General features: G+C 66.9%; 105 protein-coding genes, 3 tRNA genes and 3 pseudogenes (2 of these 111 cut by a window edge). 63 read left to right on the top strand and 48 right to left on the bottom strand.

The features are described 5' to 3' along the window. From GQ56_RS0114695 to def, 3 genes are all read left to right on the top strand, one after another. Positions 1-112, top strand: partial view of a cell division protein ZipA C-terminal FtsZ-binding domain-containing protein gene (locus tag GQ56_RS0114695; RefSeq protein ID WP_031399374.1) — the final stretch only. It extends 1,160 nt beyond the left edge of the window; the window shows 112 of its 1,272 coding nt (coding positions 1,161-1,272); the start codon falls outside the window, past its left edge; its stop codon occupies positions 110-112. Positions 113-276: 164 nt separating this feature from the next. Next, on the top strand, positions 277-2,352 hold the full coding sequence (gene ligA / locus GQ56_RS0114690; protein ID WP_031399373.1) for an NAD-dependent DNA ligase LigA: 2,076 nt from the start codon (positions 277-279) through the stop codon (positions 2,350-2,352). Next, positions 2,349-2,882, top strand: coding sequence for a peptide deformylase (gene def, locus GQ56_RS0114685; RefSeq protein ID WP_031399372.1), 534 nt, complete (start codon positions 2,349-2,351; stop codon positions 2,880-2,882). Before ligA ends, def begins: the two co-directional genes overlap by 4 nt. A 90-nt stretch (positions 2,883-2,972) precedes the next feature. On the opposite strand, the gene GQ56_RS41270 is transcribed toward def, so the two are convergent. The 3 genes from GQ56_RS41270 to map are packed head-to-tail and all read right to left on the bottom strand — an operon-like array spanning position 2,973 to position 8,577. Then, positions 2,973-5,123: a pseudouridine synthase gene (locus GQ56_RS41270; protein ID WP_075122942.1), complete on the bottom strand. Its 2,151-nt coding sequence runs from the start codon at positions 5,121-5,123 to the stop codon at positions 2,973-2,975. Between the two features lie 16 nt (positions 5,124-5,139). After that, positions 5,140-7,716: a [protein-PII] uridylyltransferase gene (locus GQ56_RS0114675; protein WP_031399370.1), complete on the bottom strand. Its 2,577-nt coding sequence runs from the start codon at positions 7,714-7,716 to the stop codon at positions 5,140-5,142. A gap of 45 nt (positions 7,717-7,761) precedes the next feature. Beyond that, positions 7,762-8,577 (bottom strand): type I methionyl aminopeptidase, encoded by an 816-nt coding sequence (map, locus tag GQ56_RS0114670; protein WP_031399369.1) that lies wholly within the window; start codon positions 8,575-8,577, stop codon positions 7,762-7,764. Between the two features lie 378 nt (positions 8,578-8,955). Here map and rpsB point away from each other — a divergent pair, with 378 nt between their 5' ends. The 16 genes from rpsB (at position 8,956) to GQ56_RS0114590 (ending at position 24,614) form a co-directional block, all read left to right on the top strand. Beyond that, positions 8,956-9,696, top strand: a complete 741-nt coding sequence (rpsB, locus tag GQ56_RS0114665) for a 30S ribosomal protein S2 (RefSeq protein WP_006752149.1) — start codon at positions 8,956-8,958, stop codon at positions 9,694-9,696. A 162-nt stretch (positions 9,697-9,858) separates the two neighbouring features. Then, complete coding sequence (gene tsf / locus GQ56_RS0114660; RefSeq protein ID WP_031399368.1) at positions 9,859-10,740, top strand: translation elongation factor Ts; 882 nt, start codon at positions 9,859-9,861, stop codon at positions 10,738-10,740. A 171-nt stretch (positions 10,741-10,911) separates the two neighbouring features. After that, complete coding sequence (gene pyrH / locus GQ56_RS0114655; RefSeq protein WP_011352459.1) at positions 10,912-11,625, top strand: UMP kinase; 714 nt, start codon at positions 10,912-10,914, stop codon at positions 11,623-11,625. Positions 11,626-11,716: 91 nt separating this feature from the next. After that, a complete protein-coding gene (frr, locus tag GQ56_RS0114650; protein ID WP_031399367.1) occupies positions 11,717-12,277 on the top strand; it encodes a ribosome recycling factor in 561 nt (186 codons plus the stop codon). A gap of 49 nt (positions 12,278-12,326) precedes the next feature. Next, complete coding sequence (gene uppS, locus GQ56_RS0114645) at positions 12,327-13,109, top strand: polyprenyl diphosphate synthase (protein ID WP_031399366.1); 783 nt, start codon at positions 12,327-12,329, stop codon at positions 13,107-13,109. Next, positions 13,103-13,924, top strand: coding sequence for a phosphatidate cytidylyltransferase (locus tag GQ56_RS0114640; RefSeq protein WP_031399365.1), 822 nt, complete (start codon positions 13,103-13,105; stop codon positions 13,922-13,924). The genes uppS and GQ56_RS0114640 overlap by 7 nt, the downstream gene beginning before the upstream one ends. A 15-nt stretch (positions 13,925-13,939) precedes the next feature. Next, positions 13,940-15,136: a 1-deoxy-D-xylulose-5-phosphate reductoisomerase gene (locus GQ56_RS0114635; RefSeq protein ID WP_031399364.1), complete on the top strand. Its 1,197-nt coding sequence runs from the start codon at positions 13,940-13,942 to the stop codon at positions 15,134-15,136. Between the two features lie 11 nt (positions 15,137-15,147). After that, complete coding sequence (gene rseP / locus GQ56_RS0114630) at positions 15,148-16,533, top strand: RIP metalloprotease RseP (protein ID WP_031399363.1); 1,386 nt, start codon at positions 15,148-15,150, stop codon at positions 16,531-16,533. A gap of 61 nt (positions 16,534-16,594) precedes the next feature. Further along, positions 16,595-18,904 carry an outer membrane protein assembly factor BamA gene (gene bamA / locus GQ56_RS0114625; RefSeq protein ID WP_031399362.1) on the top strand — a complete coding sequence of 770 codons (2,310 nt, stop codon included), beginning with the start codon at positions 16,595-16,597 and terminating at the stop codon, positions 18,902-18,904. A 64-nt stretch (positions 18,905-18,968) separates the two neighbouring features. Then, entirely contained in the window at positions 18,969-19,466 is a 498-nt protein-coding gene (locus GQ56_RS0114620) for an OmpH family outer membrane protein (RefSeq protein ID WP_011549544.1), read from the top strand. Between the two features lie 16 nt (positions 19,467-19,482). Then, positions 19,483-20,577 (top strand): UDP-3-O-(3-hydroxymyristoyl)glucosamine N-acyltransferase, encoded by a 1,095-nt coding sequence (gene lpxD / locus GQ56_RS0114615; RefSeq protein ID WP_031399361.1) that lies wholly within the window; start codon positions 19,483-19,485, stop codon positions 20,575-20,577. Between the two features lie 129 nt (positions 20,578-20,706). Then, positions 20,707-21,174 carry a 3-hydroxyacyl-ACP dehydratase FabZ gene (fabZ, locus tag GQ56_RS0114610; protein WP_021159112.1) on the top strand — a complete coding sequence of 156 codons (468 nt, stop codon included), beginning with the start codon at positions 20,707-20,709 and terminating at the stop codon, positions 21,172-21,174. A gap of 58 nt (positions 21,175-21,232) precedes the next feature. Further along, positions 21,233-22,021: an acyl-ACP--UDP-N-acetylglucosamine O-acyltransferase gene (gene lpxA, locus GQ56_RS0114605; protein WP_031399360.1), complete on the top strand. Its 789-nt coding sequence runs from the start codon at positions 21,233-21,235 to the stop codon at positions 22,019-22,021. Positions 22,022-22,024: 3 nt separating this feature from the next. Then, positions 22,025-23,194 (top strand): lipid-A-disaccharide synthase, encoded by a 1,170-nt coding sequence (gene lpxB, locus GQ56_RS0114600; RefSeq protein WP_031399359.1) that lies wholly within the window; start codon positions 22,025-22,027, stop codon positions 23,192-23,194. Next, positions 23,191-23,835: a ribonuclease HII gene (rnhB, locus tag GQ56_RS0114595; protein ID WP_031399358.1), complete on the top strand. Its 645-nt coding sequence runs from the start codon at positions 23,191-23,193 to the stop codon at positions 23,833-23,835. Before lpxB ends, rnhB begins: the two co-directional genes overlap by 4 nt. Continuing rightward, positions 23,832-24,614 carry a TrmH family RNA methyltransferase gene (locus tag GQ56_RS0114590; protein WP_031399357.1) on the top strand — a complete coding sequence of 261 codons (783 nt, stop codon included), beginning with the start codon at positions 23,832-23,834 and terminating at the stop codon, positions 24,612-24,614. The genes rnhB and GQ56_RS0114590 overlap by 4 nt, the downstream gene beginning before the upstream one ends. 93 nt (positions 24,615-24,707) lie before the next feature. Here GQ56_RS0114590 and ppsR read toward each other — a convergent pair whose 3' ends face one another. Beyond that, positions 24,708-25,523 (bottom strand): posphoenolpyruvate synthetase regulatory kinase/phosphorylase PpsR, encoded by an 816-nt coding sequence (gene ppsR / locus GQ56_RS0114585; protein WP_031399356.1) that lies wholly within the window; start codon positions 25,521-25,523, stop codon positions 24,708-24,710. Between the two features lie 376 nt (positions 25,524-25,899). Here ppsR and ppsA point away from each other — a divergent pair, with 376 nt between their 5' ends. The 3 genes from ppsA to GQ56_RS0114570 all read left to right on the top strand — a co-directional run bounded on the left by ppsA (position 25,900) and on the right by GQ56_RS0114570 (position 29,953). Then, complete coding sequence (gene ppsA / locus GQ56_RS0114580) at positions 25,900-28,299, top strand: phosphoenolpyruvate synthase (protein ID WP_031399355.1); 2,400 nt, start codon at positions 25,900-25,902, stop codon at positions 28,297-28,299. Between the two features lie 250 nt (positions 28,300-28,549). Then, positions 28,550-28,984, top strand: coding sequence for an NfeD family protein (locus GQ56_RS0114575; protein ID WP_031399354.1), 435 nt, complete (start codon positions 28,550-28,552; stop codon positions 28,982-28,984). 33 nt (positions 28,985-29,017) lie between these two features. After that, positions 29,018-29,953: an SPFH domain-containing protein gene (locus GQ56_RS0114570; RefSeq protein ID WP_031399353.1), complete on the top strand. Its 936-nt coding sequence runs from the start codon at positions 29,018-29,020 to the stop codon at positions 29,951-29,953. A gap of 236 nt (positions 29,954-30,189) precedes the next feature. On the opposite strand, the gene smpB is transcribed toward GQ56_RS0114570, so the two are convergent. Then, positions 30,190-30,636, bottom strand: coding sequence for an SsrA-binding protein SmpB (gene smpB / locus GQ56_RS0114565; RefSeq protein ID WP_006478511.1), 447 nt, complete (start codon positions 30,634-30,636; stop codon positions 30,190-30,192). Positions 30,637-30,734: 98 nt separating this feature from the next. On the opposite strand from smpB, the gene GQ56_RS0114560 reads away from it, so the two are divergent. Then, entirely contained in the window at positions 30,735-31,172 is a 438-nt protein-coding gene (locus GQ56_RS0114560) for a type II toxin-antitoxin system RatA family toxin (protein ID WP_031399352.1), read from the top strand. Positions 31,173-31,176: 4 nt separating this feature from the next. Further along, the gene (locus GQ56_RS0114555) at positions 31,177-31,500 is read left to right on the top strand and encodes an RnfH family protein (RefSeq protein ID WP_031399351.1); all 324 of its coding nucleotides are present in this window, start codon (positions 31,177-31,179) and stop codon (positions 31,498-31,500) included. A 42-nt stretch (positions 31,501-31,542) separates the two neighbouring features. On the opposite strand, the gene GQ56_RS0114550 is transcribed toward GQ56_RS0114555, so the two are convergent. The 3 genes from GQ56_RS0114550 to GQ56_RS0114540 all read right to left on the bottom strand — a co-directional run bounded on the left by GQ56_RS0114550 (position 31,543) and on the right by GQ56_RS0114540 (position 34,622). Then, a complete protein-coding gene (locus tag GQ56_RS0114550) occupies positions 31,543-32,523 on the bottom strand; it encodes a DMT family transporter (RefSeq protein WP_031399350.1) in 981 nt (326 codons plus the stop codon). A gap of 130 nt (positions 32,524-32,653) precedes the next feature. Beyond that, positions 32,654-33,367, bottom strand: a complete 714-nt coding sequence (locus GQ56_RS0114545; protein ID WP_031399349.1) for an NHL repeat-containing protein — start codon at positions 33,365-33,367, stop codon at positions 32,654-32,656. A 34-nt stretch (positions 33,368-33,401) separates the two neighbouring features. Beyond that, a complete protein-coding gene (locus tag GQ56_RS0114540; protein ID WP_031399348.1) occupies positions 33,402-34,622 on the bottom strand; it encodes a hypothetical protein in 1,221 nt (406 codons plus the stop codon). Positions 34,623-34,735: 113 nt separating this feature from the next. Between GQ56_RS0114540 and GQ56_RS45880 the strand changes: the two genes are divergently transcribed. The 4 genes from GQ56_RS45880 to guaA all read left to right on the top strand — a co-directional run bounded on the left by GQ56_RS45880 (position 34,736) and on the right by guaA (position 38,972). Next, entirely contained in the window at positions 34,736-35,119 is a 384-nt protein-coding gene (locus GQ56_RS45880) for a hypothetical protein (RefSeq protein WP_152601759.1), read from the top strand. Positions 35,120-35,170: 51 nt separating this feature from the next. Continuing rightward, positions 35,171-36,631, top strand: coding sequence for an IMP dehydrogenase (guaB, locus tag GQ56_RS0114530; RefSeq protein ID WP_031399347.1), 1,461 nt, complete (start codon positions 35,171-35,173; stop codon positions 36,629-36,631). A 5-nt stretch (positions 36,632-36,636) separates the two neighbouring features. Then, the gene (locus GQ56_RS0114525) at positions 36,637-37,236 is read left to right on the top strand and encodes a hypothetical protein (protein WP_031399346.1); all 600 of its coding nucleotides are present in this window, start codon (positions 36,637-36,639) and stop codon (positions 37,234-37,236) included. A 116-nt stretch (positions 37,237-37,352) separates the two neighbouring features. After that, positions 37,353-38,972 (top strand): glutamine-hydrolyzing GMP synthase, encoded by a 1,620-nt coding sequence (gene guaA / locus GQ56_RS0114520; RefSeq protein ID WP_031399345.1) that lies wholly within the window; start codon positions 37,353-37,355, stop codon positions 38,970-38,972. 287 nt (positions 38,973-39,259) lie between these two features. Here guaA and GQ56_RS0114515 read toward each other — a convergent pair whose 3' ends face one another. Continuing rightward, a complete protein-coding gene (locus tag GQ56_RS0114515) occupies positions 39,260-39,877 on the bottom strand; it encodes a 3'-5' exonuclease (protein WP_031399344.1) in 618 nt (205 codons plus the stop codon). Between the two features lie 131 nt (positions 39,878-40,008). After that, the gene (locus GQ56_RS0114510) at positions 40,009-40,662 is read right to left on the bottom strand and encodes a DJ-1/PfpI family protein (RefSeq protein WP_031399343.1); all 654 of its coding nucleotides are present in this window, start codon (positions 40,660-40,662) and stop codon (positions 40,009-40,011) included. Positions 40,663-40,769: 107 nt separating this feature from the next. On the opposite strand from GQ56_RS0114510, the gene GQ56_RS0114505 reads away from it, so the two are divergent. Next, positions 40,770-41,324 (top strand): TetR/AcrR family transcriptional regulator, encoded by a 555-nt coding sequence (locus tag GQ56_RS0114505; RefSeq protein WP_031399342.1) that lies wholly within the window; start codon positions 40,770-40,772, stop codon positions 41,322-41,324. A 130-nt stretch (positions 41,325-41,454) separates the two neighbouring features. On the opposite strand, the gene GQ56_RS0114500 is transcribed toward GQ56_RS0114505, so the two are convergent. Genes GQ56_RS0114500 through GQ56_RS0114465 form a run of 8 tightly spaced genes read right to left on the bottom strand, consistent with a single transcriptional unit; the run spans position 41,455 to position 47,552 of the window. Then, positions 41,455-41,919: an acetyltransferase gene (locus tag GQ56_RS0114500; RefSeq protein WP_031399341.1), complete on the bottom strand. Its 465-nt coding sequence runs from the start codon at positions 41,917-41,919 to the stop codon at positions 41,455-41,457. 32 nt (positions 41,920-41,951) lie between these two features. Next, positions 41,952-42,446, bottom strand: a complete 495-nt coding sequence (locus GQ56_RS0114495; RefSeq protein ID WP_031399340.1) for an NUDIX hydrolase — start codon at positions 42,444-42,446, stop codon at positions 41,952-41,954. A 49-nt stretch (positions 42,447-42,495) separates the two neighbouring features. After that, positions 42,496-43,533, bottom strand: a complete 1,038-nt coding sequence (locus GQ56_RS0114490) for an NAD(P)-dependent oxidoreductase (RefSeq protein ID WP_407638590.1) — start codon at positions 43,531-43,533, stop codon at positions 42,496-42,498. Further along, entirely contained in the window at positions 43,478-43,765 is a 288-nt protein-coding gene (locus GQ56_RS0114485; RefSeq protein WP_031399338.1) for a gamma-butyrobetaine hydroxylase-like domain-containing protein, read from the bottom strand. Before GQ56_RS0114485 ends, GQ56_RS0114490 begins: the two co-directional genes overlap by 56 nt. Continuing rightward, positions 43,762-44,757, bottom strand: coding sequence for a HEAT repeat domain-containing protein (locus GQ56_RS0114480; RefSeq protein WP_031399337.1), 996 nt, complete (start codon positions 44,755-44,757; stop codon positions 43,762-43,764). Before GQ56_RS0114480 ends, GQ56_RS0114485 begins: the two co-directional genes overlap by 4 nt. Before the next feature lie 31 nt (positions 44,758-44,788). After that, a complete protein-coding gene (locus tag GQ56_RS0114475; RefSeq protein ID WP_006764074.1) occupies positions 44,789-45,034 on the bottom strand; it encodes a 4Fe-4S dicluster domain-containing protein in 246 nt (81 codons plus the stop codon). Positions 45,035-45,045: 11 nt separating this feature from the next. Next, positions 45,046-46,785 carry a fumarate reductase/succinate dehydrogenase flavoprotein subunit gene (locus GQ56_RS0114470; protein WP_031399336.1) on the bottom strand — a complete coding sequence of 580 codons (1,740 nt, stop codon included), beginning with the start codon at positions 46,783-46,785 and terminating at the stop codon, positions 45,046-45,048. Then, positions 46,782-47,552, bottom strand: coding sequence for a GntR family transcriptional regulator (locus GQ56_RS0114465; protein WP_031399335.1), 771 nt, complete (start codon positions 47,550-47,552; stop codon positions 46,782-46,784). The genes GQ56_RS0114470 and GQ56_RS0114465 overlap by 4 nt, the downstream gene beginning before the upstream one ends. A gap of 270 nt (positions 47,553-47,822) precedes the next feature. Between GQ56_RS0114465 and GQ56_RS0114460 the strand changes: the two genes are divergently transcribed. The 11 genes from GQ56_RS0114460 (at position 47,823) to GQ56_RS0114410 (ending at position 57,980) form a co-directional block, all read left to right on the top strand. After that, positions 47,823-49,034 carry an MFS transporter gene (locus tag GQ56_RS0114460; protein ID WP_031399334.1) on the top strand — a complete coding sequence of 404 codons (1,212 nt, stop codon included), beginning with the start codon at positions 47,823-47,825 and terminating at the stop codon, positions 49,032-49,034. 262 nt (positions 49,035-49,296) lie between these two features. Beyond that, positions 49,297-49,698, top strand: coding sequence for a DnaJ family domain-containing protein (locus tag GQ56_RS0114455; protein ID WP_031399333.1), 402 nt, complete (start codon positions 49,297-49,299; stop codon positions 49,696-49,698). Continuing rightward, complete coding sequence (tadA, locus tag GQ56_RS0114450) at positions 49,695-50,279, top strand: tRNA adenosine(34) deaminase TadA (RefSeq protein ID WP_031399332.1); 585 nt, start codon at positions 49,695-49,697, stop codon at positions 50,277-50,279. The genes GQ56_RS0114455 and tadA overlap by 4 nt, the downstream gene beginning before the upstream one ends. Positions 50,280-50,387: 108 nt before the next feature. Continuing rightward, a complete protein-coding gene (gene ldcA, locus GQ56_RS0114445) occupies positions 50,388-51,326 on the top strand; it encodes a muramoyltetrapeptide carboxypeptidase (RefSeq protein ID WP_031399331.1) in 939 nt (312 codons plus the stop codon). A gap of 307 nt (positions 51,327-51,633) precedes the next feature. Beyond that, positions 51,634-52,338, top strand: coding sequence for a GntR family transcriptional regulator (locus GQ56_RS0114440; protein ID WP_031399330.1), 705 nt, complete (start codon positions 51,634-51,636; stop codon positions 52,336-52,338). Positions 52,339-52,487: 149 nt separating this feature from the next. Further along, on the top strand, positions 52,488-53,972 hold the full coding sequence (locus GQ56_RS0114435) for an NCS1 family nucleobase:cation symporter-1 (RefSeq protein ID WP_031399329.1): 1,485 nt from the start codon (positions 52,488-52,490) through the stop codon (positions 53,970-53,972). Between the two features lie 10 nt (positions 53,973-53,982). Beyond that, positions 53,983-54,774: an aspartate/glutamate racemase family protein gene (locus tag GQ56_RS0114430; protein WP_031399328.1), complete on the top strand. Its 792-nt coding sequence runs from the start codon at positions 53,983-53,985 to the stop codon at positions 54,772-54,774. 149 nt (positions 54,775-54,923) lie between these two features. Beyond that, positions 54,924-55,877: an allantoinase PuuE gene (gene puuE / locus GQ56_RS0114425; protein WP_031399327.1), complete on the top strand. Its 954-nt coding sequence runs from the start codon at positions 54,924-54,926 to the stop codon at positions 55,875-55,877. Beyond that, positions 55,874-56,395, top strand: a complete 522-nt coding sequence (gene uraD / locus GQ56_RS0114420; RefSeq protein WP_031399326.1) for a 2-oxo-4-hydroxy-4-carboxy-5-ureidoimidazoline decarboxylase — start codon at positions 55,874-55,876, stop codon at positions 56,393-56,395. Before puuE ends, uraD begins: the two co-directional genes overlap by 4 nt. A 62-nt stretch (positions 56,396-56,457) precedes the next feature. Beyond that, positions 56,458-57,471: an allantoicase gene (gene alc, locus GQ56_RS0114415; RefSeq protein ID WP_031399325.1), complete on the top strand. Its 1,014-nt coding sequence runs from the start codon at positions 56,458-56,460 to the stop codon at positions 57,469-57,471. Then, complete coding sequence (locus tag GQ56_RS0114410) at positions 57,468-57,980, top strand: ureidoglycolate lyase (protein WP_031399324.1); 513 nt, start codon at positions 57,468-57,470, stop codon at positions 57,978-57,980. Before alc ends, GQ56_RS0114410 begins: the two co-directional genes overlap by 4 nt. A gap of 93 nt (positions 57,981-58,073) precedes the next feature. Here GQ56_RS0114410 and GQ56_RS0114405 read toward each other — a convergent pair whose 3' ends face one another. Continuing rightward, positions 58,074-59,033: a LysR family transcriptional regulator gene (locus GQ56_RS0114405; protein ID WP_031399323.1), complete on the bottom strand. Its 960-nt coding sequence runs from the start codon at positions 59,031-59,033 to the stop codon at positions 58,074-58,076. A 152-nt stretch (positions 59,034-59,185) separates the two neighbouring features. Here GQ56_RS0114405 and GQ56_RS0114400 point away from each other — a divergent pair, with 152 nt between their 5' ends. The 3 genes from GQ56_RS0114400 (at position 59,186) to GQ56_RS0114390 (ending at position 60,315) form a co-directional block, all read left to right on the top strand. Then, complete coding sequence (locus tag GQ56_RS0114400; RefSeq protein WP_031399322.1) at positions 59,186-59,590, top strand: RidA family protein; 405 nt, start codon at positions 59,186-59,188, stop codon at positions 59,588-59,590. Between the two features lie 70 nt (positions 59,591-59,660). Next, entirely contained in the window at positions 59,661-59,834 is a 174-nt protein-coding gene (locus GQ56_RS41260; protein ID WP_235212701.1) for a hypothetical protein, read from the top strand. A 70-nt stretch (positions 59,835-59,904) separates the two neighbouring features. Continuing rightward, positions 59,905-60,315: an ACT domain-containing protein gene (locus GQ56_RS0114390; RefSeq protein WP_031399321.1), complete on the top strand. Its 411-nt coding sequence runs from the start codon at positions 59,905-59,907 to the stop codon at positions 60,313-60,315. 94 nt (positions 60,316-60,409) lie between these two features. On the opposite strand, the gene GQ56_RS0114385 is transcribed toward GQ56_RS0114390, so the two are convergent. After that, positions 60,410-61,603, bottom strand: a complete 1,194-nt coding sequence (locus GQ56_RS0114385) for a urate hydroxylase PuuD (RefSeq protein ID WP_031399320.1) — start codon at positions 61,601-61,603, stop codon at positions 60,410-60,412. A 54-nt stretch (positions 61,604-61,657) separates the two neighbouring features. Further along, positions 61,658-62,011, bottom strand: coding sequence for a hydroxyisourate hydrolase (uraH, locus tag GQ56_RS0114380; RefSeq protein WP_031399319.1), 354 nt, complete (start codon positions 62,009-62,011; stop codon positions 61,658-61,660). Positions 62,012-62,533: 522 nt separating this feature from the next. Here uraH and GQ56_RS0114375 point away from each other — a divergent pair. Continuing rightward, positions 62,534-63,946 (top strand): 8-oxoguanine deaminase, encoded by a 1,413-nt coding sequence (locus GQ56_RS0114375; RefSeq protein ID WP_031399318.1) that lies wholly within the window; start codon positions 62,534-62,536, stop codon positions 63,944-63,946. A gap of 84 nt (positions 63,947-64,030) precedes the next feature. Here GQ56_RS0114375 and GQ56_RS0114370 read toward each other — a convergent pair whose 3' ends face one another. Further along, positions 64,031-64,960, bottom strand: coding sequence for a LysR substrate-binding domain-containing protein (locus GQ56_RS0114370; protein ID WP_006402708.1), 930 nt, complete (start codon positions 64,958-64,960; stop codon positions 64,031-64,033). Positions 64,961-65,186: 226 nt separating this feature from the next. Next, positions 65,187-65,396, bottom strand: coding sequence for a dodecin (locus tag GQ56_RS0114365; RefSeq protein WP_006493215.1), 210 nt, complete (start codon positions 65,394-65,396; stop codon positions 65,187-65,189). 136 nt (positions 65,397-65,532) lie between these two features. Between GQ56_RS0114365 and GQ56_RS0114360 the strand changes: the two genes are divergently transcribed. Then, positions 65,533-66,426: an NAD(P)-dependent oxidoreductase gene (locus tag GQ56_RS0114360; RefSeq protein WP_031399317.1), complete on the top strand. Its 894-nt coding sequence runs from the start codon at positions 65,533-65,535 to the stop codon at positions 66,424-66,426. A gap of 66 nt (positions 66,427-66,492) precedes the next feature. On the opposite strand, the gene GQ56_RS0114355 is transcribed toward GQ56_RS0114360, so the two are convergent. The 4 genes from GQ56_RS0114355 to GQ56_RS0114340 form a co-directional block, all read right to left on the bottom strand. Beyond that, on the bottom strand, positions 66,493-66,939 hold the full coding sequence (locus tag GQ56_RS0114355; protein WP_027784713.1) for a hypothetical protein: 447 nt from the start codon (positions 66,937-66,939) through the stop codon (positions 66,493-66,495). A gap of 333 nt (positions 66,940-67,272) precedes the next feature. Further along, positions 67,273-67,704 carry a large conductance mechanosensitive channel protein MscL gene (mscL, locus tag GQ56_RS0114350; protein WP_006487991.1) on the bottom strand — a complete coding sequence of 144 codons (432 nt, stop codon included), beginning with the start codon at positions 67,702-67,704 and terminating at the stop codon, positions 67,273-67,275. Positions 67,705-67,938: 234 nt separating this feature from the next. Beyond that, a complete protein-coding gene (locus GQ56_RS0114345) occupies positions 67,939-69,111 on the bottom strand; it encodes a tetratricopeptide repeat protein (RefSeq protein WP_031399316.1) in 1,173 nt (390 codons plus the stop codon). Positions 69,112-69,200: 89 nt separating this feature from the next. Continuing rightward, on the bottom strand, positions 69,201-69,881 hold the full coding sequence (locus tag GQ56_RS0114340; RefSeq protein ID WP_031399315.1) for a PspA/IM30 family protein: 681 nt from the start codon (positions 69,879-69,881) through the stop codon (positions 69,201-69,203). 442 nt (positions 69,882-70,323) lie between these two features. Here GQ56_RS0114340 and GQ56_RS0114335 point away from each other — a divergent pair, with 442 nt between their 5' ends. Then, positions 70,324-72,846, top strand: coding sequence for a penicillin-binding protein 1A (locus GQ56_RS0114335; RefSeq protein ID WP_031399314.1), 2,523 nt, complete (start codon positions 70,324-70,326; stop codon positions 72,844-72,846). A gap of 290 nt (positions 72,847-73,136) precedes the next feature. On the opposite strand, the gene GQ56_RS0114330 is transcribed toward GQ56_RS0114335, so the two are convergent. The 6 genes from GQ56_RS0114330 to mfd all read right to left on the bottom strand — a co-directional run bounded on the left by GQ56_RS0114330 (position 73,137) and on the right by mfd (position 80,712). Further along, positions 73,137-73,514, bottom strand: a complete 378-nt coding sequence (locus tag GQ56_RS0114330) for a hypothetical protein (protein ID WP_031399313.1) — start codon at positions 73,512-73,514, stop codon at positions 73,137-73,139. Positions 73,515-73,590: 76 nt separating this feature from the next. Next, positions 73,591-73,923 carry a hypothetical protein gene (locus GQ56_RS44285; RefSeq protein WP_152601758.1) on the bottom strand — a complete coding sequence of 111 codons (333 nt, stop codon included), beginning with the start codon at positions 73,921-73,923 and terminating at the stop codon, positions 73,591-73,593. A 308-nt stretch (positions 73,924-74,231) separates the two neighbouring features. Beyond that, positions 74,232-74,702, bottom strand: a complete 471-nt coding sequence (locus GQ56_RS0114325; RefSeq protein ID WP_081894909.1) for a DUF3574 domain-containing protein — start codon at positions 74,700-74,702, stop codon at positions 74,232-74,234. 143 nt (positions 74,703-74,845) lie between these two features. Beyond that, on the bottom strand, positions 74,846-75,865 hold the full coding sequence (locus GQ56_RS0114320; RefSeq protein ID WP_031399311.1) for a threonine/serine dehydratase: 1,020 nt from the start codon (positions 75,863-75,865) through the stop codon (positions 74,846-74,848). 61 nt (positions 75,866-75,926) lie between these two features. Then, complete coding sequence (gene argE / locus GQ56_RS0114315; protein WP_031399310.1) at positions 75,927-77,147, bottom strand: acetylornithine deacetylase; 1,221 nt, start codon at positions 77,145-77,147, stop codon at positions 75,927-75,929. Between the two features lie 94 nt (positions 77,148-77,241). After that, positions 77,242-80,712, bottom strand: coding sequence for a transcription-repair coupling factor (gene mfd / locus GQ56_RS0114310; RefSeq protein ID WP_031399309.1), 3,471 nt, complete (start codon positions 80,710-80,712; stop codon positions 77,242-77,244). Positions 80,713-80,819: 107 nt separating this feature from the next. On the opposite strand from mfd, the gene ispD reads away from it, so the two are divergent. Next, entirely contained in the window at positions 80,820-81,530 is a 711-nt protein-coding gene (gene ispD / locus GQ56_RS0114305) for a 2-C-methyl-D-erythritol 4-phosphate cytidylyltransferase (protein ID WP_031399308.1), read from the top strand. 28 nt (positions 81,531-81,558) lie between these two features. Beyond that, positions 81,559-82,044 (top strand): 2-C-methyl-D-erythritol 2,4-cyclodiphosphate synthase, encoded by a 486-nt coding sequence (gene ispF, locus GQ56_RS0114300; protein ID WP_031399307.1) that lies wholly within the window; start codon positions 81,559-81,561, stop codon positions 82,042-82,044. A 134-nt stretch (positions 82,045-82,178) separates the two neighbouring features. On the opposite strand, the gene GQ56_RS0114295 is transcribed toward ispF, so the two are convergent. The 4 genes from GQ56_RS0114295 to ompR form a co-directional block, all read right to left on the bottom strand. Then, on the bottom strand, positions 82,179-82,706 hold the full coding sequence (locus tag GQ56_RS0114295; protein ID WP_031399306.1) for a carboxymuconolactone decarboxylase family protein: 528 nt from the start codon (positions 82,704-82,706) through the stop codon (positions 82,179-82,181). Between the two features lie 76 nt (positions 82,707-82,782). Next, entirely contained in the window at positions 82,783-83,331 is a 549-nt protein-coding gene (locus GQ56_RS0114290) for a peroxiredoxin (protein ID WP_031399305.1), read from the bottom strand. A gap of 189 nt (positions 83,332-83,520) precedes the next feature. After that, positions 83,521-84,882 carry an ATP-binding protein gene (locus tag GQ56_RS0114285; protein WP_031399304.1) on the bottom strand — a complete coding sequence of 454 codons (1,362 nt, stop codon included), beginning with the start codon at positions 84,880-84,882 and terminating at the stop codon, positions 83,521-83,523. A gap of 38 nt (positions 84,883-84,920) precedes the next feature. After that, positions 84,921-85,655 (bottom strand): osmolarity response regulator transcription factor OmpR, encoded by a 735-nt coding sequence (gene ompR / locus GQ56_RS0114280; RefSeq protein WP_006478565.1) that lies wholly within the window; start codon positions 85,653-85,655, stop codon positions 84,921-84,923. A gap of 257 nt (positions 85,656-85,912) precedes the next feature. Here ompR and GQ56_RS0114275 point away from each other — a divergent pair, with 257 nt between their 5' ends. The 3 genes from GQ56_RS0114275 (at position 85,913) to GQ56_RS0114265 (ending at position 89,106) form a co-directional block, all read left to right on the top strand. Then, positions 85,913-86,191 carry a hypothetical protein gene (locus GQ56_RS0114275; protein WP_031399303.1) on the top strand — a complete coding sequence of 93 codons (279 nt, stop codon included), beginning with the start codon at positions 85,913-85,915 and terminating at the stop codon, positions 86,189-86,191. Between the two features lie 118 nt (positions 86,192-86,309). After that, positions 86,310-87,812: a DUF1800 domain-containing protein gene (locus tag GQ56_RS0114270; protein WP_031399302.1), complete on the top strand. Its 1,503-nt coding sequence runs from the start codon at positions 86,310-86,312 to the stop codon at positions 87,810-87,812. Between the two features lie 73 nt (positions 87,813-87,885). Next, positions 87,886-89,106 carry a DUF1501 domain-containing protein gene (locus GQ56_RS0114265; RefSeq protein WP_031399301.1) on the top strand — a complete coding sequence of 407 codons (1,221 nt, stop codon included), beginning with the start codon at positions 87,886-87,888 and terminating at the stop codon, positions 89,104-89,106. Positions 89,107-89,116: 10 nt separating this feature from the next. Here the strand turns inward: GQ56_RS0114265 and hpnD are convergent, their stop codons facing one another. Beyond that, complete coding sequence (gene hpnD, locus GQ56_RS0114260; protein ID WP_031399300.1) at positions 89,117-89,950, bottom strand: presqualene diphosphate synthase HpnD; 834 nt, start codon at positions 89,948-89,950, stop codon at positions 89,117-89,119. 234 nt (positions 89,951-90,184) lie between these two features. On the opposite strand from hpnD, the gene GQ56_RS0114255 reads away from it, so the two are divergent. Both GQ56_RS0114255 and GQ56_RS46530 read left to right on the top strand, forming a co-directional pair. Then, positions 90,185-90,271: transfer RNA gene (locus GQ56_RS0114255), tRNA-Leu, on the top strand. 172 nt (positions 90,272-90,443) lie between these two features. Continuing rightward, positions 90,444-90,527, top strand: a pseudogene (locus GQ56_RS46530) (tyrosine-type recombinase/integrase); the annotation flags it as partial. A gap of 31 nt (positions 90,528-90,558) precedes the next feature. On the opposite strand, the pseudogene GQ56_RS0114250 reads toward GQ56_RS46530, so the two are convergent. Further along, positions 90,559-91,744, bottom strand: a pseudogene (locus GQ56_RS0114250) (IS3 family transposase). Between the two features lie 58 nt (positions 91,745-91,802). On the opposite strand from GQ56_RS0114250, the gene GQ56_RS44280 reads away from it, so the two are divergent. Then, positions 91,803-92,051 carry a hypothetical protein gene (locus tag GQ56_RS44280; RefSeq protein ID WP_152601756.1) on the top strand — a complete coding sequence of 83 codons (249 nt, stop codon included), beginning with the start codon at positions 91,803-91,805 and terminating at the stop codon, positions 92,049-92,051. A 501-nt stretch (positions 92,052-92,552) separates the two neighbouring features. Here the strand turns inward: GQ56_RS44280 and GQ56_RS0114240 are convergent. Then, complete coding sequence (locus GQ56_RS0114240) at positions 92,553-92,783, bottom strand: hypothetical protein (protein ID WP_031399298.1); 231 nt, start codon at positions 92,781-92,783, stop codon at positions 92,553-92,555. A gap of 969 nt (positions 92,784-93,752) precedes the next feature. Beyond that, positions 93,753-95,453 (bottom strand): TylF/MycF/NovP-related O-methyltransferase, encoded by a 1,701-nt coding sequence (locus tag GQ56_RS46525; protein WP_235212700.1) that lies wholly within the window; start codon positions 95,451-95,453, stop codon positions 93,753-93,755. 216 nt (positions 95,454-95,669) lie between these two features. Between GQ56_RS46525 and GQ56_RS46520 the strand changes: the two are divergent. Beyond that, positions 95,670-96,017: pseudogene (locus GQ56_RS46520) on the top strand (IS3-like element ISBvi3 family transposase); the annotation flags it as partial. Positions 96,018-96,106: 89 nt separating this feature from the next. On the opposite strand, the gene GQ56_RS0114225 reads toward GQ56_RS46520, so the two are convergent. From GQ56_RS0114225 to GQ56_RS0114215, 3 genes are read right to left on the bottom strand one after another with little or no spacing between them, the layout of a single operon-like run. Next, on the bottom strand, positions 96,107-97,216 hold the full coding sequence (locus GQ56_RS0114225; RefSeq protein WP_031399295.1) for a class II histone deacetylase: 1,110 nt from the start codon (positions 97,214-97,216) through the stop codon (positions 96,107-96,109). Between the two features lie 16 nt (positions 97,217-97,232). Continuing rightward, positions 97,233-98,441 carry an MFS transporter gene (locus GQ56_RS0114220; RefSeq protein WP_031399294.1) on the bottom strand — a complete coding sequence of 403 codons (1,209 nt, stop codon included), beginning with the start codon at positions 98,439-98,441 and terminating at the stop codon, positions 97,233-97,235. 21 nt (positions 98,442-98,462) lie between these two features. Beyond that, a complete protein-coding gene (locus GQ56_RS0114215; protein ID WP_031399293.1) occupies positions 98,463-99,509 on the bottom strand; it encodes a porin in 1,047 nt (348 codons plus the stop codon). A 304-nt stretch (positions 99,510-99,813) separates the two neighbouring features. Between GQ56_RS0114215 and GQ56_RS0114210 the strand changes: the two genes are divergently transcribed. Both GQ56_RS0114210 and GQ56_RS0114205 read left to right on the top strand, forming a co-directional pair. Further along, positions 99,814-100,959 (top strand): helix-turn-helix transcriptional regulator, encoded by a 1,146-nt coding sequence (locus GQ56_RS0114210; protein WP_031399292.1) that lies wholly within the window; start codon positions 99,814-99,816, stop codon positions 100,957-100,959. Positions 100,960-101,059: 100 nt separating this feature from the next. Then, entirely contained in the window at positions 101,060-102,058 is a 999-nt protein-coding gene (locus GQ56_RS0114205; RefSeq protein WP_031399291.1) for a 2-dehydropantoate 2-reductase, read from the top strand. Positions 102,059-102,228: 170 nt separating this feature from the next. Here the strand turns inward: GQ56_RS0114205 and GQ56_RS0114200 are convergent, their stop codons facing one another. Further along, on the bottom strand, positions 102,229-102,678 hold the full coding sequence (locus tag GQ56_RS0114200; RefSeq protein ID WP_031399290.1) for a MarR family winged helix-turn-helix transcriptional regulator: 450 nt from the start codon (positions 102,676-102,678) through the stop codon (positions 102,229-102,231). Positions 102,679-102,740: 62 nt separating this feature from the next. Next, positions 102,741-103,910, bottom strand: a complete 1,170-nt coding sequence (locus GQ56_RS0114195) for a glycerate kinase (RefSeq protein ID WP_031399289.1) — start codon at positions 103,908-103,910, stop codon at positions 102,741-102,743. A gap of 378 nt (positions 103,911-104,288) precedes the next feature. On the opposite strand from GQ56_RS0114195, the gene tig reads away from it, so the two are divergent. The 6 genes from tig to GQ56_RS0114165 all read left to right on the top strand — a co-directional run bounded on the left by tig (position 104,289) and on the right by GQ56_RS0114165 (position 110,870). Next, positions 104,289-105,635, top strand: a complete 1,347-nt coding sequence (gene tig, locus GQ56_RS0114190; protein ID WP_031399288.1) for a trigger factor — start codon at positions 104,289-104,291, stop codon at positions 105,633-105,635. Between the two features lie 140 nt (positions 105,636-105,775). Continuing rightward, a complete protein-coding gene (gene clpP / locus GQ56_RS0114185) occupies positions 105,776-106,429 on the top strand; it encodes an ATP-dependent Clp endopeptidase proteolytic subunit ClpP (protein WP_010092137.1) in 654 nt (217 codons plus the stop codon). A 165-nt stretch (positions 106,430-106,594) separates the two neighbouring features. After that, on the top strand, positions 106,595-107,866 hold the full coding sequence (gene clpX, locus GQ56_RS0114180; RefSeq protein ID WP_031399287.1) for an ATP-dependent Clp protease ATP-binding subunit ClpX: 1,272 nt from the start codon (positions 106,595-106,597) through the stop codon (positions 107,864-107,866). A gap of 197 nt (positions 107,867-108,063) precedes the next feature. Beyond that, on the top strand, positions 108,064-110,487 hold the full coding sequence (gene lon / locus GQ56_RS0114175; protein ID WP_031399286.1) for an endopeptidase La: 2,424 nt from the start codon (positions 108,064-108,066) through the stop codon (positions 110,485-110,487). A gap of 207 nt (positions 110,488-110,694) precedes the next feature. Further along, positions 110,695-110,770 (top strand) — tRNA-Val (locus GQ56_RS0114170). 23 nt (positions 110,771-110,793) lie between these two features. Next, positions 110,794-110,870 (top strand) — tRNA-Asp (locus GQ56_RS0114165). 326 nt (positions 110,871-111,196) lie between these two features. On the opposite strand, the gene GQ56_RS0114155 is transcribed toward GQ56_RS0114165, so the two are convergent. After that, positions 111,197-111,976, bottom strand: coding sequence for an ABC transporter substrate-binding protein (locus GQ56_RS0114155; protein ID WP_031399285.1), 780 nt, complete (start codon positions 111,974-111,976; stop codon positions 111,197-111,199). Positions 111,977-112,089: 113 nt separating this feature from the next. Next, positions 112,090-112,548 carry the end of a M20 aminoacylase family protein gene (locus tag GQ56_RS0114150; protein WP_031399284.1) on the bottom strand. Its footprint extends 720 nt past the window's final position, so 459 of the gene's 1,179 nt are visible here — the last part of the coding sequence; its start codon lies beyond the right edge, outside the window — the gene reads right to left on this strand; the stop codon is at positions 112,090-112,092.

The raw sequence follows: 112,548 nt of genomic DNA, 5'->3' as shown, positions 1-112,548 counted from the left end.
GGAGTCGACGCTGCTGGCGATCGAGCAGCAGTTGATGAAGTTGTACGCGAAGCTGGAGGAGGCCGGCATTCCGGCCGGTTCGCCGGTCACGCGGCGCCTCTTCAGCCAGTAACGCGTCCGCGCGGGCGGCGGGCCGCGGCGCCGCCGTCCGCCGTAGTGGCGGATGCGTTCATGTGCGTGGCGGCACGCGCATCCGGCGTGCATTGCGCGCCCCGCGGCGGCGTCAAACTGAGATAATCGGGCATCCGATTTTCTCAGAACGAATCTGCCGCCAGCATGGCCCGAACCCAAGCCGAACCGCCAGCCAGCCAGCCCGACGCGCGCGCCGCGTGGCTGCGCGACCAACTCGAGCGGGCGAACTACGCCTATTACGTGCTCGACCAGCCGGATCTGCCCGATGCCGAATACGACCGGCTGTTCCGTGAACTGCAGCAGCTCGAAACCGACCATCCCGAACTCGTGACGCCCGATTCGCCGACGCAGCGCGTCGGCGGCGAGGCGGCCGGCGGCTTCACGCCGGTGGTCCACGACGCGCCGATGCTGTCGCTGAACAACGGCTTCGCGGACGAGGACATCGTTGCATTCGACAAGCGCGTCGCCGACGCGCTCGACAAGGTGACCGATCTCGCCGGCTCGGTGACGGAACCCGTCGAATACGCATGCGAGCTGAAGTTCGACGGCCTCGCGATCTCGCTGCGCTACGAGCAGGGCGTGTTCGTGCAGGCGTCGACGCGCGGCGACGGCACGACGGGCGAGGACGTGACCGAGAACGTGCGCACGATCCGCTCGATTCCACTGAAACTGAAGGGTGCACACGTGCCGGCGGTGCTCGACGTGCGCGGCGAGGTACTGATGTTCAAGCGCGATTTCGCGCGCCTGAACGAACGCCAGCGCGCGGCCGAGCAGCGCGAATTCGCAAATCCGCGAAACGCGGCGGCCGGCAGCCTGCGCCAGCTCGACTCGAAGATCACCGCGCAGCGCCCGCTGTCGTTCTTCGCTTACGGGATCGGCGTGCTCGACGGGATGCCGATGCCCGACACCCACAGCGCGCTGCTCGACTGGTACGAGTCGCTCGGCCTGCCCGTGAATCGCGAACGGGCGGTCGTGCACGGCGCAGACGGCTTGCTCGGGTTCTTCCGCAAGATCGGCGAGAAGCGCGAGTCGCTGCCGTACGACATCGACGGCGTCGTCTACAAGGTCAACCGGCGCGACGAACAGGAGCGCCTCGGCTTCGTGTCGCGCGCGCCGCGCTTCGCGCTCGCGCACAAGTTCCCCGCGCAGGAAGCGCTGACGAAGCTCGTCGCGATCGACGTGCAGGTCGGCCGTACCGGCGCAATCACGCCGGTCGCGCGCCTCGAGCCGGTGTTCGTCGGCGGCGCGACCGTGACCAATGCGACGCTGCACAACGAGGACGAGGTGCGCCGCAAGGACATCCGGATCGGCGATACGGTGATCGTGCGACGCGCCGGCGACGTGATTCCCGAGGTGGTCGGTGCGCTGCTTGACCGGCGTCCGGACGATGCCGCCGAATTCGTGATGCCGACCGAGTGCCCGGTGTGCGGTTCGAGGATCGAGCGCCTGCCGGACGAGGCGATCGCGCGCTGCACCGGCGGGCTGTTCTGTCCGGCGCAGCGCAAGCAGGCGCTGTGGCATTTCGCGCAGCGCCGCGCGCTCGACATCGACGGGCTCGGCGAGAAGATCATCGACCAGCTCGTCGAGTTGAATCTGGTGCGCACGCCGGCCGACCTGTTCAATCTCGGCTTCGCGACGCTGGCCGAGCTCGACCGGTTCGCCGAGAAATCCGCGCAGAATCTGCTCGACTCGCTCGAGAAGGCCAAGCACACGACGCTCGCGCGCTTCATCTACGGGCTCGGCATTCGCCATGTCGGCGAATCGACCGCGAAGGATCTCGCGAAGCACTTCGGTTCGCTGACGCCGATCATGGACGCGTCGATCGAGGAGCTGCTCGAAGTCAACGACGTCGGGCCGATCGTTGCCGAGTCGCTTCACCAGTTCTTCGCGGAAGAGCACAACCGGACCGTGATCGAGCAACTGCGCGCGCCGGGCAAGGTCACGTGGCCGGAAGGGCCGCCCGCGCCGAAGGCGCCGCAAGGCGTGCTGGCGGGCAAGACGGTCGTGCTGACGGGCACGCTGCCGACGCTCACGCGCGATGCCGCGAAGGAAATGCTCGAAGCGGCGGGCGCGAAAGTGGCCGGTTCGGTGTCGAAGAAGACGGATTACGTGGTCGCGGGCGCCGAAGCCGGCAGCAAGCTCGCAAAGGCCGAGGAACTCGGCATCCCCGTGCTGGACGAAGACGGCCTGCACCAACTCCTGGAGGGCAATACGCCATGATTCGCGAGATCCTGAAGATGGGTGATCCGCGCCTGCTCGAAGTCGCCAAACCGGTCGAGCGGTTCGACACGCCCGAATTGCACGAGATCGTCGCGGACATGTTCGAGACGATGCACCATGCGAACGGGGCCGGGCTGGCCGCCCCGCAGATCGGCGTCGGGCTGCAGATCATCATCTTCGGCTTCGGCAACAACAACCGCTACCCGGATGCGCCGCCGGTGCCCGAAACGGTGCTGATCAACCCGAAGGTCGAGTACCTGCCGCCGGACATGGAAGAGGGCTGGGAAGGCTGCCTGTCGGTGCCGGGCATGCGCGGCGTCGTCAGCCGCTATGCGAGCGTGCGTTACAGCGGCTTCGACCAGTTCGGCGCGAAGATCGATCGCGTTGCCGACGGGTTCCATGCGCGCGTCGTCCAGCACGAATACGATCACCTGATCGGCAAGCTGTATCCGATGCGGATCACGGATTTCACGCGCTTCGGCTTCACGGAAGTGCTGTTTCCGGGGCTCGATCCGGCTTCCGACGACTGATCCGCCGGCTTTCCCGGCTCCTCGCAGACAAGAAAAAGCCCGCTCGCGCGGGCTTTTTCATTGCATGGCGCACGTGTGGTGCGCCCGCGGTCAGAACGTTTCGTCGGGCGACAGATAGCGCCATTGACCCTGCGGCAGTGCGCCGAGCATCACGCGGCCCATCCGGATGCGCTTCAGGCCGATCACGTCGAGGCCCACCAGTTCGCACATGCGGCGGATCTGGCGCTTCTTGCCTTCGCGCAGCACGAAGCGCAGCTGCTCGCCGTTCTGCCAGCTCACCATCGCGGGCTTCAGCGCGACGCCGTCGAGCTCGAGGCCGTGGCGCAGCTTCGCGAGCGATTCCGCGGGGAAATGCTGGTCGATGTCGATGAGCCGTTCGCCGAAGCGCACGCGCACCAGGTACTCCTTGTCGATATCCGACTGCTCGCCGATCAGCTGCTTCGCGATCACGCCGTTCTGCGTCAGCACGAGCAGGCCGGTCGAATCGATGTCCAGGCGGCCGGCCGGTGCGAGCGCGTGCAGGTGCTGCGGCGAGTAGCGCAGCGGCGAATGGTCGCCGCTCCAGCGGTTCGCGCGCGTGATCAGCACGGCCGCGGGCTCGTAGCCGTCTTCCGCCTGGCCCGATACATAACCGACCGGCTTGTGCAGCAGGATCGTCACTTGCGCGGCCTGCGCGGCGCTCGCGCGCTCGTCGATCTCGATCTTCTGGTCGGCGCGTACCTTGGTGCCGAGCGTGTCGATGCGTTCGCCGTCGACGAGCACCCAGCCCTTTTCGATCCATTCGTCGGCTTCGCGGCGCGAGCACATGCCGAGTTCGGACATCCGCTTCGACAGGCGCATCAGGCCTGCTTCGTCGCCGTAGTCGATGTCGGCGGCAGCGCGCTTGACCGGTTGCGCGGTCTTGACCGCACCGAACGAGCGGCGTTCGCCGTCGCGTGCGGGGCGAGCCGGACGGTCGCCGAAGCTGCGCTTCGCGCCTTCGCCCGTCGCCTTGTCGCGGTAGGACGGACGCTTGCCGTCGTCGGTGCCTGCGCGGCGCGGACGGGCGTCGTCATCGCGACGCGGCGGGCGATCGGACGACGTGCGGCGGTCGCCGAAGCTGCGCTTCGCGCCTTCGCCGGATGCATTGTCGCGATAGGGAGCACGCGGGCCGCCTTCGCCACCCGCGCGACGCGGCCGTGCGTCGTCATCACGGCGCGGCGGGCGATCGGACGACGTGCGACGGTCGCCGAAGCTGCGCTTCGCGCCTTCGCCGGATGTGTTGTCACGATAGGGCGCGCGTGCACCGCCTTCACCACCCGCGCGACGCGGCCGTGCGTCGTCACGCGGACGTGCGTCGTCATCACGACGCGGCGGGCGATCGGACGACGTGCGACGGTCGCTGAAGCTGCGCTTCGCGCCTTCGCCGGATGCATTGTCGCGATAGGGAGCACGCGGGCCGCCTTCACCACCCGCACGACGCGGCCGTGCGTCGTCATCACGACGCGGCGGGCGATCGGACGACGTGCGGCGGTCGCCGAAGCTGCGCTTCGCGCCTTCGCCGGATGCATTGTCGCGATAGGGGGCACGCGGGCCGCCTTCACCACCCGCGCGACGCGGACGTGCGTCGTCATCGCGGCGCGGCGGGCGATCGGACGACGTGCGGCGGTCGCCGAAGCTGCGCTTTGCACCTTCGCCGGATGCATTGTCGCGATAGGGAGCACGCGGGCCGCCTTCGCCACCCGCACGACGCGGCCGTGCGTCGTCATCGCGGCGCGGCGGGCGATCCGATGACGTGCGGCGGTCGCCGAAACTGCGCTTTGCACCTTCGCCAGATGCGTTGTCGCGATACGGCGTACGTGCACCGCCTTCGCCACCCGTGCGACGCGGACGGGCGTCGTCATCACGACGCGGCGGGCGATCGGACGACGTGCGACGGTCGCCGAAACTGCGCTTCGCCCCTTCGCCGGCCGCGTTGTCGCGATAAGGCGCGCGTGTGCCGCGTTCGGCACCGCCGTCACGCGGCGCACGCTTGGCCGGTGCGCGATCCGCGCCCGGGCGCTCGGTGCCCGTGGCCGCGCGCGGCTTGAACGTGCGTTCGCCGGCGGCGGCCGGAGCCGCCTTCTTCGGGCGGGCCGGCTTGTCCCCCGCGGGCGGCGCGGGGGGCCGCACCGCCTTGCGGGCGACGAGGCTGCCGGAGCGGACAGGGGCGCGGGTCGGCGACGCCGGCTTCGGATTCTTGACGGTTAATTTGGTGCGCATAAACGCTGGAATTCATTCAGACTGCGATCGCGCGCAGCAATTCGGTTTCGAGCTGGATCTGCAGGCGGTTGTCGGACAAGCCGGCGCCCGCGAGCAGGAAGATGTCCTCGACGCGTTCGCCGAGCGTATTGATCCGCGCCGCATGGACGCCGATGCGATGTTCGGCGAGCACGCGCGCGATCGAATAGAGAAGGCCCGGCCGGTCGTTGGCCGACACGGACAGGATGTAGTACTGGCCGCGCTCGTCGGCCCGCAGGTCGACGCGCGGCGTGATCGGAAACGTCCGGGACAGCCTCGAGAGGCGGCCCTTGGACGGCTCCGGCAGCGGTGAAGTCTCGGTGAGCCGCGTCGCAAGCTGCTGCTCGACGAGATTCGCGATGTCGCGGTACCGCACGTCGCTTTCGGTCTGCGTGACGATGAAGTTGTCGAGCGCGTAGCCGTGCCGCGTGGTGCTGACCCGTGCGTCGAGCACCGACAGCCCGTTGCGGTCGAAATACGCGCAGATGCCCGCGAACAGGTCGGGGCGGTCCTTCACGTAGACGAGCACTTGCAGCGCTTCGCCGATCGGCGACGGCCGCGCGCGGACGATCGCGGTGTCGGCGTTCACGTGCCGGTACAGCACGCGCGTCTGCCACGCGATGTCGGCCGCGTCGTGACGCAGGAAGAAACCGATGTCGAGCTGATCCCACAGCGCGCGGTGCGCGTCGTCGGGCACGGTCTCGAGGCGCAGCAGCGCGAGCGCCTGTTCCTGTCGCGATTTCAGCTCGGAATGGGCGTCGGGGTTGGCGCCGCCGAGCACGGCGAGCGTGATGCGGTACAGGTCCTCGAGCAGCTTGCCCTTCCACGTGTTCCACACTTTCGGGCTCGTGCCGCGGATATCGGCGACGGTCAGCAGGTAGAGCGCGGTGAGGCGCCGTTCGTTGCCGACGAGTTCGGCAAAGCGCTTGATGACCTCCGGGTCGCTCGTGTCCTGCTTCTGCGCGACCTGGCTCATCGTCAGGTGATGCTGGACGAGCCACACGATCAGCGCCGCGTCGTCGCCGGCGATGCCGTGCTCGCGGCAGAAGCGCCGCGCGTCCGCCATCCCGAGCGTCGAGTGGTCGCCGCCGCGGCCCTTCGCGATGTCGTGGAACAGCGCCGCGACATACAGCACCCACGGGCGCTCGAAGTTGCCGATCAACTGGCTGCAGAACGGGTATTCGTGCGCGTGCTCGGCAACCGCGAAGCGGCGGATGTTGCGCAACACCATCAGGATGTGCTGGTCGACCGTGTACACGTGGTACAGGTCGTGCTGCATCTGCCCGACGATGCGGCGGAAATTCAGCAGGTAGCGGCCGAGCACGCTCGTCTGGTTCATCAGCCGGAATGCGTGCGTGATTCCTTCGGGTTGCTGAAGGATGCGCATGAACGTCTGGCGGTTCTGCGGATCGCGCCGCCACGCGTTGTTCATGATCTCGCGCGAGTTGTACAGCGCGCGCAGCGTGCGGGCGGACAGGCCCTTCACGCCGCGGGTCGTTTCGTACAGCAGGAATGCTTCGAGGATCGCATCGGGGTGGCGCTCGAACACGCCGTCGTCGACGATCTCGAGCATCCCCTGTTTCTCGACGAAGCGGTCCGGCGACAGCACGCGCGTGATGCCGCTCGTCGCGGGGAAGAGCTGCGCCTCGATGTTCTGGATCAGGATCGTCGCGAGCTGCGTGACGGCTTTCGCAGCCCAGTAATAGCGGCGCATCAGCTGCTCGCTCGTGCGCTTGGTCTGTGTCGGCTGGTAGCCGAAGCTTTCGGCCGCCTGCGTCTGCAGGTCGAAGACGAGCATGTCCTGGCGGCGGCCGGCGATCACGTGCAGCCGCGCGCGCAGCGTCTTCAGGAAACCTTCGTTGCGACGCAGCTCGCGCGCTTCGCGGTCGGTGATCAGGCCGCGCGTGTCGAGTTCGCGCCAGCTGCTGCCGAAGCCGGCCGCGCGCGCGATCCACAGGATCGTCTGCAGGTCGCGCAGCCCGCCCGGGCTTTCCTTCACGTTCGGTTCGAGGCTGTACGGCGTGTCCTGGAACTTCGCGTGGCGCTGGCGCATCTCGAGCACCTTCGCGGTGAAGAACGCACGTGCGTCGAGCGCCTCGTGGTAACGCACCGTGAAGCGCTCGAACAGCGCGGTGCTGCCGACGATGCGGCGCGCTTCCAGCAGCGAGGTCTGCACCGTGACGTCCTGCGACGCCTCCTCGATGCACTGCGCGACCGTGCGCACGCTGCTGCCGATCTCGAGACCGAGATCCCATGCCATTCCGATGAAGCGCTCGATGCGCGGGTCGAGCGCCGGGTCGTGCGCGTCGGGCAGCAGCACGAGGATGTCGACGTCGGAATGGGGCGCGAGCTCGCCGCGCCCGTAGCCGCCGACGGCGACGAGCGCGAGCGTCGCGGGCAGCCCGCAGTCGTCCCACACGCGCTTCAGCGCTTCGTCGGTCAGTTTCGACAGCGCGTGCATCAGCGACGCGACGTTGGTCGCGCGGCGAAAGCGCTCGAGCAGGTCGGTCTTGGCGGCCTTGAATTCGGCGCGCCGCGACAGCGCTTCGGGCGAGGGGGCGGCGTGAGCGCTCATGGGCGGCCGTTCAGGTGCGGGCGGGGCGGGCTGGCGCGACGGCGCTCAGACCGCTGCCGCCGGTTGGGCGAACACGGGGCGCGCCGGCGTGCCGGCCGAGACCGTCAGCACCTCGTAGCCGGTTTCGGTGACGAGCACCGTGTGCTCCCATTGCGCGGACAGGCTGCGGTCGCGCGTCTTGACCGTCCACTGGTCGGGCATCGTGCGGATGTCGCGCTTGCCGGCGTTGATCATCGGCTCGATCGTGAAGATCATCCCGGCCTTCAGCTCGATGCCGGTGCCCGGGCGGCCGTAGTGGACGACCTGCGGATCCTCGTGGAACACCGTGCCGATGCCGTGGCCGCAGTATTCGCGCACGACGCTGTAGCCCTGCGCTTCCGCGTGCTTCTGGATCGCGTAGCCGATGTCGCCGAGGTGCGCGCCGGGCTTGACCTGGTCGATGCCGAGCCACATGCATTCGTAGGTGGTCTGCACGAGGCGCTTCGCGAGGATCGAACCCTCGCCGACGATGAACATCCGGCTGGTGTCGCCGAAATAGCCGTTCTTGATCACGGTGATGTCGATGTTCAGCGCGTCGCCGTTCTTGATCACCTTTTCGCCGGGAATGCCGTGGCAGATCACGTCGTTGACCGAAATGCAGGTGGCCTTCGGGTACGGCGGGTAGCCGGGCGGCTGGTAGTTCAGCGGCGCGGGGACCGTGCCCTGCTCGTTGAGCATGTACTCGTGGCAGAGGCGGTCGAGTTCGGCGGTCGTGACGCCCGCGACGACGTGCGGCGTGATGAAGTCGAGCACTTCGCTCGCGAGACGGCAGGCGACGCGCATCTCGGCGATATCGTGTTCGTTTTTGAGCGTAATAGCCATCGAGGTATGCCTGGAATGCGGTGAATTGACGGATTATCGCACCTTATGGCGGGCCTCGCAGCCCCTGCCGGCCGAGCGGATGCGGGTTTTCGCGGATTGTCCGGCCGACGGGCGCGCGGCAGGCGAAAGTGGCGGGCGACTTGAGAGCGGACAAATCGGCGTGCTATACTCTTTGGCTAAGTCGACATCCAAATGCCGATGTTGCCCCGGAATAGGGGCGGCATCGCGGTGAAAGACTTGCGGCACGGGCATTTTGCACGTGCCGAATCGCAAGCCGGCGCAACCAGGGTGCCGGCCGCGCAGAATTCGCGCCCTTCGGGCGGGTTCGCGCGGCGGTACGGCGGCCGGCTTAAGACCCAACCCTCGTGGAGAATTTACATGGCAGTCACGATGCGCCAAATGCTGGAAGCGGGTGTCCACTTCGGTCACCAGACGCGCTTCTGGAACCCGAAGATGGCTCCGTTCATTTTCGGTCACCGCAACAAGATTCACATCATCAACCTCGAAAAGACGCTGCCGATGTTCACGGACGCACAGAAGTACGTGCGCCAGCTGGCAGCGAACCGCGGCACGATCCTGTTCGTCGGCACGAAGCGTCAATCGCGTGACACGATCGCCCAGGAAGCGCAGCGCGCAGGCATGCCGTTCGTCAACGCACGCTGGCTCGGCGGCATGATGACCAACTTCAAGACGCTGAAGGTATCGATCAAGCGCCTGAAGGACATGGAAGCGGCAGTCGAGGCAGGCGAGCTCGAAAAGATGAGCAAGAAGGAAGCGCTGCTGTTCGAACGTGAAATCGCGAAGCTGCAGAAGTCGATCGGCGGCGTGAAGGACATGGGCGGCATTCCGGACGCAATCTTCGTCGTCGACGTCGGCTACCACAAGATTGCCGTGACCGAAGCGAACAAGCTGGGCGTGCCGGTCATCGCCGTGGTCGATACGAACCACTCGCCGGAAGGTGTGGACTACGTGATCCCGGGTAACGACGACTCGAGCAAGGCAGTCGCGCTGTACGCCGAAGGCGTGGCCGACGCGATCCTCGAAGGCCGTGCGAACGCGGTCAACGAAGTGGTCCAGGCCGCACGCGGCGACGACGAGTACGTCGAGGAAAACGCGTAACTGGCCCCGAGCCGGCGCAAAAAGGGGGCTCTCAACAGGCCCCCTTTTTTTAAGCTTGTGCGCCGGACCTGATCGCGCCGAATCGGCGCGGGTCCGGAACCGAATCTCGGCCGTTCGCGTCCAAGCGGGCGGCGTTGTGAATACAGACTCAAGGAGCGAATGATGGCGGCAATTACCGCAAGCATGGTGGCAGAACTGCGCGCAAAGACCGACGCACCGATGATGGAGTGCAAGAAGGCGCTGACGGAAGCCGACGGCGATCTGGCCAAGGCTGAAGAGCTGCTGCGCGTCAAGCTCGGCAACAAGGCGAGCAAGGCGGCATCGCGCGTGACGGCAGAAGGCGTCGTCGCATCGTTCGTCGGCGGCAACGCAGGCGCGCTGGTCGAGCTGAACTGCGAAACCGACTTCGTCGCGAAGAACGACGACTTCCTCGCGTTCTCGAAGACGGTTGCAGAACTCGTTGCAACGCAGAATCCGGCCGACGTGGCCGCGCTGTCGGCGCTGCCGCTCGAAGGCTCGACGGTCGACGCAGTGCGCCTGGCACTGATCGGCAAGATCGGCGAGAACGTGTCGATCCGCCGTTTCGTCCGTTTCGAAACCGCGAACAAGATCGCAACGTACCTGCACGGCGCGCGTATCGGCGTGATCGTCGAGTACACGGGCGCGGAAGAGCAGGTCGGCAAGGACGTCGCGATGCACATCGCTGCAATGAAGCCGGTCGCGCTGTCGTCGGCTGACGTGCCGGCGGAACTGATCGAGACGGAACGCCGCGTGGCCGAGCAGAAGGCTGCGGAATCGGGCAAGCCGGCCGAGATCGTCGCGAAGATGGTCGACGGCAGCGTCCAGAAGTACCTGAAGGAAGTGTCGCTGCTGAACCAGACGTTCGTGAAGAACGACAAGCAGACGATCGAACAGATGCTGAAGGCAGCGAATGCCGCAGTGCAGAAGTTCACGCTGTTCGTCGTCGGCGAAGGCATCGAGAAGCGCCAGGACGACTTCGCCGCCGAAGTGGCCGCGCAAGTCGCAGCAGCAAAGCAGCAGTAAGCAGCACGCAGCAAGCAAGTCAGGCAGTATCCGCGGCGGGCGTCCGCTCCGCCGCGGTCGGCGGTGCTGCCGGCCGGCCGGGAAACCCGGTCCGACCGTCGGCGCTTGCCCGAATCAGTATTTCGCCCCTACAGTTCGTGGTTGTCATCCTCTCGTCGCTCGGAAGCCCCTATGTCCAATGCCTATAAACGCGTCCTCCTCAAACTCTCCGGCGAAGCGCTGATGGGCGACGATGCCTTCGGCATCAATCGCGCGACGATCGAACGGATGGTGGCCGATATCGCTGAAGTCGTGCGTCTCGGTACGCAGCTCGCGGTCGTGATCGGCGGCGGTAACATTTTCCGCGGTGTCGCGGGCGGCGCGGCCGGCATGGACCGTGCGACCGCCGACTACATGGGGATGCTCGCGACGATGATGAACGCGCTGGCGCTGCAGGACGCGATGCGTCACGCGGGCATCGAGGCGCGCGTGCAGTCCGCGCTGCGGATGGACCAGGTCGTCGAGCCGTACATTCGCCCCCGCGCGATCCGTCAGCTCGAGGAAGGCCGCGTCGTGATCTTCGCGGCCGGCACGGGCAACCCGTTCTTCACGACGGACACGGCTGCCGCGCTGCGCGGTTCGGAAGTGGGCGCCGAGGTCGTGCTGAAGGCGACCAAGGTCGATGGCGTATATTCTGCCGATCCGAAGAAGGATCCGTCGGCCACGCGCTACACGACGATCACTTTCGACGAGGCGATCAGCCGCAACCTGCAGGTGATGGACGCGACGGCCTTCGCGCTGTGCCGCGACCAGAAGCTGCCGATTCGCGTGTTTTCGATCAACAAGCCGGGCGCGCTCAAGCGCATCGTGCTGGGCGAGGACGAAGGTACGCTCGTCCACGTGTAAACTCCCGTGGATGCGGGCAGGCGGCCGCGGCGCGCGAGATGCGCCGGGCAGGGCCCGCGTTCTTTGAAGGTTTGAAGGTTCGGAGGTTGAAATGAGTGTCGCTGATACCAAGAAGGGCGTCGAGCAAAAGATGCAGCGCTCGATCGAAGCGTTCAAGAACGATCTGGCAAAGATCCGTACGGGCCGTGCACACACCGGTCTGCTCGATCACGTGCAGGTCGACTACTACGGGTCGATGGTGCCGATCTCGCAGGTCGCGAACCTGACGCTCGTCGATGCGCGCACGATCGGCGTGCAGCCGTGGGAAAAGAACATGGTCGCGAAGGTCGAGAAGGCCATCCGCGAAGCCGATCTGGGCCTGAACCCGGCCACGTCGGGCGACCTGATTCGCGTGCCGATGCCCGCGCTGACGGAAGAGCGCCGCCGCGAGCTGACCAAGGTCGTGAAGAGCGAAGGCGAAACGGCCAAGGTCGCGATCCGCAACCTGCGCCGCGACGCGAACGAAGCGCTGAAGAAGCTCGTGAAGGACAAGGAAATCTCGGAAGACGACGAGCGCCGCGCGAGCGACGACGTGCAGAAGCTGACCGACAAGCACGTGGCCGAAGTCGACAAGCTCGTGCAGAGCAAGGAAGCCGAGATCATGACGGTCTGACGACCGTCCTCGCGCGCCGCCTTCTTCCCGCCTTACTGTCTCAACGGCCATGACTTATACCAGCTCTACCGTTCGCGTGCCTGACGTCGGCGTCGTGCCGCGTCACATCGCGATCATCATGGACGGCAACGGCCGTTGGGCGACCGAACGCCGCCTGCCGCGCGTCGCGGGGCATACCCGCGGCGTCGACGCCGTGCGGGCGGTGGTCGAGGGCTGCGCGCGCGCCGGCGTCGAATACCTGACGCTGTTTGCGTTCAGTTCGGAAAACTGGCGGCGCCCGACCGACGAAGTGTCGTTCCTGATGCGGCTCTTCATCACCGCGCTGGAGCGCGAGATCGGCAAGCTGCATGCGAACGGCATCCGCCTGCGTGTCGTCGGCGATCTCGAGCGCTTCGAGCCGCGCATCCGCGAACTGATTCGCCGCGCCGAAACCAAGACGGCGCGCAATACCCGCCTGACGCTCACCATCGCGGCCAACTACGGCGGCCGGTGGGACATCCTGCAGGCGACGAAGAAGCTCGTCGAGCAATCCGTGCGCGAGGGGCGCGAGGTCGAAGTGACCGAGGACGCCTTCGCGCCGCACCTGGCGATGGCCTATGCGCCGGAGCCGGACCTCTTCATCCGCACGGGCGGCGAGCAGCGCGTCAGCAACTTCCTGCTGTGGCAGCTCGCGTACGCCGAATTCTATTTCACCGACAAATACTGGCCGGATTTCGACGGCGCGGCACTGGCGGACGCGATGGCGTCGTATACGGAGCGCGAGCGCCGTTTCGGCCGCACGAGCGCCCAGCTCGAACCCCAATCGCAGAACGCCGATTCCCTTTCATGCTGAAAACCCGTGTGATCACGGCGATCGTGATGCTGGCCGTCCTGCTGCCGGTGACGCTGTTCGCACCGCTCGCCGCATTCGGCGCGCTGATCGGCGTCGTCCTCGTGTTCGCCGCGTGGGAATGGGCGCGCCTGCTGAAGCTTCGCGGCGCCGGCCCGATCGTCTATGCGGTCGTCGCGGCGCTTGCGCTCGCGGCTACGACGCCGCTCGGCGTCGACGCGGCGGCATCCCGTCCCCTTTTCATGGCCGCCGGCGTGTTCTGGCTGCTGGTCGGCCCGTTCGCGCTGCGGCGCAAGCCCGAACTCGCGGGCGGCGTATGGCGGCCGTTCCTGCTGGCCGCGGGCCTCGTGGTCTTTGCCGCCTGCTGGCATGCGCTCGTCGCGGCGCGCGCGCAGGGCGTTCCGTTCGTGCTGTCGCTGCTGCTGGTCGTCTGGCTGGCCGATATCGGCGCATACTTCGCGGGCAAGGCCTTCGGAAAGCGTAAACTGGCCGTCACGATCAGTCCCGGGAAGAGCTGGGAAGGCGCGATCGGCGGCTGGCTGGCCGTGCTGGTCGTTGCCGGCGCGGCAATGGCTGCGCACGCGTTCGAACCGACCCTGTTTTCTGCATTTGCCGCGCGCTACGGGATGCCGGGCGCGTGGGCCGCACTGACCCTGCTGGTCGCGTACAGCGTGATCGGCGACCTGTTCGAGTCGCTGTTGAAGCGGCAGGCGGGCGTGAAGGATTCGAGCGGACTGCTGCCTGGCCATGGCGGCGTGCTCGACCGTGTCGACGCGCTGCTGCCGGTGCTGCCGCTCGCGATGCTGCTGCTTGGTTAAACCACTAATTCTGTTATGCAAAAACGTCTGACATTGCTCGGTTCCACGGGCTCGATCGGAGACAGCACGCTCGACGTGGTCGCGCGCCATCCCGAGCGCTTCTCGGTCTACGCGCTGACCGCCCACCGCAACGGCGACAAACTGGTCGAGCAGTGCCTGCGTTTCACGCCCGAGGTGGCGGTGGTCGGCGATGCCGCGACGGCCGCGCAGGTCGATGTGAAGCTGCGCGCGGCGGGCAGCAGGACGACCGTGCTGCACGGGCCGCAGGCGCTCGTCGACGTGTCGAAGAGCGACGGCTGCGACACGGTGGTCGCGGCGATCGTCGGCGCGGCCGGCCTCGCGCCGAGCCTCGCGGCCGCGCGTGCCGGCAAGCGCATCCTGCTGGCGAACAAGGAAGCGCTGGTGATGTCGGGCGCGATCTTCATGGACGCCGTGCGCGACCATGGCGCGATCCTGCTGCCGGTCGACAGCGAACACAATGCGATCTTCCAGTGCATGCCGCGCGAAGCCACCGAGCACGGCGGGATCTCGAAGATCATCCTGACCGCGTCGGGTGGCCCGTTCCGCACGCGCGAGCCGGCCACGCTCGTCGACGTGACGCCGGACGAGGCATGCAAGCACCCGAACTGGGTGATGGGCCGCAAGATCTCGGTCGATTCCGCGACGATGATGAACAAGGGCCTCGAGGTGATCGAGGCGCACTGGATCTTCGGGCTGCCGGGCGACCGGATCGACGTGCTGATCCATCCGCAGAGCGTGATCCACTCGCTGGTGTCGTACCGCGACGGCTCGGTGCTCGCGCAGCTCGGCAACCCCGACATGCGCACGCCGATCGCGCACGCGCTCGCGTTTCCCGATCGCGTCGATGCGGGCGTCGACCAGCTCGACCTCGCGCAGATCGCCCAGCTGTCGTTCGAGAAGCCCGATTACGCACGCTTCCCGTGCCTCGCGCTCGCACTGAAGGCGCTCGAGGAGGGTGGCATCGCGAGCGCCGCATTGAACGCGGCGAACGAAGTGGCGGTCGAAGCGTTTCTCGAGCGCCGGATCGGCTTCATGGCGATCGCGGCGACGGTCGATGCGGTGCTCAACACGCTGCCGAACCGTGCGCCCGACGGGCTCGAGGACGTCCTGGCGGCGGATACCGAGGCACGCCGCCTCGCCGCCGCGATCATTGCGAAAGCGCCTGCGCCACGCGTGGAGCGCACTGTCTGAATGGGGTGCTCATGAACGTGCTGGTCGAACTGATCGCGTTTGCGGTGGCGATCGGGGTGCTGGTCGTCGTGCATGAGTACGGACATTATCGCGTCGCGCGCTGGTGCGGCGTGAAGGTGCTGCGTTTCTCGATCGGCTTCGGCCAGCCCGTCGCGCGCTGGGTGAGCCGCCGGACGGGCACCGAGTGGACGCTGTCCGCGCTGCCGCTCGGCGGTTACGTGAAGATGCTCGACGAGCGCGATCCCGGCCCGGGCATCCGGCCGGAAGAGCTCGGGCAGGCGTTCAACCGGCAGTCGGTCTACAAGCGCATCGCGATCGTTGCGGCCGGACCGATTGCGAACTTCCTGTTGGCAATTGTGCTTTTTTCCGTCGTATTCGCCACCGGTGTAAACGAGCCGGCGGCGATCGTCGCTCCGCCGGCCGCCGGCACGGCGGCGGCGCGCGCGGGCTTCGACGGCGGCGAGACGATCGTGTCGATCCGCAACGTGCACGCGGGCGACGCGCAGGGCGGCGGGTTCGAGCCGGTGCGGTCGTGGTCGGACCTGCGCTGGAAGTTGCTGGCGGCCGCGTTCGATCACCGCGAAATCGTGCTCGGCGCGCGCGACGGCAACACGACGTTCGATTTCCGCGTCGATCTCCGTAATATTCCCGAAAGCCAGCTCGACGACGACTTCATGGCCCGTCTCGGCTTCGAGGCCGGCGGCGGCACGCTGTCGGTCGCATCGGTGCAGCCCGGCAGCGCGGCGGAGCAGGCGGGCCTGAAGGCCGGCGACAAGCTGGTCGCGCTGGACGGCAAGCCGATCGCCGGCGCGGCGCGCTTCATCGATTTCGTCAAGCACCACGCGGGCGCGCCGCTCGACCTGCAGATCGAGCGCAATGGCGCCGCACGGGCGGTGTCGATCGTGCCGCAGATGCAGCGCGACGACGAGTCGGGGCAGCAGGTCGGGCGCATCGGTGCGGCGCTGGCGATGCAGGCGCCGTCGGTCGACGTGCGCTACGGGCCGATCGAGAGCCTGCGGCTCGGCGCGCACCGCACGTGGGACATCTCCGTGTATTCGCTGCGGATGTTCGGGCGGATGATCACGGGCAATGCGTCGCTGAAAAACCTGTCCGGCCCCGTGACGATCGCCGACTACGCGGGCAAGAGCGCGCGGCTCGGTCCGTCCGCCTTCCTGTCGTTCCTCGCCCTTGTCAGCATTAGCCTTGGCGTCCTGAACTTGTTGCCGATTCCCGTTTTGGACGGGGGGCATCTGTTATATTATGCGGTTGAAGCCGCGACCGGGAAAGCCGTCTCGGAGCGCTGGCAGCTGATTCTGCAAAGAGCCGGGTTGATCTGCATCGTCGCATTGTCGGCGATCGCGCTGTTCAACGATCTGGCTCGGTTAATCCATTTTTGAAGCGTCAGGCGGCGGCCGCTCGGCAGCCGCCTGATTTGATGCAGCTAAATATTGGGGATGCATGTTGTTCAAACCTCATCGCTTTGTACCTAAGACAGTTGCAGCGGCCGCGCTCGCCGCGCACGGCCTCGCGGCGCATGCAGCGGCACCGTTCGTGGTGCAAGACATCAAGATCGAGGGGCTGCAGCGCGTCGAAGCGGGGTCGGTGTTCGCCTATCTGCCGATCAAGCAGGGCGATACCTTCACGGACGACAAGGCATCCGAAGCAATCCGCGCGCTGTACGCGACGGGCTTTTTCAACGACGTGCGCATTGCCACGCAGGGCAATGTCGTGATCGTGCAGGTGCAGGAGCGGCCGGCCATCGCGTCGATCGACTTCACCGGCACGAAGGAGTTCGACAAGGACAACCTGACGAAGGCGCTGCGCGCGGTCGGTCTCGCCGACGGTCGCTACTACGACAAGGCGCTCGTCGACAAGGCGGAGCAGGAACTCAAGCGCCAGTACCTGACGCGCGGCTTCTATGCGGCCGAGGTCAAGACGACGATCACGCCGGTCGACGCGAACCGCGTGTCGATCCTGTTCGCGGTGGCCGAAGGCCCGAGCGCGAAGATCCGCCAGATCAACTTCATCGGCAACAAGGCATTCAGCACCAGCAAGCTGCGTGACGAGATGCAGCTGTCGACGCCGAACTGGTTCTCGTGGTACACGAAGAACGACCTGTACTCGAAGGAAAAGCTGACGGGCGACCTCGAGGCCGTGCGCTCGTACTACCTGAACCGCGGCTATCTCGAGTTCAACATCGAGTCGACCCAGGTGTCGATCTCGCCCGACAAGAAGGACATGTACCTGACGGTCACGCTGCACGAAGGCGAACCGTACACGGTGTCGGGCATCAAGCTGTCGGGCAACCTGCTCGATCGCGAGGCCGAACTCAACAAGCTGGTCAAGATCAAGGCGGGCGACCGCTTCTCGGCCGAAAAGCTGCAGCAGACCACGAAGTCGATCGTCGACAAGCTCGGCGAATACGGCTATGCGTTCGCGACCGTCAACGCGCAGCCGGACATCGACCAGGCGAACCACAAGGTGAACCTGAACCTCGTCGTCGATCCGAGCCGCCGCGTGTACGTGCGCCGCATCAACGTCGTCGGCAACACGCGCACGCGCGATGAAGTGGTACGCCGCGAAATGCGCCAGCTCGAAAGCTCGTGGTTCGATTCGAACCGCCTCGCGCTGTCGAAGGATCGCGTGAACCGCCTCGGCTACTTCACCAACGTCGACGTGACGACGGTGCCGGTCGAAGGCACGAACGACCAGGTCGACGTGAACGTGAAGGTCGACGAAAAGCCGACCGGCGCAATTACGCTGGGCGCGGGCTTCTCGTCGACGGACAAGGTCGTGCTGTCGGCCGGCGTGTCGCAGGACAACGTGTTCGGTTCGGGTACGAGCCTGTCGGTGAACGTCAACACCGCAAAGAGCTACCGCACGCTGACCGTCACGCAGGTCGATCCGTATTTCACGGTCGACGGCATCAAGCGGATCACGGACGTCTACTACCGCACGTACCAGCCGCTCTACTATTCGACCAACTCGAGCTTCCGGATCATCAGCGCCGGCGGCAACCTGAAGTTCGGCATCCCGTTCTCGGAAGTCGACACCGTCTATTTCGGCGCGGGCCTGGAGCAGAACCGCCTCGACGTCGATGCGAACACGCCGCAGAGCTACCAGGATTACGTGACCGAGTTCGGCCGTGTGTCGAACACGGTGCCGCTGACGGTCGCGTGGTCGCGCGACGCACGTGACAGCGCGCTGATTCCGAGCCGCGGCTACTTCACGCAGGCGAACATGGAGTACGGCGTGCCGGTCGGCAAGATCCAGTACTACAAGGCCGACCTGCAGGCCCAGTACTACTACTCGTTCTCGCGCGGCTTCATCCTGGGCATGAACCTGCAGGGCGGCTACGGCAACGGTATCGGCAACCCGTACCCGATCTTCAAGAACTACTACGCGGGCGGTATCGGCTCCGTGCGGGGCTACGAGCCGAGCTCGCTGGGCCCGCGCGACACGAAGACGAACGACCCGATCGGCGGCTCGAAGATGGTCGTTGGCAACATCGAACTGACGTTCCCGCTGCCGGGCACCGGCTACGACCGGACGCTGCGCGTGTTCACGTTCCTCGACGGCGGTAACGTGTGGGGTAACGCGCCGGGCGGCACGAGTACGGGCGCCAACGGCCTGCGGTACGGCTACGGTGTGGGTCTTGCGTGGATCTCGCCGATTGGCCCGCTGAAGCTCAGCCTCGGTTTCCCGCTGCAGAAGCACGAGGGCGACCAGTACCAGAAATTCCAGTTCCAGATCGGGACGGCGTTCTGACGGAACGCATGACAACAGCAACGAGAGGGTAATTTTGCTAACCGGTAAGTTTTCGAAACGAGTGATGTGCGCGCTGACCGTTGCGCTGGCCCTGGGCGCGGCGACGGTGCACGCACAGGACGTCGCCCGCATCGCGGCGGTCAATTCGGATCGGATCCTGCGCGAGTCAGCGCCCGCGAAGGCGGCGCAGACGAAGCTCGAAGCCGAGTTCGCGAAGCGTGACAAGGATCTGCAGGACCTGGCAGCGCGGCTGAAATCGATGTCCGATTCGCTGGACAAGAACGGCGCGTCGCTGTCGGCGGCCGACCGCGCGCAGAAACAGCGCGATCTCGCCCAGCTCGATACCGACTTTCAGCGCAAGCAGCGCGAGTTCCGCGAAGACCTGAACCAGCGCCGCAACGAGGAACTGGCGGCCGTGCTCGAGAAGGCGAACAAGGTCATCAAGCAGATCGCCGAGCAGCAGAATTACGACCTGATCGTGCAGGAAGCCGTGTACGTCAGCCCGCGCATCGACATCACCGACAAGGTGCTCAAGGCGCTCGCGTCCGGCTCGACGAACTGAACGGAGCAGACGACGAATGGCATTGACGCTTGAGGAACTCGTAAAGCGGTTCGGCGGCGAGATCGCCGGCGACGCACAGTGCAAGGTCGGCGGGCTCGCGCCGCTCGACCAGGCAGGCCCGCAGCAGCTCGCGTTCCTCGCGAATCCGAAGTACCTGTCGCAGGTCGAGTCGACCCGCGCCGGCGCGGTGCTGATCGCGCCGAAGGATCTCGAAAAGCTGGGCGCGGCCGCGATCGGCCGGCCGGACGGCCCGCGCGGCTTCATCGTGACGCCGAATCCGTACGCGTACTTCGCGCGCGTCGCGCAGATGTTCATCGATCTGGCCGCGCCGCCGCGCGCGGCGGGCGTGCATCCGAGCGCGACGATCGATCCGGCCGCCCAGGTCGCCGCGAGCGCGGTGATCGGTCCGCACGTGACGGTCGAGGCCGGCGCGGTGATCGAAGACGGCGTGCAACTCGACGCGAACGTGTTCGTCGGCCGCGGTACGACGGTCGGCGCGGGCTCGCACCTGTATCCGAACGCATCGGTGTACCACGGCTGCAAGATCGGCCCGCGCGCGATCATCCACGCGGGCGCCGTGATCGGCTCCGATGGCTTCGGCTTCGCGCCGGATTTCGTCGGCGACGGCGAGGCGCGCACCGGCAGCTGGGTCAAGATCCCGCAGGTCGGCGGTGTAACGATCGGCCCGGACGTCGAGATCGGCGCGAACACGACGATCGATCGCGGCGCGATGGCGGACACCGTCATCGAGGCATGCGTGAAGATCGACAACCAGGTCCAGATCGGCCACAACTGCCGGATCGGCGCCTACACGGTGATCGCCGGCAGCGCGGGCATCGCGGGCAGCACGACGATCGGCCGCCACTGCATGATCGGCGGCGCGGCCGGGATCGCCGGCCACGTGACGCTCGGCGACTACGTCATCATCACCGCGAAGTCGGGCGTATCGAAATCGCTGCCGAAAGCCGGCATCTATACCAGCGCGTTCCCGGCCGTCGACCACGGCGAGTGGAACAAGAGCGCTGCGCTCGTGCGCAACCTCGACAAGCTGCGCGACCGCATCAAGGCGCTCGAAGCCGCGCTCGCCGCCCAGGGCGGCACGCAAGCCTGAGCGCATCATGCGAGACCTCGAACCGGGCACGGCCAGCGCAACCGGCCCGGTTTGCCAGACTGGGCCGCATGGCGGCCCGCTTCAGCCTTTGCATCACCACCGCGCAGCATTTGCGTGAGACGAACCATCATGAGCACTGAAAAAATCAATCTCGACATCCACAAGATCCTCACGCTGCTGCCGCATCGCTACCCGATTCTGCTCGTCGATCGCGTGCTCGAACTCGAACCGCACAAGGGAATCAAAGCGCTGAAGAACGTGTCGATCAACGAGCCGTTCTTCCAGGGACATTTCCCGAAGCGGCCGGTGATGCCGGGCGTGCTGATCCTCGAGGCGCTCGCGCAGGCCGCGGCGCTGCTGACCTTCTCGGAAGAGCAGCCGAAGGACCCTGAGAATACGCTGTACTACTTCGTCGGGATCGACGGCGCACGCTTCAAGCGCCCGGTCGAGCCGGGCGACCAACTGATTCTGAACGTGACGTTCGAACGCTACATCCGCGGCATCTGGAAGTTCAAGGCGGTGGCGGAAGTGGACGGCAAGGTGGCGGCGGAAGCCGAACTGATGTGCACGGTCAAGACGACCGACGTGGCGCCCTGAGCGGCGCGGCACGCACAGGCAACGCAACGCGACACATCACATCGAGAGGCAACGGCGCATGACCAGGATTCATCCCACCGCGATTGTCGAACCGGGCGCGCAGATCGACGAATCGGTCGAGATCGGTCCGTACGCGATCGTCGGTCCGCACGTTACGATCGGCGCGCGTACGACGATCGGCTCGCACAGCGTGATCGAAGGCCATACGACGCTCGGCGAGGACAACCGCATCGGCCATTACGCGTCGGTCGGCGGCCGTCCGCAGGACATGAAGTACAAGGACGAGCCGACGCGGCTCGTGATCGGCAGCCGCAACACGATCCGCGAATTCACGACGATCCACACGGGTACCGTGCAGGATGGCGGCGTGACGACGCTCGGCGACGACAACTGGATCATGGCCTATGTGCACATCGGTCATGACTGCCGCGTCGGCAGCCACGTGATCCTGTCGAGCAACGCGCAGATGGCCGGCCACGTCGAGATCGGCGACTGGGCGATCGTCGGCGGGATGTCGGGCGTTCACCAGTTCGTGCGCATCGGTGCGCACTCGATGCTGGGCGGCGCATCGGCGCTCGTGCAGGACGTGCCGCCGTTCGTGATCGCGGCCGGCAACAAGGCCGAGCCGCACGGGATCAACGTCGAAGGGTTGCGCCGGCGCGGCTTCTCGCCCGACGCGATCTCCGCGCTGCGCAGCGCGTATCGCCTGCTGTACAAGAACGGCCTGTCGCTCGAGGAAGCGAAAGCGCAGTTGCGCGAGCTGGCGGTGGCGGGCGGCGAGGGCGACGTGCCCGTGAAGGCGCTCGTCGAGTTCATCGACGCGTCGCAACGCGGCATCATCCGCTAAGCGATGCCGCTTCCGACCAATCAGCTCCGGCTCGCGATGGTGGCGGGCGAACCGTCGGGCGACCTGCTCGCGGCGTCGCTGCTCGGCGGGCTGCGCGAGCGGCTGCCCGAAGCGGCCCAGTACTACGGGATCGGCGGGCAGCGCATGATCGCGCAGGGCTTCGATTCGCACTGGCAGATGGACAAGCTGACCGTGCGCGGCTATGTCGAGGCGCTGGGCCAGATTCCCGAGATCCTGCGGATTCGCGGCGAGCTGAAGCGCCAGTTGCTCGCCGAGCGGCCGGACGCCTTCATCGGCGTCGACGCGCCCGACTTCAACTTCAACGTCGAGCAGGCCGCGCGCGACGCGGGCATCCCGTCGATCCACTTCGTGTGCCCGTCCATCTGGGCGTGGCGCGGCGGTCGGATCAAGAAGATTGCGAAGTCCGTCGACCACATGCTGTGCCTGTTCCCGTTCGAGCCGGCGCTTCTCGACAAGGCGGGCGTCGCGTCGACCTACGTCGGCCATCCGCTGGCCGACGAGATTCCGCTCGAACCCGATACGCACGGCGCACGTATCGCGCTGGGACTGCCGGCCGACGGCCCCGTGATCGCGGTGCTGCCGGGCAGCCGGCGCTCGGAAATCGGGTTGATCGGCCCGACCTTCTTCGCGGCGATGGCGCTGATGCAGCAACGCGAGCCCGGCGTGCGGTTCGTGATGCCGGCGGCGACGCCCGCGCTGCGCGAGCTGCTGCGGCCGCTCGTCGACGCGCATCCGCAGCTCGCGCTGACGATCACCGACGGCCGCTCGCAGGTCGCGATGACGGCGGCCGACGCGATCCTCGTGAAGAGCGGCACGGTGACGCTGGAAGCCGCGCTGCTGAAGAAGCCGATGGTGATCTCGTACAAGGTGCCCTGGCTGACCGGGCAGATCATGCGCCGGCAGGGCTACCTGCCGTATGTCGGCTTGCCGAACATCCTCGCGGGGCGTTTCGTCGTGCCCGAGCTGCTGCAGCATTTCGCGACGCCCGAGGCGCTCGCCGATGCGACGCTTACGCAGCTGCGCGACGACGCGAACCGCCGCACGCTGACCGACGTCTTTACCGAAATGCATCTTTCGCTGCGGCAGAACACGGCCGTGAAGGCGGCCGAAGCGGTCGTGCGCGTGCTCGAACAACGCAAGAGGCGCGTATGACGGCGGCACGCACACCACGCCGCCGTGCGTCGAGCGACATGCAGGGCGGCCTCGACTTCAGCCGGCCCGACGAGATCGTCTGCGGGGTCGACGAGGCGGGCCGCGGCCCGCTCGCGGGTCCGGTAGTGGCCGCCGCGGTGATCCTCGATCCGGCGCAGCCGATCGACGGCCTCGACGATTCGAAGGCGCTGTCCGCGAAGAAGCGCGACGCACTGTACGACCTGATCGTCGCGCGTTCGCGCGCGTACTGCGTCGCGTCGGCGAGCGTCGACGAAATCGATACGCTGAACATCCTGCATGCGACGATGCTCGCGATGAAGCGGGCTGTCGAGGGCCTGTCGGTCTTGCCGACGCTCGCGCAGATCGACGGCAACCGCTGCCCGACGCTGACGGTGCGCGCCGAGGCGATCGTCAGCGGCGACGCACTCGTGCCGAGCATCTCGGCCGCGTCGATCCTCGCGAAGGTCACGCGCGACCGCATGCTCGTCGACCTGCATGAACGTTTCCCGGTGTACGGCTTCAACGTGCATGCGGGCTACGGCACCGCGAAACACCTTGCCGCGCTGCGCGAGCACGGGCCGTGCGAAGCGCACCGTCGCTCGTTCGCACCGGTTCGCGCCGCACTTGATCTGATTCGATGAAAAGCATCACCTCTCGCGACAACCCGCTGTACAAGCGCCTGAAGGCGCTCGCGGGCTCCACGTCGCATCAGCGCCGCAGCGGCCAGGCGCTGCTCGAAGGATTCCATCTCGCGAGCGCGTACCTCGATACGGGCGCAATGCCGGAGCTGTGTGTCGCGACCGAAGGGGCGCTCGGCCACGCCGAGGCGCAGGCGATCGTCGCGCGCATCGACGCGCAGCGGGTCGTCACGCTGCCCGACGCGCTGTTCGGGCAGTTGTCGAACGTCGTCAGCGGCGTCGGCTTCCTGCTGCTCGTCGACCGGCCCGCGCAGCCGCTGCCGGCGCGCGTCGCGCATACGTCGGTCGTGCTCGACGGCGTGCAGGATGCCGGCAACGTCGGCTCGATCCTGCGCAGCGCGGCGGCCGCGGGCGTGCGCCACGTGTTCTGTGCGCCGGGCACTGCGTACGCCTGGTCGTCGAAGGTGCTTCGCTCGGGTATGGGCGCACATTTCCTGTTGTCGATCCACGAGGACGTCGAAGCCGCCGCGCTCGCCGAGCGTCTCGACGTACCGGTTGCACTGACCGATTCGCACGGCGCGCAGGCGCTTTACGAGTGCGACCTGTCGGGCCCCGTGGCGTGGGTGTTCGGCAACGAAGGGGCGGGTGTGTCGGCATACTGGCGCGAGGTGGCCACGCATCGCGTGACGATTCCGCAGCCGGGCGGGATGGAGTCGCTGAACGTCGCGGCGGCGGCGGCGGTCTGCCTGTTCGAGCAGGTGCGCCAGCAACGGCGCGGGTGACGGCCGGACGCGCACTCCGGGTACGACGAAAAAAGGCCGCGTTCATGAACGCGGCCTTTGCGTTTGCAGCGGCGGCCGCGCGGCCGCCGGCGCTCAGTACGACTGCCGGTCGAGACGGATTTCCTGCAGGATGGTCGTCGCGATTTCCTCGATCGACTTGTGCGTCGACGACAGCCACTTGATCCCCTCGCGGCGCATCATCGCCTCGGCCTCGTTGATCTCGTAGCGGCAATTCTCGGGCGCCGCATACTTGCTGCCCGGCCGGCGCTCGTTGCGGATCTCCGACAGGCGCTGCGGGTCGATCGACAGCCCGAACAGCTTCTCGCGGTGCGCGGCGAGCGCCGACGGCAGCTTGCCGCGCTCGAAGTCTTCCGGAATCAGCGGGTAGTTCGCGGCTTTCACGCCATACTGCATCGCGAGATACAGGCTCGTCGGCGTCTTGCCGCTGCGCGACACGCCGACGAGGATCACGTCGGCTTCCGACAGGTTGCGGTTCGACTGGCCGTCGTCGTGCGCGAGCGAGAAGTTGATCGCCTCGATCCGGGTCTTGTATTCCTCGGTGTCCGCGTTCTGGTGGCCGCGACCCATCGCGTGACTCGACTTGAGCTCCAGTTCCTGCTCGAGCGGCTCGACGAAGCGCTGGAACATGTCGAGCACGAGTGCGTTCGAACGCTTGACGATGTCGTTCGATTCGCTGTCGACGAGCGTCGTGAACACGATCGCGCGGCGGCCGTCGTGCACGGCGGCCTCGTTGATCTTTTCGACGGTCGCGTAGGCCTTGTCGAGCGAGTCGACGAACGGCACGCGCACGAGACGGAATTTCTGGTCGAACTGGGAGAGGATCGAGTGCGCGAAGGTTTCGGCAGTGATCCCGGTGCCGTCGGAGACGATGAATACGGTAGGCAGCATGAATCTGGGCGTCGAACGTGAAGGGCGGTTGCGCGGGCGGCTGGAGGTTCGCCTCCAGGCGCAGTGACAAGGTCGCGCCACATCCGGCAGCCGGCACGGTAGAATAGCGGCAACCTGTTGGATAAGCAATTGCGGGGGCAGGGCGCGAACGGCGCCCCCGGCTGCGCCGCCCGATTCGAAAATTCCCGGCAAGTTTGGCGATATGGCTGCAACCATCGCCCTTCTGCCGGGATTTTTGCAAATCGGGTCGGAATATTTTTCGCCGCTGCGAGTGTTTATCTAACAGGTTGCGCAAGACGCGCCGCGCTTTTTTGCAAGCGCCCGCGTTCGAGCCCACTTGCGCGATCGAGCATTTTTTTCACACTTAGGGGCTTGTATGACTAACGCAGCAAACGTCGCAAAGGACCAGGCGTATGTAATTCCGTTCGAGCAGTTGCGGATGACCGATGTGGAGATCGTGGGCGGCAAGAATGCGTCGCTCGGCGAGATGATCAGCCAGCTTTCCGAGGCAGGCGTTCGCGTACCCACCGGTTTCGCCACGACCGCGCTCGCGTTCCGCGATTTCCTCAAGCACAACGACCTGACCGATCGTATCGCCAAGCGTCTCGAGTCGCTCGACATCGACGACGTGAAGGCGCTCGCGGAAGCCGGCGCCGAAATCCGCAAGTGGATCGTCGACGCGCCGATGCAGGCCCGCCTCGAGCAGGAAATCCGCGCGCAGTTCGAAGTCCTGAAGAATGGTTCGCCGAGCGAGCTGTCGTTCGCCGTGCGTTCGTCCGCGACCGCGGAAGACCTGCCCGACGCATCGTTCGCCGGCCAGCAGGAGTCGTACCTGAACGTCGTCGGCATCGAGGACGTGCTCGACCGCATGAAGCACGTGTTCGCGTCGCTGTATAACGACCGCGCGATCTCGTATCGCGTGCACAAGGGCTTCACGCACGCCGAGGTCGCGCTGTCGGCCGGCGTGCAGCGCATGGTCCGCTCGGACGTCGGCGCAGCCGGCGTGATGTTCACGATCGACACCGAATCGGGCTTCAAGGACGCCGTGTTCATCACGTCGAGCTACGGCCTGGGTGAAACGGTCGTGCAGGGCGCGGTGAACCCGGACGAGTTCTATGTGTTCAAGACGACGCTCGCCCAGGACAAATACCCGATCATCCGCCGCTCGATCGGCTCGAAGCTGATCAAGATGGAGTTCACGCAGCCGGGCGAGCCGGGCCGCGTGAAGACGGTCGACGTATCGCACGAACAGCGCAACCGCTACTCGATCACCGACGAAGACGTGATCGAGCTGGCGAAGTACGCGGTCATCATCGAGAAGCACTACCAGCGTCCGATGGACATCGAGTGGGGCAAGGACGGCCGCGACGGCAAGATCTTCATCCTGCAGGCGCGCCCGGAAACCGTGAAGAGCCAGGCAACCGGCAAGGCCGAGCAGCGCTTCAAGCTGAAGGGCCAGTCGCAGGTGCTGGCGACGGGCCGCGCGATCGGCCAGAAGATCGGCGCGGGCCCCGTGCGCGTGATCCAGGATCCGTCGGAAATGGAACGTGTGCAGCCGGGCGACGTGCTGGTGGCCGACATGACCGACCCGAACTGGGAGCCGGTAATGAAGCGTGCGGCCGCGATCGTCACAAACCGTGGCGGACGGACCTGCCACGCGGCGATCATCGCGCGTGAGCTCGGCGTGCCGGCAGTGGTCGGCTGCGGCGATGCGACCGACATCCTGAAGGACGGCGCGCTCGTCACCGTGTCGTGCGCGGAAGGCGACGAAGGCAAGATCTACGACGGCCTGCTCGAGACGGAAGTCACGGAAGTGCAGCGCGGCGAACTGCCGGAAATCCCGGTCAAGATCATGATGAACGTCGGCAACCCGCAGCTCGCGTTCGACTTCTCGCAACTGCCGAACGGCGGCGTGGGTCTCGCGCGTCTCGAGTTCATCATCAACAACAACATCGGCGTTCACCCGAAGGCGATCCTCGAGTACCCGAACATCGACCAGGATCTGAAGAAGGCCGTCGAGAGCGTCGCGCGCGGTCATGCGTCGCCGCGTCAGTTCTACGTCGACAAGCTGACGGAAGGTGTCGCGACGATCGCGGCGGCGTTCTATCCGAAGCCCGTGATCGTGCGTCTGTCCGACTTCAAGTCGAACGAGTACAAGAAGCTGATCGGCGGTTCGCGTTACGAGCCGGACGAGGAAAACCCGATGCTGGGCTTCCGCGGCGCGTCGCGCTACATCGCCGAAGACTTCGCGCAGGCATTCGAGATGGAGTGCCGTGCACTGAAGCGCGTGCGCGACGAAATGGGCCTGACCAACGTCGAGATCATGGTGCCGTTCGTGCGGACCGTGAAGCAGGCGGAACGTGTCGTCGGCCTGCTCGAGAAGTTCGGCCTGAAGCGCGGCGAAAACGGCCTGCGCCTCGTGATGATGTGTGAAGTCCCGACCAACGCGATCCTCGCCGAAGATTTCCTGCAGTTCTTCGACGGTTTCTCGATCGGCTCGAACGACCTCACGCAGCTCACGCTCGGCCTCGACCGCGATTCGGGCATGGAACTGCTGGCCGTCGACTTCGACGAGCGCGACCCGGCCGTCAAGTTCCTGCTGAAGCGTGCGATCGACACCTGCCGCAGGATGGGCAAGTACGTCGGCATCTGCGGCCAGGGCCCGTCCGATCACCCGGACTTCGCGCAGTGGCTGACCGACGAAGGCATCGTGTCGATCTCGCTGAACCCCGACACGATCATCGATACGTGGCAGGCGCTCGCGAACCGGAAGTAACGTCCGGTAACGCATCCTCGGCGAAAGGGCGGTGGCACCGCGCTTTCGCTGAAGGCAAAATGCAAGCTTCATGCTATAAACACCCCGGTAGCACCGGGGTGTTTTTGTTTGTCGGTACGCGTCGGGCCGATCCAGGCGGGTCGACCGCCCCCTCGGCGCGACGAACATGTCGATCCGGAGCCGCGCTTCGGCGCGTACTCCGGCCTCATGCGAAGCAGCGAGCGTGAGCGACGTTTTTCTGGAGACCACAATGATGTCGGGGCATCTGTTCTGGTGGGTCGCGGTAGGCGTGCTGGTCGTGGCCGAGTTGCTCACGGGCACGTTCTACCTGCTGATGATCGCGCTCGGCTTTCTCGCGGGCGGCCTGCTGCAGCTGGCCGGATTCGCGCCGCACGTGCAGTTCGGCGCGGCGGCCGCGGTCGCGATCGTCGCGATGATCGTGCTGCGGCGTTCGGGGCTAGGCCGCAAGCAGAAGCGCGACACGTCGACGAATCCCGACGTCAATCTCGATATCGGCTCGACCGTCACGGTCGATGCATGGCGTGACGGCCGCGCCCGCGTGCAGTATCGCGGCGCCGACTGGGACGTCGAGCTCGCGAACGGCGAGCGCACCGATGCGCACGTGTATCAGGTAAGCGCCGTACGCGGCAATTGTCTCGTGGTCGTGGCGAAACCCGCGGGCTGACCGCCTGCCGGTACAACAAGGAGGGAATATTTCATGGATTCGCTGATCATCTGGGTTGTCCTGCTCGTCATCGCGATCGTGATCGTGTCGAAGACGGTGAAGATCGTGCCGCAACAGCACGCGTGGGTGCTCGAACGCTTCGGGCGCTATCACGCGACGCTGTCGCCGGGGCTGAACATCGTGCTGCCGTTTGTCGATCGCATCGCCTACCGGCACGTGCTGAAGGAAATTCCGCTCGACGTGCCGAGCCAGGTCTGTATCACGCGCGACAACACGCAGTTGCAGGTCGACGGCGTGCTGTACTTCCAGGTGACCGATCCGATGAAGGCGTCGTACGGGTCGAGCAACTTCGTGCTCGCGATCACGCAGCTCGCGCAAACGACGTTGCGTTCGGTGGTCGGCAAGCTCGAGCTCGACAAGACGTTCGAGGAGCGCGACTTCATCAACCACAACATCGTGTCGGCGCTCGATCAGGCCGCGGCGAACTGGGGCGTGAAGGTCCTGCGTTACGAGATCAAGGATCTCACGCCGCCGAAGGAAATCCTGCATGCGATGCAGGCGCAGATCACCGCCGAGCGTGAAAAGCGCGCGCTGATCGCCGCGTCGGAAGGCCGCAAGCAGGAGCAGATCAACCTCGCGTCGGGTGCGCGCGAGGCGGCGATCCAGAAATCCGAAGGCGAGCGGCAGGCCGCGATCAACCAGGCGCAGGGCCAGGCAGCCGCGATTCTGGCGGTGGCCGAGGCGAACGCGCAGGCGATCCAGAAGATCGCGCAGGCGATCCAGTCGCAGGGCGGGATGGACGCGGTGAACCTGAAGGTCGCCGAGCAATATGTCGGCGCGTTCTCGAATCTCGCGAAGCAGGGCAATACGCTGATCGTGCCGTCGAACCTGTCGGATCTCGGCACCGCGATCTCGTCGGCGCTGACGATCGTCAAAAACGCGGGGTCGGCCGCCGGCGGGAAGGCCTGAGCCGCACCCGCCAGGTGCGGCGGGCCTGCGCGGCGCGCGATCGGCCTGCGGCGAATCGTCGCGCGGCCGGGGCGTGGGAGATGCCCCGGCCATGCCTGTCGCCGGCCGAAGCGGGCGATTGCGTGCCGGCCGCGGCCCCGGTTAAAGCCGGGTGGCCGGCATCCACGCTTTGCCCGTACAACGCAACACGGCCCGCTTCGAGCGGGCCGTGTCGTTTGTGACGCGCGCGGTGCGTGTCAGGTGCCGGCGCGCATGATGCGCGCCTTTTCGCGTTCCCAGTCGCGCTTCTTCTCGGTTTCACGCTTGTCGTGCAGCTTCTTGCCCTTCGCGAGCGCGATGTCGCATTTCACGCGACCGCCCTTGTAGTGGAAGTTCAGCGGCACGAGCGTGTAACCGCGCTGCTCGACCTTGCCGATCAGCTTCTTGATTTCCTCGCGGTGCAGCAGCAGCTTGCGCGTGCGTACCGGGTCGGGCTTGATGTGCGTCGAGGCTTCGGGCAGCGGGCTGATATGGGTACCGATCAGGAAGATCTCGGCGTTCTTCACGACGACGTAGCCTTCCTTGATCTGGCCGCGCCCGGCGCGCAGCGCCTTGACTTCCCAGCCCTCGAGCACGAGCCCCGCCTCGTAGCGTTCCTCGATGTGATAATCGAAGTGCGCTTTCCTGTTGTCGATGATGCTCATGAAAGGATCGGGCCAACTCGTTTAAAATCACGATTTTAGCAAAGCGGGGCGGGAATCGCCCGGCTTGCGTTCTCACCTAGAGCGATGCCGCGCGATTTATGGCAGATGTCCAGAAAACCGTATTGATCCGTCATTCGGCGGAACAGATGTTCGACCTCGTCACCGATGTGGCCGACTACCCCAATTTCCTGCCCTGGTGCGGCGGCGTCGAGATCCGCCGTCAGGACGAGAGCGGGATGGAAGCGCGCATCGACATCAGCTTCAAGGGCATCAAGCAGCATTTCGCGACGCGCAACTCGCAGCAGCGCCCGGTGCGGATCGACATGGAGTTCGCGGACGGCCCGTTCAAGAAGTTCACGGGTTCGTGGCGCTTCACCGCGCTGCGTGCCGACGCCTGCAAGATCGAATTCTCGCTGCACTACGAATTTTCGAGCATCCTGCTCGAGAAGATCATCGGCCCCGTGTTCAACCACATCGCGAACACGTTCGTCGATTCGTTCGTGAAACGCGCCGACCAGCGCTACGGGAAGGGCTGACGCGATGCTGTCGATCGAAGTCTGCTATGCGCTGCCGGATCGCCAGACGCTGATTCCGCTGTCGCTGCCCGACGGGGCGACCGTTCGCGCGGCGATCGACGCGAGCGGCGTGCTCGCGCTGCACCCGGAAATCGACCTCGCGACCGCAAAGACCGGCGTGTACGGCAAGCTTGCGCCGCTCGACGCGTTGCTTGCCGACCACGACCGTGTCGAGATCTACCGTCCGTTGATCGTCGATCCGAAGCTCGCGCGCCAGCGGCGCGTCGACAAGTCGCGCCGCGACGGCTCCATCGAGGGCCGCAAGTGGATGCACAAGGACGCGCGCTGACGCGCCTTTCACGTCGATTCGTCTGACCAGATGCGGCTGCGCTCAGTGCGCCGCGGCGTTCGCGCCGGGCGTCGCGTCCGGCGTATTGCCGCCCGAGGGCATGTTGCCGTGCCGGCGCACCGAGCCGTACACCCCCGCGAGCAGCAGCACGAGCGCGGCGATCTCGAGCGCATGCGGCATCCGCCGGTCGTACGCGAACGCGTAAAGCATTGCGAAAACGGTCTCGAACACGATCAGCTGGCCCGACAGCGTCAGCGGCAGCCGCTTCGACGCGGCATTCCACAGCCCGTTGCCGAGCCATGACGCACCGATCGCGAGCACGAGGTTCAGCAGCCAGAACAGGTGCCAGCGCGCCGCCGGGACGGCCGCCTGCACCGTGCCGGCCGGCAGCGCGAGGATCGCGATCCAGACGAGCCCGCCGATCAGGCCGGTCACGACGCCCCACAGCACCGACCACTCGTTGCCGCCGAAACGATGATGGCGCTGCAGATAGCGGGCGTTCGCGATCGCATACCAGGTCCAGCTTGCGAGCGCGCCCGCCGCGCACCCGATGCCCGCGAGCTTCTCGCCGAGCGTCGTCGCTTGCGCGGCCTCGGACGTGAACAGGTCGACGTTGATGCAGACGATGCCCGCGATCACCAGCGCGAGCGGCGCGGCGAGGCGTCGCAGCGGTACGGCGCCGTGATCGCCGAGGCCCGCGAGCGTGACCGTGACGGGCAGCACGCCGACGATCAGCGAGCTGGGCGCGATGCCGATCAGGTGTACGGCGCCGGACAGCAGCATGTAGTACGCCACGTTGCCGACGACGGCGAGCTTCACGAGGGCGACGAGATCGTCGCGGGTCAGCCGCGCGAGCAGCGAACGGGCGGCCGGCAGCGCGGCCGCGAGCGACACGAGGCCGTACATCGCGTAGCGGCCGGCGCTCAGCAGCAGCGGCGAGAAGTCGGTCAGCAGCCGCGGAACGAGAAACACCATGCCCCACAGGGCGCCTGCCAGGACTCCATAAACCACACCGCGCTGCATCGACCGCTCCGAACACGTGACTGACGAGCGCACATCCTAGCGACGCCGGCCGGGCTTCGTCTTGTTCATTCCTGCACTCGGGGCGGGGCCTGGGGCGACGAGGCGGCGGTACCGCGAGATGCCTCTGCGGTCACGGCCAGGTACGGCTGCGATCCGCGGCGGGGCGATCGTCCGCCTGACCGGGCGTTGCGTCGGCGCCGTCGCCCGATGCGCGTGCCGGGCGCCGCACGGCGCGCAGCTTGCCGCTGTTGCCGCCGCCGCAGTAGAAACAGTCGCGGCCGTCGGATTCGAGCCCCGATACGCCGACGCCGGGCGGCATGTCGACCTGTTCCAGCACCTGGCCGGTGAGCGGATCGACATGGCGCAACGTGCTCTGGTCGGCTTCCCAGGTGCCGTGCCACAGCTCGCCGTCGACCCACGTCACGCCGGTGACGAAGCGGTTCGATTCGATCGTGCGCAGCACCGCGCCCGATTGCGGATCCACCTGATGAATCTTGCGTTCGCGGTACTGGCCGACCCACAGCGTGCCTTCGGCCCACGCGAGCCCCGAGTTGCCGCCGCCGCCGGGGGCCGGGATCGTCGCGAGCACGCGGCCCGATTCGGGGTCGATCTTCTCGATGCGATCCTCGACGATCTGGAACAGGTGGCGGCCGTCGAACGCCGTGCCCGCGTGCGCGGCGACGTCGAGCGAGCGGACGGTCGTGCCGCGCTCCGGGTCGAGCGCGTTCAGCTTGTCGCCGGACGCGTACCACACGTGCCGCCCGTCGAACGTGACGCCGTGCACGCCGTCGACACCCGGAAACGGGCCATATTCGCGAATGATGTCTGCATGTGAGCGTTTCATGTTCGTCACCTCGTCGTCGATCGGTGACGTCATCCTAATCGTCCGGCAGCGGAGCGGGGAGTAACAAGGTCGTCGCGAATCCGGGCAGCGGCGGCGTCGTCCAGCGGCGCGCTCGGCCGCGGCCGAGCGCCTGCACCTTGCCCGCCCCGGCGAGCGCGTCGAGCGCGCGCTGTGCGGTGCGCTGGCTCGTGCCGAGCGCGAGCGCCAGCGCGGAACTCGACCATGCTTCGCCGTCGGCGAGGAGCGCAAGCATGGCCGCGTGGCGATCGTCGGCCGGCCGTGCGAGGACGACGGTTTCGCGTACGCCGAGCGGTTCGAGCGCAAAGCCGCGCGGCGTCGCGACAATGTTCGCGAGCGGCCGCAACACCGCGCGCAGCCGGCCGATCTCGACGCGCAGGCGCGCACGATGCGAGGCGTCGGCATGTTTCGCGCGGAACGCGGCAGCAACGAGCGCATTGCGCGACACGTCGGCCGGCCATGCCTCGCCGAGCGCGCGGGCGAGCATGAACAGCACGGGCCGACGCGCGAGCGACACGGTCGTGCGGGCATCGCGCACCGTGTGGCGGCATGCATCGACGACGAGCGTGTTCGACGCGAACAGCGTCTCGACTTCGTCGAGCTGCACGAGCCGCGACGTGCCGCGCACGACGAGTTGCGCGGCGGGTGCGTCGAGCACGCGCGCCGCCGTGTCGACCTCGGCCGTCAGCGCGGCGATGCCGGCGTCGCGGGCGGCCGCGCGCGCCCGGGCGAGCGCTTCGCGGGCCGCGCGCGTACGGATGCGGCGCATCGCGATGCCGGCCGCGATCAGTGCGTGGGTGGCGCGTGATGCGGCCGGCAGCGGTGCGGGGTCGAGATTGGCGAGCAGCTGCTCGGCCTCGTCGAGGCGGCCGGTCAGCAGCAGCCGGCGTACGCCGAGATAGCGCGCATGTGCTGCGTTCGCGCGATCGCCGTGTGCGTCGAGCGTCGCGCAAGCCGCATCGAGCGCGTGTGCCGGCCAGCGAAGGTCGCGCGATGCGAGCGCGATCTCGGCTTCCGCGACGACGCAGCGCGCACGCGCTACCGCTTCCTTCGCGCCGAAGGCGCGCGCCGCGTCGCGTACGAGCGCGCGCGCCCGTTCGAAATCGCCGAGCTGCGCCATCGCGATACCGCGCAGCGCGAGCGCCGGCGCATCGTCGCGCAACGCGACACGGTTCAGTGCGCCGAGCGCGTCACCGGCCGCGAGCGCGCGCGCGGCCGCCGTGATCAGCGAATCCATCCGAATTCCGCCACTCTTGTCACTCCCTGCGGCCGATGTCCGGCCCTAATCTAGCACCACCCGCACGGCCTCGTAAGCGGTGCCCGGACATCCTTTGGAAGGAGGTGGCCGGCATGACGATTCGTCTCACTACAGGACGCGCGACGCATGGCTGGTCGCGTGCCGCTCGACGCGAAAAGGGCGCGTGCGGCACGGTGGGTGGGCGACTTCGGCGGCATGGCGCCGGCCGCGCGTTCGCGGCGTTTGCCGGCATGTGGGGCGCGATGACCATGAGGCTGACGCAGCCCACGCGGCGGCCGGCAATACCGGCCGTGCGCCGGTTTGCCCGGCGTCGCGTGGGCTGTCTGCAACAGGCGAGCCTGCCGTATCGCGGCCCGTTGCGCGAATGGTTCGATGCGGCGGTGAAACGAAAGGCGATCGAAACCGAACCGAACGGCAATCCGAACGATTCGGCCCCCGTCGGCCCGAAAACGGCTAAGCCGTTGTTCGTGTTGTGAAAATTCGCAGCGCTTCGCGTATAATTCGCTTTTGCGCCCATAGGATTTGCCATGCGTCTGATCCAAAAAGCACTCACTTTCGATGACGTGCTCCTCGTACCCGCCTTCTCCGACGTTCTCCCGCGCGACACCAGCCTCAAGACCAAGCTGACCCGCAACATCTCCCTGAACATGCCGCTCGTGTCCGCCGCCATGGATACGGTCACCGAAGGTCGCCTCGCGATCGCGATGGCGCAGCAGGGCGGGGTCGGCATCGTCCACAAGAACCTCACGCCGGCCGAGCAGGCTCGCGAGGTCGCGAAGGTCAAGCGCTTCGAATCGGGCGTCGTCCGCGATCCGATCACGGTGCCGCCGCAGATGAAGGTGCGCGACGTGATCGCGCTGTCGCGCCAGCATGGCATTTCGGGCTTCCCGGTCGTCGAGGGCCCGCAGCTCGTCGGCATCGTCACGAACCGCGACCTGCGTTTCGAAACGCGTCTCGACGAGCCGGTCAAGTCGATCATGACGCCGCGCGAGCGCCTCGTCACGGTCAAGGAAGGCACGCCGCTCGCCGAAGCGAAGGCGCTGATGCACAGCCACCGTCTCGAACGCGTGCTGGTCGTCAACGACGCGTTCGAACTGCGTGGCCTGATGACCGTCAAGGACATCACGAAGCAGACCGAGCACCCGGACGCCTGCAAGGACGAACACGGCAAGCTGCGCGCAGGCGCGGCGGTCGGCGTCGGCCCCGACAACGAAGAGCGCGTCGAGCTGCTCGTGCAGGCCGGCGTCGACGTGATCGTCGTCGACACCGCGCACGGCCACAGCAAGGGCGTGCTCGAGCGGGTCCGCTGGGTCAAGCAGAATTTCCCGCACGTCGAGGTGATCGGCGGCAACATCGCGACGGCCTCCGCCGCGAAGGCGCTCGTCGAATACGGCGCGGACGCGGTCAAGGTCGGTATCGGCCCGGGCTCGATCTGCACGACGCGTATCGTCGCGGGTGTCGGCGTGCCGCAGATCAGCGCGATCGCGAACGTCGCGGAAGCGCTGAAGGGCACGGGCGTGCCGTGCATCGCCGACGGCGGCGTGCGCTTCTCGGGCGACGTGTCGAAGGCCCTTGCGGCCGGCGCGAACGCGGTGATGATGGGCAGCATGTTCGCGGGCACCGAAGAGGCGCCGGGCGACGTGTTCCTGTACCAGGGCCGCCAGTACAAGTCGTATCGCGGCATGGGCTCGGTCGGTGCGATGAAGGACGGCGCGGCAGACCGCTACTTCCAGGACAACTCGGCGAACATCGACAAGCTCGTGCCGGAAGGCATCGAAGGCCGCGTCGCGTACAAGGGCTCGGTCAACGCGATCCTGTTCCAGCTGGTCGGCGGCGTGCGCGCCAGCATGGGCTACTGCGGCTGCCGCACGATCGACGAGCTGCACGACAAGGCCGAATTCGTCCAGATCACTGCCGCGGGCATGCGCGAGTCGCACGTGCACGACGTGCAGATCACGAAGGAAGCGCCGAACTACCACGTGGACTGATCGCGATGAAACCGCTGCTGCGAGCCGTGCTGATCGTCGATGCCGTGCTGCTGCTGGCGTTCGGCGTGCTGTTCGTGCTGACGCCCTGGCAGTCGCTCTTCAACGCGCTGCAGCTCGCGAACGTCCAGCCGGCGATGCTCGGCCAGGCGTTCGGCATCGCGTTGCTCGGGCTCGCGTGGCTCGCGTTTCATGCAGCGTTCAACGGCGATCTCACGGCGCCCGTCGCGCGGTCGGTCGGCCACGTGTACTGGCTGACCGGCGCGCTGACGATCGTCTGGTCGATCGGCACCGGCAGCGGCCCGGCGCTCGCGGCCGCCGGCAGGGTGCTGTCGGCCGTGGCCGGCGTCGCGCTGATCGTGCTCGGCCTCGGCGGCGTGCGGCTCGCTTCGGCCGTGCGCCGGCGCGAAAAGGCGCAGGCGCTCGAGGCGCGCGCACCGGCGGCGCGTCCGGCCGAGCCCGCGATGGCGACGGCCGCCTCGTCCGGGGCGCCGCGCGCCGAACCCGTCGTCAGCCGTCCCGCGGCGGCCGCCGCACCGTCGCCGGCCGCATCCGGCTCGTCGTCAGGCACCGTCGCACTCGACGAGCGCCCGCCGATGCAGGATTGACCGACCATGCGTCGCGCGAGCCGCCTTCCGCCCGACGCCGCTGTCCATGCTATTGACGCAGCGCATGATGCAAATGATGCGCTGCTTTTCTTTTTCTCTTCTTCCCGTCCGCAGCCATGCACGACAAAATCCTGATTCTCGACTTCGGTTCGCAAGTCACCCAACTGATTGCGCGACGTGTGCGCGAAGCGCATGTCTACTGCGAAATCCATCCGAACGATGTGTCCGACGACTTCGTCCGCGAGTTCGCGCCGAAGGCGGTGATCCTGTCGGGCAGCCACGCGAGCACGTACGAAGACCACCAGCTGCGCGCGCCGCAGGCCGTGTGGGATCTCGGCGTGCCGGTGCTCGGCATTTGCTACGGCATGCAGACGATGGCCGTGCAGCTCGGCGGCAAGGTCGAGTGGAGCGACCATCGCGAATTCGGTTACGCGGAAATGCGCGCGCACGGCCATACGCGCCTGCTCGACGGCATCGAGGATTTCACGACGTCCGAAGGCCACGGGATGCTGAAGGTCTGGATGAGCCACGGCGACAAGGTTGCCGAGCTGCCGCCGGGCTTCGTGCTGATGGCGTCGACGCCGAGCTGCCCGATCGCCGGCATGGCCGACGAGGCGCGCGGCTATTACGCGGTGCAGTTCCACCCGGAAGTCACGCACACGGTGAAGGGCCGCCAGATCATCGAACGCTTCGTGCTGCAGATCGCCGGTGCGAAGCCCGACTGGATCATGAGCAACCACATCGAGGAAGCCGTCGCGAAGATCCGCGAGCAGGTTGGTGACGAGGAAGTGATTCTCGGCCTGTCGGGCGGGGTCGACTCGAGTGTCGCGGCCGCGCTGATCCATCGCGCGATCGGCGACCAGCTCACCTGCGTGTTCGTCGACCACGGCCTGCTGCGCCTGAACGAAGGCAAGATGGTGCTCGACATGTTCGAGGGCCGCCTGCACGCGAAGGTCGTGCACGTCGATGCGTCCGACCAGTTCCTCGGCCACCTGGCCGGCGTGACCGATCCGGAAGCGAAGCGCAAGATCATCGGCCGCGAGTTCGTCGAGGTGTTCCAGGCCGAGGCGAAGAAGCTGGCGAAGGCGAAGTGGCTCGCGCAGGGCACGATCTATCCGGACGTGGTCGAATCGGGCGGCACGAAGACCAAGAAGGCGACGACGATCAAGAGCCACCACAACGTCGGCGGCCTGCCGGAAACGCTCGGCCTGAAGCTGCTCGAACCGCTGCGCGACCTGTTCAAGGACGAGGTGCGCGAGCTGGGCGTCGCGCTCGGCCTGCCGCCGGAGATGGTGTACCGCCATCCGTTCCCGGGCCCGGGCCTCGGCGTGCGGATCCTCGGCGAAGTGAAGCGCGAGTTCGCGGACCTGCTGCGCCGCGCGGACGCGATCTTCATCGAGGAACTGCGCAACACGACCGCGACCGCGCAGGATGCGGCCGCCGGCCTGTGCGGCGAGGGCGACGTCGGCAAGAGCTGGTACGACCTGACGAGCCAGGCATTCGCGGTGTTCCTGCCGGTGAAGTCGGTAGGCGTGATGGGCGACGGCCGCACGTACGACTACGTGACGTCGCTGCGCGCGGTGCAGACGACCGACTTCATGACCGCGCACTGGGCGCATCTGCCGTACGCGCTGCTGGGCCGCGCGTCGAACCGGATCATCAACGAGGTGCGCGGGATCAACCGGGTCGTGTACGACATCTCGGGGAAGCCGCCGGCGACGATTGAGTGGGAATAAACAATCCCGCTGAATCGACGTTCGATCCCGCTTTCGTCCTGGCGCATGGGCTGAAGCCATGCCGGTTCGAAAGCGGATGTCGGGTCCGGTGAACTTGCCGGCCCGACGGGATCTGGACAACCGGGACAGGAAACGGCCTGGCGATCGCCAGGCCGTTTTGCGTTAACGCTTGGCCCGGGTCATCCAACCTGGTGCGGCATGCGTCACGCAGCCATCCCTTGCCCGGGTTCGTCCGACGGCTCCCGGTGGCTTCTGACACCACCCGGTAGCCCCCGTCGATCCATTTCTCACCCGTTCGAACACCCCAGTGAACGCAAGTACATCGGCACTTTCGCCTTCGCCGTCGTCTGGACACGTGCCATCAGCGCGTGATCGATACGATCGAGTCCATACGTCCGCGCAATATCGTGCTGCAACCGGCACCACAGATGGCCGGCCATCTCCGCGTCGACCATCGCCCGGTGCGCGCGGCCCGACCGGGGCAGCCGCAGCATCTCCACCAGGCTTGACAACCGGTGACTCTGGGCGTCCGGGTAAATGCGTCTCGCCACCAGCATCGTGCAGGCAAACGCATGCTCGGCCGGCATGCCGAGCATCCCGAGTTCCGCCTGCCAGAAGCGTTTGTCGAAACCGGCGTTGTGCGCGACGACGGCATGCTTGCCGACGAAGGCCGCCGCTTCCCTCATGACTGTCGACGCAGGGGGCGCCGATGCAATCATGTCGTTCGTGATGCCGGTCAGTGCGACGACATCCGACGGTATGCGCCTGCCCGCATTCATCAGGCTCTGGAAGCGGTCGACGATTTGCCCGTCACGCAGCAGGATGACGGCGATTTCGGTCGCCCGGTCGCCGAGATTCGGCGAAAGGCCGGTGGTTTCGAAGTCCAGTACTGCAACGGTTTGCATGGTCGAATCCTGTTGCTTCACGCGGTGTCGTTCAGAGTGGCCGAGAGGGTAGCATCTTCCGGCCCGCGACAGCCGCGTTCAGCCCTGGAAACGACCGTCCCGTACGATCGACGCGAACCCGGCCGACTGCTTCACGCCGCCCGCCCGCGCCCGTCTTCAACCATCCGGATCGCGCCGGCGGTTCCGCCCGTTCCCTGCCTGATGCTGAATTCGATCAGGTCTTCGCAAATCTCCCGCTGCCCGGCCGGCAGCACCGGCAGCAGCGTTTCGCGCCGCTTGTCCGCATCGAACATCGATTCCACCAGCCATCCCGCCAGATAGATTGACGCGAGGCATCCGCCCGCGGTCGCGACGTTGCCGTGACAGACGAGCGGCTGGTCCATCACATGCAGGCCGAGTGCCTGCAAACCCTTGCGCGCCTCCGGGTGCGTGGTGGCGCGGCGCTCCGGCAGCAGCCCGAGCCGTTCGAGGATGAAGGCGCCGCCGCAGATCGACCCGACGAGCTGGCGCGCAGGATCGAGGTCGAACGACGGCAGGAAATTGGGATGGGCGAGCGCGGCCGGCACCCCGTCCTTGCCGCTCGAAAACAGGACCGCGTCGGCATGGTTGGCTTCGGCGAGCGGCCCATGCGTGGCGATGGCCAGGCCATGGGCGGAATGCAGCACCGGCTGCGCGCCGAGAATCCGCACGCGCCAGTCCGTGCCGTTGCGGCCGAGGATGTCCCACATCAGGAACAGGTCGACGTCGGTGAAGCGATCGAATGCAACGAGAGCGATGTCTTTCAAGGCGGACTCCGTGAGTAGTGGCGCGCAGCGGGGAGCGGCGACGCCGTGATAGAGTTCGCAGCCTATCTGTCCATGCCGCACCATACACAGCCTGTATGGCGATGCCGATGAGCACACTGACTCGAGACGACTGGATCGCAGCGGGCTTCGACGCCCTCGACGGGGAAGGCTACACGGGCATTTCAGCCGAGAGCCTCGCGCGACGGCTGAACGTGACCCGCGGGTCGTTCTATCACCACTTCCGCAATCGCGAGGACTTCGTCCGGACGCTGCTGAGCGTGTGGGAGGACGACTACACCGCGCGCATGCTCGCGTATGCTGCGGGCGGCCGCGGTGCCGGCGATACGCTGGCGCGCTACCTGCGCATCGCCGCGGAAAAGCGGCCGGGGCGTGAAGTCGCGATTCGCGCGTGGGCGCTGCACGATCCGCTGGTCGCGGCATTCCAGCAGCGCGTCGATGCGGCGCGGCTCGCGTTTGCCGTCGAGACGTCGCGCCGGCTGGTGCGTACCTCGGGCGAGGCCGAGATCGTCGGGCAGGCCGTGCACTTGTGCCTGATCGGCGGGCAGCAGGCCGGGCTGCGGCGCGATGCCGACCGGTTCAACGGCTTCATGCTGAGCGCGGCTGCCATGGTCGAGCGGGTGTTCCCGAAACGTCGGGGGTGACGCGTCACGCGGCCGCGCGTCGGTGTGCGCGCCGCGTGCCGCGTTTGCGTAGCGAATTGCCCATCGGATGCTTGCATGCGTGCCCGTGACGGACGACGGGCAGGGCGGCCCGATAGCGCGTCGGCCGCGGTTACGGGTGTTCCGGCGAGGATGGGCGTGCCGCGCGATGGCGCAAGTGAATCAGCGGATAGGCCCGCCCCTGTCCGTCGAGCGCCGAGCGTCCGCAACGCTCGAATCCGAGCCGTTCGTAGAATCCCGTGGCCGCTTCATTCTGCTCGTTGACGTCGGTCGACAGGCCGGGATGACGCCTGAGCGCCTCTTCCACAAGGAATCGCCCGACACCCGCGCCGTGATGAGCGGGATCGACGAACAGCGCTTCCATGTGGCCGCCGTCGAGCAGCATGAAGCCGATCGTGCGCCCGCCATCGTCGATGGCGAGATCGAGCGGCGCACCGGGCAGGAATGCCACGACTTCGGATTCGATCGCGCGACGGTCGTCGTCGCTCAGGAAGCGATGGGTGGCGTCGACGGCGTCGCGCCAGATGTCCAGCACGCGTGTCGCGTCGGCCGGGGTGGATTGCCGGAGAGTGATCATGGTTTGCAGGGGCGTGATGTGGCGTTCGACGGTCAGTCGGTAAGGTGGTGACGCGGTGCGTCGCCAACGCACATCGCACGCTGGATCGCCCGTTGCGCGACATCGCGAACGCCCGCGCTCATCGGCAAGTCGTCGCGATCGAGTTCGGCGACGGCGAACCAGCGCGCGTCGAGCGCATCGTCATCGGCCGCGGGCGTGCCGTGCAGCCATCTGCACAGCACCGCGACCATGACGTAATGCTGGCGCACGGTGCCGTCGGCATCGTAATCGAAGGCATCCAGCGCGGTAAAGGTGTCGAGCGCCTCGACGTCGACGGTCGTTTCCTCGGCGATCTCGCGCACGACCGCATCCGCGATCGACTCGCCCGGTTCGATCTTGCCGCCGGGGAAGCCCCAGCAGCCCGCGTCGGGCGGATTCGCGCGGCGTACCAGCAGCACGTCGCGTTCGCGCAGGACGATGCCGATCACGGCGGGGACGGGGCGCACGAGCGAAGCGGCGCCGGATGCGGCACGCGGGGATCCTGACATGGCCATGCCTACGCGCCGGTGCGGACGAATGCGGGGGCGGGCGGGCGACTCATCGGAGGCTCCCGGTGCGTTGCTCGATCGCGTGGATCACGGCGACCATGTCGTCCGATCCGTGTCCGGCCCGCTCGGTCTCGCCGTACAGCGCGTGGCAGATGTCGAGCAGTGGCGACGCGATGCCGATCTCGCGGGCGGATTCGGCGACGAGGCGCGCATTCTTCAGCACGTCGGTGATCGCGGCTTGCACCGAGAAATCCGCCGTGACGAGCTTGCCGAGCTTCACGCGCGACACGTCGCTCGCCATCGGGCCGGCGTTCAGCACATCGGCGAAGCGGGCGAGATCGATGCCGTGGCGCTGCGCGAAATGCGTGGCTTCGGTCAGGCCGGTGACCATCGTGATCAGGAACAGGTTCACGGCGAGCTTCATCGTGAGTGCCGAGGGCACGTCGCCGCACACGAAGCTGTCGCGGCACAGCGGCTTCACGAGCGGGCGGACGGCGTCGACGTCGTCCGGCGCACCGGCGAGCATCACGACGAGCTGACCGGCTTCGGCCGGCTTGCGCGATCCCGACACGGGCGCCTCGACGTAGCGGCCCGACGCGGCGGCGATGTCATCGGCCAGCGCGCGCGAATAGCCGGGCGCGTTTGTGCCCATGTTCACGATGGTGTGCCCGCCGACGCGGGCGGCGAAACCGGCGGTGCCGCGCGCGAGAACGGCGTCGATCGCCGCATCGTTCGCAAGCATCAGGATCACGGTGCGGCAGGCGGCGAATACGTCGTCGACGTGTTCGGCCACGCGCGCGCCGGCGTCGCGCAGCGCGTCGTCGCTGCCGTGCGACCGGCTCCACACGACGAGCGGCGTGCCGGCCCGTGCGAGATTGAGCGCCATCGGCGTGCCCATCACGCCGAGGCCGATGAATCCGACTTCGCTTTGCATGTTCTGGCTCCCACGGTGGGTGGAGACGATCGTGGGCGTCAGTATCGCAGCGTTTCGGTGCGCCTGCCATTGCGCCGGCGCGGCTGCGGGCGGTGCGTCAGCGTGACGGCCGCATGCCTGCCAGATACGGCCACGGAAAGATGCCGCGCGCATGGCCGTCGCCGAACACGAGACGGATGCCGTAGCCGGCCGCTTCGACGCCGTCCAGCGTCAGATCGGGCCGCGCATCGACGCGACCGCCGTCGCGCCGGATCCTGCGGCATTCCGCGCATGGGCAATCGCGGCGCAACTGCGCGTAGCCGATAAGCTGCGTGTCGCCGTCGGGCCAGCGCAGCGTCAGCGCGCGTGCCCGATGATCGACGGCGATTTCGGTCGGCGCGATCATCGCGACGCCTCGTCGATTTGCCGGATGGCGATCCTGACGGCCTTGCGCACCTCGGGGTCGCGATCTTCAAGTGCATCGTGCAGTGCGGGCAGTATCGTGCGCTCGCGCAATTCGCCGAGCGCCAGCGCGGCTTCCTTGCGGAGATTGCCGATCGCATGCGACAGCAGCGCGACGAGGGCCGGCGCGGCCGCCGCATCGCGCAGTTGCCCGAGCGCGCGTGCGGCACGCAGGCGCACCTGCCAGTACTCGTCGCCGAGCGCGGCGACGAGCGGCGCGCGCGCGTGCGCGACGCGCAGCTTGCCGAGCGTGGTGGCCGCTTCCTCGCGCACCTGCCACGCGTGGTCGCGCAGCGCGGCGAGCAGCGCATCGACGACGGTCGCGTCGCCGGGCGTCGCGAATCCGATCGCGCCGACCGCGGCGCGCCGCACGTCCGCATCGGCATCGTCCGTTGCGGCGCGTGCGAGCGGCGGCAGCGCGCGCGCATCCTTGAGCCACCCGAGCACCGCGACGGCTTCGGCACGCACGGCAGGAAGCGCGGCGTCGAGCGCATGCAGCGCGGGCGGGAACGCGGCGGGGTCGCGCAGTTCGCGCAGTCCGCGCAGCACGGCGCAGCGCACGAACGGCTCGGGCCGCGCGGCCCAGCGGCACAGGACGGCGCCCGATTCGGTCTCCTTCAGTTCGGACAGGCTCTGCGCGGCGGCGGCGCGTACCGCGTCGTCCGCATCGAGCAGCGCGCCGCATAGAGCGTCGACGACGTCGGGCTGTTCCCACGCGCCGAGCAGCCGGGCGGCCTCGCCGCGGACGTCGGGCGACGGATCGGCGCGCAGCGCGGCGATGAACGCGGACACGAAGCCGGGATCCTCGAGATCCGCGAGTTCGAAGAGGGCGAGGCGGCGCACGGATGCATCGGGCGCGGCGAGGCGGGTCATGAGCGCATCGTCGTCGGAGGAATCCGCGCGGGGCGACGGGGAAGGGAAGGCGGTGGCAGTCATGGGCGGTGGGCGAGCGCGACGAGGATCGGGGTCAGCGGAGCAGATAAGGGATGTCGACCTTGACGGCGCCGGTCGGGCAGTCGCGCTCGCACGGCATGCAGTACCAGCATTCGTCGAACTGCATGTAGGCCTTGCCCTTGGTCACGTCGATCGCGAGCAGGTCGAGCGGGCACACGTCGACGCAGACGGTGCAGCCCTTGTCGGCGATGCAGCGTTCCTCGTCGATCGTCACGGGCGCGCTGCTGCGCAGGAAGATGTCGTGCGGGGTATGCGGCACGGTGGAACTCCTCAGAGGGCGGCCGCGGGCGCGGCCGGTTCGCGGATGCGCAGATGCGCGTAGGCGCCGCGTTCGTCGTCGGCGAGCGGCACGATGTACGGTTCGACCGGCCGCTTCTCGCTGCGCATCGCACCGTCGGCGTGCTTGCGCAGCCAGGTGTGGCAGAACCAGTCGGCGTCGTTGCGGTGCGGGAAGTCGACGCGATGGTGATACAGCCCCCAGCGGCTCTCGGTACGGAACAACGACGCGCGCGCGGCCATTTCCGCGCAGTCGCGGATCGCCCGCACCTCGGCGGCGCGCATCAGCTCGTGCGGGTGATCGGCCTTGATTTGTTCGATATCCTCATAAATTGCGTCGAAGCGCTGCAAGCCGATTTCCATCTTGCGCGTCACCTTCGGCGGTTGCAGATAGTCGTTCACCATGCGACGCAGCTTGTATTCGACCTGCGCGGGGGGCAGCCCGCGCTCGCGCAGCAGCGGGGCGAGCACGCGTTCGCGCTCGGCGGCGACCTGCGCTTCATCCACCGGCGCATGGTCGCGGCCCGCCACGTAGTCGGCTGCGTTCTGTCCGGCGAACCAGCCGTACGTGAAGGCGCCGAGCATGTAGTTGTGCGGGACGGCCGCCATGTCGCCTGCCGCGTAGAGCCCCGGTACCGTCGTCTCGGCGCGTGCGTTCACGTACACGCCCGACGCACTGTGGCCGCTGCAGAACCCGATCTCGGAGATGTGCATCTCGACCATCTGGCTGCGATAGTCGGTGCCGCGCCCCGCGTGGAAGCGGCCGCGGCTCGGCCGCTCGTTCGTGTGCAGGATCTGCTCGATGGTCTGGATGGTTTCCTCGGCGAGATGGTCGAGCTTCAGGAACACGGGGCCGTTGCCGCTTTGCAGTTCCTGGTAGAACTCCCACATCATCTGGCCGCTCCAGTAGTCGCATTCGATGAAGCGCTCGCCCTTGCCGTTCGCGGTGAAACCGCCGAGGGGGCCCGTCACGTACGCGCACGCGGGGCCGTTGTAGTCCTTGATCAGCGGGTTGATCTGGAAGCATTCGAGATTCGCGAGCGCGGCGCCCGCGTGATACGCCATCGCGTAGCCGTCGCCCGCGTTGGTCGGGTTCTCGTAGGTGCCCATCAGGTAGCCCGACGCCGGCAGGCCGAGGCGGCCGGCTGCGCCGCAGCAGAGAATCACGGCCTTGGCCCGGATCACGTGGAACTCGGCGGTGCGGCAGTCGAAGCCGAGTACGCCGCTCGCGCGGCCCTGCGCGTCGGTCAGCACGCGGGTCGCGACGATCCGGTTCGTGATCGCGATGCGCGCGCGCTTCAGTTGCCGGTACAACACCTTCTTGATGTCGTGTCCCTCCGGCATCGGCAGTACGTACGAGCCCATGTGATGGACCTTCTTCACCGCGTAGTCGCCGGTGCCGTCCTTCTCGAATTTCACGCCCCAGCGGTCGAGCTGTTCGATCGTCGCGAAGCTGTGCGCCGCATACGCATACACGGCCTCCTGATCGACGATCCCGTCGTTGGCGATCGTGATCTCGCGCGTGTACTGCTCGGGTGTCGCATGCCCGGGAATCACCGCGTTGTTCAGGCCGTCCATGCCCATCGAGATCGCGCCGCTGCGCTTCACGTTGGCCTTCTCGAGAAGCAGTATGCGCAGGGACGGGTCGCGTTCCTTCGCCTTGACGGCCGCCATCGGGCCGGCCGTGCCGCCGCCGACCACGACGACGTCGTATTCGTGAACCTGGATGCTCATCGCGGTTTCCTTGCAGGTTTGCGCGCCTTCTGCCGGTCGATGCGCAGCCGGTACTGGAAGGCGTCGCCGCGGAAGTAGAGGTATTCGTAGTCGATCGGGGCGCCCGACGCGTCATGCGTGAGGCGCTCGATGCGCAGCACGGGGCTGCTTTCCTCGACGCGCAGCGCATCGACGATCTCGTCGTCGGCGAGGATCGCGTCGATCGACACGTCGGCATGGCCGAGCGCGATGCCGCAGTCGTTTTCGAGGACCAGGAAGATGTCGCGGGTCGCGAGATCGGCGCCCGCGAGGCGCTTGCCGAGCGCTTCGGGCACCCAGGTCTGTTCGAGCGATACCGGTTCGCGATTCAGCAGCCGCACGCGATGAATCTCGACGAGCGGCGCGCCTTCGGGCACGTTCAGTTTCGTCGCGAGATGGCGGTCGGCCTTGACGGTGCGGAAGCTGCGCACCTGGTTGACGATCTCGTAGCCCATCGACGACATCGCCTCGGCGAAGCCCTGCAGCGACGTCACGTTCTGGAACGCCTTCGGCTTCGACACGAACGTGCCCTTGCCGTGCAGCTTGAACAGCAGGCCTTCCTTCTGCAGGTCGCCGAGCGCCTGGCGCACCGTGATGCGGCTCACGCCGAACATCGCGCAGAGTTCGTGCTCGGAAGGCATGCGGCTGTGCGGTGCATGGGTGCCGTCGAGAATGCGCGCACGCAGCGTATCCTTGATCTGCACGTAAAGCGGGGCCGCCGACAGCGGCACGACGTTGGATGGGGGCATCGGTCAACTTGTTATGACAAGATGGCTCGAGTGTAGTCAGCGCGATCCCGTGTCCCAACCAACGATTTCTGCTTTCGACTTTCCGATTCCGGAAAAGCGGTGCGGCAGGGACAGACCGGACGGCTCGGCCGGCCATCGGGGAAATTTGCCGGTGCGTGCGTGGCGCATGTCGATTTGCCGACGCGTCGTCCGTCGTTTCCATGTCGACCGGGCAGGCGCTGCGCCGCCGCCCGGTTCCCGAGGATGGACGTGACGAATGAGGAGACCCCTATGCCCGATTCCCGATACCGCTGGGTGATCGTCGCCGCAGGCGGCCTGACGGGCTGCGTCGCGATCGGCGCGATGTTTTCGCTGCCCGTGTTCCTGCGCGCCATCGCGCGCGACACGGGCTGGTCGATGACCGGCATTTCCGGCGCGATGACGCTGGGCTTCATCGCGATGGCCTTCGCGAGCATCGGATGGGGCAGCCTGTCGGATCGCGTCGGCGCGCGGCCGGTCGTCATCGCGGGCGCGGTGCTGCTGTCGGCGAGCCTGGCGCTGGCGAGTCGCGCGACGTCGCTGCTCGCGTTCCAGCTGACCTTCGGTCTCGCCGTAGGCGGCGCGACGGCCGCGATATTCGCGCCGATGATGGCGTGCGTGACGGGCTGGTTCGATACCCACCGCAGCCTGGCGGTTTCGCTCGTATCGGCCGGCATGGGAATGGCGCCGATGACGATGGCGCCGCTGGCTGCATGGCTCGTGTCGGTGCGCGACTGGCGCACGTCGATGCTGCTGGTCGCCGCGCTGGCGGCCGTCGTGATGATCCCGGCGTCGCTGCTGGTGCGCCGTGCGCCCGCGCTTGCCGGCGCGCGCACGGCGCCTGCGCCGGCGGGGGCGCCCGCGGCGATGTCGGTCGCGGACGCATTGCGCTCGCCGCAGTTCGTCGTGCTGCTCCTGACCAACTTCCTCTGCTGCGCGACGCACTCGGGCCCGATTTTCCACACGGTCAGCTACGCCGTGACCTGCGGGATTCCGCTGATCGCCGCCGTGTCGATCTACAGCGTCGAAGGGTTCGCCGGCATGGGCGGCCGGATCGCGTTCGGGCTCCTCGGCGACCGCGTCGGCGCAAAGCGCATGCTGGTGGCGGGGCTGCTCGCGCAGGCACTCGGCGCGCTCGGCTACGCGTTCGTACACACGCTCGACGGGTTCTACGCGGTCGCGACGCTGTTCGGCTTCATCTATGCGGGCGTGATGCCGCTGTATGCGGTGCTTGCGCGCGAGAATTTTCCGCTACGGATGATGGGCACCGTGATCGGCGGCTGTGCGATGGCAGGAAGCCTCGGGATGGCCGCGGGCCCCGTCGCCGGCGGCCTGGTCGTCGACACGTTCGGCGGCTATGGCTGGCTGTACGTCGGCTCGTTCGCCGTCGGCATCGGTGCGTTCCTGATCGCGACGATGTTCCGGCCGTTCGCGACCGCGCGGCCGGACCCGGCGGCCGCGTGACCCGGCCACGGAAGCGGGGCGCTATCCGCCTCGCCGGCGCGAGCGAACCTGCATCGTCCGTGAGGAAAACCGGGCACGACATCGTTTGCGCGTGCCGATCCAGGCCCGCTGCGGCGCAGCAAGGCGGCAACAGCCTCCGATCGGCACGCATGCGCCTCGATTCGGCCCCTAAAAAGCGCAATATCGAGCATATATTCGAAGGGCCTGTCATACCCGCGTCACCCTGCTAGAATTCGGCCTGCCGCATTGTTCCGATTGACTGATGAGATTGCTTGACGCCCTGGTCGAACAACGTATCGCCGCCGCCGCCGCGCGGGGCGAGTTCGACGATTTGCCGGGTACCGGCGCGCCGCAGGCGCTGGACGACGACCTGCTCGTGCCCGAGGAGGTGCGGGTGGCCAACCGTATCCTGAAGAACGCGGGCTTCGTGCCGCCGGCCGTCGAGCAATTGCGCGCGCTGCGCAACCTGCACGACGAAGTGCAGGCGGTCAGCGACCGTGCCGCGCGTTGCCGGCTGCAGGCGAAGATCCTGGCGCTCGACATGGCGCTGGAGTCGCTGCGCGGCGGGCCGATGGTGATGCCGCGCGACTACTGCCGGCGCATCGCGGAACGCCTGTGCGAGCGCGGGCTCGACGACGTGTCCGCCGAAGCGGGGCCGATGTGACGTCCGACGCGCTGCACGATGCAGCCGCGCCGGCGGCCGTACCCGCCGCCGATTCTCCCGTTTCCGAAGCCGCGCCCGTGTCGGCGCGCGACCTGCATTTCATGCGTCTCGCGCAGGCCGCTGCCGAAGAGGCCCGCGCAGCCGGCGAGGTGCCGGTCGGCGCGGTGCTCGTGCGCGGCGACGAAGTGATCGCGCGCGGCTTCAACCATCCGATCGGCGGGCACGACCCGTCGGCCCATGCGGAAATGGCCGCGCTGCGCATGGCGGCGCAGCAGTTGCAGAATTACCGGATGCCCGGCTGCGAACTGTACGTGACGCTCGAACCGTGCCTGATGTGCGCCGGCGCGATCATGCATGCGCGCATCGCGCGGGTGGTCTACGGCGCTGCCGATCCGAAGACGGGCGCCTGTGGCAGCGTGATCGACGCGTTTGCGAATCCGCAACTCAACCATCACACCGAAGTGACCGGCGGCGTGCTCGCCGACGAGTGCGGCGCCGCGCTGAAGTCGTTCTTCGCGGAACGCCGTCGCGCGTTGCGCGAAGCGCGGCTGGCCCGCGACGCCGAATCCGGCGCGTCGTAGGCGTGCCCGCCGCGCCTGTCGCCCGGCATGAGCCGGGCGCGCGCGGCGCCGTGAACCGGAGACGGTTCGGACCCTCTAAGCAGGTTTGACGCCACGACACCTTTCGCCATGTCCTTGCAGCCCGCCGCCTCCTACACCATCCGCCTGCTGGCGCCGTCCGGCTATCCGCATGACCCCGACGCGATCAATCGCGCGCTCGAGCGCCTCAGTACCGCGCAGCAACGCATCGAGAACATCGAGGCGACGCAGCGGCGCTTCCAGCGTTTCGGCGGCACCGACGGCGAGCGGGCAGGCGACCTGAACCGCCTCGCCGATCCCGAGCGGCCGCTGCCGGACATCGCGCTCGCGGTGCGCGGCGGCTACGGCGCCGCGCGAATCCTGCACGGGCTCGACTATCGCGGGCTCGAGCGCAGGCTGCGCGACCAGCCGATCGCGCTGGTCGGCCACAGCGATTTCACGGCGATCCAGCTCGCGCTGTACGCGAAGGCGCGTATCAAGACGTTCGGCGGCCCGATGCTGTCCGCCGATTTCGGCGCGGAAACGCCGAGCGATTTCACGATGCAGCACTTCTGGCAGACGCTGACGCAGCCGACCACGACGATCGTCGCCGAAGCGCCGCAGGTGCAGGCCGTGAACGCGACGGGCACGCTGTGGGGCGGCAACCTCGCGATCCTCTCGTCGCTCGTCGGCACGCCGTACATGCCGGACATCGAGGGCGGCATCCTGTTCATCGAGGACGTCAACGAGCAGCCGTTCCGGATCGAGCGGATGATCTATCAGTTGCACCTGTCGGGGCTGCTCGCGCGCCAGCAGGCGCTCGTGCTCGGTCAGTTCACCGGTGCGCGCCCGTTCGAGTACGACAACGGTTACGACATGCAGGCGATGATCGACCAGGTGCGCTCGGTGATCGGGATTCCGGTCGTCACGGGGCTCCAGTTCGGCCATGTGCCCGACCTGCTGACGCTGCCGTTCGGCGCGCAGGCGCAACTGGTGGCGAATGCGCACGGTTTCCGGCTCACGCTGTCGGACTATCCGCATCTCGGCTGATGCAGGCGCTCTCGATCGGAAGGCGGGTTTCCCGCCTTTTTCTTTATCTTGATACGCAACTAACGGTCGAACATTTTCGCTGATCGCAATCAGGTCTCCGCGAGGTTGTGCACCATTATTGTCAACAAAATGGCCGCCAGGGTATACGACGAAAAGCGCTTCTGGCAGGCCTTTGAAGCCCGTCATGCAAGGATATGGCGCAGCTTGCACCGAATGGAGTCACACCGGTGCACGCGGATTGTGCGCAATGCTGGAAAAGAATTGTTGACAATATTTATGTCCGCCCTACGATGAGGACCATCACACGATGCAGATCATGAACGAGCCCGAATCCCATCCGTCCGGTGCGGCCAGTCCCGAAGCGATCGCCGAGCGGATCCGCACGGCGATCCTCGAACACCGGCTCGCGCCCGGCGCGAAGCTGACGGAGGCGCAGCTCTGCGACGTGTTCGGCGTGAAGCGGGGGACGATCCGCCAGGCGCTCGCGCAGCTCGCGACCGACAAGCTGGTCGATCTCGAGCCGAACCGCGGCGCGTTTGTCGCGAGCCCGACGCTGCAGGACGTGCACGAGGTGTTCGAGATGCGCCGGATCATCGAGCTTGCCGTGGTCGAGCGGCTCGCGACCGGGCCCGGCGCGAAGCGCCTGAAGGGCGTCGCCGCGCTGATCGACAAGGAACGCAAGGCGTTCGAGCGGCACGATTTCGCGGCGTGGATCCGCCTGTCGGGGGAGTTCCACACGACGCTCGCCACGCTGATGGGCAATGCGACGCTCAGCGAGTGCCTCGAGGGACTGGTCGCACGCTCGACGCTGATGTCGGCGCTGTACGAATCGCACGGGCGCAGCCCGTGCTCGTGCGACGACCACGACGATATCCTCGCCGCGCTGGAGGCGGGCGATCCGAAGCGGGCGGTGACGCTGATGGCGCACCACCTGCAGCATGTCGAACTGAAGATGCTGGACCGGCCCGCGCAAGGGCAGGTCGATTTGCGCGAAGTGTTCGGCGGCGCCTGAGCGGCGACGCGAACCCGGCCGCGCGCCACAGAACGAGCGCAATGCAGGCCCGCGGTGTCCGCCGCGGGCCGCTGGTCCGACTCCGGGCGTCCATCCGGAGCGATATCGATGACGGTGGAGCGGCCGCCCGGCCGCGTCAAGGAGAAGTCATGGCTCAGTTCAGTGTGGCGCACGACAGCGCCTATCCGGCGGAAGAAGGCGGCGAGGGCGGCGACCCGGCGCTGCCGGATGGTTACAGCAAACGTCTGTACAACGAAGATTTGGCACCCCTGAAGAATCAGACATGGGGCGCTTACAACATCTTCGCGTTCTGGATGTCGGACGTGCACAGCGTCGGCGGCTACGTGTTCGCGGGCAGCCTGTTCGCGCTCGGGCTGACGAGCTGGCAGGTGCTGATCGCGCTGATCGTCGGGATCGGCCTCGTGAACCTGCTGTGCAACCTGATCGCACGGCCGAGCCAGCAGATCGGCGTGCCGTATCCGGTCGCGTGCCGCGCGACCTTCGGCGTGCTCGGCGCGAACGTGCCGGCCGTGATCCGCGGGCTGATCGCGATCGCGTGGTACGGCATCCAGACCTATCTCGCGTCGAGCGCGCTCGTGATCGTCGTGCTGAAGTTCTTCCCGCAATGGCTGCCGTACGCGGACGTCCATCGCTACGGCTTCCTCGGGCTGTCGGCCGTGGGCTGGGCCGGCTTCATGCTGCTGTGGGTGCTGCAGGCGTTCGTGTTCTGGAACGGGATGGAGACGATCAAGAAGTTCATCGACTTCGCGGGCCCGGCCGTCTACGTCGTGATGTTCATCCTGGCGGGCTACATGGTGTGGCGCGCGGGCTGGCGCAACATCGGCATCAACCTCGGCGGCGTCAAGTATCACGGCGCGGAGGTGATCCCGGTGATGATCACGGCCGTGTCGCTGGTCGTGTCGTACTTCTCCGGGCCTATGCTGAATTTCGGCGATTTCTCGCGCTACTGCCGCTCGTTCGGCGACGTGAAGCGCGGCAACTTCTGGGGGCTGCCGGTCAACTTCCTCGCGTTCTCGCTCGTCACGGTGATCACGACGGCAGCGACGCTGCCGGTGTTCGGCGAACTCATCACCGATCCGGTCGAGACGGTCGGCCGCATCGACCATCCGACCGCGGTGATCCTCGGCGCGCTGACGTTCACGATCGCGACGATCGGCATCAACATCGTCGCGAACTTCGTGTCGCCGGCGTTCGACTTCTCGAACGTCGCGCCGCGGCTGATCAGCTGGCGCGCGGGCGGGATGTTCGCGGCCGTCGCGTCGATCTTCATCACGCCGTGGAACCTGTTCAACAACCCGGCCGTGATCCACTACACGCTCGACGTGCTCGGCGCGTTCATCGGCCCGCTGTACGGCGTGCTGATCGCCGACTTCTACTTCGTCAAGCGCGGCCGGCTCGTGCGCGACGACCTGTACACGATGTCGGACAGCGGCGCGTACTGGTACACGGGCGGCGTGAACCGCCGTGCGCTCGCCGCGCTGCTGCCGGCCGCGGTGATCGCGATCGTCTGCGTGATGGTGCCGGGCTGGCAGGGCGTCGCGAACTTCTCGTGGTTCATAGGCGTGGGGCTCGGCTTCGTGTTCTACCGGCTGCTTGCGGGCGCGAAGGCCTGAGGAGAGGGCGATGAAGATCCGACTGATCAATCCGAACACGACGCAGCGGATGACCGACGCGATGGGCCGCTGCGCGCGCGAGGTCGCGGCCGCCGGCACGGAGATCGTGGCGGTGAGCCCGCCGATGGGGCCGCCGTCGATCGAAGGGTACTACGACGAGGCGCTTGCGACGCCCGGGCTGCTCGCCGAGATTGCGCAAGGCGAGCGCGACGGTTCCGATGCATACGTGATCGCGTGCTTCGGCGATCCGGGGCTCTACGCGGCGCGCGAGCTCGCGCGCGGGCCGGTGATCGGCATCGCCGAGGCGGCGATGCATGCGGCGAGCGTGCTCGCGCCCGGCTTCTCGGTCGTCACGACGCTTGCGCGCACCTGCGGGATGGCGCGGCACCTCGCGGAGCGCTACGGGATGAAGCGGTTCTGCCGCAACGTGCGCGCGACCGACGTCGCGGTGCTCGAGCTCGACCGGCCGGGATCGGCCGCGCGCCGGATCATCGTCGACGAATGCCGGCGCGCGCTCGACGAGGACGGCGTCGACGCGATCGTGCTCGGCTGCGCCGGGATGGCCGAGTTCGCGCACGAGATCGAGCAGCAGATCGGCGCGCCGGTGGTCGAGGGCGTCACGGCGGCCGTCAAGTGGGCCGAGGCACTCGTTGCGCTGCGCCTCGCGACCGCGAAGCGCGGCGACTACGCGCGGCCGCTGCCGAAGCGCTACGACGGCGCGTTCGCACGCTTCAGCCCGCCGGGCGGGGCGGCGGCGGAACCGGTCGGGGAATTGCCGCACCCGCACATACACACCGTCTGACACGCACTATCTGCGCCGCTGTATGGGCGCGTATGAGCGTTTTCGCTACACTGGGCCGTCGTTGCATCGGCCTGCGCGGCGGGCCTCCGGCACCCGGGCGGTCGATGCGAACCCATTATTTCAGTCAGCTTGCGCCGTACTTCGAACCCATGTCACTCGATCCCAACTATCCTCGCGACCTGATCGGCTACGGCCGCCATCCCGTGCAGGCGAACTGGCCGGGGCGCGCCCGCGTCGCCGTGCAGTTCGTGCTGAACTACGAGGAGGGCGGCGAGAACTGCGTGCTGCACGGCGATCCGGGTTCCGAGCAGTTCCTGTCCGAAATCGTCGGCGCGGCCGCGTATCCGGACCGCCACATGAGCATGGAGTCGATCTACGAGTACGGTTCGCGGGCCGGCGTATGGCGCATCCTGCGCGAGTTCGAGAAGCGCGGGATGCCGCTGACGGTGTTCGGCGTCGGCATGGCGATCGAGCGTCACCCGGAGCTTGCGCGTGCGTTCGTCGAGCTCGGCCACGAGATCGCGTGCCACGGCTGGCGCTGGATCCACTACCAGGGCATGACGCCCGAGCTCGAAGCCGAGCACATGCGTCTCGGGATGGAAGCGATCGAGCGCGTGACGGGCGTGCGCCCGCTCGGCTGGTACACCGGCCGCGACAGCCCCAACACGCACCGCCTCGTCGCCGAATACGGCGGCTTCCTGTACGACTCCGACAACTACGGCGACGACCTGCCGTTCTGGATGGACGTCGAGGTGTCGGGCGGCGGCACGTCGCCGCAACTGATCGTGCCGTACACGCTCGACACGAACGACATGCGCTTCGCGACGCCGCAGGGCTTCAACACCGGCGATCACTTCTTCGACTACCTGCGTGACGCGTTCGACGTGCTGTACGCCGAGGGCGACGAGGCGCCGAAGATGCTGTCGATCGGCATGCACTGCCGGCTGCTCGGCCGGCCGGGACGGTTCCGCGGGCTGCAGCGTTTCCTCGATCACGTCGAGAAGCACGATCGCGTATGGGTGACGCGCCGTGTCGATATCGCGCGTCACTGGCGTGAACATCATCCGTATCAGCCCAATCATCGAAACGAAGGGAAAGCATGAAGGCGATGCGTTACACGTTGGATCAACTGAACACGATGGCGCCGGGTGCATTTGTGGCGGCGCTGTCGGGGATCTTCGAACATTCGCCGTGGGTGGCCGAAGTCGCCGCGGGCGAGCGGCCGTTCGCGAGCATCGACGTGCTGCACCGGACGATGTCCGGCGCGGTGGAAGAGGCCGGCGAAGTGCGCCAGCTCGCGCTGATCAACGCGCACCCGGAGCTGGCCGGCAAGGCCGCCGTGCGCGGCGAGCTGACGGTCGAGTCGACGCGCGAGCAGAGCGGCGCGGGCCTCGACCAGTGCACCCAGGAAGAGTTCGACAAGCTGCTGACGCTGAACCGCACGTATCGCGAGAAGTTCGGCTTTCCGTTCATCCTGGCCGTGCGCGGCTATGACCGGCACGGCATCATCGCGAACTTCGAGTCGCGCGTGAATCATTCGCGCACCGAGGAACTGCGCACGAGCCTCGACCAGATCTACCGGATCGCGCGTTTCCGCCTCGACGACCTGATCGACGCCTGACACCGCAACACGGCCCGCCGCATCGCTGCGGCCCGACCGCCCCACTGAAACAAGGAAACATCATGGCTGTTCCGCTTCTCGATCCCAATGCACCCGATTTCACGCGGCGCTACGTGAATCTTGCCGACCCGCGTCTCGGTGCGCAGGCGCTCGAGGCCAGCGACGATTTCTTCGCGCCGAAGGACCGGATGCTGAACCCCGAGCCGGCCGTCTTCATCCCCGGCAAGTACGACGACCACGGCAAGTGGATGGACGGCTGGGAGACGCGCCGCAAACGCACGACGGGTTACGACTGGTGCATCGTCAAGCTCGCGCGCCCGGGCGTGATCAAGGGTTTCGACATCGACACGAGCCACTTCACCGGCAACTTCCCGCCGGCCGCGTCGATCGAGGCCGCCTTCGTGGCCGACGGCGCGCCGACGCATGCGACCGAATGGGTCGAGATCGTGCCGTCGACGACGCTGCAGGGCAACAGCCATCACTACGTCGAGGCGAGCGACGCACGCGCGTTCACGCACCTGCGCGTGAACATCTATCCGGACGGCGGCATCGCGCGCCTGCGCGTGTACGGCCAGCCGCAGCTCGACTGGGCCGGTGCGAGCGCGACCGAGCAGTTCGATCTCGCGGCGATGGAAAACGGCGGCTATGTCGTGGCCGCGAACAACCAGCACTTCGGCGTTGCGTCGAACCTGCTGTTGCCGGGCCGCGGCGTGAACATGGGCGACGGCTGGGAAACCCGCCGCCGCCGCGAACCGGGCAACGACTGGGCGATCATCGCGCTGGCGCAGCCGGGCGTGATCCGCAAGATCGAAGTCGATACGGCGTTCTTCAAGGGCAACTACCCGGATCGCTGTTCGATCCAGGCCGCCTATGTATCGGGCGGCACGGACAGCTCGCTGATCACGCAGTCGATGTTCTGGCCGGTGCTGCTCGGCGAGCAGAAGCTGCAGATGGACAAGCAGCACTATTTCGACCACGACATCGCGTCGCTCGGCCCCGTCACGCACGTGCGGCTGAACATCATTCCGGACGGCGGCGTGTCGCGCCTGCGTCTGTGGGGGACGCTCGACAAATGAAGACGCTTGTCATCGAGCCGCTGACCCGGGAAGCGTTCGCGCCGTTCGGCGACGTGATCGAAACGGAAGGCGCGAAGCAGATCCCGATCAACCTCGGCACGACGATCCGCTTTCACGATCTCGCGCACGTCGACGTGACGGACGAAGGCGGCCGTACGCTCGTCAACCTGTTCCGCGGCCAGCCGCGCACGCTGCCGTTCGAAGTGAAGATGCTCGAACGGCACCCGCTCGGCAGCCAGGCCTTCGTGCCGCTGAACGACCAGCCGTATCTCGTCGTCGTGGCGCCCGCGGGCGATCTCGATCCGGCGCGGATCCGCGCATTCGTGACGAGCGGGTGGCAAGGCGTCAACTACGCGAAGGGCGTGTGGCATCACCCGCTGATCGCGCTCGGCGGCGTCAGCGATTTCATCGTCGTCGATCGCGGCGGCGACGGCCTGAACCTCAACGAGCAGGATCTGCTGGAATCGCTGTGGCTTACCGACGAGGCGCTCGCCGCGCTGACGGCCTGAGTCGTATTTCGGTCGCAGCCTGTCGAAGAAACCCGCGCGGCATGCGCGGGTTTTTTTATGTGCGGCGGTTTATGCGCGGGTTTTACGCGCGGGTCAGGCCGCCGCGGCCTTGCGCGTGTTGCGTGAACCGTTGCCGGCGCGGCGCTGGCGCGGCGCATGCTGCGTCATCAGCTCGGCGATCCAGTCGACGAAGACGCGCAGCTTCGCGCTGACGTGCCGGTTCGGCGGGAACGCGACGTACATCGGCATCGGTTCGAGCCGCCAGTGCTCGAACAGCGGCACCAGGTCGCCGCGTGCGCGATGGGCGGCCGCCATGTAGTCGGGCAGCCACAGGATGCCGAGCCCGGCCAGGCCGGCTTCGAGGTACGCGTTGCCGTCGTCGACGGCCAGCACGTAGCGCCCGCGCACGTCCACGTGCGCGCCATCGCGTTCCATCGCGAACGGCAGCGCCTTGCCGGTGCGCGCCCACAGAAAGCCGACGATCCGGTGATGCGTGTCTTCGAGTTCGTCCGGATGCGCGGGCGTGCCGGCGCGCGCGAGATAGGCCGGCGACGCATATACGCCGAGCCGCAGGTCGCCGACGTGGCGCGCGACCAGCGACCGGTCGGTCGGCTCGCCGCCGCGCACGACGCAGTCGACGTTCTCGCCGATCACGTCCACCACGCGGTCGCTCACGCCCATGTCGAGCTGGATGTCCGGATAGCGCGCGTGGAACGCGGGCAGCGCGGGGATCAGGATCAGCCGCGCGAACGGGCTCGGCACGTCCACGCGCAGCCGCCCCCGCGGCGACGCGGACGCGGCGGACAGGCTCGTTTCGGCATCGTCCATGTCGGCGAGCAGCCGCACCACGCGATCGTAATAGGCGGCGCCGTCGGCCGTGACGACGACCTTGCGCGTCGTGCGGTTGAACAGCTTCACGCGCAGCCGCGCTTCCAGTTGCTGCACCAGTTGCGTGACGGTGGTGCGGCTCATGTGCAGCGTCTCGGCCGCCTTCGTGAAGCTGCCGGCTTCCACCACGCGGGCGAACGCCTGCATTGCGTCGAATCGATCCATCGGGTCTGGGCTCCGCGCCGGTCGGGAATTGTTTGGGGCCTGCAAACAGTGTTGGACAGGGTTGCCCGTTTATCGGCCGGGCAACGCTCCTTAAAGTGCCTTCATCGTTGATACCGGGGCGGCTTCGCCCCACTGACCGATGGAGGTGTTGGATGGCAAAGCGTAGCGTAGTTTTCCCGCCGGGTCGCCAGGCGCTGTATGACCGCAACCGCTATTCGCCGGCGCTGCGTTCGAACGGTTTCCTGTTCGTGTCCGGGCAGGTCGGCAGCCGCGAGGACGGCTCGCCCGAACCGGAGCTGGAAGCACAGGTCCGCCGCGCATTCGAGAACCTGAGTGCGGTGCTTGGCGCGGCCGGCTGCACGTTCGACGACGTCGTCGACGTGACGGTGTTCCTCGTCGATCCCGAAGCGACATTCGAGCGGATCTGGAAGATCGTCCCCGAGTATTGGGGAGACGCGCCGCATCCGACGCTGACCGCCGTCGGCGTGACCTGGCTGTACGGCTTCCAGTTCGAGATCAAGGCGATCGCGCGGTTGCCGGAGCCGGCCGGCGGTTGAGCAAGTACGAGCGTGTACGTTGCGTGCGGGATCCGCTCGCGGCGCGGCGGTCGGTTTCGCGGCGCCGCGCATGATCGCACGCGATCTCGCGGACGGACGCATCGTGCGTCGGTTCGACGTGAGCGTCGCGCTGCCGCCCGGTGTTGCGTATCACGTCGTGTATCCGGCTCGCGCGCAGGACGATCCGCGCATCGTCGCGTTCCGCGGCTGGCTCGCCGCCGAAGCCGCGATGATGCTTGCGTGACGGCTTTGCCGCGCGTGCTATCGTGCATGCATCGATACCGCACGATGTCCGTTCCGGACGTTTTTCTCCGATGAGCCAACCTGAAAACGACCTCGCGATCCTGCTGCGCACGATGCAGCCCGAACTTCATCCGGGCGCGTTCGCGTTCGTGTCGCTGCCGTCCGGCGCCGACGTGTCGTTATCCGAAGCGATCGCGACGTTTCGCGAAGCGGAAGGGCTGACGGTCGTCGTCGGCGAGGAGGCGGCCGCCCGCCACGGCTGGCCCGTGCTGTTCCGCGCCGCGTGGCTCACGCTGACCGTGCATTCGGATCTTGCGGCCGTCGGGCTCACGGCCGCGTTCGCGCGGGCGCTGGGCGCGGCCGGCATCAGCTGCAACGTGATGGCCGCCGCATACCACGATCACATCTTCGTGCCGTTCGACGACGGCCCGCGCGCGCTCGATGCGCTCGTCGCGCTTCAGCGCGACGCGATGCGCGACTAGCGCGCGGGCATTCGGCGCGCAAAAAAAACGGGCCCGTCACCGGGCCCGCGAACGGAAAGGGTCGCGCCGGAACTCAACGCCGGCGCGTCGCGGCTCACTTGACCGCGCCACCCTCGAACCAGGCGGCGAGCCTGGTCCGCTCGTCGTCGGTCATGTGCGTGACGTTGCCGATCGGCATCGCCTTCAGGCGCACGGCCTGCTCGTAGATACGCTGCGCGTTCTTCGACACTTCGTCCGGCGTGTCGAACATCACGCCCGCGGGGGCGCTGCCCATCAGCGTCGGCTTCGACGAGTGGCACGCGACGCAGCGTTGCTGCAGGACCGGCATGATGTCGTTGATCACGATCTTCGGCGCGTTGGCCGCTTGCGCTTCCGGCGCGACCGGCTTGGGCATCGTCCACACCAGCGCGCCCGACAGCAGCGCCACGCCGCCGATCGGCAGGTACCACAGCTGCTTGCCGCGATGGCGCATCACGAAGAACTGGCGGATCAGCGCGCCGGCCAGCATGATCAGCACGAGCACGACCCAGTTGAACTTGTTCGTGTAGGTCATCGCATAGTGGTTCGACAGCATCGCGAACACCACCGGCAGCGTGAAGTAGGTGTTGTGCACCGAGCGCTGCTTGCCGCGCTTGCCGTAGATCGGGTTCGGCTCCTCGCCCTTGAGCATCTTGTCGACCATCTTGCGCTGGCCGGGGATGATCACGAAGAACACGTTCGCCGACATGATCGTCGCGAGCATCGCGCCGACGATCAGGTAGGCGGCGCGGCCCGAGAAGATGTGGCACGCGAGGTACGCCGCGATGACGACGTAGAGGCCGACGCAAATGCCGAGCACGCGATCGTTGGTGCCGAGGATGCGGCACAGCGAGTCGTAGACGATCCAGCCGGCCATCAGGAAGCCGAGCGCGGACGCGACGGCGACCACCGGGCCCATGTCGAGCACGCTCTTGTCGATCAGGTAGGTGTTCGGCGCGAGCAGGTACAGCACGAAGAACAACGAGAAGCCCGACAGCCACGTCGTGTACGACGGCCACTTCGACCAGTGCAGGTCGTCCGGCATTTCCGGCGGGGCGACGGTGTACTTCTGCATGTTGTAGAAACCGCCGCCGTGGACGTGCCACAGTTCGCCGAACACCCCGCGCTTGCGCTGGTTCGGGTCGGTCGGCGGTTTCAGGCTGTTGTCGAGCGCGACGAAATAGAACGACTCGCCGATCCACGCGATCGCGACGATGACGTGCAGCCATCGCAGCGCGAGGTTCAGCCAGTCGGTGATGAAGCCTTCCATGAAACTCCTCCAGACTCAGATCGTTTGTCTTTGATGCAGGCGCCGATACGGATGTCAGCTGCCGCGATAGGTGCTGTACGACCACGGCGACACGAGCAGCGGCACGTGGTAGTGCGATGTCGCGTCGGCGATGCCGAAGCGAAGCACGACGCGATCGACGAAGCGGGGTTCGGGCACCTTCACGCCGAGCGATGCGAAGTAGTCGCCGGCATGGAACACCAGCTCGTATTCGCCGGCGGCAAGCGCGGCGCCTTCGAGCAGCGGTTCGTCGCAGCGGCCGTCGCTATTGGTCAGGACGGTCTTGATCGCACGGCGCGATTCGCCGTCCAGTGCGTAGAGGTCCACCTTGAGGGCGGCGCCGGGACGACCGTGCGCCGTATCGAGTACGTGGGTAGTGAGCTTTCCCATTCGCAATTGTCCTTGTGTGAATGCGAGGTTCGGCGGCGGCCCGATCCATTGACTGTGCGGCGGATCGAGGCTCCACGTCACGTGGCTACATACCCGTCGGCGAGATTGAAGCGAGCGCCGTGCAGGCATTGTAAAAAGGTTCCCTGCGCAAATACGGGCGCGATATCAAAGATAATGCGCCGCGCATGAGCGGCTGTCGACGGCCCGTCAGGGCCGGTTTCCGGCCGGCGCTCCGGGCCTGTTTCCGGGGTCCGGTGCCGCGCTGCGCGGCATACCATATCGAAATCCTGAGGGACGGTATTGCGGATCGCGCATTGTGTGCGGCGCGCGCTTGGGCGATCCTCCCGCCGTGCGCGTCGGCCCGTGGGCCGCGCGTACCCCGAAGACGGCGAGCACGCCGGGTAACCGGGCCAGGGCGTTCGAACGGACGCAGGCACCGGGGCGTGCCGCGATTCAGCGTTCGAACGACAGTGTGAACGCTCCCGGGATCGGCTCCCGGGGGCAGACCGACGCGGAGAACGCATGAACCTCGAGCAGCACGCCGGCGCACGCGCGCCGAACCCGTCCCCATTCCGCCCGACGACCCTGCTGGTCAAGCACGCCGACGTGCTCGTGACCATGGACGACACGCGCCGTGAACTGCGCGACGCGGGGCTCTACATCGAAGACAACCGGATCGTCGCGGTCGGCCCGAGCGCCGAGCTGCCCGACACGGCCGACGAAGTGCTCGACCTGCGCGGCCACCTCGTGATCCCCGGGCTCGTGAACACGCATCACCACATGTACCAGAGCCTCACGCGCGCGGTGCCGGCCGCGCAGAATGCCGAACTGTTCGGCTGGCTCACGAACCTCTACCGGATCTGGGCGCACCTGACGCCCGAGATGATCGAGGTGTCGACGCTGACCGCGATGGCCGAGCTGCTGCAATCGGGCTGCACGACGTCGAGCGATCATCTGTACATCTACCCGAACGGCAGCCGGCTCGACGACAGCATCGGCGCCGCGCAGCGGATCGGCATGCGTTTCCACGCGAGCCGCGGCGCGATGAGCGTCGGCCAGCGCGACGGCGGGCTGCCGCCCGATTCGGTCGTCGAGCGCGAACCCGACATCCTGCGCGACACGCAGCGCCTGATCGAGACCTATCACGACGACGGCCGCTACGCGATGCTGCGTGTCGTGGTGGCGCCATGCTCGCCGTTCTCGGTGAGCCGCGAGCTGATGCGCGACGCGGCCGTGCTGGCGCGCGAGTACGGCGTGTCGCTGCACACGCACCTCGCGGAGAACGTCAACGACATCGCGTACAGCCGCGAGAAGTTCGGGATGACGCCGGCCGAATACGCGGAAGATCTCGGCTGGGTCGGCCACGACGTGTGGCATGCGCACTGCGTGCAGCTCGACGATGTGGGCATCGGCCTGTTCGCGCGCACCGGCACGGGCGTCGCGCACTGCCCGTGTTCCAACATGCGGCTCGCATCGGGTATCGCGCCGGTGAAGAAGATGCGGCTCGCGGGCGTGCCGGTCGGCCTCGGCGTCGACGGTTCCGCATCGAACGACGGCGCGCAGATGGTCGCCGAAGTGCGCCAGGCGCTGCTGTTGCAGCGGGTCGGGTTCGGGCCCGATGCGATGACCGCGCGCGAGGCGCTCGAGATCGCGACGCTCGGCGGCGCGAAGGTGCTGAACCGCGACGACATCGGCGCATTGAAGCCCGGCATGGCCGCGGATTTCGCCGCGTTCGACCTGCGCCAGCCGTTGTTCGCGGGCGCGCTGCACGATCCGGTCGCGGCACTGGTGTTCTGCGCGCCGTCGCAGACGGCGTACACGGTGGTGAACGGGAAGGTCGTGGTGCGGGAAGGGCGGCTGGCGACGCTCGATCTGCCGCCCGTCATCGCGCGTCACAACGCGCTCGCGCAGGCACTGGTCGACGCGTCGCGCTGAAGGAGACGCATACCGTCCGGCGGCCGCCTGGCGAGGCGTGCCGCCGCTGTCGCCGCGCCGTGACGGCACGGCCGGCGCGCGCCGTTACGGCTCGATCAGCGTGCGGGTGGCTTCGGCGACGAGGCCGCGCAGCCAGCGCACTTCGTCGGAGTAGTGGCAGCGCTCGTGCCACAGCTGGTAGTACTGCATCGGCGGGAAGTCGAGCGGCGCCGGCACGACCGACAGCGGCAGGAACTTCGCATAATGATCGGCGAACAGGCGCGTCGTCGTGAAGATCAGGTCGGACTTCACGAGCACGTAGGGCGCCAGGTTGAAGTACGGCAGCGTGACGACCACGTGGCGCTTGAGCCGCTCGCGCGCGAGATGCACGTCGATCGCGCCGCGCTGGCCGACCGAGTATGGCGTCGGCGCGAGATGCGGCGCGTTCAGGTACTGGTCGAGCGTGAGCCCGCCGCGCTTCGCGAACGGGTGCGTGTTGCTCATCAGGCAGACGATTTCGTCGACGAACAGGTTCGACAGGTGCAGCTGCTCGGGCGGCTCCGGCCAGTTGCCGACGACGATGTCGAGCTTGCCGTCCTCCAGCGCGAGTTCGTAGTCGAACGCGGGGCCGAGCGAGTGGAACTCGAGCGTCGCGTTCGGCGCGGCCTGGCGGAAGCGCTCGACGACGGTCGGCACGAACAGCACGTTCAGGTAGTCGGGGCAGCCGATCCGGTAGCAGCGGATCGACGTGGCCGGGTCGAAGTTGTGCTGCTGGAACTTGATGCGCTCGATTTCGCGCAGGGCGTTCTGCACGGGCTCGAGCAGGCGCAGCCCGTATTCGGTCGGCACCATGCCGGATTTGCCGCGCACCAGCAGCGGATCGCCGGTGATGTCGCGCAGGCGCCGCAGCGCGGCGCTGATCGCCGGCTGCGACTGGTTCAGCTTGACGGCCGCACGCGTGACGCTGCGCTCCATCAACAGGGTGTGCAGGACGCGCAAGAGGTACGTGTCGATCGCCTCTCGTTGCTGACTCATGGTATCTCCGTTTATATGTCCAGGCTGATCGAGGGGTACTGTGGGTATATCGTTTTTAATATGGACGAAAAGCAGCGTCAAGAGATGGATACCCGCAGACGCCCGCCGGCCGGGCCGCGGCAAGGGGCCTGGACGGTGCGGAAAAAGGGGGCGGCGCCGGGCGGAGGCGCGTTGCGCGGATCCGGCTCGCGGCGCGTGGTGCGCAGTGCGCGGTGCGGTGTGCGCGTCAGTCGTCGATGCGCATGCCGACCTTCAGCGTGACCTGCCAGTGAACGACCTGATCGCCCTCGATGTGGCCGCGCGTCTCGGTTACCTGGAACCAGTGCAGGTTGTGCAGGGTCTTGCCGGCCTTCGAGATCGCGTTGCGGATGGCGTCGTCGCTCGATTGCCGCGACGAGCCGGTCAGTTCGATCATCTTGTAGACGTGGTCGCTCATGATGCACTCCCTGGGATATCGATGCGGGTCGCCGGCGCGCAGCGCGGCTTGCGCAGCGGCGCCGCGCGTGCCCGGCTTCTTGAGTGATAGGTATGATGGGCGGCGAGTGCAACCCATATCGGAGACGAGGAACATCGTGGAAGTCGGATTTTGCGGACCGGGATTGATGGGCGCGCCGATGATTCGGCATTTGCTGGCGGCCGGGCATCGGGTCAGCGTGTGGAACCGCTCGCGCGACAAGGCGGAGGCGCTCGCGAAGGACGGCGCGCAGGTGGCCGGCACGCCGCGCGAGCTGGCGGAGCGCGTCGACACAGTATTCGTATGCGTGCTCGACGGGCGCGCGGTCGGCGACGTCGTGTTCGGCGAGCACGGGCTGCTCTCCGGCGATGCCGCTGCGCGGCGCCTGCTGCGCATCGTCGATCATTCGAGCATTCCGCCTGCCGCGACGCGCGACTACGCGGCGCGCGCGGCCGCGCTCGGCGCGGGCTGGGTCGATGCGCCCGTATCGGGCGGCGTGCCGGGCGCGCAGGCCGGCACGCTCGCGGTGATGGTCGGCGGCCGCGCGGCCGATCTCGACGCGGTGAGGCCGCTGGTCGGCACGTACGCGTCGCGCATCACGCACATGGGCGACGCGGGCGCGGGCCAGACGGCGAAGCTGTGCAACCAGGCGATCGTCACCGCGACGGTGACGGCGATCGCCGAGGCCGTCGGTCTGGCGCAGGCGAGCGGCATCGACGCCGCGCGCCTGGCCGAGGCGCTCGCCGGCGGCTGGGCCGACTCGGTGCTGCTGCAGACGTTCGTGCCGCGCATGACGTCGGGCGGTCATGCGCCGATCGGCGCGCTCGGCACGTTCCAGAAGGACGTCGATGCGATCGCCGATGCCGCGCGCGACACGGGCGCCGTGATGCCCGTGTCGGCCACCGTCCAGCAGGTGCTGCGCCTGGGCGCCGCGCAAGGGCTCGCCGGCGCGGATTTCGCCGCGTTCATCGACATCGTGCGGCCCGGCAACGGGCGTCAGCCGGCGGCGTGACGGGCAAGCGGGGGGCGTGAATGGCAGATGGGCCGCCCTCGGGCGGCCCATCGGATGGCTGGCGGATCAGCCGAGCGAGCGGGGTGTCGTGTCGCCGGCGTTCTGGCGGCCGAGGCCGCCGCGCAGGCTCGCTTTCGTGCCCGCACCAAACTCGGGCAGGATACGCGCACGCGCGCGGCTCGCGAACACGAGGAAGCCGAAGCCGTTCGCTTCGTACCAGTACCCGCCGTTCTCGAGGCCGTCCAGCGGCTGCTCGAGCGCGTTGGCGATCGATTCGATGCAGCGCTTGCGCAGTTCGGCGATGGCCGGATAGGGCGGCTGGGCGCCACGCACGCTGCACAGGAGCACGTCGAGGCCGGGCAGCACGTGCGCGTAGAGGACGGGTTCGTCCTGCGCGCGGGCGCGGGCAATCTTGGTGTCGAGCTGGGCAAACGGTTTCGAGTGGCGCAATACCGCGAGGAATGACTCCTGGCCATCCTGCTGGGCCCGCCGACGTTTTTTCGGGAAGGACATAAACACTCGCCTCAAAAACAATTGCAAGAAATGCGGCATTTTCATGCGACCCACTCCCGGCTATGTACGCCGCATGTCGATCCTTTATAGCACACGAAAATGTTGCATTCGTGCAGTACGACGATCAATGTCTCCCGTCGACCTGCTCGCCATGATCGACACAGCCAGCGTCTTGGCGCCCGTACTGTCGTTTAGTCTCCATCATAGACCTGCTTTCCCCGCACGTGCATTCGCTCGTCACAAAAAAGTGGGATGGGTCGCATGCGGCGGCGCACCGCGCGCGCAACAAAAAGGCCCGCACGAGGCGGGCCTGGCGGGCGGGGTGCCTGGCGCTCAGCGCTGCTTGAGCGAATCGCGGATCTCGCGCAGCAGCACGGTGTCTTCCGGCGTCGCGGCCGGCGCGGCTTCTTCCGGCTTGCGCAGCTTGTTGATGAATTTCACCATCAGGAAAATGATGAAGGCCAGGATGACGAAATTGATCGCCACGGTGATGAACGAGCCGTAACCGAACGCGGCGACGCCTGCGGCCTGCAGGTCCTTGAACGAATCGGGATTACCCTTGAACGTCGGGGGGATGGTGCCGAGCAGAACGAACTTGTTCGAGAAATCCAGACCGCCCGTCAGCACGCCGATCACCGGCATGATGAGGTCTTTCACGACCGAGTCGACGATCTTCGAGAACGCGCCGCCGATGATCACGCCGACGGCGAGATCCATGACGTTGCCCTTGACGGCGAATTCCTTGAATTCCTTGATGATGCTCATGAGCGGCTTTCTCCTGGTTGAGGCGAGAGGAGGCGTGCCGCGACGCGCGCGAATGCAAAGCGTCGAATGAGGGTCGGTGGCACGCCGATGGCCGCATGATAGCGAACGCTCCCCGTTGCCGGTAGCCCATCTTGAAATGATTGACAAATCCGCGCGGCGGCGCGGCCGGTCGGACAGGGGAGCGTGGCGTGCGTGGCGTGCGTGGCGCAGCGCGGGTCGCCGCGCCGCATTGCGTCAGGTGTTGTCGTCGGTCCAGCCGTCGTCGTTGCTGCCGAGATCCATGCCGCCGCCGCTGTTGCCGTCGCTCCAGTTCGAAGCGTCGCCGCGGCCGAGGTCGAAGCCCGGATCGGCGTCCTGCCGGCGGCGCTCGCCGTCGACGATCACGTCGCGCTCGACCACGCGCTCGCGGCCGCCCGACATCGCCTCGCCGAGCAACACGCCGGTCAGCAGTCCGCCCATGCCGCCGCCGAAACCGCCGCCGCCTTGCTGGATCACGACGGGCTGCTGCTGTGGCGGGTAGGGCTGCGGCGGATACGGCTGGCCTTGCGCGCCTGTCATGCGATCCGCTTCCTGCGCGTACACGGAGCCGCTGCCGTTCGAGCCGTTCGCCGGCGCTGCCGGCTGCGCGGCCGGGTCGGGCCGGCCTTCGACGCGCGCCTTCACGCTCGCGTGGCGCTGTTCGAGTTCGTCGACGCGATACGGCGGCACCGGATTCTTGCCGTTCGACAGCGTTTCGACGAGCGTGCGTGCGTCGGCCTCGATCGCGTCGAGTTCGCCCGTGAGCGCGGCGACGCCCGGCGCCGTCGACAGCTTCGCGTCGAGCTTCAGCGGACGGATGTCGTTCAGCACGTCGGTGGCGCGCTTGAGTTGCGTGCGGCGTTCGTCGTCGGCGCGGCCGTCGTCGGCCGTGCGGGCGCGCCGCAGCGTCCAGCGCAGTACCAGCGCGATTATCGCGACGATCAGCCCGAGGCCGATCCACATGCCTGTCGACGGGCCGTGTTTTTCGGCCGGCGCGACGGCGGGTGCGAGCGACGACTGCACCGTGCCGGCCTGTGCGGCAGACGGTGCGTTGCCGCCGACGCGCGCGGCGTCGGCGCGGATGCGCGATTCCGTCTGCGCGAAACGCGACGGGTCGGTGAACTTCAGTTGCGGATCGAGCGACTTCGCGCGCTGCAGTTGCGTCAGCGCGTCGGACGCACGGCCTTCGCGGTCCAGCACCTGCGCATACAGGTAGCGCGCGTGCGCGTTGTTCGGATGGGCGTCGATGACTTGCGACAGCTGCGTGTCGGCTTGCTGCCAGTTGCGCTGCGCGATCGATTGCTCGACCTGCTGCAGCGACGGGACCGCAAACGCGGCGGACGACAGCAACATCAGCGAGAGGCCGAGTGCGGCGAGGGATTTCTTCATGGTCGAACCGGGCGCAGGCGCCCGTCTCCTGGCGATCGGTTCGCGCCGCACGCCCGGGCGGGCGGCGGCGCGGTTGCCCGCGGTTGGCGTTACTGCGCGGGCGTGTCGAGCTGCTTCTTCAGTGCGGCGAGGCGATCCTCGACCGACGGGCCCTTGTTCAGCGCGGCGAGCTTGTCGTCGAGCGCCTTGCCGCTCGACGTGTCGGCCGAGTTCAGGCGTGCGTCCGAGCGCGCGTTCTGCAGCGCGACCTTGTCCTCGAGCTTCTGGAAATCCTCGGACAGGTTCTTGCCGCCGATGCCGCCCAGCGCGCTTGCCGCGACGTCCTTCGCCTGCGCGATTTCCTGCTTGGCCTGCAGGATGTTCGAGCGCGCGTTCAGGTCGTTGCGGCGCTGGCGCATCTCGGCGATCTGCCCCTTCAGCTTGTCGACCGACGGCTCGAGCGTCGTCAGTTCGGCCGCGAGCGCATCGCGCTCGGCTTCCGCGTTCGACTGCGCGGCGAGCGCCTCGCGTGCGAGCGCTTCGTCGCCGGCCTGCAGCGCGCGCTTCGCGCCGTCCTCGTACTTCTTCACCTTGTCGTCGGCCGCATCGCGCTTGCTGCGCTGGGTCGCGACCTGTGCCTCGATCTCGATCAGCGAATTCTCGGCACGGCCGATGCTGTCGTCGAGCTCCCGCACGATCTGACGTGCGTCGCGCGACGGATCCTGTACCGAATCGGCCGCGTCGTTCAGCAGGCCCTTGATCGTGCGCGAAACAGAGTCGAAAAGCGACATGAAATCCTCCGTGATTGAAAGGCGCCGCGTGACGGCGGCAGTGCCTGTTGCGGGCCGGTTCCGACCCGCATGAGCCGGCGGATATTACACCACCGGATCACTTAAATACGGCTTAAACGCGGGAGTTCAAGCGGCGTGCGCATCGGGATGTCAACCTTTCGCGCCTGAAAGAAAAATGCCCGCGCCCGCGATGTCGCGTGTCCATGATAGGCCGGGGAGGCGGACAATACGTTCCGCAAATCACGGCAATGCGGGAATTTTTACAAAAAATCGCGAAGGCACGCGGTCGATTTCATTAAAATGCGCTGTCACGTCGCGGGAACGGATCGCCGCGCGGCGGGGTCTGTCGACGTGACAGCCGCATCACGAAGCACCTGCTCTGATTCATTCGCTTGCGTTTCCGCATGCGTCCGAGGGCGCCACGACCGCCCGCCATTCCGACATGCCAATTATCAAACGACCGCCTTCATCTTCCGACAGGAACGAACCCCACTACTCGCTGCGCCGTTCGCCGTCCGGAGCCTATTACCCCGATGACGACGAGCACGACCGTCGCGACGACCGCCAGGCCCGGCGCAGCGGCGACGGAGGGCGCCGCCGCTCGTTCGGCTCGCGCGTCGCGCTGTGGTTCGCCGGCCTGTTCGTGACGCTGGCGATCGTCGGCGCGCTGATCGTCGGCTACGCGCTGGTCGTGATGGCGCCGCAGTTGCCGTCGCTCGATGCGCTGACCAACTACCAGCCGAAGGTGCCGCTGCGCGTGTTCACCGCCGATCACGTGCTGATCGGCGAGTTCGGCGAGGAGCGCCGCAGCCTCGTGCGCTTCCAGGACATTCCCGACGTGATGAAGAAGGCCGTGCTCGCGATCGAGGACTACCGCTTCTACGAGCACGGCGGCGTCGATTTCCTCGGCATCCTGCGGGCGGGCGTCGCCGACCTGATGCACGGCGGCGCGCGCCAGGGCGCGAGCACGATCACGATGCAGGTCGCGCGCAACTTCTTCCTGTCGAGCGAGAAGACCTACACGCGCAAGATTTACGAAATGCTGCTCGCGTACAAGATCGAGAAGGCCCTGACGAAGGACCAGATCCTCGAGCTGTACATGAACCAGATCTATCTCGGCCAGCGCTCGTACGGCTTCGCCGCTGCCGCGCGCGTGTATTTCGGCAAGGACCTGAAGGACATCACGCTCGCGGAAGCGGCGATGCTCGCGGGGCTGCCGAAGGCGCCGTCCGCGTATAACCCGGTCGTCAATCCGAAGCGTGCGAAGGTGCGCCAGGAATACATCCTGAAGCGCATGCTCGAGGTCGGCTACATCACGCAGCCGCAGTACGACGCGGCCGTGAAGGAAGAGATCCACGTGCGCACGCCGGGCAACCAGTACGCGGTGCACGGCGAGTACGTCGCCGAGATGGTGCGGCAGATGATGTACCAGCAATACAAGGACGAAACCTATACGCGCGGGCTGACCGTCACGACGACGATCAACTCGTCCGACCAGGAATCCGCATACCAGGCCGTGCGGCGCGGCATTCTCGACTACGAGCGCCGCCACGGCTATCGCGGCCCGGAAGCGTCGATCCAGCTGCCCGCGGCCGGCGACGACCGCGACGAGGCGATCGACGACGCGCTTGCCGATCACCCGGACAACGGCGACCTGCAGTCGGCGGTGGTGCTGTCGGCGTCGCCGAACGCGGTCGAGGTGCAGTTCGTCGGCGGCGCGACCACGACGATCGGCCCGGCCGGGCTGCGCTTCGTGGCGGCCGCGCTCGGGTCCCGCGCGAACGACACGCTGCGCATCAAGCCGGGCTCGATCGTGCGCGTGCTGAAGGACGGCAAGACGGGCTGGCAGGTCGTGCAACTGCCGCAGGTCGAAGGCGCGCTCGTCGCGATCGCGCCGCAGGACGGCGCGATCCGCTCGCTCGTCGGCGGCTTCGACTTCAACAAGAGCAAGTTCAACCACGTGACGCAGGCGTGGCGGCAGCCGGGCTCGTCGTTCAAGCCGTTCATCTACTCGGCGTCGCTCGACAAGGGCATGGGGCCGGCGACGATGATCAACGACGCGCCGCTGTACTTCCCGCCGAGCGTGCCGGGCGGCACCGCGTGGGAGCCGAAGGACGACGACCAGCCGGACGGCCCGATGACGATGCGCACCGGCCTGCAGCGTTCGAAGAACCTCGTGTCGATCCGGATCCTCGCGTCGATCGGCACGCAGTATGCGCAGCAGTACGTGACGCAGCGCTTCGGGTTCGATCCCGCGAAGACGCCGCCGTACCTGCCGATGGCGCTCGGCGCGGGCCTCGTCACGCCGCTGCAGCTCGCGACCGGCTACGCGGTGTTCGCGAACGGCGGCTACAAGGTCGATCCGTACCTGATCGCCGAAGTCGACGACGCGCACGGCCAGCCGCTGCAGAAGTCGCAGCCGGTGATCGCGGGCAGCACGGCGCCGCGCACGATCGAAGGCCGCAACGCGTACGTGATGAACAGCCTGCTGCATTCGGTCGCGACGGCCGGCACGGGTGCGGGCACCAACGTACTGGGCCGCAGCGACCTGCAGGGCAAGACGGGTACGACGAACGACGCGAAGGACGGCTGGTTCGCCGGCTATCAGCAGTCGCTCGTCGCGGTCGCGTGGATGGGCTTCGACCAGCCGAAGAGCCTGGGCAGTCGCGAATTCGGCGCGCAGCTCGCGTTGCCGATCTGGGTGAACTACATGCGCACCGCGCTGAACGGCGTGCCCGAGCAGCAGATGCCGATGCCGGACGGCCTGACGTCGATCGACGGCGAGCTGTACTACGCCGATCGCACGCCGGGCAACGGGTTCGTCGCGAACGTCGACATCAACCCGGCCGAGAACGCGATCAGCGCGAACGACGCACTCGGCTCGACCGGTGCGGCGGGGCTTGCGCCGCCGCCTGTCACGCCGCAGGAGAAGCAGCAGATCATGGACATGTTCGAGAACAAGTAAGCGGTACGCCGCTGTTCATGCATGCGACGGGCGCCTTCGGGCGCCCGTTTTTTGTGCGCCCGGCATGGGCGGACTCCTGCGGGGGTAAGTCCCGCCATAAGTTGGTCACAACGAACGAAGTCTTGCGCTGGGCTTGCTCAGCCCTCGTACGAAAGAGCGATTGCTGAATCGACATGATCAGCCAGGCAAATTATCGAAGCTGGATTACTTTGAATTTCACGAGGCAATCGGTATATCGACTTTCCGGCGCGTTGTCGGGATGCGCTACTTTCCCATGTTCGCCCGTGCAGTTAGCGCTTTGACTGGTCCTGACGCCGCAAGTAAAGATAGTCGCTACAAACCAGGCCGAATATGCAGGGAAGCGTGACAGCGCATATCCATCCGTTCCGACCGGCGGCCAAGGCAATCAGTGACAACCCAAGATTGAGGATGACGGCCTGCATTGAGAGCCAGCGGGGATAGTAGGGCAATCGATCGCAACCGGATTGCCCGCAGATGCGGGTCAGGCGCCCGACAATGAATGCCCCGACAAAGCAAGTCGCACAGAACACGAGATATTTGGCGGCTCGATTTTGAGCAAGCATCAGAAATGCAACGATACTCACTAACTGCGCGGCGAACAGACGCGCAATAGTCACTTCGAGAAAGCGCCTGACAGGGATCAGCATGAGATATCGAAAATAATGATTGATTCGATACGGTGAGATTCCACTAGTTTTTCCGGGAATCGGCTATTTCCATCAACTACAGGCTGCTCGTCGCTTCCCACAGCTGCTCAAACGAGACACCACGAGGGGAAAAGTACGACCAACCGTAGTCTTGAATGCGATCAAGTACGTAGGCGCCGGTCAATCCGCCAACAGTCGGGCCATATAACATGCCGACTGCGCCGCCGATAATCGCTCCGCCCACCGTGCCGACTCCTGGAACGATGGATCCAACCGCAGCGCCAATTCCGGCGCCGACTTCCGCCCCTATATATTGTCCGGCAACGGTTCCGGCTACGCCGCCAGCCACGGTCCCGGCAAGACCGGCCCCCGATACTCTCATCACATCCTGACTACTCAGTACTTTCATTATTCAGGACTCCGATTTGAAATTGTTGGAAGAACCGGTCACTTAAAGACGTGATCGGCGCGAATGATAATGAATCGCATTTGCATTCATGTCAACATCGCCGATTTATCTCATAAATCAGGTGCCTTTTTTCGTCTGCAATTACTGCTCTCCGACGACGTCGATTCCGTAGCCTCGCGGTATAAGAGTGTGTCCGAGTGCACGCCTGATATCCGCTGGCCGCGCTTTCCGGTGAGTGGGGTCAACATCGCCGTTGCTCGCGGCTGGGCGTCAGTAGCCCGCCTGCATTTTTGCGACCGGAGGCTGAATCAGAACGACGCGCAGGCCGGCACGAGCGTGATGCCGACCGACTCCTGATGGAAGCGCTGCACGTACGCTTGGCGGATCGCGGTGAGCCGTGCGCGCGTGTCGGGTGTATCGTCGGCGAGGATACGGATCACGAAGCTGTCTTCGTGCGTGATCGCGCCGCTCGCGCGGTCGCGCCACTGGCCGTGCGTATCCCAGTAGGTGAGGCCATCGGGGAAGCGCGGCGTGACCGTGTCGGCGAGGAAGGCCGCGCGCTCCGCGTCGGTGACGGCGCCGCGCCCGGCGATGTCGCGCCCGAACAGGAGGTCGGCCTGCAACATGCGGTGCTCGCCCGGCTGCGTGCAGGCCGGCTGCGCGCCGACGACGGGCGAGGGCGGCGCCGCGCAACCGGCGAGCAGCGCGATCGCGAGGGCGCCGAGCACCGGCCGCACGCGGGGGCGCCGCGTCGCGGCGCGTGCGCCCTGTGACCGCATCTGCCCAATTTGCGACGATCGACCTTCGCGCCCGCAAAACGCTGCGCGTTCAACCACTTGCGTGTTTGTCCGGCGGGTTATCAACAGGGCTGTCAACATAATCTGGGGATAACCCTAGGTCGGTGCGCCGGCGCCCGGCGCGTTCAGTGCTGCAACGTCGCGTGCGCGAGATGCATGCCGAGGGTGGCGGGGTCGGTGTTCGTGCCCGACAGCAGCACGCCGACGCGCTTGCCCTGCAGCGTCTCGCGCAGCGGGCCGAGCAGCGCGGCGAGCGCGGCCGCGCAAGCCGGCTCGATCGACAGTTTCAGGTGCGAGAACAGGAACAGCATCGCGGCGCGCAGCGCGTCGTCGGACACGGTGACGATGCGGTCGACGTGGCGCCGGCACAGCTGGTAGCTGTATTCCTCGGTATGCGGCGCCATCAGCGAATCGGCGATCGTCTGCATCGCGCTCATCCGGATCGTGTGATTCGCCGCGAAGCTGCGGCTCATCGCGTCGGCGCCTTCCGGCTCGACGCCGTACACGTGCACGCGCGGATTCGCGAGCCGCAGCGCGGTCGCCATGCCGGCCGCGAGCCCGCCGCCGCCGATCGGCACGATCACCGCGTCGAGGTCGGGCGTCTGCGTCGCCCATTCGTAGCCGAGCGTCGCGGTGCCGAGGATCGTGTGATAGCCGTTGAACGGATGAATGAAGAAGCGGCCTTCCTCCGCCTCGATCCGTCGGACGAGATCGAACGCCTGCGACGCGCTGGCCGCCAGCACGACTTCCGCGCGGTACCGCTTGCATTGCGCGATGCGCGACGGGCTTGCGGTATGGAACATCACGACTTTTGCGCTGCTGCCGAGCCGCATTGCCGCATACGCGACGGCCGCCGCGTGGTTGCCGGCCGACACGCAGGTCACGCCGGCGTTCCTGCGCGCCTCGTCGAGCGCGAGCAGATGCGTGAATGCGCCGCGCGCCTTGAAGCTGCCGCTCGCCTGCAGCAGCTCGAACTTGAAGTTGACGTGCGTGCCCTCGAGGGACGGCAGGTCGGCGCGCTCGAAGACGGGCGTGCGTGCGACCCACGGCGACAACGCGAAATGCTGCGCGGCGATGTCGTCGAGCGTCGGGATCGGCTCGCCGTCGATCGTCGGATGGGCCGTGCCCTGTTGTTCAGTCGACATGACGTGGCGGGTGGCGGAGTGGGCCGGCCCGCACACGCGGGCCGGCGTGGCGGGGAGGCAGTCAGTGAGCGTCGACCGACATGCTGCGGATGAACTTGCGCAGGAACTGCTCGCAGCCGGCGAGCTGCGCAAGCTCGACGTATTCGTTCGGCTTGTGCGCCTGCTCGATGTTGCCGGGCCCGCACACGACGCTCGGGACGCCCGCGCGTTCGAACAGGCCGGCCTCGGTGCCGTACGCGACCTTGCGCTTGTCCTGGTCGGCGGTCAGCGCGCGCACGAGCTGCGTGATCGCGGCCTGCTCGGTCGCATCGAGGCCCGGCGCCGCGGCGATCTTCGAGAATTCGATGGCGGCGTTCGGATGCTCGCGGCGCATCTGCGGCAGCAGCGTTTCCTGCGCATACGCTTCGATGCGCGTGAAGATCTGCTCCGGATCGAGCGTGGGCAGGTTGCGGAACTCGAAATCGAACCGGCATTCGGCCGGCACCGTGTTGATCGCGTTGCCGCCCTGGATCGTGCTCGTCTGCGCCGTGGTGAACGGCACGTCGTACAGCGCGTCGAACGGGCCTTCCGCGCGGAAGCGGTCGGCGATGTCGCGGATGTGGCAGATCAGGCGCGCCGCATACTCGATCGCGTTCAGCCCCTTCGGCGTCAGCGACGAATGCGCCGCGTGGCCGCGCACGCAGCAGCGGTACGCGTTGATGCCCTTGTGCGCAATGATCGGACGCATGCTGGTGGGCTCGCCGACGATGCAGCCCGACGGCTGCACGCCGCGCTTGACCAGGTCGGCGATCATCAGCGGCGCGCCGGCGCAGCCGATCTCCTCGTCGTAGGACAGCGCGAAATGGATCGGCTGTGCGAGCTTCGTCGCCTGCATCTCGGGCAGCAGTGCGAGCGCCGTGCCGATGAAGCCCTTCATGTCGCAGGTGCCGCGGCCGTACAGGCGGCCGTCGCGGATTTCCGGTGCGAACGGGTTGCTGTCCCATTGCTGGCCGTCGACGGGCACGACGTCGGTGTGCCCCGACAGCACGATGCCGCCGTTCGTCGAGCCGTCGTGCGCGGGCACGGTCGCAAACAGGTTGGCCCAGCCTTCGCGCGAATCGTGCGTGATGGTCGAGACGATGCCCTTCGCGGCCAGCGCGTCGCGCACCGTTTCGATCAGGCCGAGATTCGGCACGCGGCTCGTCGTGTCCATCGACACCAGTTGCTTGATCCAGGGCAGGCTGACGAGCGGCGCGTCGCCTTGGGCGGCGGCGGACGACGCCGTCGCGTCGAGAGTGGACATGGCGGAACTCCGTCTGATGAATGGGAAAATCATACTCAAAAACGCTTCGCCGCGCCTGCCGCGGGCGCGACGCACCGCAGCATCGCCGCGACCGTCAGCGCGCCGCGGCGGCCGCGCCCTGCCTGGGGCCGAGCGCGCGCAGCGTTTCCTTGATCGTCGATACGCGGATCGCGAGATCGGGCGAGCGTGTTTCGATGCGCAGCTTGTCCTGGCCCGCGAGCTTGATGTGCCGGTGCTTCTGCACCATCTCGATGATCCGCATCGGATCGATCGGCGGGTTCGGCTCGAACTGCAGCCCGATCGCAACCTCGCTCGCGTCGATCTTCACGATGCCGAGCGGCTTCGCGGCGATCCGCAGGCGGTGCGTCTCGACGAGCGCGTGCGCCTGCGGCGGCAGCTTGCCGAAGCGGTCGATCAGTTCTTCCTGGATGCCGTCGATCGCGTCGCCATGCTCGCAGTTCGCGAGGCGCTTGTACAGCGACAGCCGCTCCTGCACGTCCGCGCAGTAGTCGGCCGGCAGGATCGCGGGCGCATGCAGGTTGATTTCCGTCGTCGCGGCGAGCGGGGCGGTGAGGTCGGGCTCCTTGCCGTTCTTCAGCGCCTTCACCGCGTCGTTCAGCATGTCCGTATAGAGCTGGAAGCCGATCTCGTGGATTTCGCCCGACTGCTTGTCGCCGAGCACCTCGCCGGTGCCGCGGATCTCGAGGTCGTGCATCGCGAGATAGAAGCCCGAGCCCAGCTCCTCCATCTGCTGGATCGCCTCGAGGCGACGCTGCGCCTGCTTGGTCAGGGCCTGCGGATCGTGCACGAGCAGGTACGCGTACGCCTGGTGGTGCGAACGGCCGACGCGGCCGCGCAACTGGTGGAGCTGCGCGAGGCCGAACTTGTCCGAGCGATGCATGATGATCGTGTTCGCGCTCGGCACGTCGATGCCGGTCTCGATGATCGTCGTGCACAGCAGTACGTTCGCGCGCTGCGCGACGAAATCGCGCATCACGCGCTCGAGCTCGCGCTCGTGCATCTGGCCGTGCGCGATCGCGATGCGCGCCTCGGGCACCAGTTCCTCGAGCATCGCCCTGCGGTTCTCGATCGTCTCGACCTCGTTGTGCAGGAAGTAGACCTGGCCGCCGCGCTTCAGCTCGCGCAGCATCGCCTCGCGGATCACGCTTTCCTCCTCGCGGCGCACGAAGGTCTTGATCGCGAGCCGCTTCTGCGGCGCGGTGGCGATGACCGAGAAATCGCGCAAGCCTTCGAGCGCCATCCCGAGCGTGCGCGGGATCGGCGTCGCGGTGAGCGTCAGCACGTCGACTTCCGCGCGCAGCGCCTTCAGCGCTTCCTTCTGGCGCACGCCGAAGCGGTGTTCCTCGTCGATGATCACGAGGCCGAGGCGCTTGAACTGCACGTCCGACGACAGCAGCTTGTGCGTGCCGATCACGATGTCGACGCTGCCTTCGTTGATCTGCGCGATCGCCGCATTCACTTCCTTCGTGGTCTTGAAGCGCGACAGCTCGACGATCCGCACCGGCCAGTCCGCGAAGCGGTCGGCGAAGGTCTGCGTGTGCTGCTCGGCGAGCAGCGTGGTCGGCGACAGCAGCGCGACCTGCTTGCCGCCCAGCACCGCGATGAACGCGGCGCGCAGCGCGACCTCGGTCTTGCCGAAGCCGACGTCGCCGCACACGAGGCGGTCCATCGGCTTGCCGCTCGTCATGTCGCCGATCACGGCCGCGATCGCGGCGGCCTGGTCGGGCGTTTCCTCGAAACCGAAGCTCTCCGCGAACTTCACGTAGTCGCGCGGGTCGAGCGAGAACGCGTGGCCCTCGCGCGCCGCGCGCCGCGCATACAGGTTCAGCAGCTCGGCCGCCGTGTCGCGGATCTGCTGCGCGGCCTTGCGCTTCGCACGCTCCCACTGGCCGGAGCCGAGCGCGTGCAGCGGCGCGCTGTCGGGATCGGCGCCGCTGTAGCGTGAGATCACGTGCAGTTGCGCGACCGGCACGTAGAGCTTGCTGTCGCCCGAGTATTCGAGATGCAGGAATTCGGTCTCGCCTTCGCCGAGATCCATCGACACGAGGCCCATGTAGCGGCCGATGCCGTGCTGCGCGTGGACGACCGGATCGCCGACCTTCAGCTCCGACAGGTCGCGCACCATCGCGTCGACATTGCTGGCCTGTTCCTGCCGGCGGCGGCCCGCGCGGCGGCCGAGTGCGCCGTACAGCTCGGTTTCGGTGACGATCGCGTAGCCTTCGCCCGGCACCGCGAAGCCGTTCGACAGCGGCGCGACGCCGAGCGCGAAGCGTTCGTCGCTCGCGAGCCAGCCCGCGAAATGGTCGTTCGACGCCGGGCGCAGATGGTGATCGGCGAGCAGTTGCAGGATCGTTTCGCGGCGGCCGGCCGATTCGACCGTCAGCAGCACGCGCTTGCCCGACGATTCGACGAACGAGCGCAGCGACGCGAGCGGATCGTCCGCATGGCGGTCGACGGTGAGCTCGGGCAGCGCCGTCGCCCAGCCGCCGGCCGGCTGCGCGGGCAGCGCGACGCGCGCGAACGGCTTCGAGAGGGCGAAGAAGTCCTCGTCGGACAGGAACAGCCGCTGCGGCTCGAGGATCGGCCGCTCGCGGTCGTGCGCGAGGAACGCGTGGCGCTGCTTCGTGTCGGCCGTGAAGCGGCGGATCGACGCTTCGAGATCGCCGGTGAACACGAGGTGCGCGTCCTGCGGCAGGTAGTGGAACAGCGTCGCGGTTTCGTCGAAGAACAGCGGCAGGTAGTACTCGATGCCGGCCGACGGCACGCCGTTGCCGATGTCCTTGTAGATCGGCGCGCGGCTCGGGTCGCCCTCGAAAGTCTCGCGCCAGCGGCTGCGGAAGGCCGTGCGCGCGGCTTCGTCGAACGGAAACTCGCGACCGGGCAGGAGCCGCACGTCGCGCACCGGGTAGAGGCTGCGCTGCGTGTCGGGGTCGAACGCGCGGATCGAGTCGACCTGGTCGTCGAACAGGTCGATCCGGTACGGCAGCGGCGAGCCCATCGGGTACAGGTCGATCAGCGAGCCGCGCACGCAGTATTCGCCGGGCCGCACGACCTGGCTCACATGCTCGTAGCCGGCCAGCGTCAGCTGCGCCTTCAGCTTCGCCTCGTCGAGCCGCTCGCCCTGCGCGAAGGCGAACGTGTATGCCGCCATGAACGACGCGGGCGGCATCCGGTACAGCGCGGTGGTCGCGGGCACGAGCAGGATGTCGCAGCGGCCTTCGCCGAGATCGTGGAGCGTCGCGAGACGCTCGGAGACGAGATCCTGGTGCGGCGAGAACGTGTCGTACGGCAGCGTTTCCCAGTCCGGCAGCAGGCGCACGCGCGCGTCGGGGGAGAAGTAGCGGATTTCCTGCGAGAGCCGCTGCGCGTCGACCGCGTTCGCGCAGATCACCGCGAGCAGCGGCACGGCCTGGCGGTTGTCGGCGAGATAACGGGCGATGGCGAGCGCGTCGGCGGAACCATGCGCGCCGTCGAAGGCGAAGCGCTGGCCGGGCTTGACGCGGGCAACGGGCGAGGCGGACGGGGTGAAAGCGTTATCTGGCATAGGGACGACAGGGGTGGCGTGCACGGGCGCATCGCGGTGCGCCGGTCGAGACGAAAGACCTATTATAAAATCCGCTTCTCGATTTCATCTTTCCGGCGTTTCCCTTCGTGACTTCCCGACTCTTCGCCCTGATTCCCTGTGCCGGTACGGGCAGCCGCTCCGGCTCGGCCGTGCCGAAGCAATACCGCACGCTGGCCGGCCGCGCGCTGCTGCATTACACGCTTGCCGCGTTCGACGCGTGCAGCGAATTTGCCCAGACGCTCGTCGTGCTCGCGCCCGACGATACCCATTTCGACGCGCGCCGCTTCGCGGGGCTGCGCTTCGCGGTGCGCCGCTGCGGCGGCGGTTCGCGGCAGGCGTCGGTGCTGAACGGATTGCTCGAACTGGGCGAATTCGGCGCGACCGATCGCGACTGGGTGCTTGTGCACGACGCCGCGCGCCCCGGCATCACGCCGGAACTGATCCGCACGCTGGTCGCGACGCTGAAGGACGACCCGGTCGGCGGCATCGTCGCACTGCCGGTGGCCGATACGCTCAAGCGCGTGCCGGCCGGCGGCGACGCGATCGCGCGCACCGAGTCGCGCGATGCGCTGTGGCAGGCGCAGACGCCGCAGATGTTCCGCATCGGCATGCTGCGCGAGGCGATCCTGCGCGCGCAGCGCGAAGGGCACGACCTGACCGACGAGGCGAGCGCGATCGAATGGGCCGGCCATACGCCGCGCGTCGTGCAGGGCAGCCTTCGCAACTTCAAGGTGACGTATCCGGAAGATTTCGCGCTCGCGGAGGCGATCCTCGGGCGCGCCGCGGACGCTTCCTGACTTTTCCCCCATTTCAATCGGAACACGCATGGATTTCAGAATCGGACAAGGCTACGACGTGCATCAGCTCGTCGAGGGGCGCCCCCTCATCATCGGCGGCGTGACGATTCCTTACGAGCGCGGTCTGCTCGGCCACTCGGACGCGGACGTGCTGCTGCACGCGATCACCGACGCGCTGTTCGGCGCGGCGGCGCTCGGCGACATCGGCCGTCATTTCTCCGATACGGACGCGGCCTTCAAGGGCGCGGACAGCCGCGTGCTGCTGCGCGAATGCGCCGTGCGCATCAAGGCGGCCGGCTTTACGATCCGTAACGTCGACAGCACCGTGATCGCCCAGGCGCCGAAACTCGCGCCGCATATCGACGGGATGCGCGCGAACATCGCGGCCGATCTCGGGTTGCCGCTCGATCGCGTGAACGTGAAGGCGAAGACCAACGAGAAGCTCGGCTATCTCGGCCGCGGCGAGGGGATCGAGGCGCAGGCCGCGGCGTTGCTGGTGAAGCAGGACGGCTGACGCCCGGTCGCGGCGGCGCGCGGTTCCCGCCGCGCGCCGCGCCGTGGAAACGACAATGCCACGCGGATGCGTGGCATTGTCGTTTGAGGCGGAGGCCGCCGCCGGCATGGCGGCCGGCCGGGCGGCATTGCCGCTTATTCGCCTTCGGCGGCGATCACCTGGGCGGCGGCGTTGATCACCGACGCGATGCGGCCGACGTCGCGCAACTGCGTGACGGTCATCCCTTGTTCGTTCTTCAGCAGCGCATAGTGTGACTTCACGCAGAAATGGCACTTGCCCACGATCGACGCGGCGAGCGCGTACATCTCGAACTTGCGCTTGTCGACGCCGCCGTGCGTCGCATACGCGCCCATCCGCAGCTCGGCGCGTTGCGTCTTCAGGTCGGCGTCGTCGGCCATCTCGACATACGGATACCAGGTGTTGTTCATCCCCATCAGCGCGGCCGCCGTCAGCACGGCGTTCGTCTCTTCGGGCGACAGCACGCCGGCTTCGCGGATCGTCTTGATGAGCACCGGGCTTTTCGCCGCGATTGCCGCCGCCAGCGCGACGCCGACCGCGTCGGTGCCTTCGAGCGACGAGCGCGAGATGGTGCCGTCGAGGTTCAGGCGAATGTCCTTCGCATAGTCGGGAATACGTGCCTTAATCGAATCGATGAATTCCATTGATATCTCCTATGGGTTGGCCGTTAAAAAAGCCCGCAGGCAGGACGTGCGCCGCGGGCTTCGTGCATCGATGCGCTTACAGCGTTGCGCCGCCGACTGCACGGTTGCACGGGCACAGTTCGTCCGTTTGCAGGCCGTCCAGAATACGCAGGACTTCTTCCGGGCTGCGGCCGACGTTCAGGTTGTTCACCGAAACGTGCTGGATCGTGTTGTCCGGATCGACGATGAACGTTGCACGCAGGGCCACGCCTGCTTCCTTGTCGCGCACGCCGAGCTGGTCGATCAGCTCGCCCTTCACGTCGCCGAACGAGTAGTGGTTCAGCTTGTTGAGGTCCTTGTGCTCACGGCGCCATGCGAGCTTGACGAATTCGTTGTCCGAGCTGCCGCCGAGCAGCACGGCGTCGCGCTCTTCGAACTGCTTCGTGAGCTTCGCGAACTCGACGATTTCCGTCGGGCACACGAACGTGAAATCCTTCGGATAGAAGTAGATGATCTTCCACTTGCCCGGGAACGACGCTTCGGTGACGGTCTCGAACGCCGACTGGCCGTTTTCCTCGTGATTGTTGAAGCCCGGCTTCGCGGCTACGACGGTGAAAGCTTCGAGTTTATCGCCCACGGTTTTCATGCGGATACTCCTGTATGAGTTGGGAAGAAGACTGAGTCAAGCTACCTCGGTGCTGCAACGCTGATGTGACAGCATGCGGCAAACTATAACGCTATTAGTAAAGTGCTTCAATAGATTTTAACTAACGAACCCCATAGCTTTTTTCAACCGGTTCGATAGTGTGAAGTGCGGGAAGCCTGCGTGAGCGCGTCACGCGGTCGCACGCGCCTTGCCGGCGCCGGGGAATTCGAGCGTGACTTCGAGGCCCGCTTCGGGGTGGCGGTTGCGCAGTCGTAGCGCGCCGCGGTAGCGGCCGACGAGCCGCAGCACGATCGCCATCCCGAGGCCGGTGCCGTCCGCCTTGGTGCGCGCGGTATCGACGCGGTAGAACGGTCGCATCACGAGCGGCAGCTGATCCTCGGGGATGCCGGGGCCTTCGTCGCTCACCGACAGCTCGACGCGTGCATGCGACACGCGCGTCTCGAGCGTGATGCGCGCGATGCCGTCCTGCTTGCTCTGGCCGTATTTGCGCGCGTTCTCGACGAGGTTGCCGATCACGCGGCGCATGTCGGTTTCGTCGGCCTCGATGACCGCGCTCGGCGCGAGCCGCGTGCGGATCTCGACGCCGTCCTCGCCTGCCAGGCGGGCGGCGACTTCCTGCGCGATCGACGACAGGTCGACGGGCTCGGGCCTGCGCTGCGACGGGCGCGCGTAGTCGATGAAGGCCGCGATGATGCGGTCCATCTGCTCGATGTCGTCGACCATCGCATCCTTGGTCGCCTGGTCGGACGGGCTCATCTCGGTTTCGAGGCGCAGCCGCGCGAGCGGCGTGCGCAGGTCGTGCGAGATGCCCGCGAGCATCAGCGCGCGGTCGGCCTCGAGCTGTTCGAGGTCGCGCACCATCTGGTTGAAGCTGCGGTTGGTCTCGGCCGCGACGCCCATCCCGCGCTCGGGCAGCGGCTCGGGCGCCTGGCCCGAACCGACCAGGCGCGCGGCGAGCGCGAGCCGCGCGAACGGCCGGTTCACGAGGCTCGTGATGAATGCGGAGCCGAACAGCGACAGCGCGAGCGCGAACAACCCCCAGCCGGCCCACTGCAGGCCCGTGACGCTGTCGAGCTGGTCGCGGTCGAGCGCGACCCAGTAATCGTCGTCGTCGATCTTGAAGCTGATCCACACGCCGGGAATGTCGTTGACCGACTGCGCGATCACGGTATCGTCGCCGAGGCGGCTGCGGATGTCGTGCTCGATCAGGCGGTTCAGCGATTCGTCGGGCTGCAGCTTGAACTTGTCGGTCTTCTCGCGCGGGTAGACGCGCACGCCTTCGTTGCTCTCGAGATCCTGCAGCAGCGCGCGCCGCAGATCGGGATCGGAATAGAGCAGGGCGGTGCGCGTGAGCTTCACGATCGCGACGAGTTGCAGCGCGACGCGCTGCGCGCGCGGCTCGCGCTCGATCACGCGAAAGCTCTGGAACCACGCGGCGAGACTGACCGAGATCAGCAGCGCGATCAGCAGGAAGGTGCGCCAGAACAGCCCGCCGAACGCGAGCTGCAGGAGGCGCCGGTCGATACGCATGGGACGGGCCGTGGGGGCGAAACCGGAAAGGAAAAAGATCAGGCGGCGCCGTCCGGGATGAACACGTAGCCGAGGCCCCAGACCGTCTGGATGAAGCGCGGGCTGCCCGGATCCGGCTCGATCAGCTTGCGCAGGCGCGAAATCTGCACGTCGAGGCTGCGGTCGAACACTTCGTATTCACGGCCGCGCGCGAGCTCCATCAGCTTCTCGCGCGACAGCGGCTGGCGCGGATGGCGCGCGAATACCTTCAGCACCGAGAATTCGCCGGTCGTCAGCGGAATTTCCTGGCCCGACTTCGTCAGCGTGCGCGTCGCGAGGTTCAGCGAGAACTCGCCGAACTCGAACACCTCGGTGGTTTCCGACGGCGCGCCCGGCAGTTCGGCCGGCGCCTGGCGGCGCAGCACCGCATGAATGCGCGCGACGAGTTCGCGCGGATTGAACGGCTTCGGCAGGTAGTCGTCGGCGCCCATCTCGAGGCCGACGATGCGATCGACGTCCTCGCCCTTCGCGGTCAGCATGATGATCGGCGTGCGGTCGTTGCTGCCCCGCAGGCGGCGGCAGATCGACAGGCCGTCTTCGCCCGGAAGCATCAGGTCGAGCACGAGCAGGTCGAAACGCTCGCGTACCCAGAGCTTGTTCATCGCGGTCGCGTTTTCCGCGACATAGACATTGAAACCTTGCTCGCCGAGATAGCGGCGCAGCAGATCGCGCAGGCGCGGGTCGTCGTCGACGACGAGAATCTTGGAGGGGTTTTTCGTTTCCATGATCGGCATCTTATCGCGAATGGGAATTGACGCACGGGCGCGTATTTTCACGCGTTACAGTCGGTTACAAAATTTACCCGTAGTGTCGCGCCGAGTAAAGGCAGGCTATAGAGATTCCTTTACTCGAAGACGATATTCGGTAGATACTCCCCAGCACTCCATCATTTATCTTTGACACCCGAATTCCGCAGGGTTTTTCAAGTACCAGAGGTAACCGGTTGCCGCGTGACGAAGGGAACAAATCGACCAAAGAAGCGAGGACGGTCATGCGATCTGCCCGGATTGCACTGATGCTGACGATCGCGCTTGCCGGTCCGTATGCGTCGAACTTCGCGTATGCGCAGCGCCCCGAGCAGGGCGCACAGTCGCGCAAGCTGCCGCGCGGCAAGGCGCCGCAGCCCGATCGTACCGCCGAGATGACGGTCCGTTCCGCCGTGCCTCCCGACCTCGAACAGCGCCGCCGCGACGGGCACATGACGCCCGAGGAGCGCCACCTTCTGCGCCAGCATATCGAAGACGCCGTTCGCGAGTTGTACAAGCGCTGACGCGCCGTCCCTTCCGCCGCGCGGAAAAAATTCGTAGCACTTTTTCCGTCAACTTTCGCCCGCCGTTTGCCGTTGTACCGGCATCCGCACCGCCGGTGCGTTCCGGGAGTCCATGACGATGAAAGCGAACGCTGCCGCCCCGGCGCCGTCGCCCGCAATGCAGTCGCCGCTCGACGCCGACGAAGCGCTGTTTTTCCTGAGCCGAACCGGTTTTTCTCCGAGGCCCGCCGAGGTTGCGCGCATCGTCGGCATGACGCGCGCGCAGGCCGTGGCCGACACGCTCGGCAGTGTTCGGCTCGAACCCGTCACGACGTGGCCCGACTGGCTCGACGAGCTGCCGCCGACGCGCGCGCAGCGCCAGGCGCTGACGCCCGACATGCGGCGCGACGAGGACCACGAGCGCAATGCCCGCTACGATGCGTTGCGCGCGGCGTGGGTCAACGAGATGGTCGTGACGCCGTCGCCGTTGACCGAGCGCATGACGCTGTTCTGGCACGGACACTTCACGTCGGGCCAGGACAAGGTGCCTTATCCGCAGACGATGGCCGCGCAGAACGCGCTGTTTCGCCGCGAGGCGCTCGGTAACTTCGGCGTGCTGCTGTACGCGGTCGCGAAGGATCCGGCGATGCTGCAGTATCTCGACGGCGCAAGCAATCGCAAGGGGCGCCCCAACGAGAATTTCGCGCGCGAGGTGATGGAGCTGTTCACGCTCGGCGAAGGGCACTACACGCAGACCGACGTGACCGAAGCCGCGCGCGCGATGACGGGCTGGACGGTCGACCCCGACACGCTGCGTTTCGAGGTGCGGCCGGAATGGCACGATGCGGGCGACAAGACGATCCTCGGCGAAACGGGGCCGTTCGACGGCGACGGCTTTCTCGACGTCCTGCTGAAGCGGCCCGGCACCGCACGCTTCATCGCCGGCAAGCTGTGGCGCGAGTTCGTGTCGGACACGCCGGAACCGGCTGCGCTCGACGCGGTGGCCGAGCGGTTTCGCTCGAGCGGCTACGACATCCGCGCGGCGCTCGCCGCGCTGTGGTCGACCGATGCATTCTGGGATCCGCGCAACCGCGGCGTGCTCGTCAAGTCGCCGGCGGAATTCGTCGTCGGCTCGGTGCGGCTGTTCGACGTCGCGTACGGCGATCCGCAGATGCTCGCGAACACCGTGCGCACGCTCGGGCAGAACCTGTTCTACCCGCCGAACGTGAAGGGCTGGCCGGGCGGCGCGCTGTGGGTCAACAGCACCACGCTGCTCGCGCGCAAGCAGTTCGTCGAGCAACTGTTCCGCGCGACGGAGACGGCCGGCATGCACCCGCAGGCGCATGCGATGACGCTGCCGCAGAATGCCCGCGCGCACGTGATGCCGGTGGTCGATACGGCGTCCGCCGCCGGCGCGCGCGCGGCGCCTGCCAAGCCCGTGCGCGCCGGCCTGCGCTTCGACCTCGAACGCTGGCTGGCGCAATATCGGGCGCGCCCGCAGGCGATCGCGGGCTTGTCGACCGAGCTGCAACTGCAGCACGCGGTGCTGCAACTGTCGCCGGTCGCGGCGATCGACACGGATTCGACCGGCAGCGCGTATCTCGAGGCGCTGCTGATGGATCCGGCCTATCAACTGAAATGATGCGAACCACACCGAACCGGTGCGACGGCGCGGCAACGCTGCCGCCGCTGCGCGGCGAACCAAGGGATGCACGATGAACCGACGTGATTTTCTGACGCTGACGGGCGCGGCCGCCGCCGCCGGCGTGTCGATGTGGCAGTCGCCCGCGCTGGCGGCGTCCGCCGCGCAGGCGGGGCGCAAGCCGGCGGCCGGGTATGCGAACGTGCTGATTCTCGTCGAGCTGAAGGGCGGCAACGACGGGCTCAACACGGTGGTGCCGTATGCGGATCCGCCGTACTACCAGTTCCGGCGCAGCATCGGCATCAAGCGCGAGCAGGTGCTGCAGCTCGACGCACACACGGGGCTGCATCCGTCGCTCGCGCCGCTGATGCCGCTGTGGCGCGACGGGCAGGTCGCAGTCGTGCAGGGCGTCGGTTATCCGCAGCCGAATCTGTCGCATTTCCGCTCGATCGAGATCTGGGATACCGCGTCGCGGTCGGATCAGTACCTGCACGAAGGCTGGCTGACGCGCACGTTCGCGCAGGCGCCCGTGCCGCCCGGTTTCGCGGCGGACGGCGTCGTGCTCGGCAGCGCCGAGATGGGGCCGCTGTCGAACGGCGCACGCGCGATCGCACTCGTCAATCCGGCCCAGTTCATCCACGCGGCCCGGCTTGCCGAACCGTCGTCGCTGCGCGAGCAGAATCCGGCGCTCGCGCACATCATCGATGTCGAGAACGACATCGTGAAGGCGGCCGACCGGCTGCGCCCGCACGGCGGGATGCGTGAATTCAGGACGGCCTTTCCGGCCGGCGCGTTCGGGACCTCCGTCAAGACCGCGATGCAGGTGCTGGCCGCCTGCGAGGCGTCCGGGCCCGGCGCGCAGGATGGCGTCGCGGTGCTGCGCCTGACGCTCAACGGCTTCGACACGCACCAGAATCAGCCGGGGCAGCAGGCGGCGCTGCTCAAGCAGTTCGCGGAAGGCATGAGCGCAATGCGCGGCGCGCTGATCGAACTCGGCCGCTGGAATCAGACGCTCGTGATGACGTATGCGGAATTCGGGCGCCGCGTGCGCGAAAACCAGAGCAACGGCACCGATCACGGCACGGCCGCGCCGCATTTCGTGATGGGCGGCCGCGTGGCCGGCGGGCTGTACGGCGCGCCCCCGGCGCTCGGCCGGCTCGACGGCAACGGGAACTTGCCGGTCGCGGTCGATTTCCGCCAGCTTTATGCGACCGTGCTCGGGCCGTGGTGGGGGCTCGACGCGGCGCGGGTGCTGCAGCAGCGCTTCGACACGCTGCCGTTGTTGAAGGCGTGATGCGCGACGGTTAGCGGCGGCGCGCGGCGCGCCATGCGATCCACAGCTTGCGGATCGGCGTCAGTGCGATGCGCTGGTGCAGCACCTGGTAGCCGTCGCGCTCGATTTCGTCGAGCAGCGCGCCCGCCAGCGCGATCTGCGCGCGCAGCGTGCGTTGCGTGCGGCGTTCGGCGGCGGGAATCGCCGCAGCGGCTGCCGCGAGCGCTTCGCGCGCGCGGGCCGTCTGGAACTGCAGCAATTCGGTGAAGGCGGGGCTGTAGCGGCGGTTCAGCAGATCGGCCGCGGTCACGTTGTAGCGCTGCAGTTCGTCGATCGGCAGGTAGATGCGGCCGTGGCGCGCGTCGTTGCCGAGTTCCTGCACGAACTGCGCGAGCATCAGCGCGCGGCCGGCGTCCGCGGCCCACGGTTGCGGGTCGGCCGGGTTTGCCGAACTCGCACGTGCGACCAGCGATGCGAACATGCCGCCGACTTGCGCGATGTATCGCTGCAGGTTCGCGAAATCGAGGTAGCGGGCCTGTTCGAGATCCATCCCGTAACCGTTGACGAGCGTGCGCAACGCGTCGGCCTCGGCGGCGATCGCCGGATGATGTTGCGCGAGCGCCTTCGTGACGGGGTGGGACGGCTGCCCGCCAGCCAGCGCGGCGAGTTCCTTGTGCCACCACGCGAGCTTCGTGTGTCCGACGGTCGGATCGCTGGTTTCCTTGACGGTTTCCTCGAGTTCGCGGCGCAGCGCGAACAGCGCCGTCAGGCGCGGCTGCGTGGCGAGCGGCGCCTGACGCAGCGCGTAGTAGACGCTGGAGCCCGCGGGGGCGGCCTTTTGCTGGCAGTATTCGTCGAAATTCACGGGCGGAATCGTGTGGGGCGGGTTCGGGGGACGCGCGGCGGCGCGAGACCGAAGCGTCGAGCGCGGCATTCTAGCATCGCTGCGCGACGGGTGCCGGCGGGGCGAGACAAGGCCGCACGGATCGGGTAGAATCTCGCGCTCGCCTGATCGGGCGTGCCGGTTTTCAGGCCGGCGCGATGTCCCGGGCGCGCGGCGCATCATTTGCGTGCCGCGCGGTCGGGCGGCAGAAAATGCGCGTGAGTGGCGAAATTGGTAGACGCACCAGGTTTAGGTCCTGACGCCCGCAAGGGTGTGCCGGTTCGAGTCCGGCCTCACGCACCAAAGTATCTCCCAACGATTCCCAACGTTGGCCAAAAAGCCCTGCCAGTCAATGACTTGCGGGGCTTTTCCTTTCCAAGGTCGCCCAGCACTTCCCATTGACACCCACGAAATCAGGGGGCATCGCAGGGGGCAGTTTTTCTGATCCGGGGCATCGAAATGCCCCCATGACCAAATGCCCCTTACCGATGTCGCCGTCCGTGCGGCCAAGCCTCGCGAAAAATCCTACAAGCTGGCCGACGGCCAGGGCATGTACCTGGTGACCCTGTCTCGTTTCCACGTACAGCAAGTCATGCGGCGATCAACGCGGCCTCGTAGTCGACGGGGTATGGAGGTCGATTGAGGTGTGCAGGCGTTGCCGATTGTCATAGCCTTCGATCCAGTCGACGATGTCCAGACGAGCCTGGGCGCGTGTTTCGTAGTGGAGCTGATAGATTCTTTCGACTTTCAGCGTCTTAAAGAAGCTCTCCATCGGGGCGTTATCCCACGCATTCGCGCGTCGGCTCATCGAGATGTCCATCTTGAAGTCGGCGGCAAGCTTCCGGTAGGTTCGGCTTACATATCGGCTTCCGCGGTCGGAATGTAACAGCAGCCCCGGTGCCGGCTTGCGTTGCCAGCACGCGCTGCGCAGTGCCTGGCAGACCAGGTCGGTATTGATTCGTGCGGACATCGACCAGCCCACGATGCGTCGGCTCGCCAGATCCAGGATCGCCGCCAGATATAACCAGCCTTCGCCGGTCCGGATAAACGTGATGTCGCTGACCCACGCCCGATTGGGCAGCCAGCTGTCGAAACGACGATCAAGCAGATTGGGGGCCACCGGCTGGCGATGCGTCGAATCCGTTGTAACTCGATACGCACGCTTGTAGACCGGGCGCAGCCCCTGGCGTTGCAAGCTGCGACGTACGCGTTCGGCACTCGCGGGCTGGCCTTGGGCACGCAACTGCCGCACGATACGAGGACGGCCGTAGCTGCCGCGGCTTGACCGGTGGATGGCGGCGACCGCCGCGTCCAGCGCTGCATTGGCCTGAGTGCGTGCGCTTGGGCCACGCCGACGCCATTGGCAATAACCGCTGCGCGACACATCAACTATTCGGCACAAGCGACTGACGCTGTACCGGTCGCGGTAAGTATCGATCCAGGCGTACTTCACCGCGACCCCTTCGCAAAGTACGCCGTTGCTTTTGAGAGAATTTCAATATCGAGTTTCGCGCTGGCCAATTCCTTGCGTAGCCGACCGTTCTCCGTTTCCAGTTCGCTAATCGGGCGGGTCGTTCGTGCCGCGACCGACTCATGACCACCAGCCTGACCAACGCCGTCGGCCCGGCGACTACGCCGCATCCAGTTCCCTAATGTCGCTACCGGTACCCCAAGCCGTCGCGCGGCCTCATGCTGACCGACTGATTCGGCAAGCCTGACGGCCTCGACTTTGAACTCGTCCGTGTATTGCCGTTTCGGTACGAACTTCTCTGACATGCAACCCTCCGTACATACAGGAAATTAACAAAATTCCTGCTGTACGCGAAATCGAGGCATGGTCACCCTGGGCCTGTTGCGCGAGGGATACAGGCGAGCGGATCGGGAGATAACGATTTCCGATCCAAGCGTCCATCCCAGTGAAATCATCCAGGGGGCACATCTGGGGGGCATTCAAAGAATTCGAACTCGGAAATTTTGTTTTGAAATAATGGCTTATGATATTGGTATGATGTCGGCCTCGCACCAGAAGTCGAACGCGCTCCGCGCAGGGGCCGTTCACGAAAAAGCGTTGCCGGTCGGCTGACCGCAGCGCTTTTCAGTTGCTGCCGGCGGCATCACGGCAGGGGGCGCCGTACGACGCGTGCTCCGGAAATCAGGTCGCGGTCATTACGTGGCCGCTGTTCATGAAAGAAACACAACCGCACCGAGGGCGCAGATGCTTCACACAGTACGTACGTCAGTTTTCGTTCCGGCTCTGCTGCTGGCCGTGCCGGCGTGGGCCGCGACGCCCGCCGACAATGTCGCATGGAGCGTCCGGCCCGTGCAGACGGCGGTTACGTCGCCCGCGTGCTCCGCTTACTCGGGGCGGGTGATATCGAACGGCGAGCCGTTGTCGACGGGAACCGTGCTGAAGGCGCTCGGTACGTCGCTGGCCGCCACTTTGCTGGGCGCAGCGACAGGCGGATATCAGGGCGCTGTTTCCAACCCGTGTGCGCGCCCCGGTCTGTAACCGGTTCGCACGTCTCAACGCATCATCCGAAACAGGTTCGATACCCGGCGCCAGGCGTCGCCGTTTCAGGCGCGCCTATTCCCAGATGCTCCGGATCGCGACCGCCACGATCACCGGGACCGAGAACACCAGCGGGATCGCGAAATACTGCGCTTCGCGATCGACGACCCAGCTATAGATCACCCACGCCGCGCCGAGCGCGAACGTGATGAGGCCGACCGTCACGGCGGCGATGTTCAGCACAAGCTTCGACGGCTGGCGGCGCGGCTTGACGTTGTCGTTGTTATCGCGCGGGGACGATTTCATCGGAAGAGTGGGGCTGGGCCGAAACGGAATGCTGCGGGAAAGATTGGTCAGATAAGGTTGACACGATTGCGCGCTTTCGGAAACCCCCTAAAAACGGCCTCCAGGGAGGCGTGCAGGGCGTTCTTCATTCGCTTTCCGTTCGAGACACCACCAGTGTAGATGCCCATTGATGGGCTGACCTGCCGGATCGCTGCGCGTCTCGCACCGTTTGCGTTGCGGGATTTCGCCCGGGTGACGGCGTATCTGCACTGCCGCGAGCACGACGTGCGACAGCGGATCATTACGGAGAAAGGCCTCCCGCTTCCTGGGCGTATCCGGTCGGGCCACAGTTCGTGCGAGAGCGCTCAAAGCCTCCGGTGCGCGAACGAGGTAGTCGCGTGGGCAGCGTCCGGCGCGGGCAAGGCTGACCGCTTTACCAACTGATGCTGCTCGCTCCGTGCGCCGTGCAAGCGGTTGTCGGCCTGGAGAGCGACAGCGGGCCGGACTCCGCGCCCAAATTCGAGGGCACGAAAGGTCATTCCCGTGTTGGCCAGTCGCGCCGGTCGAACGGTTCGTCGTCTTCAAGTGCCGGCAGCCCAGGCACACGCGCGACGACATGCGGGGTGAAGCCATCCGTTCCCGCTTTAGACATCACCCTAAGCGGCTTCTTTCCGGTCGATTTCGTTTCGCTCTTCGAGAGCGGGGGCCCTCGGCCGCGGCGAATGGTGCTCGTTGTCTCGATCCCTGCAACCAGAGCGGGGCCTGCCGGCGCAATTTCGAGCGTCGATACTTGATCGATCCGGGCAGCGAACTGATTGTCGTAGAACTGGTTTGTGGCGTACTTAACGGCAGCCTGATCCGCTTGCTGCCGTTGGGCACCTGGATGATCCAGCGGCTCCGCACCAGTCCATCGGCGCCAGCCAGTCTGGCGTGCGGCGGCTACGCACGTTCGGCGTGCCGAACCGCCATGCGCATGAAGCAGGATGAACCCTACGCTTTCACGATCAGCCCCTGCCCGGTTGGCAGGCTGGCGATAGGCACGTTGTTGGCCCTGGCCCAGGCGTCCATGCCATCCTTCTGGGACTGATAGCCGTAGTAGGCATAGTCGTCGAGCAGAACCATCCCGCCGGTCGGAATGCGGTTCCACAATGATTCGATTGCGGCCACCTCAGGCGGGCTGCAGTTCAAATCAATGTGCAGGAAGGCGACAGCCTCCGATTTGATTTCGGAGAGCGTTTCCGGAATGCTGCCGACGACGATTTTCGTGTTGTGCCACTCCGAAAAATTGCTCCTGACCTGTTCGATGTTTTCCGTGTAGAAGCCGCTATCGAGGTCCCTCTGGTTCCGTGCGAGAACTCCTGCATCCTTTTCCAGCCCGCTCACATAACGCGCGTCGATACCTTTGAAGGTATCCAGGAGGTAGAACGTCCGCCCGGTCGAGTCCCAGTTCAGCAGTTTCATGATCGCCGAACTGAGGAAGCCCCGGTTGACGCCGCATTCCACAAAATCGCCCGCTACGCGTATCGCCGCTCGTGCGGCCCACAGCCCCATGTGTACGCGCCAGTACCATTGGTAATCCGCTCCCGCCGCCTGAACCCCCCGGCCATAGGCTTCGACAAAATCCGGGTGCTCCATGAAGTCGTGGTTGTGCATGGAGCGAAGCCCGTCGAATTCATAGGGCTTGTCGAGCGAGGGCCGTAAAGCGCGTGCCAGCCCTTTATAGGCCCGGTTTTCCTTATGTCCGAAGCGGAGGTAATGCTCCACCGGGTCAATTCCGGCTTCGCGAACGTCGGGGTTCAGTCCCAGATACTCCTCGGCATCGAAATCCGGGGGCAATGCGACCGGATGCTCCGACTTGTCCTCATTCCCGGCTGGCGTGTCCTCGGAGAGCGGGCGTGGCGCGCCGGAGCCCTGGTCCGGCCGAGTCCCGTTGCGGCAGGCGAAGGCCAGCGCGGCCGGATACTCGACGGTGTGGATCGTCACGTTGTCGAACCCGGCCTGCATGATTTGCCGCCACGCGTCCGCGCCATACTCGGTGTGGACCAGATGGTCGTCCGCATTCGTGCCGGGCGCGCCATGAAAGCTCCCCGGCAGCCCGTTCCGGCTGCGTGTCATTCGGCCCACGACGACCGGTACCGTGAAGCAAAGGTAGCCATTCGGCTTCAGGACCCGCCTGCATTCGGCGAGTGCATGGACAGGGTTGGCGACATGTTCAAGCGTGTCCGAGTGGACGACGAGGTCGAACGATTGGTCCGGGTATGGAAGCGCGTGCATGTCCACCTCGGGGTACGCGCCGAAGGTGTATGACGGCAGGCGCCGAAGAAGAGGACTCAATGTTCCGGCTTCGTTGATCTCCAGTACATGGAGATCCCGGTACGCGTCGTCCTCCACTGCATTGTGCAAAACGGTGGGGATTCCGAAGCTGGAGCGAATGGCATTTGCCAACGCAATGGATCGCAGATTGGCGCCACACGCAGTGCAACGCTCAGCCTGCTGACGGTTGATATAGGCGACTTCTTCAGGGGAGAGCTGCCACTCGTTTATAAGTGAGGGCCAAAGGCAGTCGCCTGACGAGAACTCCGTTCCGCCACACACGCCGCAGGTCAGCTCGCGGGCAGTTTCCGCTTTGGTCGCTTCACTTGTCCGGGAGGTTTCGGCAAGTGCCGGAAGGTCGTTGTGTTGATCTTCCATTGCAGTGTCGTGCATACAGGATCTCGCTTAACCGGGGCGCGTAAAGGTTCCGCAGTCTAGCAGACAAGTAACGCGCGATAACCGGCGCGTAAAGAGAGGGCGACAGCCGGAAAATGGCCCTGTGTCGATTTCATCTGCAGCAACAAGTTCGATAATTTTTCGACTGAATCCGAAAGGTGGCGGCGTACTTCGCGAGGGGGGAGGGCCGTCACGACAAGCGACATCATTTTCGTCGGGACCGGCGAGGGCGGGTCGTATCCGGCGGCGATTCCGGATCTGGCGAGTCGGCGTATCTTCGGCGGGCCGATGTCCGGGCGGATCAACGCGGATCCGGTCTGCCAGGCGTTGCGCAGCACGCGCTGGCAACGCACCCGTCGCCGGGATTGTTGCCGCACTCCGGTCGCGGAGCCCAACGACGCCAGTCGCGCGTGCCGGAATGCCGTGTTCAAGCCGGACGTTTCAATGATCCGCCATGTCAACGTCGGGGACAACGCCCCGATGGGGGGCTTCTTCGAGACGCTTGAGGCCGGGAGAATCTATCCGGCTCACCATGAAACACGGGCCCGAACAGCAGCAAAGCCACAGCAAACCCCATTCGCAACGATCGCGCAAGAGCCGGCGCGAACCGGCCCCGTCGGCGCCGTTCCCGCGCGTTACAACCCGAACGCTGCGGCCAGCTCGTCGAGCAGCCCGCGCTGGAACGCGACGAACCGCTCGCCCGGCTGCTGTGCGATCGCGAGATCAAGCATCGGATCGGTGACCTCGGTGCGAATGCCGGCCAGTTCCTCGACGATCGCGAGCCCGCAGAACGGCACGTAGGCCTCCGAATAACCGCCTTCGTGGACGATCACGAGCCGCCCGCCGCAATGGCGCTGCGCGGCCTCCTTGACCGCGCGCGTCATGAACCGGTAGCTGTCGGTATGCAACTGCATGCGCGCGAGCGGATCGACCGCGCTTGCGTCGAGCCCGCTCGCGACGACGATCAGCTCCGGCCGGAACCGTTCCAGCGCCGGCAGCACGATTCGCTCGAACGCGTAGCGATACGCGTCGTCGCCGCTTCCCGCGAGCAGCGGCACGTTCAGGTTCGCGCCGACGCCGGCGCCTTCGCCGCGGTCGTCCGCGCCGCTGTAGCCGGGCGGGAAGCAGCGGTCCTGATGCAGCGAAATCGTCAGCGTGTCCGGATCGTCGTAGTAGATCGACTGCGTGCCGTTGCCGTGATGCACGTCCCAGTCGATCACCGCGACGCGCTCGATGCCGTGTTTCGCGCGCGCGGCTTCGATCGCGATCGGGATGTTCGCCAGCATGCAGAAGCCCATCGGGCGGTCGCGCAGGCAATGATGGCCGGGTGGCCGCGACAGCGAGAACGAATTGGCCGCGCGCTCGCCGACGACCGTATCGACCGCCGCGATCGCGAGGCCGGCCGACAGTGAGGCGATCTCGTAGCTGCCCTTGCCGAACGGCGCGAGATCGCCGAGGTCGCCGCCGTTCGCGTCGCTGAGCACGCGGAATGCGTCGAGATAGTGTGCCGGATGGATGCGCAGCAGGTCCGTGGTCCTGGCCGGCTCGGCGCCGCGCAGGTCGAGTTGCGCGGCAAGGCCCGACGCCTGCACGAGGGACAGGAAGCGGCGCTTCGAATCGGGCGATTCCGCGTAGCCCGCGCTCGACGGCGGCTGGACCCAGCCGCCGACCGGGAAGAACAGCGCATGGGTGCCGCCGGTGTGCCAGAAAGTGCGTTCGTCGGTGAAGAAGGCAGTGCGATTCATGGATGTGCGTGACCTGTCAAGGTTGGGAGGAAACGGTGGGGCGCGTGCGGCGATCGATATGGCGCAACGCGGCGAACGAAACGATTGCGACGGCCGTGGCGGCCGCGAACAGCGCGTGCATCGAGCCGCCCGCGTCGAGCATCAGCCCGGCGACGAGCGGCCCGGCCGCGAGGCCGGCGCCGATCACGAAATTGAGCGTGGCGACGAGGCGGCCCGACGTGTCGATCTGCGCGACGGTCGCGAGGATGAACGGCAGCACGAACGTCCACGCGAACTTGAACGCGAAGATCGCCGCGCTGTAGCCGCCGGCCTGCCGCATCGCGGCGAGCGCGACGAGCGACGCCGCGAGCAGCGCGTAACCGGCCGCCAGCATCGCGCGCCGCGCGAGCCGGCCGCCCGCGCAGGCGGCAAGCGCCGCGCCGGCGATTCCCATCACGCTCGCGATGGCGAGCACGTTGCCGGTCGACTGCGGATCGAGGCCGGCCTCGGCCGCGGCGCGGCTCGCGAACGTCCACACGCTGCCGATCGCGAGGTAGAACGTCAGCACCGCGCCGATCGCGAGCACGACGAAGCGGCGCGGCGTCTGTGTCGGGGTGCCGCGAGCGGGGTGCGCGGATGTCGTCCGCGTGCCGAGCGACGACGGAAAGCCGCGCGACAGCGGCGCGGCGAGCAGCGCGAGCGCCGCGAGCGCGACATACAGCGCGCGCAGCCCGAACGCGGCGAACACATGCGGCAGCAAGAACAGGCCGATCGCGCCCGCGACCAGTTGCCCGACGACCCACAGGCCGTACACGCGGTCGCTGTTGCCGCTCGTCGCCGCGCTCGTCATGCAGAGCACCATCAGCGAGCCGCCGCCGAGCGCCGTGGCGGCGCGCAGCGCGAGCAGCAAGGGGAAGCCCGGCATCCACAGCGCGGTCAGCAGGTTGCCGGCGCCGAACAGCGCGATCGCCCAGGCCGCGATGCGGCGCGCGTCGATCCGGCCGAGCCACAGGTACGACGGCACGGTCGCGAGGCTGAACGCACCGAGTTCGACGAAGAAGTAGGTGCCGATCTGCGACGCGGACAGCCCGAGTTGGGTCGCGAGCTGCGCGGCGACGGCCGGCGCGACGAGCAGCAGCAGCGGCGTGATGGCCGCGAACGCGACGAGCGCGACGAGCGTCGAGCGTGCGAACGCCGGCGCGCGGCCGTCGGGCGAGAGGGCGGCATCCGGGGACAGGGTTTTCATGGCGGGATCTCGTCAGGGGAGTCAGAACAGGTGGTACATGCCGACCATCGCGCCGAACTGCGACGCGCCGGCAAGCGGCGTCGGGTCGTATTCGTAGACGGTCTGCGAACTATGGCCGCTGTTGCGCGCGTATCCGAGGTTCACGTACGCGACGGTGCGTTTCGACAGCGCGTAGGTGGTGCTCGCGATGAACAGCGTCGGGTGGCCGATCGCCGGCGTGCGCGAGTCGGTGTGATACACGCCGGCATTCAGGCCGATTCCGTTCGCGCTCAGGTAGCGCGCGCCGCCCCAGACGATCGTGCGCGCCGCGTCGAGGTCGCCCGTCAGGCGCTCGACCCCGGCGTAGACGGTGAGCGGCAGCGTCGCGAACGCATAGCGCGCGGCGAGCGTGCCGAGTTCGCGGCGCCGCGCCGATGCGTCGTCGGTCGCCGATACGTCGCCGTGCGCCTGATGCAGCACCGCGCTGACCGACAGGCCGTTGCTCGCGTACTGGCCGCCGAGTTCGAGCACGCGTCCGGCGCGCGTATTGCCGGCGACGCCGGCCGTCGCGGCGAGCGCCTCGACGTCGAAGCCCGCGAACGTCGGCGACTGGTACTTGACCGATTGATCGATGAAGTTCGCGTTCATCGGCACGAGCACGCCCTGGCCGCTGTACGACGCGTACCAGAGCGGGTCGTAGAACAGCGTCTTGTCGAACAGCACGCTGAATTGCCGCCCGAGCGTGACGGTGCCGACCGGCCCCGCGATGCCGACGTACGCGCCGCGAAAGAACGCGTAACCGGGCGCGGTCGCGGTGCCGTCGTTGACGTTGAGGCCCTGTTCGAGCTTGAACAGCGCACGCCAGCCGCCGCCGAGATCCTCGTTGCCCTTCAGCCCGATCTGGGAAGGCAGGATGCCGTAGTTCTGCAACTGCACGGCCGAGTGGCGGCCGTCGGCGTGCGTCAGGTATTGCACGCCGGCGTCGAGCGCGCCGTACAGGGTGAGGGTCGACTGCGCGTGCGCGGCGGCGCCGCACGCGGCGAGCGTCGCGGCGGCCGCGGCCGTGCGGATGAAGCGGGGTGTCGTCACGTGGGGTTCTCCATACCGTCCTGCATCTGTCGTTTGTCGTGGGTGGGTCGCGACGCAGTGTCCGCAGCGGGAAACCCGTCGAACAGTCGTACAGATGAACGGTGTGGAAAACCCGCGGTGCGCGGCACGCAAGCGGCGCGCCGTGGCGGCGCGGCGTGCTGCGGAGCAGCAACGTGCCGCGCACCGTTCAAATGGATGGGGCTGGCGCCTGTTCCGGCGGCGTGACCCGCCAAAAAAGCCGATCGCTATAATCGGCCGGTGTCGCTGCGCACATCAGCAGCCCGATCGGGCGGGGGAGCGGAAGGTGAGGATCACGACGGATATCGGGCAGGATCTCGAAGCGCTGCGCGACGTGCCGGCCGCGATCGTCCTCGACGAGTTCGCGTGGCCGCCGCTGGCGTCCCGGCGCGCCGATTTCGACGGCGTCGCGCGCGGCGACGCGGCGCAGCGCGAGCTCGGGCTGATGCTGCTCGATCTGTACGCGGTCGCCGCGCAATCCGGCATCGGCGAATTCGAGTACCGGTTCTTTTCCCTGCTGCAGGCGCTCATTCCGTTCGATGCCGCGTGGACGGGCGTCGCGACGCACATGCCGACCGGCCCCGTGATGCACAACAGCTTCCTGTACCGGCTGCCGCACGCGTTCTTCACCGACTGGAAGCGCGTGCGCGACTGCGACCCGCTCGCGCACCGCACGCTGCACGGCGCGCACGGGCACGCCGTACGGCTGTCGGTCGTCGAGCCGGGGCTCGACGCGCGGTTTCGCGGCTGGTGCGTGAAGTACGGGCTCGCGCAACTGATGTGCGTGTGTACGCTCGATCGCCGTTTCGGCCTGACGACGTTCATGTCGATCTACCGGCAGGGCCTGAATCGCCCGTTCGACGACGACGAAGCGCGCCGTTTCGAGGAAGTGATCCCGCATCTCGCGGCCGCGCTCACGGTCAATCGCGCCGCGCAGCTCACGCGCGAGCGTGGCGATACGGCCGAGCCGGCCGCGCGCGCGCTGTGCGACAACTTCGGCGTGCTGCATCACGCCGATCACGGGTTCGACGACGTCCTGCGCGCCGAATGGCCGGCCTGGGCCGGCGCGCGCGTGCCGGAGCCGCTCGTCGCGCACCTGCGGCGCCAGTCGGGCCAGCCGTTCGTCGGCGACGCGTTGCGCATCCAGTGCGTGCCGGTCGCGGGGCTGTTCCAGATCGAGGCGCGGCCGCGCTCGCTGCTCGACCGCCTGAGCCCGCGCGAACTCGCGGCGATCCGCTATTACGGCGCCGGCCGTTCGCACAAGGAAGTCGCGCAACAGATGGCGATTTCGCCGACGACCGTGCGTCACTACCTGCGCTGTGCGTACCGCAAGCTCGGCATGCACGACAAGAGCCAGATCGCGGGCGTGCTCCGTGCGACCGGCGGCGCGGCCGACGACGAACCGGTCGAGGCGGGCGGCGCGTCGGGTTGAACTGTCCAGACGCGGGCGCGTTGCGCTCCGTCTCCCGAATGGTTGTGCCCGCAACCATTGGGCGGTATGCTCGTCAGCTTCCAGGAGACGGAATTCCATCATGAACGACACGAATTCAGGGTCGGTGCGCGCGGCGGTGGTCGGGGTCGGCGCGATCGGCGGATTGCTCGCGGCCGCGCTGTCGCGGGCCGGCATGACGGTGAGCGCCTATGCGCGCGGTGCGACGCTCGACGCGTTGACTACGCACGGCGTGCGCGTGATCGACGAGACGGGCGCGACGTCGACGGTCCCGGTGCGCGCGAGCGACGATGCGGCCGCACTCGGCGTGCAGGACTACGTGGTGATCGCGTTGAAGGCGCAGGCGCTGCCGGCGCTCGCCGCGCGCATTGCGCCGCTGGTCGGGCCGGACACCGTGATCGTCGCGGCGATGAACGGGCTGCCGTGGTGGTTCACGCACGGGCTGGAAGGGCCGATCGACGGCGTGCCGCTCGACGCGGTCGATCCGGCCGGCGCGGTGTCGGCCGCGCTGCCGCCGGCGCAGGCGATCGGTTGCGTCGTGCACCTGTCGTCGAGCACCGACGGGCCGGGCATCGTGCGGCGCGGGCGCGGCAACCGGCTGATCGTCGGCGCGCCCGATCCGCGGCTCGACGCGGCGACGGCGCGGTTTGCCGCGGCGCTCGCGGCGGGCGGTTTCGACGTCGAGTCGACGCCTGCGATCCGGACCGAGATCTGGACGAAGCTGTGGGGCAACATGAACATGAATCCGCTGAGTGCGCTGACGGGGTCGACGGCCGAGCAGTTGCTCGACGATCCGTTCACGCAGGATCTCGCGCTGCGGATGATGGAGGAAGCGGCCGCGATCGGTGCGAAGCTCGGCCTGTCGACGGGAATGAGCGGGCCCGAGCGGATCGCGGTCACGCGCAAGCTCGGTGCGTTCAAGACGTCGATGCTGCAGGATTTTGAAGCGGGGCGCCCGCTCGAGATCGGGCCTATCCTTGGCGTGTTTCCGGAGCTCGGGCGCAAGCTCGGCGTGCCGACCCCGCACTGTGACGCGGTGCTCGGCCTGCTGCGCCAGCGCGCGGCGAACAGCGGGCTGTAGCGATCGCGCGGCGGCGATGCGGGCATCCTTGCCGGATGCCGCCGCACGACGCAAGACGGGGTGTGGATAGAACGACCCGGGCAGCCGGTCGAATTCGTCCGACCAATGCGACCGGCAACGCTCGAGCGGGTACGCGACGCCGGGCCGCGTGCCCGGGCCCGGCGTGCGGCTTACTCGTCCCGTTCGGCCGCGTGCGCGACGACCTTGTCGAGCAGCCGCTCGAACGTCTGGCGTTCGCTGTCGGACAGGCACGCGAGCAAGCCTTCATTCCACTTGCGCACGATCGGCATGATCTTGCGGTGCAGCGCGCGGCCGTCGGCGGTCAGCGCGATCAGCACGATCCGGCCGTCCTCCTCGCTGGCGCCGCGCTCGAGCAGCCCCTGGCGCAGCAGCGCCTCGGCCGCGCGGCTCGCCTGGCTCTTGTCGAGGTTGGTGTGGCGCGCCAGATCCATGATCGAGAACGGGCCGAAGGCGCCGACGGCGGCGATCACGCGCGCCTCGGGCAGCGAGATGTCGAGCTTGTGCCGGTACACCTCGCCGATCCCGCGGTCGGATCGCTTCGTGAGCGCGTGGAGGCGATAGGTCAGAAACTGATCGAGCCCGGCTTGACGGCCTTTCATGTCGAATCCTGAAGAAAAAGGGCGGGCCCGATTGTTCCTGTATCGCGCGCTCGGGTCAACGCTCAGTGTGCACCGTATTTCAGGCGCGTCAATTGCTCCGCTTCGTTCGCGAGCAGATTCGCCGCGTCGCGGATCGCGACGTCGAGCGTGATCGGCCCGGGCGCCGGCGAAAAGCAGCCCGAAAAATGTTCGGACAGGCGCGGCAGCGCAGCCGGGTCGACCGCGCCCGACAGCAGCGACGCGGGCACGCCGGCGGCCTGTGCGTGCCGGCAGGCGATGAACGGAGCCTTGCCGTGCAGCGTCTGCACGTCGGAGCGGCCTTCGCCGGTGATCAGCCAGTCGGCGCCGGCGAGCGCCGCGTCGAGCCCGACCTGTCGCGCGACCACCTCGGCGCCGGCTTCGAACCGCGCGCCGAGCACGTGCAGCGCGAAACCGAGGCCGCCCGCCGCGCCGGCGCCCGGCAGGTCGCGGCTGCGGTCGCCGGACGCGCCCGCCGGACGCCGGTCGAGCGCGGCTTCGAGCAGGTCGGCGAAGCGGGCGAGGGCGGCATCGAGGGTCGCAACCTGCCCGGGCGTCACGCCCTTTTGCGGGCCGAACACGGCGGTCGCGCCGTGCGCGCCCGTCAGCGGATTGTCGACGTCGGACATGCCGATGAATTCCGTCTCCTGCAGGCGCGGATCGAGCCCCGATGCGTCGATGCGCGCGATCTCGGCGAGCCGCGACGGCACGGGCTCGACCGGCTCGCCGCTCGCGTCGAAGCATTGCAGGCCGAGGCCCGCGAGCAGGCCGGCGCCCGCATCGTTGGTGCTGCTGCCGCCGAGCGCGACGAAGAAGCGGCGCACGCCGTCGTCGAGCAGCACGCGGATGGCTTCGCCCATGCCGCGCGTGCTGCGCGCGTCGACCGGCACGCTCATGCCGACCGGGTCGGTAATGCCGACGATCTCGGCCGTCTCGACAATCGCGGTGCGGGCATCGATCACGCCGACCGCCGCGTCGCGCGCCGCGAGCGACGCGCCGGCCACCCGCAGCGTGCGCCGCGTGCCGCCGCCCGCCAGCATTGCGTCGAGCGTGCCTTCGCCGCCGTCGGCCATCGGACAGCAGCGCACGATCGCGTCGGGCCGCGCGCGGCGGATGCCGGCGGCGATCGCGTCCGCGACCTGCTCGGCGGAAAGCGAGCCTTTGAACGAATCGGGCGCGATGACGACGACAGGCGCGGACGGGTGTTGCGGCATGGTGTCTCCGGAAGGCGTGATTGATATGAGGAATCGCGGGGCCGCGACGACGGCGGCGTACCGTCAGTCGGAGCTTACAGGATGGCGGGGCCGCGGTGGATACGGCGCCCGGCATAGCGGCAATCCGCACGGGTCGCCGTGCGCGGGGCCGCCGACGCGGCGCGGACGCATGCGCGTCGCGGCGATCTGGCGGTGTGATGAAAATTGTTTGCTAGAATAGTCGATTCTTCCGGCCAAAGCCGTGCTCCGAGCCGCTTGCGCTAGCCATCCGGCGCGTGCAGGGATGGCGTGGCGCTCCGGCGCGGCGTATGCGACGCCGCAGGCAGGCACGGCAAGGAAAACCCGATTCGCTCGAATAATTTTAGGACGATTGAAGCCATGGCTAACGTTGTTGAGAACCTCGGCAAGCTTGAACGCCGTGTGACGATTTCCCTGCCGAAAGACACCGTGCAGAAGGAAATCGACGCCCGTATCCAGAAACTCGCGAAGAACGTGCGCATGCCGGGTTTCCGCCCGGGCAAGGTGCCGCTGAAGATGGTCGCGCAACAATACGCGGGTCAGGTCGAGGCGGAAGTGCTGAGCGACAAGATCGGCCAGGAATTCTTCACGATCAGCCGCGCGGAAAACCTGCGCGTCGCCGGCCAGCCGAGCTTCGAGCCGAAACAGGAACAGGCTGACGATGCGTACGCGTTCGACGCGACGTTCGAGGTCTACCCGGAAGTGAAGATCGGCGATCTGGCGACGGCTGAAGTCGAGCGCTCGACGACGTCGATCGGCGACGCCGAAATCGACCGTACGCTGGACATCCTGCGCAAGCAGCGCGTGCACTACCACGCACGCGGCGAAGCCGGCGAGCACGGCGACGGCGGCGCGGATACCGCAGCGAAGAACGGCGACCGCGTGACGGTCGACTTCGTCGGCAAGATCGACGACGTCGCGTTCCAGGGCGGCACCGCGGAAGACTTCCCGTTCGTGCTCGGCGAAGGCCGCATGCTGCCGGAGTTCGAAACGGCGGCGCTGGGCCTGAAGGACGGCGAACAGCGTACGTTCGACCTGAAGTTCCCGGACGATTACCACGGCAAGGACGTCGCCGGCAAGACGGCGCAATTCACGGTCACGATGAAGAAGATCGAGTGGCCGCACCTGCCGGAAATCGACGCGGACTTCGCGAAGTCGCTCGGCATCGAAGACGGCGATCTCGCGAAGATGCGCGGCGAGATCAAGGAAAACCTCGAGCGTGAAGCGAAGCGCCGCACGCAGTCGATCGTCAAGAACCAGGTGATGGACGCGCTGCTGAAGATTTCCGAACTCGACGTGCCGAAGGCGCTGATCGAGCAGGACCAGCAACGCCTCGTCGAAATGGCTCGCCAGGATCTGGCGCAGCGCGGCGTGCCGAACGCGAAGGACGCACCGATCCCGGCCGAGATGTTCGCCGAGCAGGCAGAGCGCCGCGTGAAGCTGGGCCTCGTGCTGGCCGAACTCGTGAAGGCGAACGGTCTCGAAGCGAAGCCGGAACAGATCCGCGCGGAAGTCGACGAGTTCGCGAAGAGCTACGAAGACCCGAAGGAAGTGGTCCGCTGGTATTATTCGAACCAGCAACGCCTCGCCGAGATGGAAGCGTTCGTCGTTGAAAGCAACGTCGTCGATTTCGTGCTGGGCAAGGCGAAGGTGACGGACAAGGAAGTGAGCTTCGAGGCACTCGCAAGCGCATCGGCGCAAGCGTAAGTGTTGCTCTAGCGGCGTGCCGGCTGTCGGAGCGACGGCCTGCACGCCGTTTTTACGTCAAGCGCACGGTTGCCATTAATATGGCAATTGGGCGGGCGGCTTCCTTCCGTTCAATTTTCCATTCGAACAAGGTTCATTGAATGATCACTCGCGCTGAATTGCTGGACATGCTTGCTTCGAACGCGCCGCAGGGTTTCGAGGCGCAAGCGCTGGGGCTGGTGCCGATCGTCGTCGAAACGAGCGGCCGCGGCGAGCGTTCGTACGATATCTACTCGCGTCTCCTGAAGGAGCGCCTGGTGTTCATGGTCGGCGAAGTGAACGACCAGACCGCCAACCTCGTGGTCGCGCAGCTGCTGTTCCTCGAGAGCGAGAATCCCGACAAGGACATCAGCCTCTACATCAACAGCCCGGGCGGGTCGGTGTCGGCCGGCATGGCAATCTACGACACGATGCAGTTCATCAAGCCGGACGTGTCGACGCTGTGCATGGGCCTTGCGGCCAGCATGGGTGCGTTCCTGCTCGCGTCGGGTGCGAAGGGCAAGCGCTTCGCGCTGCCGAACTCGCGCGTGATGATTCACCAGCCGCTCGGCGGCGCACGCGGCCAGGCGTCCGACATCGAGATCCAGGCGCGCGAGATCCTCTACCTGAAGGAGCGACTGAACCAGTTGCTCGCCCAGCACACGGGCCAGGACGTCGAGCGCATCGCGCGCGACACCGACCGTGATAACTTCATGTCGAGCGAGGATGCGAAGGCGTACGGGCTGATCGATCAGGTGCTGCTGAAGCGCCCGTGAGCTTAAGTGGGGTGCCGCCCCGATTCGCGCGGCGCCCCCTGAGGCGTTCAGAACGCCCCGAGCATCCGTGGCAAGCGCATCCAGCCGACTCCGGTCGCGCCCTAGGCGCGGCGTTCGGAGCATTCGGCGTATCATGTCATTTACCTGTCCGGAGGCGCTACATTCATGGCGGACAAAAAAGGTTCGAACAGCGAGAAGCTGTTGTATTGCTCGTTTTGCGGGAAGAGCCAGCATGAGGTGAAAAAACTCATTGCGGGCCCGTCGGTGTTCATCTGCGATGAATGTATCGACCTCTGCAACGAGATCATTCGCGACGAGGCGGCCGCCGCCGGCGTCGAGGCCACGCTGTCGCGGTCGGATTTGCCGAGCCCGCAGGAAATTCGCGACATCCTCGATCAGTACGTGATCGGCCAGGAGCGCGCGAAGAAGATCCTCGCGGTGGCCGTGTACAACCACTACAAGCGCCTGAAGCATCTCGACAAGAAGGACGACGTCGAGCTGTCGAAGAGCAACATCCTGCTGATCGGCCCGACGGGCTCCGGCAAGACGCTGCTCGCGCAAACGCTCGCGCGCTTGCTGAACGTGCCGTTCGTGATCGCCGATGCGACGACGCTGACCGAAGCCGGCTACGTCGGCGAGGACGTCGAGAACATCATCCAGAAGCTGTTGCAGAACTGCAACTACGAGGTCGACAAGGCCCAGCGCGGGATCGTCTACATCGACGAAATCGACAAGATCAGCCGCAAGTCGGACAACCCGTCGATCACGCGCGACGTGTCGGGCGAGGGCGTCCAGCAGGCGCTGCTGAAGCTCGTCGAGGGCACGATGGCGTCGGTGCCGCCGCAGGGCGGCCGCAAGCACCCGAACCAGGATTTCATCCAGGTCGACACGACCAACATCCTGTTCATCTGCGGCGGCGCGTTCGACGGCCTCGAGAAGGTGATTACCGACCGCACCGAGAAAACCGGCATCGGCTTCGGCGCGACGGTCAAGAGCAAGCAGGAACGCGACGCGGGCGAAGTGCTGCGCGAAACGGAGCCGGAAGACCTGATCAAATTCGGTCTGATCCCCGAATTGATCGGCCGTCTGCCGGTGGTCGCGACGCTCGGCAAGCTCGATGAAGCCGCGCTGATGAAGATCCTCGTCGAGCCGAAGAACGCGCTCGTCAAGCAGTATCACAAGCTGTTCGCGATGGAGCGCGTCGAGCTGGAGATCCGTCCGGGCGCCCTGCAGGCGGTCGCCCGCAAGGCGATTCGCCGCAAGACCGGTGCGCGCGGTCTGCGTTCGATCATCGAACAGGCGCTGCTCGACGTGATGTACGAGCTGCCGACGATGAAGGGGGTCAGCAAGGTCATCATCGATGAAAACGTCATCGATGGCGACGGCAAGCCCTTGCTGATCTACGAGGACACGCCGAAGGTGGCGGGTTCGAACTGACCGGCTTGCCGACGATGTACTGCGAAAAAGGCCGTTCATGAGACCGTGGGCGGCTTTTTTTCGTTTATCTTGTGGGTAACTCTGACTCGACACGCGGTGGTTACTTTCTTACCGAATATTTCCCGCACTTGAAGGCTTGCAATTCGTTGTGGCGGCCTCAATTACCGAACAATTGATTCCACTCATGGGGAAATGAAATGTCAGGCACCCAACTTCTCCCGCCGGAACGCATCACGCTCCCGCTGCTGCCGCTGCGGGATGTCGTCGTTTTCCCGCACATGGTGATTCCGCTCTTCGTGGGCCGGCCGAAGTCGATCAAGGCCCTCGAAGCAGCGATGGAAGGCGGCAAGCACATCATGCTCGTCGCCCAGAAAACCGCGGCCAAGGACGAACCGACCGAAAAGGACATGTACGAGGTCGGCTGTATCGCCAACATCCTGCAGATGCTGAAGCTGCCGGACGGCACCGTCAAGGTGCTCGTCGAGGGCCTGCAGCGCGCGAAGGCGTTGTCGATCGAGGAACAGGAGACGCAATTCTCCTGCGACGTAATGCCGCTCGAACCCGATCATGCCGACAGCGCCGAAACTGAAGCGCTGCGCCGTGCGATCGTGTCGCAGTTCGACCAGTACGTGAAGCTGAACAAGAAGATCCCGCCGGAGATCCTCACGTCGCTGTCGGGCATCGATGAAGCAGGCCGCCTCGCCGACATGATCGCCGAGCGCCTGCCGCTGAAGCTCGACCAGAAGCAGCACATCCTGGAGATGTTCCCGGTCATCGAGCGGCTCGAGCACCTGCTCGCACAGCTCGAAGCCGAGATCGACATCCTGCAGGTCGAAAAGCGCATCCGCGGGCGCGTGAAGCGCCAGATGGAAAAGAGCCAGCGCGAGTACTACCTGAACGAACAGGTCAAGGCGATCCAGAAGGAACTGGGCGAGGGCGAGGAAGGTGCCGATCTCGAGGAACTCGAGAAGCGCATCAACGCCGCGCGCATGCCGAAGGAAGCGAAAAAGAAGGCCGACGCCGAGCTGAAGAAGCTGAAGCTGATGTCGCCGATGTCGGCGGAAGCCACCGTCGTGCGCAACTACATCGACACGCTGATCGGCCTGCCGTGGCGCAAGAAGAGCAAGGTCAACAACGACCTGTCGAACGCCGAGCAGGTGCTCGACGAGGATCACTTCGGCCTCGAGAAGGTCAAGGAACGGATCCTCGAGTATCTCGCGGTGCAACAGCGCGTCGACAAGGTCAAGGCGCCGATCCTGTGCCTCGTCGGGCCTCCGGGCGTCGGCAAGACCTCGCTCGGCCAGTCGATCGCCCGTGCGACGAACCGCAAGTTCGTCCGGATGGCGCTCGGCGGCGTGCGTGACGAAGCCGAGATCCGCGGCCACCGCCGTACGTATATCGGCTCGATGCCGGGCAAGATCCTGCAAAGCCTCACGAAGGTCGGCGTGCGCAATCCGCTCTTCCTGCTCGACGAAGTCGACAAGATGGGCATGGATTTCCGCGGCGATCCGTCGTCGGCGCTGCTCGAAGTGCTCGATCCGGAACAGAATCACACGTTCGCCGACCACTACATCGAGGTCGACTTCGACCTGTCGGACGTGATGTTCGTCGCGACGTCGAACTCGCTGAACATCCCGCCGCCGCTGCTCGACCGGATGGAAGTGATCCGTCTGTCGGGCTACACGGAAGACGAGAAGGTCAGCATTGCCCAGCGTTACCTGCTGCCGAAGCAGAAGAAGAACAACGGGCTGAAGGAAGGCGAGATCGAGGTGACCGAGCAGGCGATCCGCGACATCATCCGCTACTACACGCGTGAAGCCGGTGTGCGTTCGCTCGAGCGGGAAGTGTCGAAGATCTGCCGCAAGGTCGTGAAGATGCTGCTGCTGAAGAAGGCATCGGGCGCGATCAAGGTCGACGGCGACAACCTCGACACGTTCCTCGGCGTGCGCAAGTACGACTTCGGCCTGGCGGCGAAGGAAAACCAGGTCGGTCAGGTGACGGGCCTCGCGTGGACGGAAGTCGGCGGCGATCTGCTGACGATCGAAGCCGCGGTGATGCCGGGCAAGGGCAACGTGATCCGCACGGGTTCGCTCGGCGACGTGATGAAGGAATCGGTCGAGGCGGCTCGGTCGGTCGTGCGCTCGCGTTCGCGCCGTCTGGGCATCAAGGACGAGGCGTTCGAGAAGCAGGACATTCACATTCACGTACCGGAAGGCGCGACGCCGAAGGACGGTCCGTCCGCCGGCGGTGCGATGACGACCGCGCTGGTGTCGGTGCTGACGGGTATCCCCGTGCGTGCCGATGTCGCGATGACGGGCGAAATCACGTTGCGTGGCGAAGTGCTGCCGATCGGCGGGCTGAAGGAAAAGCTGCTGGCGGCGCATCGCGGCGGCATCAAGCTCGTGCTGATCCCGGAAGAGAACGTGAAGGATCTCGCCGAGATTCCGGACAACGTGAAGAACGCGATCGAGATCGTGCCGGTCCGCTGGATCGACAAGGTGCTCGAACTCGCGCTCGAGCGTTCGCCGACGCCGCTGCCGCCGGAAGAAGAGGCGAAGGCGGCGGCACCGGTCGCCGATGCGGCGAAGGATGCCGGCTCGACGGAATTCGTCAAGCACTGACGCACCGAACGCCGTACTTCCAGAAGGTGTTCACGAAACCCGCGGCGCGTCCGCGGGTTTTTTTATGCGTATCGATACCACCGTGTGTGCGAGCATGAAAAATAATTCACGTCCGGGCTTGGCAAAATGATCGGGTATGAATTAAACTTGCGGGCTCGCTGGTTGTTGATGCCGAAACGCAGATCGCAGCCAGAACGAATCGGAAACGGGTGCTTAGCTCAGCTGGTAGAGCGGCGCCCTTACAAGGCGTAGGTCGGGGGTTCGAACCCCTCAGCACCCACCAGTTTCCAGATTCAGCCAGACCAAGGAGCGGTAGTTCAGTCGGTTAGAATACCGGCCTGTCACGCCGGGGGTCGCGGGTTCGAGTCCCGTCCGCTCCGCCAGAAAATGAAGAAGCCCGCCTCGTGCGGGCTTTTTCATTTGCGTTTCCGGTTGCGCACGCTGATGAGCAGCGAGGCTGCGGTGCGGAGCAAGCTGCCGACGGGCTGAGCACCTGCATGCGCAGCCGTAGCCGCTGCCTGCGGGACGCAGGCGAGACTGGCGTCAGGTTCGTCGCGCGTTAGGCATGCCTGCACGGCATACCCGCTGATCTGTCGTCCGAACACGGCGCGCGAATGCATGGCGCATTTGTCGAGCCGTCCGCCGCATGCCGTGATGGATGCCGCGCTTCGATACCTTCCTTCCGTCGCCCCGAGGGGCGGGCGCCGCCTCAGTTGCCGTAGATGTCGAACGAGAAGTACTTGCGTGCGAGCGTGTCGTACTCGCCGTTCTTGCGAATTGCGGCGATCGCCCGGTTGATCCTGTCGGCCAGCGCCTTGTCGTCCTTGCGGATGCCGATCGCGACGCCGTCTCCCGATGCTCGCCTGTCGTCGATCTCCGCGCCGGCGAACGCAAATGCCTTGCCGCGCGGCGTGCGCAGGAAGCCGATGTCCGCCTGGATCGCCGTCTGGAACGAGGCGTCGAGGCGGCCGGTCGCGAGGTCCTGGTAGAGCTGGTCGGTGCCCGGGTAAGCAATCACCTGGACGCCTTTCGACGCCCATTCGGCCATCGCATAGCTTTCCTGCACCGAGCCTTGCTGTACGCCGATCCGGCGGCCTTTCAGGGATTCCGCCGTCGGTTGCAGGCGGGAGCCCGCGCGGGCGATCAATCGTGGCGCCCCGGAATACAGGCGATCCGAGAAATCGATCTGTTGACGGCGCGCGGGCGTGGCCGTCATCGCCGACAGGATCGCGTCGAACTTGCGCGCCTTCAGCGCAGGAATCATGGCATCGAAACTCTGCTCGACCCAGATGCAGCGCACATGCAGGTTCGCGCAGATCGCGTTGCCGAGATCGACGTCGAAGCCGACGAACGACCCGTCCGGGCGCTTCGATTCGAATGGCGGATACGTCGGGTCGATGCCGAAGCGCAACGTTTGAGGATCGGCGGCCGACGCCATGAGCGGAATGGCGCAGAGCGCCAGCAGGCTGCGAAATATCAGGGATTTCATGGTGTCTCCATACCGGGGGCGCATCGGCCTGTGTTTCCCGGATAGCTTGCCGTCGACGCTTGGCACAACCGCAAGCAGGCGACGGCGTCTGCCTGCGTCGTTCGTGTCCGGGGTTAGCCGAGGAAGCGCTCGACGAGGCGAACCCAGTAACTTGCACCGATCGTCAGGATGTCGTCGTTGAAGTCGTAGCCCGGGTTGTGCACCATGCATCCTCCCTTGCCTTCACCGTTGCCGATCAGCAGGTAACATCCGGGGCAGCGTTCGAGCACGTACGCGAAATCCTCGCTGTTCGTGATCGGATTCATGTCGCCGACGAGGCCGTCCGCGTCGAGCCAGTCGCGTGCGACCGATTCCGCCAGGCGGGTCGGCTCGGGATGGTTGACGAGCACCGGGTAGCCGCGCGCGTAATCGACTTCCGCCCGTGCGCCGTAACCCTCCGCATGCGCATGGGCCAGTGCCGTGATGCGCGCTTGCAGCAAGTCGCGTATGCCCGGGTCGAGGGCGCGCACCGATAGCTCGATGGCGGCAGTGTCGGGAACGATGTTCGGTGCGCTACCGGCATGAATCGACCC

Source organism: Burkholderia paludis (assembly GCF_000732615.1).
Classification (GTDB): domain Bacteria; phylum Pseudomonadota; class Gammaproteobacteria; order Burkholderiales; family Burkholderiaceae; genus Burkholderia; species Burkholderia paludis.
The sequence above is the reverse complement of the archived record's forward strand: the minus strand, read 5'-3'. Positions and strand labels throughout refer to the sequence as shown.

Coding starts and splice junctions, on each gene's coding strand:
- ligA (WP_031399373.1), top strand. CDS start 277: ATGGCCCGAACCCAAGCCGAACCGCCAGCCAGCCAGCCCGACGCGCGC.
- def (WP_031399372.1), top strand. CDS start 2,349: ATGATTCGCGAGATCCTGAAGATGGGTGATCCGCGCCTGCTCGAAGTC.
- GQ56_RS41270 (WP_075122942.1), bottom strand. CDS start 5,123: ATGCGCACCAAATTAACCGTCAAGAATCCGAAGCCGGCGTCGCCGACC.
- GQ56_RS0114675 (WP_031399370.1), bottom strand. CDS start 7,716: ATGAGCGCTCACGCCGCCCCCTCGCCCGAAGCGCTGTCGCGGCGCGCC.
- map (WP_031399369.1), bottom strand. CDS start 8,577: ATGGCTATTACGCTCAAAAACGAACACGATATCGCCGAGATGCGCGTC.
- rpsB (WP_006752149.1), top strand. CDS start 8,956: ATGGCAGTCACGATGCGCCAAATGCTGGAAGCGGGTGTCCACTTCGGT.
- tsf (WP_031399368.1), top strand. CDS start 9,859: ATGGCGGCAATTACCGCAAGCATGGTGGCAGAACTGCGCGCAAAGACC.
- pyrH (WP_011352459.1), top strand. CDS start 10,912: ATGTCCAATGCCTATAAACGCGTCCTCCTCAAACTCTCCGGCGAAGCG.
- frr (WP_031399367.1), top strand. CDS start 11,717: ATGAGTGTCGCTGATACCAAGAAGGGCGTCGAGCAAAAGATGCAGCGC.
- uppS (WP_031399366.1), top strand. CDS start 12,327: ATGACTTATACCAGCTCTACCGTTCGCGTGCCTGACGTCGGCGTCGTG.
- GQ56_RS0114640 (WP_031399365.1), top strand. CDS start 13,103: ATGCTGAAAACCCGTGTGATCACGGCGATCGTGATGCTGGCCGTCCTG.
- GQ56_RS0114635 (WP_031399364.1), top strand. CDS start 13,940: ATGCAAAAACGTCTGACATTGCTCGGTTCCACGGGCTCGATCGGAGAC.
- rseP (WP_031399363.1), top strand. CDS start 15,148: ATGAACGTGCTGGTCGAACTGATCGCGTTTGCGGTGGCGATCGGGGTG.
- bamA (WP_031399362.1), top strand. CDS start 16,595: ATGTTGTTCAAACCTCATCGCTTTGTACCTAAGACAGTTGCAGCGGCC.
- GQ56_RS0114620 (WP_011549544.1), top strand. CDS start 18,969: ATGTGCGCGCTGACCGTTGCGCTGGCCCTGGGCGCGGCGACGGTGCAC.
- lpxD (WP_031399361.1), top strand. CDS start 19,483: ATGGCATTGACGCTTGAGGAACTCGTAAAGCGGTTCGGCGGCGAGATC.
- fabZ (WP_021159112.1), top strand. CDS start 20,707: ATGAGCACTGAAAAAATCAATCTCGACATCCACAAGATCCTCACGCTG.
- lpxA (WP_031399360.1), top strand. CDS start 21,233: ATGACCAGGATTCATCCCACCGCGATTGTCGAACCGGGCGCGCAGATC.
- lpxB (WP_031399359.1), top strand. CDS start 22,025: ATGCCGCTTCCGACCAATCAGCTCCGGCTCGCGATGGTGGCGGGCGAA.
- rnhB (WP_031399358.1), top strand. CDS start 23,191: ATGACGGCGGCACGCACACCACGCCGCCGTGCGTCGAGCGACATGCAG.
- GQ56_RS0114590 (WP_031399357.1), top strand. CDS start 23,832: ATGAAAAGCATCACCTCTCGCGACAACCCGCTGTACAAGCGCCTGAAG.
- ppsR (WP_031399356.1), bottom strand. CDS start 25,523: ATGCTGCCTACCGTATTCATCGTCTCCGACGGCACCGGGATCACTGCC.
- ppsA (WP_031399355.1), top strand. CDS start 25,900: ATGACTAACGCAGCAAACGTCGCAAAGGACCAGGCGTATGTAATTCCG.
- GQ56_RS0114575 (WP_031399354.1), top strand. CDS start 28,550: ATGATGTCGGGGCATCTGTTCTGGTGGGTCGCGGTAGGCGTGCTGGTC.
- GQ56_RS0114570 (WP_031399353.1), top strand. CDS start 29,018: ATGGATTCGCTGATCATCTGGGTTGTCCTGCTCGTCATCGCGATCGTG.
- smpB (WP_006478511.1), bottom strand. CDS start 30,636: ATGAGCATCATCGACAACAGGAAAGCGCACTTCGATTATCACATCGAG.
- GQ56_RS0114560 (WP_031399352.1), top strand. CDS start 30,735: ATGGCAGATGTCCAGAAAACCGTATTGATCCGTCATTCGGCGGAACAG.
- GQ56_RS0114555 (WP_031399351.1), top strand. CDS start 31,177: ATGCTGTCGATCGAAGTCTGCTATGCGCTGCCGGATCGCCAGACGCTG.
- GQ56_RS0114550 (WP_031399350.1), bottom strand. CDS start 32,523: ATGCAGCGCGGTGTGGTTTATGGAGTCCTGGCAGGCGCCCTGTGGGGC.
- GQ56_RS0114545 (WP_031399349.1), bottom strand. CDS start 33,367: ATGAAACGCTCACATGCAGACATCATTCGCGAATATGGCCCGTTTCCG.
- GQ56_RS0114540 (WP_031399348.1), bottom strand. CDS start 34,622: ATGGATTCGCTGATCACGGCGGCCGCGCGCGCGCTCGCGGCCGGTGAC.
- GQ56_RS45880 (WP_152601759.1), top strand. CDS start 34,736: ATGACGATTCGTCTCACTACAGGACGCGCGACGCATGGCTGGTCGCGT.
- guaB (WP_031399347.1), top strand. CDS start 35,171: ATGCGTCTGATCCAAAAAGCACTCACTTTCGATGACGTGCTCCTCGTA.
- GQ56_RS0114525 (WP_031399346.1), top strand. CDS start 36,637: ATGAAACCGCTGCTGCGAGCCGTGCTGATCGTCGATGCCGTGCTGCTG.
- guaA (WP_031399345.1), top strand. CDS start 37,353: ATGCACGACAAAATCCTGATTCTCGACTTCGGTTCGCAAGTCACCCAA.
- GQ56_RS0114515 (WP_031399344.1), bottom strand. CDS start 39,877: ATGCAAACCGTTGCAGTACTGGACTTCGAAACCACCGGCCTTTCGCCG.
- GQ56_RS0114505 (WP_031399342.1), top strand. CDS start 40,770: ATGAGCACACTGACTCGAGACGACTGGATCGCAGCGGGCTTCGACGCC.
- GQ56_RS0114500 (WP_031399341.1), bottom strand. CDS start 41,919: ATGATCACTCTCCGGCAATCCACCCCGGCCGACGCGACACGCGTGCTG.
- GQ56_RS0114495 (WP_031399340.1), bottom strand. CDS start 42,446: ATGTCAGGATCCCCGCGTGCCGCATCCGGCGCCGCTTCGCTCGTGCGC.
- GQ56_RS0114490 (WP_407638590.1), bottom strand. CDS start 43,533: ATGCGCGCGGCATCTTTCCGTGGCCGTATCTGGCAGGCATGCGGCCGT.
- GQ56_RS0114485 (WP_031399338.1), bottom strand. CDS start 43,765: ATGATCGCGCCGACCGAAATCGCCGTCGATCATCGGGCACGCGCGCTG.
- GQ56_RS0114480 (WP_031399337.1), bottom strand. CDS start 44,757: ATGACTGCCACCGCCTTCCCTTCCCCGTCGCCCCGCGCGGATTCCTCC.
- GQ56_RS0114470 (WP_031399336.1), bottom strand. CDS start 46,785: ATGAGCATCCAGGTTCACGAATACGACGTCGTCGTGGTCGGCGGCGGC.
- GQ56_RS0114465 (WP_031399335.1), bottom strand. CDS start 47,552: ATGCCCCCATCCAACGTCGTGCCGCTGTCGGCGGCCCCGCTTTACGTG.
- GQ56_RS0114460 (WP_031399334.1), top strand. CDS start 47,823: ATGCCCGATTCCCGATACCGCTGGGTGATCGTCGCCGCAGGCGGCCTG.
- GQ56_RS0114455 (WP_031399333.1), top strand. CDS start 49,297: ATGAGATTGCTTGACGCCCTGGTCGAACAACGTATCGCCGCCGCCGCC.
- ldcA (WP_031399331.1), top strand. CDS start 50,388: ATGTCCTTGCAGCCCGCCGCCTCCTACACCATCCGCCTGCTGGCGCCG.
- GQ56_RS0114440 (WP_031399330.1), top strand. CDS start 51,634: ATGCAGATCATGAACGAGCCCGAATCCCATCCGTCCGGTGCGGCCAGT.
- GQ56_RS0114435 (WP_031399329.1), top strand. CDS start 52,488: ATGGCTCAGTTCAGTGTGGCGCACGACAGCGCCTATCCGGCGGAAGAA.
- GQ56_RS0114430 (WP_031399328.1), top strand. CDS start 53,983: ATGAAGATCCGACTGATCAATCCGAACACGACGCAGCGGATGACCGAC.
- puuE (WP_031399327.1), top strand. CDS start 54,924: ATGTCACTCGATCCCAACTATCCTCGCGACCTGATCGGCTACGGCCGC.
- uraD (WP_031399326.1), top strand. CDS start 55,874: ATGAAGGCGATGCGTTACACGTTGGATCAACTGAACACGATGGCGCCG.
- alc (WP_031399325.1), top strand. CDS start 56,458: ATGGCTGTTCCGCTTCTCGATCCCAATGCACCCGATTTCACGCGGCGC.
- GQ56_RS0114410 (WP_031399324.1), top strand. CDS start 57,468: ATGAAGACGCTTGTCATCGAGCCGCTGACCCGGGAAGCGTTCGCGCCG.
- GQ56_RS0114405 (WP_031399323.1), bottom strand. CDS start 59,033: ATGGATCGATTCGACGCAATGCAGGCGTTCGCCCGCGTGGTGGAAGCC.
- GQ56_RS0114400 (WP_031399322.1), top strand. CDS start 59,186: ATGGCAAAGCGTAGCGTAGTTTTCCCGCCGGGTCGCCAGGCGCTGTAT.
- GQ56_RS41260 (WP_235212701.1), top strand. CDS start 59,661: ATGATCGCACGCGATCTCGCGGACGGACGCATCGTGCGTCGGTTCGAC.
- GQ56_RS0114390 (WP_031399321.1), top strand. CDS start 59,905: ATGAGCCAACCTGAAAACGACCTCGCGATCCTGCTGCGCACGATGCAG.
- GQ56_RS0114385 (WP_031399320.1), bottom strand. CDS start 61,603: ATGGAAGGCTTCATCACCGACTGGCTGAACCTCGCGCTGCGATGGCTG.
- uraH (WP_031399319.1), bottom strand. CDS start 62,011: ATGGGAAAGCTCACTACCCACGTACTCGATACGGCGCACGGTCGTCCC.
- GQ56_RS0114375 (WP_031399318.1), top strand. CDS start 62,534: ATGAACCTCGAGCAGCACGCCGGCGCACGCGCGCCGAACCCGTCCCCA.
- GQ56_RS0114370 (WP_006402708.1), bottom strand. CDS start 64,960: ATGAGTCAGCAACGAGAGGCGATCGACACGTACCTCTTGCGCGTCCTG.
- GQ56_RS0114365 (WP_006493215.1), bottom strand. CDS start 65,396: ATGAGCGACCACGTCTACAAGATGATCGAACTGACCGGCTCGTCGCGG.
- GQ56_RS0114355 (WP_027784713.1), bottom strand. CDS start 66,939: ATGTCCTTCCCGAAAAAACGTCGGCGGGCCCAGCAGGATGGCCAGGAG.
- mscL (WP_006487991.1), bottom strand. CDS start 67,704: ATGAGCATCATCAAGGAATTCAAGGAATTCGCCGTCAAGGGCAACGTC.
- GQ56_RS0114345 (WP_031399316.1), bottom strand. CDS start 69,111: ATGAAGAAATCCCTCGCCGCACTCGGCCTCTCGCTGATGTTGCTGTCG.
- GQ56_RS0114340 (WP_031399315.1), bottom strand. CDS start 69,881: ATGTCGCTTTTCGACTCTGTTTCGCGCACGATCAAGGGCCTGCTGAAC.
- GQ56_RS0114335 (WP_031399314.1), top strand. CDS start 70,324: ATGCCAATTATCAAACGACCGCCTTCATCTTCCGACAGGAACGAACCC.
- GQ56_RS0114330 (WP_031399313.1), bottom strand. CDS start 73,514: ATGCTGATCCCTGTCAGGCGCTTTCTCGAAGTGACTATTGCGCGTCTG.
- GQ56_RS44285 (WP_152601758.1), bottom strand. CDS start 73,923: ATGAAAGTACTGAGTAGTCAGGATGTGATGAGAGTATCGGGGGCCGGT.
- GQ56_RS0114325 (WP_081894909.1), bottom strand. CDS start 74,702: ATGCGGTCACAGGGCGCACGCGCCGCGACGCGGCGCCCCCGCGTGCGG.
- GQ56_RS0114320 (WP_031399311.1), bottom strand. CDS start 75,865: ATGTCGACTGAACAACAGGGCACGGCCCATCCGACGATCGACGGCGAG.
- argE (WP_031399310.1), bottom strand. CDS start 77,147: ATGTCCACTCTCGACGCGACGGCGTCGTCCGCCGCCGCCCAAGGCGAC.
- mfd (WP_031399309.1), bottom strand. CDS start 80,712: ATGCCAGATAACGCTTTCACCCCGTCCGCCTCGCCCGTTGCCCGCGTC.
- ispF (WP_031399307.1), top strand. CDS start 81,559: ATGGATTTCAGAATCGGACAAGGCTACGACGTGCATCAGCTCGTCGAG.
- GQ56_RS0114295 (WP_031399306.1), bottom strand. CDS start 82,706: ATGGAATTCATCGATTCGATTAAGGCACGTATTCCCGACTATGCGAAG.
- GQ56_RS0114290 (WP_031399305.1), bottom strand. CDS start 83,331: ATGAAAACCGTGGGCGATAAACTCGAAGCTTTCACCGTCGTAGCCGCG.
- GQ56_RS0114285 (WP_031399304.1), bottom strand. CDS start 84,882: ATGCGTATCGACCGGCGCCTCCTGCAGCTCGCGTTCGGCGGGCTGTTC.
- ompR (WP_006478565.1), bottom strand. CDS start 85,655: ATGCCGATCATGGAAACGAAAAACCCCTCCAAGATTCTCGTCGTCGAC.
- GQ56_RS0114275 (WP_031399303.1), top strand. CDS start 85,913: ATGCGATCTGCCCGGATTGCACTGATGCTGACGATCGCGCTTGCCGGT.
- GQ56_RS0114270 (WP_031399302.1), top strand. CDS start 86,310: ATGAAAGCGAACGCTGCCGCCCCGGCGCCGTCGCCCGCAATGCAGTCG.
- GQ56_RS0114265 (WP_031399301.1), top strand. CDS start 87,886: ATGAACCGACGTGATTTTCTGACGCTGACGGGCGCGGCCGCCGCCGCC.
- GQ56_RS44280 (WP_152601756.1), top strand. CDS start 91,803: ATGGTCACCCTGGGCCTGTTGCGCGAGGGATACAGGCGAGCGGATCGG.
- GQ56_RS0114240 (WP_031399298.1), bottom strand. CDS start 92,783: ATGAAATCGTCCCCGCGCGATAACAACGACAACGTCAAGCCGCGCCGC.
- GQ56_RS46525 (WP_235212700.1), bottom strand. CDS start 95,453: ATGGAAGATCAACACAACGACCTTCCGGCACTTGCCGAAACCTCCCGG.
- GQ56_RS0114225 (WP_031399295.1), bottom strand. CDS start 97,216: ATGAATCGCACTGCCTTCTTCACCGACGAACGCACTTTCTGGCACACC.
- GQ56_RS0114220 (WP_031399294.1), bottom strand. CDS start 98,441: ATGAAAACCCTGTCCCCGGATGCCGCCCTCTCGCCCGACGGCCGCGCG.
- GQ56_RS0114205 (WP_031399291.1), top strand. CDS start 101,060: ATGAACGACACGAATTCAGGGTCGGTGCGCGCGGCGGTGGTCGGGGTC.
- GQ56_RS0114200 (WP_031399290.1), bottom strand. CDS start 102,678: ATGAAAGGCCGTCAAGCCGGGCTCGATCAGTTTCTGACCTATCGCCTC.
- GQ56_RS0114195 (WP_031399289.1), bottom strand. CDS start 103,910: ATGCCGCAACACCCGTCCGCGCCTGTCGTCGTCATCGCGCCCGATTCG.
- tig (WP_031399288.1), top strand. CDS start 104,289: ATGGCTAACGTTGTTGAGAACCTCGGCAAGCTTGAACGCCGTGTGACG.
- clpP (WP_010092137.1), top strand. CDS start 105,776: ATGATCACTCGCGCTGAATTGCTGGACATGCTTGCTTCGAACGCGCCG.
- clpX (WP_031399287.1), top strand. CDS start 106,595: ATGGCGGACAAAAAAGGTTCGAACAGCGAGAAGCTGTTGTATTGCTCG.
- lon (WP_031399286.1), top strand. CDS start 108,064: ATGTCAGGCACCCAACTTCTCCCGCCGGAACGCATCACGCTCCCGCTG.
- GQ56_RS0114155 (WP_031399285.1), bottom strand. CDS start 111,976: ATGAAATCCCTGATATTTCGCAGCCTGCTGGCGCTCTGCGCCATTCCG.